General features: G+C 41.0%; 117 protein-coding genes and 4 tRNA genes (2 of these 121 running past the window's edge). 60 read left to right on the top strand and 61 right to left on the bottom strand.

Annotated elements, in window-relative coordinates; translation table 11 throughout:
• Positions 1 to 1,028, top strand: the 3' portion of a protein-coding gene (gene arsB, locus MKI85_RS00545) for an ACR3 family arsenite efflux transporter (RefSeq protein WP_241623968.1). 22 nt of this gene lie to the left of the window's left edge; 1,028 of the gene's 1,050 nt are visible here — the last part of the coding sequence; the start codon falls outside the window, past its left edge; it ends in the stop codon at positions 1,026 to 1,028.
• A complete protein-coding gene (gene arsH, locus MKI85_RS00550; RefSeq protein WP_241623970.1) occupies positions 1,025 to 1,729 on the top strand; it encodes an arsenical resistance protein ArsH in 705 nt (234 codons plus the stop codon). Before arsB ends, arsH begins: the two co-directional genes overlap by 4 nt.
• Positions 1,730 to 1,780: 51 nt before the next feature.
• Here arsH and folE read toward each other — a convergent pair whose 3' ends face one another.
• Together folE and MKI85_RS00560 are read right to left on the bottom strand one after the other, a co-directional pair.
• Entirely contained in the window at positions 1,781 to 2,329 is a 549-nt protein-coding gene (folE, locus tag MKI85_RS00555; RefSeq protein ID WP_241624424.1) for a GTP cyclohydrolase I FolE, read from the bottom strand.
• A gap of 93 nt (positions 2,330 to 2,422) precedes the next feature.
• A complete protein-coding gene (locus tag MKI85_RS00560; RefSeq protein ID WP_241623972.1) occupies positions 2,423 to 3,109 on the bottom strand; it encodes a Smr/MutS family protein in 687 nt (228 codons plus the stop codon).
• A gap of 380 nt (positions 3,110 to 3,489) precedes the next feature.
• Between MKI85_RS00560 and MKI85_RS00565 the strand changes: the two genes are divergently transcribed.
• Positions 3,490 to 3,663: a hypothetical protein gene (locus MKI85_RS00565; protein WP_281070011.1), complete on the top strand. Its 174-nt coding sequence runs from the start codon at positions 3,490 to 3,492 to the stop codon at positions 3,661 to 3,663.
• A gap of 41 nt (positions 3,664 to 3,704) precedes the next feature.
• Entirely contained in the window at positions 3,705 to 3,911 is a 207-nt protein-coding gene (locus MKI85_RS00570) for a DUF2798 domain-containing protein (protein WP_413351761.1), read from the top strand.
• Between the two features lie 62 nt (positions 3,912 to 3,973).
• Here the strand turns inward: MKI85_RS00570 and trpC are convergent, their stop codons facing one another.
• The 5 genes from trpC to MKI85_RS00595 form a co-directional block, all read right to left on the bottom strand.
• The gene (gene trpC, locus MKI85_RS00575) at positions 3,974 to 4,780 is read right to left on the bottom strand and encodes an indole-3-glycerol phosphate synthase TrpC (protein WP_241623979.1); all 807 of its coding nucleotides are present in this window, start codon (positions 4,778 to 4,780) and stop codon (positions 3,974 to 3,976) included.
• Positions 4,781 to 4,795: 15 nt separating this feature from the next.
• Positions 4,796 to 5,842 (bottom strand): anthranilate phosphoribosyltransferase, encoded by a 1,047-nt coding sequence (gene trpD, locus MKI85_RS00580; RefSeq protein WP_241623981.1) that lies wholly within the window; start codon positions 5,840 to 5,842, stop codon positions 4,796 to 4,798.
• Positions 5,843 to 6,427: an anthranilate synthase component II gene (locus MKI85_RS00585; RefSeq protein WP_241623983.1), complete on the bottom strand. Its 585-nt coding sequence runs from the start codon at positions 6,425 to 6,427 to the stop codon at positions 5,843 to 5,845.
• A 187-nt stretch (positions 6,428 to 6,614) separates the two neighbouring features.
• Entirely contained in the window at positions 6,615 to 6,938 is a 324-nt protein-coding gene (locus MKI85_RS00590; protein ID WP_241623985.1) for a putative quinol monooxygenase, read from the bottom strand.
• 11 nt (positions 6,939 to 6,949) lie between these two features.
• On the bottom strand, positions 6,950 to 7,534 hold the full coding sequence (locus MKI85_RS00595; RefSeq protein WP_241623987.1) for an NAD(P)H-dependent oxidoreductase: 585 nt from the start codon (positions 7,532 to 7,534) through the stop codon (positions 6,950 to 6,952).
• A 1,025-nt stretch (positions 7,535 to 8,559) separates the two neighbouring features.
• Between MKI85_RS00595 and MKI85_RS00600 the strand changes: the two genes are divergently transcribed.
• From MKI85_RS00600 to MKI85_RS00615, 4 genes are all read left to right on the top strand, one after another.
• Positions 8,560 to 9,744 carry an OmpP1/FadL family transporter gene (locus tag MKI85_RS00600; protein ID WP_241623989.1) on the top strand — a complete coding sequence of 395 codons (1,185 nt, stop codon included), beginning with the start codon at positions 8,560 to 8,562 and terminating at the stop codon, positions 9,742 to 9,744.
• A gap of 324 nt (positions 9,745 to 10,068) precedes the next feature.
• The gene (atzF, locus tag MKI85_RS00605; protein ID WP_413350640.1) at positions 10,069 to 11,901 is read left to right on the top strand and encodes an allophanate hydrolase; all 1,833 of its coding nucleotides are present in this window, start codon (positions 10,069 to 10,071) and stop codon (positions 11,899 to 11,901) included.
• A 261-nt stretch (positions 11,902 to 12,162) separates the two neighbouring features.
• Positions 12,163 to 12,849, top strand: a complete 687-nt coding sequence (locus MKI85_RS00610; RefSeq protein WP_241623993.1) for a GntR family transcriptional regulator — start codon at positions 12,163 to 12,165, stop codon at positions 12,847 to 12,849.
• A 139-nt stretch (positions 12,850 to 12,988) separates the two neighbouring features.
• Positions 12,989 to 13,984 carry a CobW family GTP-binding protein gene (locus MKI85_RS00615; protein ID WP_241623995.1) on the top strand — a complete coding sequence of 332 codons (996 nt, stop codon included), beginning with the start codon at positions 12,989 to 12,991 and terminating at the stop codon, positions 13,982 to 13,984.
• Here the strand turns inward: MKI85_RS00615 and dctA are convergent.
• Entirely contained in the window at positions 13,981 to 15,270 is a 1,290-nt protein-coding gene (dctA, locus tag MKI85_RS00620; RefSeq protein WP_241624425.1) for a C4-dicarboxylate transporter DctA, read from the bottom strand. The two genes, MKI85_RS00615 and dctA, sit on opposite strands and share 4 nt — an antisense overlap.
• Positions 15,271 to 15,380: 110 nt before the next feature.
• Between dctA and MKI85_RS00625 the strand changes: the two genes are divergently transcribed.
• From MKI85_RS00625 to MKI85_RS00635, 3 genes are all read left to right on the top strand, one after another.
• Positions 15,381 to 15,911 (top strand): YaeQ family protein, encoded by a 531-nt coding sequence (locus tag MKI85_RS00625; protein ID WP_161933468.1) that lies wholly within the window; start codon positions 15,381 to 15,383, stop codon positions 15,909 to 15,911.
• A gap of 28 nt (positions 15,912 to 15,939) precedes the next feature.
• A complete protein-coding gene (locus tag MKI85_RS00630) occupies positions 15,940 to 16,278 on the top strand; it encodes an FKBP-type peptidyl-prolyl cis-trans isomerase (protein WP_100241389.1) in 339 nt (112 codons plus the stop codon).
• Between the two features lie 190 nt (positions 16,279 to 16,468).
• Complete coding sequence (locus MKI85_RS00635) at positions 16,469 to 18,274, top strand: sensor domain-containing diguanylate cyclase (RefSeq protein ID WP_413351763.1); 1,806 nt, start codon at positions 16,469 to 16,471, stop codon at positions 18,272 to 18,274.
• Positions 18,275 to 18,281: 7 nt separating this feature from the next.
• Here the strand turns inward: MKI85_RS00635 and MKI85_RS00640 are convergent, their stop codons facing one another.
• The gene (locus MKI85_RS00640) at positions 18,282 to 18,725 is read right to left on the bottom strand and encodes a GNAT family N-acetyltransferase (protein ID WP_241623997.1); all 444 of its coding nucleotides are present in this window, start codon (positions 18,723 to 18,725) and stop codon (positions 18,282 to 18,284) included.
• 263 nt (positions 18,726 to 18,988) lie between these two features.
• Between MKI85_RS00640 and MKI85_RS00645 the strand changes: the two genes are divergently transcribed.
• The 4 genes from MKI85_RS00645 (at position 18,989) to MKI85_RS00660 (ending at position 21,095) form a co-directional block, all read left to right on the top strand.
• Positions 18,989 to 19,456, top strand: a complete 468-nt coding sequence (locus MKI85_RS00645) for a hypothetical protein (RefSeq protein ID WP_241623999.1) — start codon at positions 18,989 to 18,991, stop codon at positions 19,454 to 19,456.
• Positions 19,457 to 19,583: 127 nt separating this feature from the next.
• Positions 19,584 to 20,168, top strand: a complete 585-nt coding sequence (gene pnuC, locus MKI85_RS00650) for a nicotinamide riboside transporter PnuC (RefSeq protein ID WP_241624002.1) — start codon at positions 19,584 to 19,586, stop codon at positions 20,166 to 20,168.
• Positions 20,169 to 20,187: 19 nt separating this feature from the next.
• A complete protein-coding gene (locus MKI85_RS00655) occupies positions 20,188 to 20,463 on the top strand; it encodes a hypothetical protein (protein ID WP_241624004.1) in 276 nt (91 codons plus the stop codon).
• Between the two features lie 134 nt (positions 20,464 to 20,597).
• On the top strand, positions 20,598 to 21,095 hold the full coding sequence (locus MKI85_RS00660; protein WP_241624006.1) for a DUF2505 family protein: 498 nt from the start codon (positions 20,598 to 20,600) through the stop codon (positions 21,093 to 21,095).
• Positions 21,096 to 21,190: 95 nt separating this feature from the next.
• Here the strand turns inward: MKI85_RS00660 and MKI85_RS00665 are convergent, their stop codons facing one another.
• From MKI85_RS00665 to MKI85_RS00675, 3 genes are all read right to left on the bottom strand, one after another.
• Positions 21,191 to 22,738, bottom strand: coding sequence for a hypothetical protein (locus tag MKI85_RS00665; RefSeq protein WP_241624008.1), 1,548 nt, complete (start codon positions 22,736 to 22,738; stop codon positions 21,191 to 21,193).
• Positions 22,739 to 22,993: 255 nt separating this feature from the next.
• Complete coding sequence (locus tag MKI85_RS00670) at positions 22,994 to 23,167, bottom strand: hypothetical protein (RefSeq protein ID WP_241624010.1); 174 nt, start codon at positions 23,165 to 23,167, stop codon at positions 22,994 to 22,996.
• Between the two features lie 187 nt (positions 23,168 to 23,354).
• The gene (locus MKI85_RS00675; protein WP_241624013.1) at positions 23,355 to 23,972 is read right to left on the bottom strand and encodes a rhomboid family intramembrane serine protease; all 618 of its coding nucleotides are present in this window, start codon (positions 23,970 to 23,972) and stop codon (positions 23,355 to 23,357) included.
• Positions 23,973 to 24,131: 159 nt separating this feature from the next.
• Between MKI85_RS00675 and nfuA the strand changes: the two genes are divergently transcribed.
• Together nfuA and MKI85_RS00685 are read left to right on the top strand one after the other, a co-directional pair.
• A complete protein-coding gene (gene nfuA, locus MKI85_RS00680) occupies positions 24,132 to 24,770 on the top strand; it encodes a Fe-S biogenesis protein NfuA (protein ID WP_241624015.1) in 639 nt (212 codons plus the stop codon).
• Positions 24,771 to 24,976: 206 nt separating this feature from the next.
• Positions 24,977 to 27,205, top strand: a complete 2,229-nt coding sequence (locus MKI85_RS00685) for a TonB-dependent siderophore receptor (protein WP_241624017.1) — start codon at positions 24,977 to 24,979, stop codon at positions 27,203 to 27,205.
• Between the two features lie 28 nt (positions 27,206 to 27,233).
• On the opposite strand, the gene MKI85_RS00690 is transcribed toward MKI85_RS00685, so the two are convergent.
• Both MKI85_RS00690 and MKI85_RS00695 read right to left on the bottom strand, forming a co-directional pair.
• Positions 27,234 to 28,244, bottom strand: a complete 1,011-nt coding sequence (locus MKI85_RS00690) for a hypothetical protein (RefSeq protein WP_241624019.1) — start codon at positions 28,242 to 28,244, stop codon at positions 27,234 to 27,236.
• Positions 28,245 to 28,256: 12 nt separating this feature from the next.
• On the bottom strand, positions 28,257 to 29,285 hold the full coding sequence (locus MKI85_RS00695; protein ID WP_241624021.1) for an alpha/beta fold hydrolase: 1,029 nt from the start codon (positions 29,283 to 29,285) through the stop codon (positions 28,257 to 28,259).
• Between the two features lie 316 nt (positions 29,286 to 29,601).
• On the opposite strand from MKI85_RS00695, the gene MKI85_RS00700 reads away from it, so the two are divergent.
• A complete protein-coding gene (locus tag MKI85_RS00700) occupies positions 29,602 to 30,216 on the top strand; it encodes a carbonic anhydrase (RefSeq protein ID WP_241624024.1) in 615 nt (204 codons plus the stop codon).
• A 44-nt stretch (positions 30,217 to 30,260) separates the two neighbouring features.
• Here the strand turns inward: MKI85_RS00700 and MKI85_RS00705 are convergent, their stop codons facing one another.
• Complete coding sequence (locus MKI85_RS00705) at positions 30,261 to 30,890, bottom strand: arylesterase (protein ID WP_241624429.1); 630 nt, start codon at positions 30,888 to 30,890, stop codon at positions 30,261 to 30,263.
• Between the two features lie 41 nt (positions 30,891 to 30,931).
• Between MKI85_RS00705 and MKI85_RS00710 the strand changes: the two genes are divergently transcribed.
• Entirely contained in the window at positions 30,932 to 31,636 is a 705-nt protein-coding gene (locus MKI85_RS00710; protein WP_241624026.1) for an ABC transporter ATP-binding protein, read from the top strand.
• Entirely contained in the window at positions 31,633 to 34,110 is a 2,478-nt protein-coding gene (locus MKI85_RS00715) for an ABC transporter permease (RefSeq protein WP_241624027.1), read from the top strand. Before MKI85_RS00710 ends, MKI85_RS00715 begins: the two co-directional genes overlap by 4 nt.
• A 17-nt stretch (positions 34,111 to 34,127) precedes the next feature.
• Here the strand turns inward: MKI85_RS00715 and MKI85_RS00720 are convergent, their stop codons facing one another.
• Positions 34,128 to 34,946 (bottom strand): rhomboid family intramembrane serine protease, encoded by an 819-nt coding sequence (locus MKI85_RS00720; protein WP_241624029.1) that lies wholly within the window; start codon positions 34,944 to 34,946, stop codon positions 34,128 to 34,130.
• Positions 34,947 to 35,024: 78 nt separating this feature from the next.
• Here MKI85_RS00720 and mtgA point away from each other — a divergent pair, with 78 nt between their 5' ends.
• Positions 35,025 to 35,699: a monofunctional biosynthetic peptidoglycan transglycosylase gene (gene mtgA / locus MKI85_RS00725; protein ID WP_241624032.1), complete on the top strand. Its 675-nt coding sequence runs from the start codon at positions 35,025 to 35,027 to the stop codon at positions 35,697 to 35,699.
• Positions 35,700 to 35,814: 115 nt separating this feature from the next.
• Positions 35,815 to 37,896 carry a polyphosphate kinase 1 gene (ppk1, locus tag MKI85_RS00730; RefSeq protein WP_241624034.1) on the top strand — a complete coding sequence of 694 codons (2,082 nt, stop codon included), beginning with the start codon at positions 35,815 to 35,817 and terminating at the stop codon, positions 37,894 to 37,896.
• 47 nt (positions 37,897 to 37,943) lie between these two features.
• Here the strand turns inward: ppk1 and MKI85_RS00735 are convergent, their stop codons facing one another.
• The 8 genes from MKI85_RS00735 to MKI85_RS00770 form a co-directional block, all read right to left on the bottom strand.
• Positions 37,944 to 38,570 (bottom strand): helix-turn-helix domain-containing protein, encoded by a 627-nt coding sequence (locus MKI85_RS00735; protein ID WP_241624036.1) that lies wholly within the window; start codon positions 38,568 to 38,570, stop codon positions 37,944 to 37,946.
• 227 nt (positions 38,571 to 38,797) lie between these two features.
• Entirely contained in the window at positions 38,798 to 39,241 is a 444-nt protein-coding gene (locus MKI85_RS00740) for a DUF2726 domain-containing protein (protein WP_241624038.1), read from the bottom strand.
• A 52-nt stretch (positions 39,242 to 39,293) separates the two neighbouring features.
• A tRNA-Asn gene (locus tag MKI85_RS00745) sits at positions 39,294 to 39,369 on the bottom strand.
• Between the two features lie 99 nt (positions 39,370 to 39,468).
• Positions 39,469 to 39,774 carry a hypothetical protein gene (locus MKI85_RS00750; protein WP_241624040.1) on the bottom strand — a complete coding sequence of 102 codons (306 nt, stop codon included), beginning with the start codon at positions 39,772 to 39,774 and terminating at the stop codon, positions 39,469 to 39,471.
• 119 nt (positions 39,775 to 39,893) lie between these two features.
• Positions 39,894 to 39,969 (bottom strand) — tRNA-Asn (locus tag MKI85_RS00755).
• A gap of 9 nt (positions 39,970 to 39,978) precedes the next feature.
• Positions 39,979 to 40,054, bottom strand: a tRNA-Asn gene (locus tag MKI85_RS00760).
• A 147-nt stretch (positions 40,055 to 40,201) separates the two neighbouring features.
• A complete protein-coding gene (locus MKI85_RS00765) occupies positions 40,202 to 40,828 on the bottom strand; it encodes a superoxide dismutase (protein WP_161933453.1) in 627 nt (208 codons plus the stop codon).
• Between the two features lie 197 nt (positions 40,829 to 41,025).
• Positions 41,026 to 41,784 (bottom strand): Nif3-like dinuclear metal center hexameric protein, encoded by a 759-nt coding sequence (locus tag MKI85_RS00770; RefSeq protein WP_241624042.1) that lies wholly within the window; start codon positions 41,782 to 41,784, stop codon positions 41,026 to 41,028.
• A gap of 167 nt (positions 41,785 to 41,951) precedes the next feature.
• On the opposite strand from MKI85_RS00770, the gene MKI85_RS00775 reads away from it, so the two are divergent.
• From MKI85_RS00775 to MKI85_RS00785, 3 genes are all read left to right on the top strand, one after another.
• Entirely contained in the window at positions 41,952 to 43,133 is a 1,182-nt protein-coding gene (locus tag MKI85_RS00775; protein WP_241624044.1) for a S1C family serine protease, read from the top strand.
• A gap of 147 nt (positions 43,134 to 43,280) precedes the next feature.
• Positions 43,281 to 44,273, top strand: a complete 993-nt coding sequence (locus tag MKI85_RS00780; protein ID WP_241624045.1) for an NAD(P)H-quinone oxidoreductase — start codon at positions 43,281 to 43,283, stop codon at positions 44,271 to 44,273.
• A 162-nt stretch (positions 44,274 to 44,435) separates the two neighbouring features.
• The gene (locus MKI85_RS00785; protein WP_241624047.1) at positions 44,436 to 44,942 is read left to right on the top strand and encodes a hypothetical protein; all 507 of its coding nucleotides are present in this window, start codon (positions 44,436 to 44,438) and stop codon (positions 44,940 to 44,942) included.
• 341 nt (positions 44,943 to 45,283) lie between these two features.
• Here the strand turns inward: MKI85_RS00785 and MKI85_RS00790 are convergent, their stop codons facing one another.
• Both MKI85_RS00790 and MKI85_RS00795 read right to left on the bottom strand, forming a co-directional pair.
• Positions 45,284 to 46,612, bottom strand: coding sequence for a hemolysin family protein (locus MKI85_RS00790; protein WP_241624049.1), 1,329 nt, complete (start codon positions 46,610 to 46,612; stop codon positions 45,284 to 45,286).
• 128 nt (positions 46,613 to 46,740) lie between these two features.
• Positions 46,741 to 47,730, bottom strand: coding sequence for a LysR family transcriptional regulator (locus MKI85_RS00795; protein WP_241624051.1), 990 nt, complete (start codon positions 47,728 to 47,730; stop codon positions 46,741 to 46,743).
• Positions 47,731 to 48,386: 656 nt separating this feature from the next.
• Here MKI85_RS00795 and MKI85_RS00800 point away from each other — a divergent pair.
• Both MKI85_RS00800 and MKI85_RS00805 read left to right on the top strand, forming a co-directional pair.
• Positions 48,387 to 49,991: an isocitrate lyase gene (locus tag MKI85_RS00800; RefSeq protein WP_241624053.1), complete on the top strand. Its 1,605-nt coding sequence runs from the start codon at positions 48,387 to 48,389 to the stop codon at positions 49,989 to 49,991.
• Positions 49,992 to 50,612: 621 nt separating this feature from the next.
• Entirely contained in the window at positions 50,613 to 51,194 is a 582-nt protein-coding gene (locus MKI85_RS00805) for a 1-acyl-sn-glycerol-3-phosphate acyltransferase (protein WP_241624055.1), read from the top strand.
• Between the two features lie 86 nt (positions 51,195 to 51,280).
• On the opposite strand, the gene MKI85_RS00810 is transcribed toward MKI85_RS00805, so the two are convergent.
• The gene (locus MKI85_RS00810) at positions 51,281 to 51,511 is read right to left on the bottom strand and encodes a hypothetical protein (RefSeq protein ID WP_348637227.1); all 231 of its coding nucleotides are present in this window, start codon (positions 51,509 to 51,511) and stop codon (positions 51,281 to 51,283) included.
• A 295-nt stretch (positions 51,512 to 51,806) separates the two neighbouring features.
• Between MKI85_RS00810 and MKI85_RS00815 the strand changes: the two genes are divergently transcribed.
• Entirely contained in the window at positions 51,807 to 52,874 is a 1,068-nt protein-coding gene (locus tag MKI85_RS00815) for a 4-phosphoerythronate dehydrogenase (RefSeq protein WP_241624059.1), read from the top strand.
• Positions 52,871 to 53,848, top strand: coding sequence for an EF-P lysine aminoacylase EpmA (gene epmA, locus MKI85_RS00820; protein WP_241624060.1), 978 nt, complete (start codon positions 52,871 to 52,873; stop codon positions 53,846 to 53,848). Before MKI85_RS00815 ends, epmA begins: the two co-directional genes overlap by 4 nt.
• 61 nt (positions 53,849 to 53,909) lie before the next feature.
• Here epmA and MKI85_RS00825 read toward each other — a convergent pair whose 3' ends face one another.
• The 6 genes from MKI85_RS00825 to ahcY all read right to left on the bottom strand — a co-directional run bounded on the left by MKI85_RS00825 (position 53,910) and on the right by ahcY (position 63,829).
• A complete protein-coding gene (locus MKI85_RS00825; protein WP_241624062.1) occupies positions 53,910 to 55,151 on the bottom strand; it encodes a multifunctional CCA addition/repair protein in 1,242 nt (413 codons plus the stop codon).
• 81 nt (positions 55,152 to 55,232) lie between these two features.
• On the bottom strand, positions 55,233 to 57,512 hold the full coding sequence (locus tag MKI85_RS00830) for an NADP-dependent malic enzyme (protein WP_241624064.1): 2,280 nt from the start codon (positions 57,510 to 57,512) through the stop codon (positions 55,233 to 55,235).
• Between the two features lie 144 nt (positions 57,513 to 57,656).
• The gene (locus MKI85_RS00835) at positions 57,657 to 60,518 is read right to left on the bottom strand and encodes an EAL domain-containing protein (protein WP_241624066.1); all 2,862 of its coding nucleotides are present in this window, start codon (positions 60,516 to 60,518) and stop codon (positions 57,657 to 57,659) included.
• A gap of 169 nt (positions 60,519 to 60,687) precedes the next feature.
• Positions 60,688 to 61,404, bottom strand: a complete 717-nt coding sequence (locus tag MKI85_RS00840) for a 16S rRNA (uracil(1498)-N(3))-methyltransferase (RefSeq protein WP_241624068.1) — start codon at positions 61,402 to 61,404, stop codon at positions 60,688 to 60,690.
• 25 nt (positions 61,405 to 61,429) lie between these two features.
• A complete protein-coding gene (metF, locus tag MKI85_RS00845) occupies positions 61,430 to 62,266 on the bottom strand; it encodes a methylenetetrahydrofolate reductase [NAD(P)H] (protein WP_241624069.1) in 837 nt (278 codons plus the stop codon).
• A gap of 180 nt (positions 62,267 to 62,446) precedes the next feature.
• Entirely contained in the window at positions 62,447 to 63,829 is a 1,383-nt protein-coding gene (gene ahcY, locus MKI85_RS00850; RefSeq protein ID WP_241624072.1) for an adenosylhomocysteinase, read from the bottom strand.
• A 424-nt stretch (positions 63,830 to 64,253) separates the two neighbouring features.
• Here ahcY and MKI85_RS00855 point away from each other — a divergent pair, with 424 nt between their 5' ends.
• Entirely contained in the window at positions 64,254 to 64,793 is a 540-nt protein-coding gene (locus tag MKI85_RS00855) for a cysteine peptidase family C39 domain-containing protein (protein WP_241624073.1), read from the top strand.
• A 111-nt stretch (positions 64,794 to 64,904) separates the two neighbouring features.
• On the opposite strand, the gene MKI85_RS00860 is transcribed toward MKI85_RS00855, so the two are convergent.
• The gene (locus MKI85_RS00860) at positions 64,905 to 65,438 is read right to left on the bottom strand and encodes a hypothetical protein (RefSeq protein WP_241624075.1); all 534 of its coding nucleotides are present in this window, start codon (positions 65,436 to 65,438) and stop codon (positions 64,905 to 64,907) included.
• A 92-nt stretch (positions 65,439 to 65,530) separates the two neighbouring features.
• On the opposite strand from MKI85_RS00860, the gene MKI85_RS00865 reads away from it, so the two are divergent.
• Positions 65,531 to 66,508 carry a DUF4424 family protein gene (locus MKI85_RS00865; protein ID WP_241624077.1) on the top strand — a complete coding sequence of 326 codons (978 nt, stop codon included), beginning with the start codon at positions 65,531 to 65,533 and terminating at the stop codon, positions 66,506 to 66,508.
• 40 nt (positions 66,509 to 66,548) lie between these two features.
• Here MKI85_RS00865 and MKI85_RS00870 read toward each other — a convergent pair whose 3' ends face one another.
• The 4 genes from MKI85_RS00870 to MKI85_RS00885 all read right to left on the bottom strand — a co-directional run bounded on the left by MKI85_RS00870 (position 66,549) and on the right by MKI85_RS00885 (position 69,620).
• The gene (locus MKI85_RS00870) at positions 66,549 to 67,061 is read right to left on the bottom strand and encodes a tetratricopeptide repeat protein (protein ID WP_241624079.1); all 513 of its coding nucleotides are present in this window, start codon (positions 67,059 to 67,061) and stop codon (positions 66,549 to 66,551) included.
• 87 nt (positions 67,062 to 67,148) lie between these two features.
• Positions 67,149 to 67,487: a DUF3325 domain-containing protein gene (locus tag MKI85_RS00875; RefSeq protein ID WP_241624081.1), complete on the bottom strand. Its 339-nt coding sequence runs from the start codon at positions 67,485 to 67,487 to the stop codon at positions 67,149 to 67,151.
• The gene (locus MKI85_RS00880) at positions 67,484 to 69,265 is read right to left on the bottom strand and encodes a PepSY-associated TM helix domain-containing protein (protein WP_241624084.1); all 1,782 of its coding nucleotides are present in this window, start codon (positions 69,263 to 69,265) and stop codon (positions 67,484 to 67,486) included. The genes MKI85_RS00875 and MKI85_RS00880 overlap by 4 nt, the downstream gene beginning before the upstream one ends.
• 1 nt (position 69,266) lies before the next feature.
• Positions 69,267 to 69,620 (bottom strand): hypothetical protein, encoded by a 354-nt coding sequence (locus tag MKI85_RS00885; protein WP_241624085.1) that lies wholly within the window; start codon positions 69,618 to 69,620, stop codon positions 69,267 to 69,269.
• Positions 69,621 to 69,867: 247 nt separating this feature from the next.
• Here MKI85_RS00885 and MKI85_RS00890 point away from each other — a divergent pair, with 247 nt between their 5' ends.
• Complete coding sequence (locus MKI85_RS00890) at positions 69,868 to 70,185, top strand: Nif3-like dinuclear metal center hexameric protein (protein ID WP_241624088.1); 318 nt, start codon at positions 69,868 to 69,870, stop codon at positions 70,183 to 70,185.
• Positions 70,186 to 70,463: 278 nt separating this feature from the next.
• Here MKI85_RS00890 and MKI85_RS00895 read toward each other — a convergent pair whose 3' ends face one another.
• Positions 70,464 to 71,246, bottom strand: coding sequence for a nitroreductase family protein (locus MKI85_RS00895; protein ID WP_241624090.1), 783 nt, complete (start codon positions 71,244 to 71,246; stop codon positions 70,464 to 70,466).
• A gap of 113 nt (positions 71,247 to 71,359) precedes the next feature.
• On the bottom strand, positions 71,360 to 72,160 hold the full coding sequence (locus tag MKI85_RS00900) for an enoyl-CoA hydratase-related protein (RefSeq protein ID WP_241624091.1): 801 nt from the start codon (positions 72,158 to 72,160) through the stop codon (positions 71,360 to 71,362).
• Positions 72,161 to 72,262: 102 nt separating this feature from the next.
• Between MKI85_RS00900 and MKI85_RS00905 the strand changes: the two genes are divergently transcribed.
• Both MKI85_RS00905 and MKI85_RS00910 read left to right on the top strand, forming a co-directional pair.
• A complete protein-coding gene (locus MKI85_RS00905) occupies positions 72,263 to 72,832 on the top strand; it encodes a nicotinate-nicotinamide nucleotide adenylyltransferase (protein WP_241624093.1) in 570 nt (189 codons plus the stop codon).
• 33 nt (positions 72,833 to 72,865) lie between these two features.
• Positions 72,866 to 73,459 carry a YceI family protein gene (locus MKI85_RS00910; RefSeq protein ID WP_241624095.1) on the top strand — a complete coding sequence of 198 codons (594 nt, stop codon included), beginning with the start codon at positions 72,866 to 72,868 and terminating at the stop codon, positions 73,457 to 73,459.
• Between the two features lie 11 nt (positions 73,460 to 73,470).
• On the opposite strand, the gene MKI85_RS00915 is transcribed toward MKI85_RS00910, so the two are convergent.
• Positions 73,471 to 74,361: a LysR family transcriptional regulator ArgP gene (locus tag MKI85_RS00915; protein WP_241624096.1), complete on the bottom strand. Its 891-nt coding sequence runs from the start codon at positions 74,359 to 74,361 to the stop codon at positions 73,471 to 73,473.
• A 137-nt stretch (positions 74,362 to 74,498) separates the two neighbouring features.
• On the opposite strand from MKI85_RS00915, the gene MKI85_RS00920 reads away from it, so the two are divergent.
• A complete protein-coding gene (locus MKI85_RS00920; RefSeq protein ID WP_241624099.1) occupies positions 74,499 to 75,104 on the top strand; it encodes a LysE/ArgO family amino acid transporter in 606 nt (201 codons plus the stop codon).
• A 55-nt stretch (positions 75,105 to 75,159) separates the two neighbouring features.
• On the opposite strand, the gene MKI85_RS00925 is transcribed toward MKI85_RS00920, so the two are convergent.
• From MKI85_RS00925 to dapD, 6 genes are all read right to left on the bottom strand, one after another.
• Positions 75,160 to 75,618, bottom strand: coding sequence for a peroxiredoxin (locus MKI85_RS00925; RefSeq protein WP_241624100.1), 459 nt, complete (start codon positions 75,616 to 75,618; stop codon positions 75,160 to 75,162).
• Positions 75,619 to 75,621: 3 nt separating this feature from the next.
• A complete protein-coding gene (locus MKI85_RS00930) occupies positions 75,622 to 76,320 on the bottom strand; it encodes a Dph6-related ATP pyrophosphatase (protein ID WP_241624101.1) in 699 nt (232 codons plus the stop codon).
• A 70-nt stretch (positions 76,321 to 76,390) separates the two neighbouring features.
• A complete protein-coding gene (locus MKI85_RS00935; protein ID WP_241624103.1) occupies positions 76,391 to 76,801 on the bottom strand; it encodes a hypothetical protein in 411 nt (136 codons plus the stop codon).
• A gap of 16 nt (positions 76,802 to 76,817) precedes the next feature.
• Positions 76,818 to 77,486 carry a 7-cyano-7-deazaguanine synthase QueC gene (gene queC / locus MKI85_RS00940; RefSeq protein ID WP_241624105.1) on the bottom strand — a complete coding sequence of 223 codons (669 nt, stop codon included), beginning with the start codon at positions 77,484 to 77,486 and terminating at the stop codon, positions 76,818 to 76,820.
• A 29-nt stretch (positions 77,487 to 77,515) separates the two neighbouring features.
• Positions 77,516 to 78,226, bottom strand: coding sequence for a 7-carboxy-7-deazaguanine synthase QueE (gene queE / locus MKI85_RS00945; protein ID WP_241624107.1), 711 nt, complete (start codon positions 78,224 to 78,226; stop codon positions 77,516 to 77,518).
• A gap of 82 nt (positions 78,227 to 78,308) precedes the next feature.
• Positions 78,309 to 79,130, bottom strand: a complete 822-nt coding sequence (gene dapD, locus MKI85_RS00950) for a 2,3,4,5-tetrahydropyridine-2,6-dicarboxylate N-succinyltransferase (RefSeq protein ID WP_241624109.1) — start codon at positions 79,128 to 79,130, stop codon at positions 78,309 to 78,311.
• 293 nt (positions 79,131 to 79,423) lie between these two features.
• On the opposite strand from dapD, the gene carO reads away from it, so the two are divergent.
• A complete protein-coding gene (gene carO / locus MKI85_RS00955) occupies positions 79,424 to 80,131 on the top strand; it encodes an ornithine uptake porin CarO (RefSeq protein WP_241624112.1) in 708 nt (235 codons plus the stop codon).
• A 64-nt stretch (positions 80,132 to 80,195) separates the two neighbouring features.
• Here the strand turns inward: carO and MKI85_RS00960 are convergent, their stop codons facing one another.
• The 7 genes from MKI85_RS00960 to MKI85_RS00990 all read right to left on the bottom strand — a co-directional run bounded on the left by MKI85_RS00960 (position 80,196) and on the right by MKI85_RS00990 (position 87,073).
• A complete protein-coding gene (locus MKI85_RS00960) occupies positions 80,196 to 81,404 on the bottom strand; it encodes an OmpP1/FadL family transporter (protein ID WP_241624114.1) in 1,209 nt (402 codons plus the stop codon).
• Positions 81,405 to 81,590: 186 nt separating this feature from the next.
• The gene (locus MKI85_RS00965) at positions 81,591 to 82,514 is read right to left on the bottom strand and encodes a CysB family HTH-type transcriptional regulator (RefSeq protein ID WP_241624116.1); all 924 of its coding nucleotides are present in this window, start codon (positions 82,512 to 82,514) and stop codon (positions 81,591 to 81,593) included.
• A gap of 49 nt (positions 82,515 to 82,563) precedes the next feature.
• Positions 82,564 to 83,625: a sulfate/molybdate ABC transporter ATP-binding protein gene (locus MKI85_RS00970; RefSeq protein WP_241624118.1), complete on the bottom strand. Its 1,062-nt coding sequence runs from the start codon at positions 83,623 to 83,625 to the stop codon at positions 82,564 to 82,566.
• A gap of 14 nt (positions 83,626 to 83,639) precedes the next feature.
• Positions 83,640 to 84,521, bottom strand: a complete 882-nt coding sequence (gene cysW, locus MKI85_RS00975; protein ID WP_241624120.1) for a sulfate ABC transporter permease subunit CysW — start codon at positions 84,519 to 84,521, stop codon at positions 83,640 to 83,642.
• A complete protein-coding gene (gene cysT / locus MKI85_RS00980; RefSeq protein ID WP_241624122.1) occupies positions 84,518 to 85,351 on the bottom strand; it encodes a sulfate ABC transporter permease subunit CysT in 834 nt (277 codons plus the stop codon). Before cysT ends, cysW begins: the two co-directional genes overlap by 4 nt.
• A gap of 75 nt (positions 85,352 to 85,426) precedes the next feature.
• A complete protein-coding gene (locus tag MKI85_RS00985; protein ID WP_241624123.1) occupies positions 85,427 to 86,032 on the bottom strand; it encodes an RBBP9/YdeN family alpha/beta hydrolase in 606 nt (201 codons plus the stop codon).
• A 30-nt stretch (positions 86,033 to 86,062) separates the two neighbouring features.
• Complete coding sequence (locus MKI85_RS00990; protein ID WP_241624125.1) at positions 86,063 to 87,073, bottom strand: sulfate ABC transporter substrate-binding protein; 1,011 nt, start codon at positions 87,071 to 87,073, stop codon at positions 86,063 to 86,065.
• A gap of 161 nt (positions 87,074 to 87,234) precedes the next feature.
• On the opposite strand from MKI85_RS00990, the gene pabC reads away from it, so the two are divergent.
• The 4 genes from pabC to MKI85_RS01010 all read left to right on the top strand — a co-directional run bounded on the left by pabC (position 87,235) and on the right by MKI85_RS01010 (position 90,237).
• The gene (gene pabC / locus MKI85_RS00995; RefSeq protein WP_241624128.1) at positions 87,235 to 88,047 is read left to right on the top strand and encodes an aminodeoxychorismate lyase; all 813 of its coding nucleotides are present in this window, start codon (positions 87,235 to 87,237) and stop codon (positions 88,045 to 88,047) included.
• Positions 88,048 to 88,054: 7 nt separating this feature from the next.
• The gene (mltG, locus tag MKI85_RS01000) at positions 88,055 to 89,119 is read left to right on the top strand and encodes an endolytic transglycosylase MltG (protein ID WP_241624130.1); all 1,065 of its coding nucleotides are present in this window, start codon (positions 88,055 to 88,057) and stop codon (positions 89,117 to 89,119) included.
• Positions 89,120 to 89,122: 3 nt separating this feature from the next.
• The gene (gene tmk / locus MKI85_RS01005) at positions 89,123 to 89,722 is read left to right on the top strand and encodes a dTMP kinase (RefSeq protein ID WP_241624132.1); all 600 of its coding nucleotides are present in this window, start codon (positions 89,123 to 89,125) and stop codon (positions 89,720 to 89,722) included.
• Positions 89,723 to 89,811: 89 nt separating this feature from the next.
• Positions 89,812 to 90,237 (top strand): PaaI family thioesterase, encoded by a 426-nt coding sequence (locus MKI85_RS01010; protein WP_100241460.1) that lies wholly within the window; start codon positions 89,812 to 89,814, stop codon positions 90,235 to 90,237.
• 90 nt (positions 90,238 to 90,327) lie between these two features.
• Here MKI85_RS01010 and nadB read toward each other — a convergent pair whose 3' ends face one another.
• Positions 90,328 to 91,965 carry an L-aspartate oxidase gene (gene nadB, locus MKI85_RS01015; protein WP_241624134.1) on the bottom strand — a complete coding sequence of 546 codons (1,638 nt, stop codon included), beginning with the start codon at positions 91,963 to 91,965 and terminating at the stop codon, positions 90,328 to 90,330.
• Between the two features lie 230 nt (positions 91,966 to 92,195).
• Here nadB and MKI85_RS01020 point away from each other — a divergent pair, with 230 nt between their 5' ends.
• The 11 genes from MKI85_RS01020 (at position 92,196) to miaE (ending at position 101,486) form a co-directional block, all read left to right on the top strand.
• Positions 92,196 to 93,575: a Do family serine endopeptidase gene (locus tag MKI85_RS01020; protein ID WP_241624430.1), complete on the top strand. Its 1,380-nt coding sequence runs from the start codon at positions 92,196 to 92,198 to the stop codon at positions 93,573 to 93,575.
• 164 nt (positions 93,576 to 93,739) lie between these two features.
• Positions 93,740 to 94,192 carry an acyl-CoA thioesterase gene (locus MKI85_RS01025; protein ID WP_241624137.1) on the top strand — a complete coding sequence of 151 codons (453 nt, stop codon included), beginning with the start codon at positions 93,740 to 93,742 and terminating at the stop codon, positions 94,190 to 94,192.
• A 173-nt stretch (positions 94,193 to 94,365) separates the two neighbouring features.
• On the top strand, positions 94,366 to 96,183 hold the full coding sequence (gene lepA, locus MKI85_RS01030; RefSeq protein WP_241624138.1) for a translation elongation factor 4: 1,818 nt from the start codon (positions 94,366 to 94,368) through the stop codon (positions 96,181 to 96,183).
• A 21-nt stretch (positions 96,184 to 96,204) separates the two neighbouring features.
• Positions 96,205 to 97,032, top strand: a complete 828-nt coding sequence (gene lepB / locus MKI85_RS01035) for a signal peptidase I (RefSeq protein ID WP_100241315.1) — start codon at positions 96,205 to 96,207, stop codon at positions 97,030 to 97,032.
• Between the two features lie 23 nt (positions 97,033 to 97,055).
• Positions 97,056 to 97,430, top strand: a complete 375-nt coding sequence (locus tag MKI85_RS01040; protein ID WP_241624140.1) for a DUF4845 domain-containing protein — start codon at positions 97,056 to 97,058, stop codon at positions 97,428 to 97,430.
• The gene (rnc, locus tag MKI85_RS01045) at positions 97,402 to 98,094 is read left to right on the top strand and encodes a ribonuclease III (RefSeq protein ID WP_241624142.1); all 693 of its coding nucleotides are present in this window, start codon (positions 97,402 to 97,404) and stop codon (positions 98,092 to 98,094) included. The genes MKI85_RS01040 and rnc overlap by 29 nt, the downstream gene beginning before the upstream one ends.
• Positions 98,095 to 98,099: 5 nt before the next feature.
• Positions 98,100 to 99,134 carry a GTPase Era gene (gene era, locus MKI85_RS01050; protein ID WP_241624144.1) on the top strand — a complete coding sequence of 345 codons (1,035 nt, stop codon included), beginning with the start codon at positions 98,100 to 98,102 and terminating at the stop codon, positions 99,132 to 99,134.
• 24 nt (positions 99,135 to 99,158) lie between these two features.
• On the top strand, positions 99,159 to 99,353 hold the full coding sequence (locus tag MKI85_RS01055; protein ID WP_241624147.1) for an NF038104 family lipoprotein: 195 nt from the start codon (positions 99,159 to 99,161) through the stop codon (positions 99,351 to 99,353).
• A gap of 9 nt (positions 99,354 to 99,362) precedes the next feature.
• On the top strand, positions 99,363 to 100,073 hold the full coding sequence (gene recO, locus MKI85_RS01060) for a DNA repair protein RecO (RefSeq protein ID WP_241624149.1): 711 nt from the start codon (positions 99,363 to 99,365) through the stop codon (positions 100,071 to 100,073).
• A 13-nt stretch (positions 100,074 to 100,086) separates the two neighbouring features.
• Positions 100,087 to 100,812, top strand: a complete 726-nt coding sequence (gene pdxJ, locus MKI85_RS01065; RefSeq protein ID WP_241624151.1) for a pyridoxine 5'-phosphate synthase — start codon at positions 100,087 to 100,089, stop codon at positions 100,810 to 100,812.
• A 20-nt stretch (positions 100,813 to 100,832) separates the two neighbouring features.
• Positions 100,833 to 101,486: a tRNA-(ms[2]io[6]A)-hydroxylase gene (gene miaE, locus MKI85_RS01070; protein ID WP_241624153.1), complete on the top strand. Its 654-nt coding sequence runs from the start codon at positions 100,833 to 100,835 to the stop codon at positions 101,484 to 101,486.
• Between the two features lie 180 nt (positions 101,487 to 101,666).
• Here miaE and MKI85_RS01075 read toward each other — a convergent pair.
• Positions 101,667 to 101,742: transfer RNA gene (locus MKI85_RS01075), tRNA-Asn, on the bottom strand.
• A gap of 249 nt (positions 101,743 to 101,991) precedes the next feature.
• On the opposite strand from MKI85_RS01075, the gene MKI85_RS01080 reads away from it, so the two are divergent.
• Complete coding sequence (locus MKI85_RS01080) at positions 101,992 to 102,438, top strand: hypothetical protein (protein ID WP_241624155.1); 447 nt, start codon at positions 101,992 to 101,994, stop codon at positions 102,436 to 102,438.
• A gap of 45 nt (positions 102,439 to 102,483) precedes the next feature.
• Here MKI85_RS01080 and MKI85_RS01085 read toward each other — a convergent pair whose 3' ends face one another.
• Positions 102,484 to 102,918: a PaaI family thioesterase gene (locus MKI85_RS01085; protein ID WP_241624157.1), complete on the bottom strand. Its 435-nt coding sequence runs from the start codon at positions 102,916 to 102,918 to the stop codon at positions 102,484 to 102,486.
• A 97-nt stretch (positions 102,919 to 103,015) separates the two neighbouring features.
• Entirely contained in the window at positions 103,016 to 103,261 is a 246-nt protein-coding gene (locus tag MKI85_RS01090; RefSeq protein WP_241624159.1) for a hypothetical protein, read from the bottom strand.
• Positions 103,262 to 103,477: 216 nt separating this feature from the next.
• Here MKI85_RS01090 and MKI85_RS01095 point away from each other — a divergent pair, with 216 nt between their 5' ends.
• Positions 103,478 to 103,885 (top strand): GFA family protein, encoded by a 408-nt coding sequence (locus MKI85_RS01095; protein WP_241624161.1) that lies wholly within the window; start codon positions 103,478 to 103,480, stop codon positions 103,883 to 103,885.
• Between the two features lie 75 nt (positions 103,886 to 103,960).
• Here MKI85_RS01095 and MKI85_RS01100 read toward each other — a convergent pair whose 3' ends face one another.
• Positions 103,961 to 105,196, bottom strand: a complete 1,236-nt coding sequence (locus tag MKI85_RS01100) for a pyridoxal phosphate-dependent aminotransferase (protein WP_241624163.1) — start codon at positions 105,194 to 105,196, stop codon at positions 103,961 to 103,963.
• A 214-nt stretch (positions 105,197 to 105,410) separates the two neighbouring features.
• Here MKI85_RS01100 and MKI85_RS01105 point away from each other — a divergent pair, with 214 nt between their 5' ends.
• Complete coding sequence (locus MKI85_RS01105) at positions 105,411 to 105,590, top strand: hypothetical protein (protein ID WP_241624165.1); 180 nt, start codon at positions 105,411 to 105,413, stop codon at positions 105,588 to 105,590.
• Between the two features lie 50 nt (positions 105,591 to 105,640).
• Here MKI85_RS01105 and MKI85_RS01110 read toward each other — a convergent pair whose 3' ends face one another.
• Positions 105,641 to 107,083 (bottom strand): sensor domain-containing diguanylate cyclase, encoded by a 1,443-nt coding sequence (locus MKI85_RS01110; protein ID WP_241624167.1) that lies wholly within the window; start codon positions 107,081 to 107,083, stop codon positions 105,641 to 105,643.
• Between the two features lie 178 nt (positions 107,084 to 107,261).
• On the bottom strand, positions 107,262 to 108,053 hold the full coding sequence (locus tag MKI85_RS01115) for an A1S_2505 family phage non-structural protein (RefSeq protein WP_241624169.1): 792 nt from the start codon (positions 108,051 to 108,053) through the stop codon (positions 107,262 to 107,264).
• Positions 108,054 to 108,273: 220 nt separating this feature from the next.
• On the opposite strand from MKI85_RS01115, the gene uvrB reads away from it, so the two are divergent.
• The 6 genes from uvrB to MKI85_RS01145 form a co-directional block, all read left to right on the top strand.
• The gene (uvrB, locus tag MKI85_RS01120; RefSeq protein ID WP_241624432.1) at positions 108,274 to 110,319 is read left to right on the top strand and encodes an excinuclease ABC subunit UvrB; all 2,046 of its coding nucleotides are present in this window, start codon (positions 108,274 to 108,276) and stop codon (positions 110,317 to 110,319) included.
• A gap of 122 nt (positions 110,320 to 110,441) precedes the next feature.
• Positions 110,442 to 111,038, top strand: coding sequence for a lipocalin family protein (locus MKI85_RS01125; protein ID WP_241624171.1), 597 nt, complete (start codon positions 110,442 to 110,444; stop codon positions 111,036 to 111,038).
• A gap of 140 nt (positions 111,039 to 111,178) precedes the next feature.
• Positions 111,179 to 112,114, top strand: a complete 936-nt coding sequence (rarD, locus tag MKI85_RS01130) for an EamA family transporter RarD (protein WP_241624172.1) — start codon at positions 111,179 to 111,181, stop codon at positions 112,112 to 112,114.
• A 280-nt stretch (positions 112,115 to 112,394) separates the two neighbouring features.
• Positions 112,395 to 113,852, top strand: a complete 1,458-nt coding sequence (locus MKI85_RS01135) for a glyceraldehyde-3-phosphate dehydrogenase (protein WP_241624173.1) — start codon at positions 112,395 to 112,397, stop codon at positions 113,850 to 113,852.
• A gap of 302 nt (positions 113,853 to 114,154) precedes the next feature.
• Positions 114,155 to 114,874, top strand: a complete 720-nt coding sequence (locus MKI85_RS01140) for an MFS transporter (RefSeq protein WP_241624174.1) — start codon at positions 114,155 to 114,157, stop codon at positions 114,872 to 114,874.
• Between the two features lie 12 nt (positions 114,875 to 114,886).
• Positions 114,887 to 115,343, top strand: the 5' portion of a protein-coding gene (locus tag MKI85_RS01145) for a hypothetical protein (protein WP_241624176.1). Its footprint extends 218 nt past the window's final position; only the first 457 of its 675 coding nucleotides appear in the window; the start codon lies at positions 114,887 to 114,889; its stop codon lies off the right edge, out of view.

The following is a 115,343-nucleotide window of genomic DNA, read 5'->3' on the forward strand; positions in this document are numbered from 1 at the left end:
TTTTAGACCGCAATTTGACCTTGTGGATTTTTATTGCCATGGCAATTGGGGTGGCAATTGGGGTGTTTTTTCCTCAAGCCTCTGTCGCTTTAAATCAAATGCATGTGGGTAGTGTCAATATTCCGATTGCGATTGGTTTAATTGTCATGATGTATCCACCGTTGGCAAAGGTAGATTATGCTGCCTTGCCTGAGGTGTTTAAAGATAAACGAACCTTGACCCTTTCCCTGATACAAAACTGGTTGATTGCACCATGTTTGATGTTTGCCTTGGCGATAGTGTTTTTACAGTCTTATCCTGAATATATGACAGGACTGATCTTAATTGGTTTGGCACGCTGTATTGCCATGGTGTTGGTCTGGAATGATCTGGCATGTGGTGATAACCAATATGTTGCAGCTTTAGTCGCGTTTAATAGTATTTTCCAGATTTTATTCTTTAGCAGTTATGCATGGTTGTTTCTCAGTTTCTTGCCGCCATATTTCGGGGTTGAGGCTCAAGTTATTCAAGTCAGTTTCTGGACGATTACTCAGGCAGTACTGATCTATTTGGGTATTCCATTTTTATTAGGCTTTTTAACTCGACTGATTTTAGTGAAACAAAAAGGCTTGGTATGGTATCAAACTCATTTCCTGCCAAAAATTGGACCATTGAGTCTGATGGCATTGCTGTTCACCATTGTGGCGATGTTTAGTCTCAAGGGTGGGGAAGTGGTGAGCTTGCCGATGGATGTATTACGTATTGCGATTCCATTGACTATTTATTTTGTCGTCATGTTCTTTATTAGCTTCTTTATGAGCAAATGGATGGGCAATAACTATGCACGCACCACTGCGATTTCATTTACCGCTGCGGGAAATAATTTTGAATTGGCTTTGGCTGTTGCAATTGCGACCTTTGGTTTGGCATCTCCAGTGGCATTTACCACAGTGATTGGTCCATTGGTGGAAGTCCCTGTGTTGATTGCATTGGTAAGTGTGTCTTTGTGGTTGCGTAAAAAATATTTTAAAGCTGAGGTGTTGGGATGAGTTTAACCAATATTGATCTGGAGTTATTGCCGAAACCAACACTGGAACAGGTGCAAGCGAAAACTGTTGAGCATCCGCCACGCATCTTATTGTTATATGGTTCAAATCGTGAGCGTTCTTATAGCCGTTTGGCGGTACAAGAAGCAGGTCGAATTTTGAAATACTTCGGTGCTGAAGTGAAAATCTTCCATCCTAAAGGCTTACCTTTACCTGAAGATGCTGATCATGAACATGCTAAAGTCAAAGAATTGCATGAGCTGTTGGCTTGGTCTGAAGGTATGGTCTGGTGTTCACCAGAACGTCATGGCTCCATGAGTTCAATCTTTAAAGCACAGATTGACTGGATTCCACTGGCAGCAGGTGCAATTCGTGCCACGCAAGGTAAAACACTGGCATTGATGCAAGTGTGTGGTGGTTCGCAATCGTTTAATGCGGTTAATCAAATGCGTATTCTAGGGCGTTGGATGCGCATGATCACCATCCCAAACCAGTCTTCCATTCCGAAAGCATTCTTAGAGTTTGAAGAAGATGGCTCCATGAAAGCTTCATCTTTCTACACGCGCATCGTGGATGTGATGGAAGAGTTGTATAAATTTACTTTGTTAACTCGTGGGCAGTCAGCGTATTTGACGGATCGTTATTCTGAACGTGTTGAAACCGCAGAGCAGTTGTCGAAACGCGTGAATCAGCGTTCACAATAAGATAAAAAACCCCGAAAGATTCGGGGTTTTTTTGCAATTCGTTTTACTGAATCAGTAACTTTCAGGCACAGCACTGAGAAATTCACGACGTGATTCTTTATCGGTTTTAAATTCACCGACAAAAGAAACAGTACGCGTCGTCGATTCTTGTTTACCCACGCCACGCATCATCATGCACATATGCGCAGAATCAATCACGACTGCAACACCGCGTGCTTTTGTCACTTCTGCAACTGCCTCGGCGATTTGCTGGGTCAAGTTTTCTTGAATTTGCAAACGACGCGCGAACATTTCAGTAATTCGTGCAAACTTTGATAAGCCAAGCACATGACCTTCAGGTAAATAAGCAATATGCACACGACCATAGAATGGCAGGAGATGGTGTTCGCAAAGCGAATAAAATTCAATATTTTTCACCAAGACCATTTCACGATTGTCCGATGGGAACACCGCTTTATTGGTGACTTCTTCTAGCGTCTTACTATAACCAGACGTTAAATACGAAAACGCTTTTGCAGCACGCACAGGTGTATCAACCAAACCTGGACGATTCAGGTCTTCACCAACGGCAGTTAAAATGTTTGCGTAGGATTGCTGCATAGACATAAGACGTTTTCACTTACTCTTATATTGAACAAGGACGGCATTGTACCAGAAAACCGAAACAATGCCGTGTTTAATATCAAAATCCGATTACTGTTTGTGCTTTGGATTTTTCTCTGAACGTTTTAGTAAAACTAAAACCGCACCTGTGCCACCCTGATTATCAGGTGCACTCACGAAGGCAAGTACGTCACGATGCTGGCGCAGCCAGCCATTCACATAGGTTTTTAAAATGGCTTCAGGGCCTTTGCCATGGACAATTTTAATGACATTCTGATTTTCATCTTTTGCCATTTGAATAATTTGTAGTACCGCACTACGCGCCTGTTCAACAGTACAGCCATGTAAGTCTACCGCTTCAAACCAGCGTAATTTTCCTGCTTTTAAATCTTCAAAAACCTTATGTTGTAAGGTCGCAATGCGATAATTTAGATTGGCTTGGCTTGCCACTGGGTTGAGCATAGCTTGCGTGTCTGAAAGTTCGGTCATTTCAGACTCAGTTGGACCAACAGCCGCTGCACGCTTTGCCAGCACTTGAGCATCTAATTTCTTTTTAGGACTTTTAGCAACAGGAGCTGTATTGCCTGCGTCAATTTTTTGCACACCCTGCATAGATTTTAGAAAGAGTTCGGCATCATCAGGTTCAGTCGCTGCTGCTGGTTGTTTAGCTTCAGTTTGCTGAGCAACTGCTGTTGAATGGGGATGATTGATTTGCTTTTTAAAGGCTTTCAGTAAGTTGTACTGATCTTTAGAAAGCGATGAATCATGTTTGCTCATAATGTCCAAAATAACTGCAAGATAAGGTTTAAGCAGCAATTATAGTCGGATTTTGCTGCAATTTGAACTGCATTGCATTTAAGGGGGACTAGATCTAAAACAATCAGAGATAGATGGTGACCAAAGTTCGCGTGAATGCAATTGGCTTCACTCAAGCTGAAAATTCTCTCTAATGACTTGCTTCTAGTAAAATTATTCTGATGTTATGAGAACAAATTAGATTTTGATTTATCGATCCTTTTTAGCAGAAGTTGTATTGCAAAAGACAGAAGCTTCTACCTATACAAATCAAGAGGTGTAAAATTATAAAAGATATATTAAGATATATCTTATTGGGTCTTGCTGATACAGTTTATGCGTGAAAATTCGAACCCTCTGCTGTGGAATTAAAGCTGATGAGCGAAGTGTTACTTGAAAATAAAGAGTGTCCTTTATTTAACCCACTTTTAGCGCAGTGGATTGAATTTATACAAGCGCTGAAAAAACTTTCAGTGGATTCCAGAAAACAGTTATCCAAATCAAAGTTTGAGTGTTCTTATATCAAAGGTTTTTGAATTTTATGTTAAAAATCCATGTGAAACATATGTCTTGGTTAATGCCTTTATTTTTATCAGGACTGATGAGTGGCTCACTATCCTGTTTTAATCTTTTTATGAATAGAGGGTTAATACCAGGTTTTTTAGAGAAGTGGTTCGCGACTTGGGCAATGTCTTGGTTGGTGGCTTATCCACTTATTTTAATTTTTATTCCACTGGTCAGACGACTGTTAATGTTAATTGTTCATGCTCCTGAGAAATCGTGAGTTTTTCATATCAGAACAAGAACAAGCATCAGGGCAAAAGTTTGCCCTGATGCTGTTTAGGCTTAAACTTCTTCAGGCTGACCAAATAATGCAGTGAAAGCATGATCTGGACGTGGCTGCTTCATGAAACTTTCACCTACAAGGAAACTGTGAATATCATGCTCTTGCATCATGCGCACATCTTCTGGGGTTGCAATGCCACTTTCAGTAATGAGGAGGCGAGAAGGATCGAGCAATTTCTTCAAACGAATCGACGTGTTTAAGTCCACATCAAAGGTTTTAAGATTACGGTTGTTCACGCCCAATAAGCAGCGCTCAGAAAGTTGTAGCGCACGTTCAAGTTCTTCCTCATCATGCACTTCAACCAAGACATCCAGATTATGTTCGAATGCCGTTTTCGACATTTCTTCGAGTTGCTGATCAGACAAGCACGCCACAATCAGCAAAATACAGTCGGCATGCAACGCACGTGCTTCAATCACATTATAAGGGTCAACGAGGAAGTCTTTGCGTAGTGCAGGCAAAGCGCAATGCGTGCGTGCAATTTGAATATTTTCATCTGCACCTTGGAAAAAATCCACATCCGTGAGCACAGAGAGGCAGGCTGCACCCGCTTGCTCATATTGTGCTGCAATTTCGGCAGGATTAAAGTTTTCACGAATAATCCCTTTCGAAGGCGATGCTTTCTTGATTTCAGCAATCACACCTGGACGCTTTTTTAAGAGCGCTTGGGCAAAACCACGCACAGGTGTTGCTGCTTGTGCCCATTGCTCCACATCATGTAGGCTGCGTTGCTTCAGGCGATCTGCCAGTTCTTCATGTTTACGGTCAACAATTTTACCTAAAATTGTGTTTGCGATATAAACCATGTGGGCATCCTTTCCTTAAGCTTCGTATTGTTTGAGTGTTTTGGTAAATTCAGACAGCACACTCATTTTTTCTAAAGCCTGCCCACCGTAAATAATGTCATGTGCTAAAGCCACACCTTGTTTATACGTGTTGGCTAAACCAGACACATAAATGCCTGCACCTGCATTTAAAGCAATCATGTCCGCCGCTTTGGCACCACGATCAGATTTTTTGCGACCCAATGCATCTTTAATCAGTGCTAGGCTTTCCGCAGAATCTTCAATGATTAGACCTGTCAGTGTTTGCGATTCAATATCGACATCTTCAGGGTTAATCACCCATTCAGTAACTTCACCATCTTTCAACTCTGCAACATAAGTGGAGGATGCAAGGCTGATTTCATCCAGTCCATCTTTAGAATGCACGACCATCACGTGTTCTGCGCCAAGTTGCTTCATCACTTCTGCAATTGGGCGGCACAATTCATTCGAGAATACGCCAATCACCAAACGCTTTACTCCAGCCGGATTCGTAAGCGGGCCGAGTAAGTTGAAGATGCTACGAATGCCGAGTTCTTTACGTGGACCCACTGCATATTTCATGGCTTTATGGTGGTTGGGTGCAAACAGGAAACCGACACCAACTTCACGAATGCAACGCTCAGTTTGTTGCATATTCAAGTCAAGGTTAATGCCTGCTTGTTCTAATAAGTCGGATGAACCAGACTTGGTTGATACCCCGCGGTTACCGTGCTTGGCAATGGTGGCACCTGCTGCAGCAATCACAAATGCTGACGCGGTTGAAACATTAAATAAGTTTTGTCCATCACCACCCGTACCGACAATATCAATCAGATTTGGAACATCACTGACATCAATTTTTGTGGCGAATTCACGCATGACACGTGCAGCGGCAGTAATCTCATCAATACTTTCGCCTTTTAAGCGCAGCCCCATCATTAAAGCACCAATTTGTGCATCGGTGGCTTCGCCACTCATGATGGTACGCATGACTTCTTCCATTTGGGTTTGGGTGAGATGGATATTTTTTGTAATATGATTTAAAGCTTGTTGAATATTCATTTATGCATAAATCTCTAAAAAGTTTTTGAAGATTTGGTGTCCGTGTTGGCTCAGAATGGATTCAGGGTGGAACTGCACACCTTCTACTGGCAGTGTCTTATGTTTAACACCCATAATTTCTTCGATTGAGCCATCCGCCTCTTGGGTCCAGCAGGTCACTTCTAGGCAATCTGGCAAGCTCGCTTGATCAATCACCAAAGAGTGATAGCGGGTTGCAGAAAATGGTGAAGGCAGATTGCTAAAGATTCCTTTGTCACTGTGATACATGTCTGACAAACGACCATGCATGACGGTTTTGGCGCGTACAATTTTGCCGCCAAAGGCTTGTCCAATACTTTGATGACCTAAACACACGCCCAATAACGGAATTTTACCTGCGAAGTGCTGAATGGCAGGAATTGAAATACCTGCTTCGGACGGGGAGCAAGGCCCTGGACCAATGACCAAATACTTCGGTTGCCATCGTTCAATGTCCTCCAAAGTCACGGCATCATTACGGACGACTTTCACTTCTTGGTTCAACTCGCCAAAATATTGGACGATGTTGTAAGTAAAAGAGTCATAATTGTCGATCATGAGAAGCATTTCAGATGTAACCTCTTGAGTTGCATAAAGTTATAGCTAGGAATTTTCTTATACTCTTGATGTTGCCCATGCTCTTGGACACGCTATTTTTAAGTGAGCATAAAAAAGCCTGCTATGCGCAGGCTACTTTAGCAGTTTTTACAGGATTTGTGATAATTTCATGCACAATCATCTAACTAGGATAGCGTTAATTGTGGTTTAAACCCAATTGCATGATTCTAATCTTGGTGTCTTGAATTGCATCTTTGACTAGAGTTTGAAATTCTTGCATATGCGGAGTCTGCATATGCTGTTCCAAATGGGCTAAAGATTGCCACTTTTCAAACATGATAATCGAATTGCAAGGCTTGTACTGGAAACTGGCATTGCTGTCTTGGTCGATGTAGAGCTCATAACCAAAACAACCTATTTCTTGTAGCACCAAAGGTGTTACTTGTCTAAATGCATTCAGTACAGTTTCGTAATGAGCTGAACCTTCTTTGATTTGAATTTCTGCAATCACTGTAAGCATGATGAAGTCCTTTATGCCGCAAAGAGCGTATCTAGATGTGCACGATATGCTTCTAAATATTGCGGTACATTGGTTTCTTTAACCACGTCATTGACAATAAATGTCTCTAAACCTTGCATACCTAAGAATTGATTGGCTTTATGAAATGGCAGATAAACACCATCTACACCAACGCCTTCAAAGAACTGTTCTTGATCTTCAAATGCTTCAATTGGCGCATTCCAAGTGAGCGATAACATATATTTTTTGTCATGAATTAATCCACCTGAGCCATATTTTTTACTTGCATCACTGCGCGAACGCCCATCATTGGCGTATAAAGTGCCATGACCGATGGTAAATACATCATCAATATATTTTTTCATGGTCCATGGTGCACCCATCCACCAACCGGGCATTTGATAAATAATGACATCCGCCCAAACATAGTTGGCAATTTCATTTTGAATGTCATATTCATCATCGGTTCTTGTAATACGCACCTCACATCCGAGTTGGCTTAAATGCATATGGGCAAAATCAGTTAAGGTATTGTTGAGTTCACCATTTGAGTGCGCGAATTGTTTTGCACCATTCACAATCAAGATGTTTTTCATTACATGACCTAGAGTAAATCTTTTGAGTTGAGCGAGAGTATAGAGAAGACATTCATTTTGAAAAATCGATCAATCTGCAAAATATTGTTGACTAAAAATCACGAATTGGGTTTAAGAGTTGCATGACAGCTTTAGACAATAAAGCGTGGAAGTGGCATCTTAGTCTTGTGACATCCATGGGATACCCAGTAAAAATTTAGAAGTTAAAAATCTCACAATCATGATGATGATCAATAGATTGAGAAATCACGTTCTCGAGTCTAGGGTTAAATATTGAATAATTATTCCTGTGTAGAGGAAAACTACCCATTCTTTCTTGATGATTTAGGCAGAGAGATGCCATTTTTCGCTCTTTTTTTCTCCAAAACCATTCGGTAACCATTCTTTTGCATGGTTGTTCCATGCTTCAAGGCTGCTAATCTTCAGAAACGGATAAGAGCTCAGTGAATGAGTGAAATTCCGAAGTAATATTTTTAAGAGACCCATAATTAGGGACGACTATGGTTTTCTTGGAAATATTTAACTTGTTGAAAAGTATCGATGTGAAATCGAATGATTAGAGATAGTAAATATCGAATTCGAAAATAACATGGATATTTCGCTCTTGAAGGATTGCAAGAGTTTACTGCTAAAAAGGATGTGTAATCATGATGGTTAAAGATAAAGAACAATTTTTTTTGCAAAAACAGCATTTAATGTTTTTTTCAAAAAGCACATCTGAATTATGTCAATTCTTCAGCTTTCACAGCTATTTTGAGTAGTTTTCTCTTAATTCCGCATACAGTTTTGTTTACTTGAACTCATTGGATTGAATCGAGCATCTTAATTGCGAGCGTTATTTTCTGGATTGTAGCTTCGAGCATTAAAAAATACGTCGTAAATGCAACAAGCTAAAAATATTTGAATTGCCCTGACGGGTAGCCATTGAGATTAAATATTACATTTAATCCTAAATGAGTAGGTGTTTTTCATTGGACCGAAAGACAGTTACTGATTTAAAACCTAACTAAAGGACTAGAGACGAGATGAAGTTCAATAAGAAAAAGTACCTCAGCATTGCAATACTCTCTGTATTTGCAGGTCAAACTTTTGCTGCTGGTTTAGAACGTTCACCACAGCAAATTGATGCCTTATTTGAATCTGGTACCTATGCGGAAGTGAGTTATACTCATATTTCTCCTGATATACAGGGGACAGATACCAGTGGTAATCATATTTCCGATTTGGCAGAAGATTTTCAAACTCTGGGTTATGCAGTTAAAACTGATTTAAGTCCAAGTTTCCGATTAGCCGTTATTTATGATGAACCATATGGTGCCAAAGTTAAGTTTAGTGGCGAGAATAATTTTATTGCAACTGATTTACCTGCTTCAGATGCCAATACACGTGTTGAGGTAACCTCTAAAAATCTTACCACTTTATTGGGTTATAACCTCAATAAAAACTTCATGATTTACGGTGGTCCAGCTCTTCAAGAACTAAAAGCAGATGTGAATTTACGTGGTTTGACCTATGCAGCGAATAGCGGCTACAACAACAGTTTTGATGACATGGCTGTAGGTTGGGTTGCAGGCATGAGTTATGCCAAGCCAGAACTCGGTATTCTTGCATCATTAACTTATCGTTCTGAAATTGATCATAAAACTACAATTGAAGAAGATGTACCTGCTGGTGATCTGTATGGTGTTCCATATTCACATAGCAATGCAGGTTCGATTACTACACCAGAGTCGGTGAATTTAAACTTGCAAACGGGTTTAAATCCAACAACGGCATTATTTGCGAAAGTACGCTGGGTGCCATGGAGTGATTTTGTCTATGCACCACCAGCACTTAAAGAAGTAACCAAGGCTTTACAATTAGGTCCAAATAAACAGGGGCTACCTTTATTAAATTACCATGATGACCAAACAGCGGTAGAGATTGGTATCGGGAAACGTTTAACACCAAAACTTGCAATGTCAGTTTCTGGCTTATGGGATTCAGGTGCAGGTGCTCCAGCACCAACTTTGGGTCCTGTTGAAGGCTACTGGGGGCTTGGTTTAGCAGGTAAATATAACATTAATGATAATGTTGCCTTAAGTGTAGGTGGTCGTTATATGTGGTTTGGTGATGTAAAAGGTGAAGTATCTGATGGTCGCATTGTTGGTGATTTTAAAAATAATGACGGCTACATTGTAGGTATGAAACTCTCTTATAAATCAAAATAATTTTTTCTAATTTTTACCAGTTTAGGTCCTTCCTTCTCCCTGAAAATGGGGGAAGGGAATTTTTTTATTTAAGCCTTCAAATTTACTTCTGAGTTATTTCTATTCCTTTTTTCGTTCGAATATTAACCTTTGTTTTCATGGTTAAAATGCAGCAACTTTAGTGCACCTTCATGTTATACAGTGCAAAAAATGCATCCTTGTAATATAGAGTTAGCAGGCTATATTGATTATTTATAATTAATTCTTTGTTTTTATTATTAAAAAATTAGTGGCATGAAAATCGCTTAAAGAATCTTAACTTGTATACAAGATAGGATGCATAAAGTGAGCATATTTCAATCTCTCGGCTGGACCATCGCAGAATGGCAAACTGCCTATAAAACACAAAAAATCCAATTGAGCGATTTAATTACCTGGGTTCAGGCATTTGATGCTGAAGATACGGCATGGATTTCTATTGCGACCCCAGCAATCTTGCAACAACAAATTGAAGAACTACAAAAAAGCAGTGTCGATAGTGCAGCCTTATTTGAACAATTTCCATTGTACGGTATTCCATTTGCTGTAAAAGACAATATTGATGCCACAGGCTTTGCAACGACAGCTGGCTGCAAGGTGCTGACAGACATTGTCAATGAAGATGCTGAAACCGTGCGTTTGCTTAAGCAAGCTGGGGCGATATTGGTTGGGAAAACCAACCTTGACCAATTTGCCACTGGTCTGGTTGGAACCCGTTCTCCATTTGGAGCGGTAGTGAATAGTTTTAACCCAGATTATGTCAGTGGCGGCTCCAGTTCAGGTTCTGCCAGTGTAGTAGCTCGTGGTTTGGTCCCTTTTTCCTTAGGCACTGACACGGCTGGCTCGGGGCGGGTGCCGGCTGCTTTTAACAATATTGTGGGTTTAAAACCAACTAAAGGTCGCTTCTCAAATTATGGTTTGTTGCCAGCAGTTAAAAGTATTGACTGTATTTCAGTGTTTGCACTGACTGTAGAAGATGCTGAAGCGGTGGCGCAGGTGTTGGAACAGTTTGATGTGAGAGATAGCTACTCTCGGCATCACCCCAAAACCACACCTGCAAAATTATCTTCAGCCCTAAATTTTGCCATTCCAAAAACCTTGAAATTTTATGGGGATCTACAAGCCGAACAAGCATTCCACGCTTCGTTAGAACAATTAAAACAATTGAATGTCAGCATCACTGAAATTGACTTTGCAATTTTTGAGCAATTGGCAGCGCAACTTTATCAAGGTGCATGGGTGGCGGAACGTACGGTGGCAGTTGAAGCACTCTTAGAGCAATCGCCAGATGCATTTGATCCAACGGTTTTAGAAATCGTTCAACAAGGCAAAAACTATACGGCACTTGATGCCTATAAAGCGGAATATCTCAAAAATGATTTGGCACGACAAATTCAAGCACTATTGTCCGAATTTGATGCTTTAGTAGTGCCCACTTCTCCGACCATTCATACCCTTGCAGAAATGCAACAGGAGCCAATTCAGTACAACTCGCATTTTGGCACCTACACCAACTTTACCAATTTGGCAGATTTAAGTGCTTTGGCATTACCCGCAGGTTTCCGCAAGGATAGTTTGCCATTTGGCATTAGCCTGATTGCATCCGCTTGGCATGACCGTGCTTTGGCAGACTTTGGTCGTCAATGGCAGCGTCATTTGCAACTACCGCTAGGTGCAACTGGGCGTTCTTATCCGAATCAAGGAACTGCTGTTTCTGCTCCATCCGCACAGCATATTCGTGTGGCAGTAGTAGGAGCACATCTGATGGGTATGCCGCTGAATTTCCAATTGACCACACGTCAAGCGGTACATGTGGAAACCACCACAACATCGGCGAATTATGCCCTATATGCCTTAAATGGCACCATTCCACCAAAACCTGCGTTGGCACGACTCGACCAAGGACAAGAAATTATAGTGGAACTTTGGGATGTACCGACGGCTCGTTTTGGCGAGTTAGTTGCTGAAATTCCAACACCATTAGGCATGGGTAATCTTGAACTCAGTGATGGTCGTTGGGTAAAAGGCTTTATTTGCGAGCCATATGGTCTAGCCGATGCTGAAAATATTAGTCACTTTGGCGGCTGGCGTGCCTATATTCAGCATAGAAATGCACAACAGTTACAACTGACAGATTAATCTTAAGTCACGAAAGAGATCCGTTTAGATCGATTACACGGATCGAATCATGAGGATGAAATTGAGATTGAATATTCTTTCTAAGGTTTTGAGAAATGTATTGAGCTGGATTGGTATTTATTGGGGTGAACTTAGCATAAAACTTGCAGTACTACCTGAAAAGTAACTGATGTAGACGAGTGTATTCGAAAGCTAAAAACAATCATCTACTGAGTGGAATACAAGCTTAGGGCTTAGTTGTAAAAGGATTGGGTCGCGGAAATGAAAAGCGGGACAAGTAAAAGTTCAGATAATTTGTCTGCACTGGTGTATCAACGCATTAAGAATGACATCTTTGATTTTAAACTCATGCCGGGTGAGCGTTTTACTGAGTCTGAGGTTGCGCAAGCCTATGAAGTCAGTCGAACCCCCATTCGGCAAGCCTTGTATCGCTTACAACAAGAAGGCTATGTCGAAGTCAGTTTTCGCAGTGGTTGGCAAGTTCGACCACTGAACTTTCGCTATTATGAAGAGCTGTATGATGTGCGGATTGTATTGGAAAAAGACGCGATTTATAAGCTCTCAGCGCAAGACTGCGAGCAATCTAGTGAACTGGAAAGTCTCAAAGTAATTTGGATGGTTGAACCGCAAGATTATTTGAATGATCTAAAAAAACTTTCACAACTGGATGAGGATTTTCATTGTGCTTTGGTTCGTGCGGCAGGGAATCATGAGATGGCACGGATCCACCGTGATCTGAGTGAAAAAATACGGATTATTCGCCGTTTAGATTTTTCCAAACAGTATCGAATTGAAGCAACTTATCAGGAGCATCAACATATTTTAAAGCTGATTTTTAATCGGAAAATGACTGAAGCAATGACAGTCATTGAAACTCATATTCAGCAAAGTCGCGATGAAGTGAAAAAAATCACCTTACATATGCTGGACCCAAGTCAGTTTGTTTAAGGTGCTTTAGGAGTTTAAGTTATAGAATCGAATATGTCATTTCAATGATCACTGAGATAGCGCCTGCCAGAAAAGTGAAGATTTTGTTATACTATTACATTGAATTTTATCTTTCATTTGGTTTGCGAGCATCGTCATCTTGAAATTGTTGCCCCCACAAAAATCCGTACCGACCCATATTATTTCAGGATTTCTTGGTGCAGGAAAAACCACCTTATTGAACAGTTTATTGGCACAAAAGCCTGAAGATGAAGTGTGGGCAGTGCTGATGAATGAGTTTGGTCAAATTGGAGTAGATCAAAATTTGTTGCCGCAAACAGATGGCTATGCGGTCAAAGAACTGTTAGGTGGTTGCCTATGTTGTAGTAGCCAATTGCCGATGCAAATCGCTTTATCTCGTTTACTGTCTGAAGCAAAACCCGACCGTTTATTTATAGAACCCACAGGTTTGGGACATCCAGCCCAACTGTTAGAACAACTGACAGAACCGCATTGGCAAAGCCAAATTCAGATGCGAGCGCTAGTGACGGTAGTGGATGGTTCACGTTTACATGATCAAGAGTGGGTAAAGCAAAATCTGTATGCCGATCAGCTGAAAGCTGCACAAATTGTGGTGATTTCCCATACAGAACAAATGCAAGCGGTAGATGAGCAGGCTTTGCAGCAATTGCAGCAGGAATATCAGGCATATGCCCAGACATGGTTAAGCCCCGCTTTTGGACAATTAAAACTGGCACAAATTGATCTGCCTTACCAAGGTGTACAACGTAAAATTCAGCCTTTGATCCAGATTCAGAAACAGTACAGCATCGAGTCAGCTCTGCCTGAAATTAAGCAGTTACCCTATCATTATGTCGAAACTGCACAGGGCTATAGTGTTGCAGGTTGGAAGTTTTCCAAGCGTTGGCAATTTGATTTTTATGATTTGCTGGATTTGTTATGCGAGCAACAGGATTGGCTCAGAATTAAAGGGATTTTCAATACCAACCAAGGTTGGAAAAGTTTTAATTTCAATCCAAATCAATTTAATTATCAGTCTACAGCAGAGAATGTAGACAATCGGATTGAAATCATTGTGCCTCAAGAACGCGATTGGGCGTTGTTTGAAGCACAATTATTGGCTTGTCGTATTTAAGCGTCTTGCACCGTTTCAGCAATTGGTTGTGGTTGATTGAGTACAGATTGCGCTTTGGCATGGTCAATATCATGTTCCCAATGCGCAATCACCACCGTTGCGACACAGTTACCAATCAGATTGGTACAGGCACGTATAATTCCAATAAACCAGTCGACGGAAAGTAATAACACTAAACCGATGGCAGGAAGTGCAGGAATGACCGATAAGGTTGCGGCCAGAATGACCAAGGCTGAACCTGGAATACCATGTGCACCTTTTGATGTGACCAAAGAGACCAATAGAATGCTCAGTAAATCGGTCATCGAAAGGTCGATATTGCAAGCTTGAGCAATAAAAATAACGGCCAAAGTTAAATAGATGGAAAAACCATCGAGATTAAAAGAATAACCTGTCGGAATGACCAGTCCCACAGTTGAATCTTTGATGCCTAATTTTTTCAGTTTTTGCATGACCTGAGGAAGCACAGAATCGGATGAGGCTGTACCTAAAACAATAGACAGTTCTGCTTTGAAGTAATTCAAAAATTTGAAAATATTTAAGCCTGTCATTCTTAAAATACTGCCAAGCAGCAGGATCACAAAAGCGATACAAGTGACATAAAACAGTAGCACCAAATATCCAAGTTGGGCAAAGGAACTGAGTCCAAACTTTGCCGTGGTATACGCGACTGAACCCAAGACTCCGAGTGGTGCCAAACGAATGATGAGACCCATCATTTTAAAGAAGACTTCAGAAAATGCCTCTAAGGCTTGGCGGACAATTTCTGCAAATTTTTTGGGAATCAGCAGCATACTGACCCCAAAGATAATCGCGATCAGGAGTACCTGTAAAATATCACCATTATTAAATGCGGCAAAAATGGTTTTGGGAATAATATTTAAAATAAAATCACTGCTTGAACTTAAATGTTCGGCACGTTCGGTATAAATAGCTAAATCTTTGGCATCCAGTGCATTTAGATCAATATTCATGCCTGCGCCAGGTTTGAAAATGTAGGCGACAGCAATCCCGAAAACTAAGGCAATACTGGTGACGATTTCAAAATACAGAATGGTTTTTGCACCGACTTTGCCCATTTTTTTGATGTCTTGTGCACCATAAATGCCGAGTACCACCACACAGAATACTATCGGAGCAATCAGCATTTTAATCAGGGAAATAAATCCATCACCTAAAGGTTTTAAATTGAGTGAAAAATCATGGAAACTAAGACCGAGTGCAATGCCGATCATCAGTGCCAACACCACTTGCAGGAAGAGGTTATGTTTGAGGTTCTGCCACATGAGTTTCATCTTTTATTCTAGTGTCAGCAGATAAAAAGCAAAAACTCTGCCAAGCTGTTCCAAGTCAATCAAAATCGAGTATCCTAGTCGCCAAATTTGAGGAACATTTCATGGCGCTAAAAGCAACAATTTATAAGGCAGATTTGAATATTGCCAACATGGATAGTCATCAATATGGTGATTATCAATTGACAATGGCATTGCATCCATCGGAAACCATTGAACGTTTAATGGTGCGTATTTTGGCATTTGCTCGTTATGCCAGTGAACAGTTGGAATTTACCAAAGACCTGTTTGAAACCGATGAACCAGCCTTGTGGGAAAAAGACTTAACAGGTCAATTGGTACGTTGGATTGAAGTGGGTTGTCCTGACGAAGATAAAGTCAAAAAAGCCAGTGCACGTTGTAAGTCTGTCGCTGTGGTTGCATATGGCACAGCCGTGGAAGAATGGTATAAGCGGAATAGCAAATTAAAGACCCTGAGCAATGTTGAGGTGTGGCAATTAACACCTGCAACCACTGAAGCTATTCAGCAACTTTGCGAGCGCACCATGCAATTACAGTTGAATGTGATGGATGGTGAGTGGACTCTGATCGGAGATCAGGCACAAGCACAAATTGAGTGGATTCAGTTACAGTAAAGACCAGCGGGTTTGAGGAGTGATTAAGATGTCAAACGAATTACAGATTATTGATTTGGTGGTGGGTGAGGGCAAAGAAGCCGTTAAAGGCGCTTTAATCACCACACATTACACGGGCTGGTTAGAAGATGGCACAAAATTCGATTCTTCACTGGATCGTGGCAATTATTTTGAATGTGTCATTGGAACGGGTCGTGTCATTAAAGGCTGGGATCAAGGCATTATGGGCATGAAAGTAGGGGGCAAACGTAAACTGATTGTTCCGGCACATTTGGCTTATGGCGAACGTAAAATGGGCAATATTATCCCTGCGAACTCAAATTTAATTTTTGAAATTGAGTTATATGATGTGAAAACACGTGACTAATCATATTTAAAAAATAAACCATAGTATGTTTATAAAAAAGCATGCTATGGTTAAACTCACGACTGAAAATAAACGTATTTTTAGTGTATTTAACTTTATATTAAGATCAAATTCGCGCATAAGGAAAAAACGCGACTTGAATATAACAATACTCAAGCCCTATACGATCCTACATTTTATTTTATATGGGCTGACTTGCTTATGCTTGCTGCTACAGCAATCCAGTTGGGCACTGTATGAGCCAGTTCCCGAGACTTATTACGTTCATCAAAAAAATTTTAATACAATTAGCTTTGAAGAAAACACCACCAGTTATTTAGCAGGGCAATGGCAGTTTTATCCCAAGCAGTTCTTGCAAACAGCCACACCTAATACATCTTCTCAAACAGTCACCCTACCAATTTCCTTTAAACAACTTGGTTATCCGCAAGATACTTACGGGACTTTTGTGGGTCATTTTAAAATTCCAGAAGAGTTTATTGGACGTCGAATTGGTATTTGGATTCCAAACCAATATGGCGCCTATCGCATGTATTTAAATGGTGACTTGCTTTTAAGATTGGGTGAGGTGGGAACCAGCAATCAAACGCATAAAACTGAGAATGCACCGCGCTTTGCCTATTTTATTGCCGAAAATGAGTATTTTACCGTCACCATGCAGGTCTCGAGTTTTCAAAGTCTACATGGCGGTTTAGAAAACCCAATGCGGATCGGGTTGGGTAAAACCATCAACCGCCAATTCCAGCAGTTAATGATGAGTATTGCTGGGGTGTGTGGTGCGGTAATTGGTGTGGGCATATTTACCATTCTGTTTGGATTTTTCCGTGGTGTGAAAAATAATCAGAGCCAAGGCTTCTTGGTCTTTGGTGTTTTTATTATTTTTTTAGCCTTACATAATCTCTTTTCAGCACCTTATGTCTATACGGTGTTTACCAATATTGATTGGTTATGGGGAACACGGCTGGAATACATTTTTACTTATTTGTCCGCCTTGTTCTTTATCAATTACATGTTTCTACTCAACCGGCGCTATCTACACCCCGCGATTTATGCCTTCGCCGTGTTTGTGCTGAGTTTTGATATTGTCATTACCTGTTTGTCTATGCCGAATGTATTTGAGCGTTTGGCTTTTTACAGTTTCTTGTTCGGCATTATTGTGGTACTGAATTTTGCTTACGGGTTTTATTTAACCCTCAAGCAGCGTGAACACTACTCCAGTATCAACTTATGGGCAGTGGTGCTATTGTGCGTCACCTTTTTGCATGACTTTTTACTCAGTTTAAATTGGATCGACTCAATTAATCTTTCTTTTGCTTCGACCAGTTTTTATGCCTTTTTGATTATGGTGCAACAGTCTAAAAGCTATGCCTATCATTCAGATCGTATAGAGAAGCTGAACAATAATTTATTGGAGCTCAATTCCTCTTTAGATCAGAAAGTGAAAGAGCGGACGGTGCAACTCAGTGAATTAAATGAAAAGCTGGAACTTCAGGCACAAATTGATGCTTTGACTGGGGCATTCAATCGACGTGCCTTAAATACAGAAATTCAGCGTCAGTTTAATGAAACGACACAGCAGCATAATGCGGTGTTGGCTTTTGCCATGTTAGATGTCGATTATTTTAAAAATTATAATGATTACTACGGACATCTAAAAGGCGATGAAATTCTGCAACAATTGGTGCAAGTGATTCAAAGCAATTTGCCTGAACATGCCTATTTGGCGCGTTATGGCGGAGAAGAATTCGCAGTCATTATCCGTAATATGCCTGTTGTTGTGGTTGAACAGACCTTGCAGCATATACTACACATCATACGGCAGCAGCAATTTGAGCACTTAAATCGTGGTGATCATAAGCAATACGTGACCATCAGTATCGGTGCGGCTTATATGGACCGTAAACATCAGTATCATGATATACATGCTTTAATGAAGGCAGCCGATCAACAGCTTTATCTCGCCAAGAATGCAGGGCGAGATCAACTGAAAATTTGAAAGAAGACTAAATGTACTTAATCATCGGAACGGTCTGTTGTTCAGGTGTAGCATAAGTGCGAATTTGGAAACCATGTTTCTGATAAAAAGCCATCGCCGTCTGTGTGCTGTCCAGCGTAATTTGCTCTAGCTCGCGAAGCTTCAAATGTGCAATCACACTGTTGAGTAAGGAAGTCCCAATGCCTTGACCTTGTACGTCTGGCAGGGTGTAGTTCAATAATATTTTGCCAATATCGCTGACCATGATAAAACCGACGGTTTGTTGGTTCATACTGTATATCCAGCTGTCATTATAATGCATCCATAACAACAGATTGCCGTGTGTCATTTTTTCCAACCATGCCTGAATTTTGCTTTCCTCACGTTGATGATCTAGCACACAGGAACGAATACTTTCCTGTAAAACATGAAGAATCTCAGGAATATCCTGAATTTTTGCTGCCCTAATCATTGTTAGTTCTTATTTCCTGAAAACAGGCTTATTTCATGTGAATTCGCGACGGGATAACAGTGGCGATTTGTTGCTTTTTATGGGTGTTTTGCTATCTCTAATTTGTGTAAGCAAATATATAAGAGCTTGACCAAGATCACAAAATTGAATGAACTGTATATTCATTTATCTGATTTTAAAGATAATTGGATCAATGCTTGGGTTAAATTGGCGTATCATAGATAGAACTGTAATGCTGAATATACGCCTTATAAGGGGGCAATATGTTTAAAATTATTGTTTTGTGTCTATTGGGCTTTGCCCTAGTTGCGGCTTGGCAGATTTTGATCAAAATTAAAGTGACGGAAAAATATCGCAATCGATATTTTCTTAAAGCTTTATCTGCAAATAATGCAATCGAACTACAAACAGACCGTGCAGTAGAAGGTTTGATTATTGAAATTGAATATTGTGATCAAGTCTTGTTTGATGATGCGGTGCAACTGTTTTTCGAACAGAATGTTCATACCCGTGATATTGAAGCAGCTGAAGATATTCAACGTAATCTGCTGAAGAAATTACCCGCCAAAGCATTGACCCATATTCGTAAGCTGGATTTAAATGAGTGGTCAATTTATTGGAATTACTACGACCAGTCGCTTGAATACTATGTTGGAAAATATGGCGTGTTCTGTAGTCATGTGGACCGTTATGGTCAAGAGCATAAGTCTGAGTTTAAAACGCGAAGTTAAATTGATGTTGCCATTTATCGGCTAGAAATCAAGATTTGAACCTCTGCTGTTTCATCCTTTTATTTCGGCTTGTGTTCTGTGCAGAATTTATCATAATGTGCCATCGTGTTCATAAAGTGATGGATTGATGTCTGGACTGGAAATTTTTGCTGTCATCATCAGTGTGATTGGCGTGGCTTTAACAATTAAGCGCAACATGTGGTGTTGGTGGTTTAACTTTCTCGCTTTTGTCCTGTACGCCTATTTGTTCTATACCTTTAAACTCTATGGAGAAACGATCTTGCAGTTTTTCTTCATGGGGCTAAATTTCTATGGCTTCTATCACTGGTTTAAGGGTAAACAGCAAGACCATGATATTCGTATAGAACCGATTGCGACGCGTACCGTCATTTGGCAAATGGCATTGGCAGCATTGTGTGGTTTACTCTTTGGTTTAAGCTTGAAGTTCTGGACCGATGCAGCAGTGCCTATGCTGGATGCACAATTGGCGGCATTTAGTTTATTGGCGACTTATTGGACCAGTCGTAAGCATATTGCGACGTGGGTATTGTGGGTATTTGTCGATATTATTTACGTGGGGATGTTTATCTATAAAGATCTGTTGTTAACGGCGGGTCTATATGCTGCTTTTGTTGGATTAGCGGTTTTGGGTTGGTGGCAATGGTTGCAAGTGAAAAAGAAACAACAGTTGACCACAACCAAATCTGCATAAGCCGCGATGAGTGTAGTGCATGCTGATTGATTTTAACCAAGCCAAATTGAAGCAGTTTGATGATCTTGCACTTAAGATTATTACTGCGCCTCAGGACTATCTGCAATTTGACTCTGTCGCGGATTTTTATCAAGCAACATGGTTGCAGGATTTCCCAAAAGGAACCACTTGGTCTGCAACAGGTCTGGATGATGGTGCTCTCGAGTTTTATGCCGTGATTCAGTTTCAACAGCATTATTTACACATTAACTGTTTATCGGAAGTCAGTGCAACTTTTGGCATTTCCAAGTATTAAAAGTAAAAATAGGTCAATGACAGTTCCAACAGAATTGATTTAAATCAAGCATGACCGCAATGTGGCATTCATGTTGCTTTTTAATGCCGTTTAGGCATTTTTATCAGGGAAAAACAGAAAAATAAGGAACCATCATGGCACACCAGTTTACCGTCAATGCAATTATTCACGGCGTATCACTGAACGAATTTAAGCGTTTAGCAGCAGATACCAGTTTACATGAGAAGGTTTGTCGTCGTATTCCAGGTGAAAATCTGGAAATTTTGGAATCTAAAAAAGAAGGGGATATGTACACGCTAAAACGTGCCTATAATCTGGAGGTCAATATTCCCGATATCGCCAAAAAACTATTAAAAGATGCCTTTCGCTTACACCGCACAGATATTAGTGATCTTCAAGCCATGACTTCAACGGTCGATTTGGGGGCTAATTTACCACTACATGCAAGCTGCAAACGTTCGGTTAAAGGCTCTGAGCATCAAATTGAGTTTCAATTGGAATGGACGGTAAAAGTTAAAGTGCCTTTAATTGGTGGAATGCTAGAAAAACATGCCGAAGGGGAAATTCGCAAGTTTAGTGAGATTGAACTGACCATTGTTGAAGACGAATTAAAAAAGAAGCTAGCTGCTTAAGTTGCATGGTATTGAGAGAAACACAAAGGGCGCCAGATTGATGACGCCCTTGGTTATTTGAAACTTTGCTTATAGCTTCAACGGATCTTTAATGCTTAGCCTTTAAATTTGGCAAAGGCTTTTTTCAGTGGCAACTTATCGGTTGCAAAGCCATAAATTGCAGCAAAAGGTAACGCTGTACGTGCTAAATATGCTACTCGCCATAAACCACCATGGTTTGCACCGTGCATCATCAGTTCTAAAGGATGATCCATCGGTGTTTCTGGATTGGCGACAGATTCAGGATTACGTAAATCATGAATCCACAGTGCCGCCATAATCGCATTGGTAGTTTCAGGCTTAAACGCTTCAACATCAAACAGACTGGCACCATTAAAAGCCGCTTTCAGAAGGGGATTTTTCGTGACCGAGTGGGTTGTGGTTGATGGTGCAATATTGATACTGACGTGTTGTCCTTCATGACGTGCCAAGGTTGCGCGCCATTGCTGAATGCGTTTTGCTAGCGCGTAGTTTGGACCTTGTTCAATCACCAGACAGTCTGTAATGCCATATTCCTGACCATTGTCGGAACGAATCAGTTTGTGCAGATTCTTTTGGAAAAAGTGCTTTAAAGACGCTGTTGCAACCCCTTTGGTCACCAGTTTCTGAATTTGCGAACGGTAACGGAATTTTTCTTGCGAAGAAGCGATCACTTCTTTAGGCACTGCATACACATCAGTTGGGGTACACATAAACATTAAGCTGGTATCGGCTTTGTGTTCACTCACCACTTTCATAATGCTGTCCATTGCCATGGCAACACGCACGTGCTTTTCACCATCTAAATAGGCAATTGCAGCCAAATCTAGTTGATGTTCACTTTGTAATAACCAATGTGCAATTTCAGGTGTTTGGGTCAGTAAATTGGCACCTAACTTCGCGCATAACTCATGCGTCGGTGTATTTTCTGCAACCGTAGTTTGACTTGGTGCATATAAGGTGGCATTGCCATTTTGAATGGTATTTAAAATTCTTTGCCAAACTTTGTTATTCGGCAGATCAACCGCCACAATATTGGCTTTCCATTTTGACAGCCATGTGAGCGGACCGGCTTCAGAACCAGCACCAAACAGCACCATGGTGCGGTCAGATAAATCGAACCATTCTGGATGCGCATTGGCAAGACGTAGGGCATTGGCATGCGAAGGTTCAATAATGCCTTCATCTTCCCATTTTTGTACTTGCGCCAGTAAAGCTTCACCTTTCAGGTTTTCCCCATGATAGGGAATATACCATTCAGGTTCAGCTTGACCTTCGCCTTTTAACTGCACGGTATATAACTGGGCTAATGGCACATCCATCATGTCTTTTAATAAATAACGTTGACCATCACGGTAAAACTCAAAACTGTGCTGAGCTTTATGTAGGCCTTGTTTTGCAATGGTGATCGGATGACTGCAATTGCGGATACCATGTTCGACCAAGGCTTTGAAATATTTCGGATAGTTCTTACGCCATTTTTTTTCTTTTAACGCTTGCTGTGCAGCTTGGTGATCTACGGTCGATAAAGCTTCAGCAATAATTTCCTTGCCTGTACGAGTAGTACTTGGTTTTTGTGTATCGGGTTGAACAGGGAACTGTAGACCCTCTAAAGAGCTGGACATGCAAAAAATCTCGTCTGATTACAGTATTAATATACAGATGTATTCATTATCTATGCCAAATTAAAGTTTGGGGTGGCATTAACTACCAATTTATGTCCCGAGCGTCTAAATTTTTAAAATGCGAATTTTAAAACTTGAATATTAAAAGGGGAGTTGTAGATGTATGGGGAAGAGTGCGCTGAGATAATAAGTTGAAAACTGCCAGTGGAGTCAACCGACTGACAGTCTTCAGCATTTATTTGAATCATGGAGTAACTAGCAACGACCTTTTTTGCCTTGACCTGGTGGGCAGAAGTCTCCGCCATGTTCATAGTGACCTAAGTTCCCATTTGGATCGACCACAATACTGCCTTCAGGGGTATGAACGGCACATGCAGTTAGGGCGCTGAAACTTAAACAGGTTGCAATAATGATAAGAAATTTATGCATATATTTATTCTCCATCTTGTTCTGATCTTGGTTGATATCGAGAAAATCACTTTATTGTTACGATTTATTCTAGGTGAAAGAAGCAATGAAAGAAAACATTATTTGAAAAAGTTAGTTGGGACTGGCTGAGGTAATTTTGCATCATCAGCCAGTCTGAAATATTTATAAAGGCTTGCTCACGGAGCACTTAGAAAGGAAGTTGAGCGAGTTTGTTGAGGAAGTGCGGAATTAAGCGTGGTTCGAGTAAAATCGTGACGACTACGCCATAAGCTGCTCCCCAAAGGTGTGCACTGTGATTGATATGAGAATTCCCTCGTTTGCCTGACCAAATACTATATGCCACATAAAGCACCGCAAAAATAATGGCAGGTACAGGAATAAAGAATACAAAAATCAATTTCCATGGTTCAAACAGAATGTAAGCGAAAAGTACAGCAGACACAGCGCCCGAAGCCCCGAGACTTGCCCATTGGAAATCATTTTTATGCTTTAGATAGCTGGGTAAAATGGCAAAAATCAGACCACCCAAATAAAACAGGGCAAAGCCTAAGTTAAAAAAATACTGACGATAAAAGCTTTCAATAACGCTGCCAAAGAAAAACAGGGTAATCATGTTGAACAGGAGATGAGCACCATCAGCATGGACAAAACCATGGGTGATGAAGCGGTCATATTGCCCCTTTTGCATGGCAGGCGGCCAAAAGATCAGTCGACTCATCCATTTCTGATTGGAAAACGCCAGAAGTGAAACCACCACAGTAATGATAATCAGCGCTACAGTATGGTTGAAAGGCAGATTGAGCATATAGAAAAGGGTCTATTTTGAATGACTAAACCTTAATAATGCCATTAATTGTTTAATTGCACAGAACTTTTAGAATAATTCCGACAATTTTGGTTGATTTTTAAAAATTCAGCCGCATCTTCAGTTAAAATAGCGACTTCAGCTTGAGGAAATATTGTTATGTCGACTGAGAACACCAGCACTGCAGTTGCAGAAGAAATTCCAAACTTATTGATTACACCAACTGCACAAGAGTATTTACGTGACCTATTAGAGAAACAAAATACTCCAGGAATTGGTGTCCGTGTTTTTGTGGAAAATCCTGGAACACCTCGTGCTGAATGTTGTATGGCTTACAGTGCGCCTGAAGAAGTCGTACCAACAGATTATAAGCAAGATTATCCAGATTTCCCTGCCTATGTAGATGCACCATCTATTCCATATTTATTAGATGCGGTAATTGACTACAACAAAGATCGTTTTGGTGGTCAGTTGACTTTCCGTGCACCTAACTCGAAAGTGCCACGTGTGGGTCCAGATGCTTCTGTCGAAGAACGCATTACTTATGTTCTACAATCTGAAATTAACCCAGGTTTGGCAGGACATGGTGGTAACTGTGCATTGGTAGAAGTGGTTGAAGACGAAGAGCATGGTTTGACTGCAGTGCTTAAGTTTGGTGGTGGTTGTCAAGGCTGTTCAGCAATTGATGTGACCTTGAAACAAGGCGTTGAAACAACACTTAAACAACACGTACCAGAGTTACAACGTGTAATTGACCAAACGGATCATAGCCAAGCAGAAGGTGCATACTTCAAGTAATTTTTGGCAATCAAGTGATACAGAAAAACCTCCAATCTTGGAGGTTTTTTTACGACTGATGTATTTATAAGTTTGATTATAAAGAATTATATATTTAGTAATGAGAATTATTATTAATAGTAATTGCATTTATATTTATGTTTGTTACACTCTGAAACCGAAATTTCACGTTGTTTTCTATCTTCCAACAGTTTTGGGGTAATTGAATGAACAGACGCATTGTCCAATCAGCATTAGCACTATCCATTTTGTCGGTCATGAGTGTGCTTGTTTATGCTGAGGACGTACAAACAGAACAGCAAGCATCTGCAACAGAACAGGTGACGGCTCAAACTACAGATACAACCCAACTAGAAAAAATAGTTCTAACGGCTGAAGAACAAGTCAAACAGTCTTTAGGGGCATCCATCATCACAGAAGAGGATTTGGAAAAACTTCCTGTCGTTAATGATATTTCGGAATATGTACGCCGCATGCCTGGGGTGAATTTAACCGGCAATAGTGCGACGGGTCAGCGCGGGAATAACCGTCAAATTGATATTCGTGGCATGGGACCTGAAAATACCTTGATTTTAATTGATGGTAAGCCTGTGACTTCAAGAAACTCAGTGCGTTATGGTTGGCGTGGTGAGCGTGATACCCGTGGGGATTCGAACTGGGTGCCAGCTGATGCCATCGAGTCGATTGAGGTGTTAAGGGGGCCAGCAGCAGCACGTTATGGTTCTGGTGCTATGGGAGGCGTGGTCAATATTAAAACTAAAAAAGTCACCAACGAAGTACATGGTTCGGTTGAGCTGTATACCAATCAACCTGAAGACTCCAAAGAAGGGGCAACCAATCGAGTCGGTTTTAACTTAAGTGGTCCAATTGTCAAAGATGTCTTGTCTTACCGCTTATATGGTAATTACAACCAGACGGATGCAGATGCACCAGATATTAACCCTGTCACTGCATTGGGGACACGTGCGGCAGGACGCGAAGGTGTAGAGAATCAAGATATTGCTGGACGACTGGCTTGGCAAGTGGATGATCAGCAGACACTTTTATTGGATATTGCGACAGGTCGACAAGGCAATGAATATACAGGGGATATCCAAAATAGTAACTTTGATGCCGCAGGGACGGGAGGAGGCTTTAGCAATGCAGATTATGTTCGCGGCTTATTAGGACAAGAAACCAATACCATGTATCGTGACAGTTATGCATTAACGCATGAAGGAAAATGGGACTGGGGTGATACTAAAGTCATCGCACAATATGATAAAACCAAGAATAAACGTATTCCAGAATCCCTTGCTGGTGGTCCAGAGGGTAGCCCTAATTCATTTAATAAAAAGACCTCTACATTAGAAACGTTACGTTTTAATGCAGAAACGAACATCCCTTTAGAGATAGTTGTTCCTCAAGTTATAACCTTAGGTGCTGAATGGGTAGAAGATGATTTCACTGATCCATCGAGTACAGTACAAACCGATGCTTCAGGACTCATTACGTTATCTGCTGATCGTGAAAGTATGGAATCTCGAATTGCTTCTGCCTATATTGAAGATAACTTTAAGGTGACAGAGAGTACTGATTTAGTCCTTGGAGTTCGTTTCGACGACCACGATAAATCAGGTTCGAACTGGAGTCCGAGCTTAAACATTACCCAGAAACTGGGTGATTACTTTACCCTGAAAGGCGGCATTGCAAAGGCGTATAAAGCACCAAATATGTATCAAACTTCGGAAGGATACTTGTTGTATACCCGAGGTAATGGTTGCCCAATTAAAGCCACACAAATTTCTCAATGTTATTTAATGGGTAATGCTGATCTAAAACCTGAAACCTCGATCAATAAAGAATTGGGTATTCAATTCGAAAAAGATATGCTCAATGCCAGCTTGACGTGGTTTAGAAATGATTATGAAAATAAAATTACAGCAGGTGAAACCGTTTTAGCCACTTCAGCAGCGGGTCATAACATTTTACAGTGGGAAAATGTACCTGAAGCGTTGATTCAAGGGATTGAGGGGAGTGTAACGTTAACCTTTGATAATGCAAGTTGGACCAATAATGTGACGTATATGATGGATTCGGAAAATAAAAAGACAGGTAACCCGTTGTCAATTGTGCCGAATTATACGATTAACTCCATCTTTAACTATAACGTGACCGATGCCATGGATGTGAACTTCGTTTATACCCAATATGGACGCCAGAAGCCACGTCAATATGCGGAATCTAATACTGAAAATGGTCATATGAATGTTAGCGCTGTGAAAAGTTATGGTATAGCAGGCATTAATGCAGGCTATAAATTCACGGATCAAATCAGTGGGCGTCTTGGTGTTAGCAATTTGTTTGATGAAAAGTTATTACGTGATAACTCAGTGAACCAAACCTACAACGAACCAGGTCGTGCATATTATGCAAGTTTGAAATATGAGTTTTAACTTGATTTAAATACAGCACTAAAAGGCGCTATTCAGCGCCTTTTTTCAAGATTGCTAAGGTACTGTCAGAATAATAGAACTTTTCTAAATAATGACGCGCACGTTGTGCTAAATACTCTGATTGCACCAAATTCACAATAATTGGTTCTAAAAGGTTATGTAATTGATGTTGAATCAGGGCTTCATCAATATTTAAATCACGTAATAACAAATCAAAACTACGGTCTTGATTACGTGCATACCATGCGGACACGCCATCTTTCACTTGCTGTTCTAAGTAGGTGGTTTGACGTAAATGATCCCAAATTTCATGCCCCAAGCCAACTGTATGAGGTAGATCACCCACCTCGATATAATTTTTTAAAACATTCAATGGTAAGTCTTTAATTTTATGCCATAAATTGGCTTGAAAATGATACAGCTTTTCGTCATTAAAGTGTTGATTTAACACTTGTTCGCTCATTTGGCTGAGCTTTTGAATGTTTTTCTGCAAATACTGCTGAATCGCCTGATCCAAATTGGAATCGGTCACACTTTCCAAAACGGATTTCCCCATTTTCATAAAACGTGACACGCCAGGCACATGTTTGACCATAACCGAATTGTCTAAATAGTCATGAATCGCATGTTGAATCAGTTGCGTGATCATGGCTGAAAACGCAGGATTATTGACTACGGTATGAATCAAGCGGCGTCGATGTCCACTTTTGCTGGCAACATATTGCGCAATTTTATCGACCGTGAGTACAGGAATCGCATCTGCTATTTTAGTCTGGTCATTTGCAGGGTGTACCAAGGCAAAACGAATATGTTCAGCGATTTGCTCAATCAAGAAGGCACTGGCTGGCGTATTTAGAATTTGTTGTTGGATCAGTTGATGAATCTGCTCAACCGTCCAAAGTTGTTTTAAATTTTGCTTTCTAAACCAATGATAAAATTCAACGAATTCATTTTGAATGGTGTTTGACCGAGAAAATTCATCATTTAAAAATTGAACATGAGCCTCAATCAGTTGCTCAATCATTGGGTGTTTTTGCATAAAAGCTCAAATTTAATGTAAAGGAATCAGTTGATCTGCCAATGGATTTTTCAGATTCTGGGTTTTTGCCAGAAATGGCAAATAGTAATTTGCGACTTGCTTATCTGCTTCCAGTAGAGGCATATGACCAACATTGTTAAGGATGACAGGTGCTTCTGCACGTTTCAACAGTGATTTTAATTCATCTGCGACTTCAACATTAAAGATTTTGTCCTGTTTCCCCCAAAGAATCAGGGTAGGTGCTTCAACATTACGGGTAATGCGGGCAAAACTTTCAGGGGTATAAATTCGATTTAGTGTCGAAATTTGTTCAATCACTAAATTATTACGTCCCGCCTGAGAAATTAACAATTGCTCTTTGGCACGTTGCAATTCAGGGGACAGTTTAGGTGGGTTTTGCATCATTTCGTGGCGTACATCTGCATAGTCCCCAGGTTTAGACACAATTAAATGTTTCAGAAAATTTGGGTCTTTGGTATAGGGTGTATTGGCTTTTTTATAGATGCCTGCACTATTCAGCAGAAATAAGCTTTGGGTATCAAAGGGATACTGCGCAGCATATAAGGTGGCAATTGAGCCACCCAAAGAGTGACCTGCAATATTGAGTTTGTTTTCAATATCTATTGCTTCGGCAAACTGTCGTAGGCTTGAAGTGACATTCGGTACAGCGATATCAAAATTGGAAGGTACTTTGGTGTCGCCGTAGATGGGTAAATCAGGCACCACCACATGATAGTTTGGTGTCAAATATGCCGCGACACGGTTCCAGTTATCACGGCTACTGGCGATGCCATGTAGCAGTAAAACGGTCGGCTTTTGTGGCGAACCACCTTCGTTATAGCTCCAAACTATATCACCCACTTTCAGGGTTTTACTTTTTAAACCACAAGTTTCCCGTTCTTGTTGCAGATAGTTTTGCAGTGAAAGTTGTTCAGCAGAAGGTTGCAGTGTTTTGGCAGAAGCAAGATTGAGCAATGACAGAGTAATGAGAATTCCCATTGCTGTAACAAAATGAGAAAAATATTTACGTCTTTCAGTCATTGACTTAAATCCTTATTGCTAAAAGTTTTTGCTTCAAAATCCATTTTGAAACAAGCGGAAAGATTGATTTGGTATAAAGAATAATCTTTGAATTTATGCGAATCTATTTTAAATACAATACTTAAAATGTCACGAACAAGTTTGTTGAAATACTTGATGTTAAGATAAAATAATGTGATTTAGTTCAATGTAATGACAAGTGGGATGTGAAATTTTTTGCCAATTCGTAAAATGCAAAACTGTATCCTTTTTTGCAAGTGACAATCAATTTTGCTGGCATTAGAATATTGAAACTTCAAATCATGGTGGAAACAGAATGCTAACGGCTCAAGAAGCTTTAGAACGTCTTAAAAAAGGAAACCAACGTTTTGTCTCTGGGGAAACAACCCACCCTAAACAGTTATCGCACCAAGAGCGTGCTGAAATGGCAGAAGATCAAAACCCTTTTGCGATTGTACTCGGCTGTTCGGACTCACGTGTCCCTGCTGAAATGGTATTTGATCAAGGCTTAGGTGATTTGTTTGTTATTCGTGTTGCGGGTAACGTGGTTGCACCTTCACAAGTAGGTAGCGTGGAATTTGCTGCAGAACGTTATGACTGTGCAGTGGTGGTGGTATTGGGGCATAGTCACTGTGGCGCTATCAAAGCTACGATTGATACTTTGATGAATCCAGACTGCCCACCATCGAATAACTTAATGTCAATTGTGAACCGTGTTCGTCCATCAGTTGAAACCTTGATGCAAACTGAATTGAAAAATGATTTGGACAAGCTTTCAACGCATGCGGTACGTTCTAATGTTTTTGCTTCTGTGAATCAATTACGTCATGGATCAGCGGTGTTAGAGCAATTAATTGCGAAAGGTAAAATGATTGTAGTGGGTGCAGAATATTCACTTGAAACAGGTGAAGTGATTTTTTTTGACTTCTAATAAGTTTTACTAATTCAGAACATAACATCATGATTAAAGGCGCTTTATAAAGCGCCTTTAATGTATGGGTAAGCCAGATTTAATAATTTCGGTTGCGCTTGTGCATTCGGGTGAATCAAATCTTTTTGCATCAGGTTTTTCTGCCCTGCAATTCCTTCTAAAAAGAACGGCAGTAATTTCACTTGATATCGCTGACTGATCACCGTGTAATTCTGTTCAAATGCCTTGCTATAGGCAGTGCCATAATTGGGTGGAATTTTCATCCCAAAAACAATAACTTTGGCTTTTGCCTTTTGACTCTGCTCGACCAAGCGAGCAAGATTCTGCTGAATCATTTGCGGTGGCTGGCCACGTAACCCATCATTGCCCCCCAGTTCAATGACCACGATATTTGGCTTATAAGTTGCTAATAATTTTGGCAAACGTGCTAATGCACCGCTGGTGGTTTCACCACTAACACTCGCATTGACCACTTGATGTTGTTTCGGATACTGTTGCTCTAATCGTTTTTGCAGCAGTGTGACCCAACCTTGCTGAGGCTGTAGTCCATACCCTGCACTAATACTGTCACCCAAAATCATAATGGTTTTGGCGGAAACCATGATTGGACTGATGCAGACCAGCAGACCTGTGACCCATGAACAAATCAATACTTTAAAACGATATCGACGCATAGTCACTAAAGAACACCTGATCACAAGAAGAGAGAGTCATCATGCCACAAGCCGTAATTTCTGCCCAGAATTTGACACAAAAAATACAACTTGCAGACAAGAGTCTCTCAATTTTTGAAAATCTAAACCTCGAAATTATCGAGGGCGAACAAATTGCAATCACAGGGCGTTCGGGTTCAGGTAAGTCTACCTTATTGGGTATTTTGGCGACCTTAGATCAAGCCAGTAGTGGCGAACTTAGTGTTTGTGGCGAGAACATCACTTCACTAACTGAAGAGCAACGGGCACAGGTACGCTTAAAATATATCGGCTTTGTTTTTCAGTCTTTTCAGTTGTTACCGCACTTAACAGCTTTAGAAAATGTGATGCTGCCGTTACGCTTACATTCCGATTTTCAATATGCTGTGGCAGAGAAACGTGCTTTGGAATTGCTCAAAAAAGTAGGATTAGAGCGACAAGCCACGCAAACGCCTAAAGTGCTTTCGGGGGGAGAGCAACAGCGTGTTGCGATTGCGCGGGCTTTAATTAGCCAACCGAAGATTATTTTTGCCGATGAGCCAACAGGAAATTTAGACAGTCAAACGGCCAAAGAAATTGAACAGCTCTTATTTTCGCTAAATCGGGAGTTAGGCACGACACTGGTATTGGTGACGCATGATTTAAAATTGGCAAGACAATGTCAGCGCCATGTGCATTTATTTGAAGGTCAGTTACATGAACATGTGCAGGCTGGAGAACTGGTATGAGCGCCTTATTTCGCCCCTTATTACAGCAAAGCCTGAAAAGTAGTGGCATGTATTTGCTGATCATTGCTTTAGTACTGGCGATTAGTGTGACGACTGCACTGAAATTTAGTAATGAACAAATTCAGAATGCAGTGACTTTACAAGCGGCAGAGCTGATGGCTGCGGACTTGGTTTTGTCTGATCAGTCTGCCATTGAACAGCGCTGGAAAGATCAAGCCAAAGCTCTGGATTTAAAGCAGGCGCAGGTGACTGTGTTTAATTCCATGGCGCACAATGAATTGCAGTTCGTGATGGTTAATGTCAAAGCCATTGATGCTCATTTTCCATTACGTGGTCAGTTACAGCTTAAACCCGCACTGCAACGTCCAATACAAAGTGGTGAAGTGTGGTTGAGTCCACGGGTCATGGATTTATTAAAGGTCAAATTGGGCGATCAGATTCAGATTGCAGATGGCACGTTTAAAGTGACTGCAATGATTCAACACGATTCAAATCAGGAGCTGGGTTTTTCAGGTTTTTCACCCACGGTGATGATTGCACAGCAAGATGTGGCACGGACCAATGCGATTCAGGTGGGCAGTCGAATTGATTATCGCCTGTTAATGGCAGGGACTGCGAATAACACGCAACAATATCAGACTTTGTTTAAACAGCAGCAACAAAAGCTAAAGCCATCTGCTACGTCCAATGTAGATGAAACCAATGGTTTGAAACTCAGAAATGCGAGTGAAGGTAATACTCGCTTAATGCGTCCGATTGAAAATCTGGATACCTTTTTACAGTTGGCGAATATCCTGACCATTTTGCTATGTGGAATTGCAATTGCGCTAACCAGTCAACGCTATGTACAACAAAATCAAGACTATATTGCCTTACTACGGTGTATGGGGGCATCCAAAGCGCAGATTCTTAAAGTCTATGCCTATTTGCTGTTATTTATGTTGGGAATTGCCATTTTCATTGGAGTGGGCGTAGGCATTGCTTTGGGCTATGGACTCTTGCAACTCATGCTGCAATTGATTCCGAATTTGCAGTTGCAATTTTCAGCTTGGGCGATGTTAAAAGGCCCTTTGCCGATTGCCATTTTCACCAGTGCCGTGGTGTTAACAGGATTTATTTTGCCGCATTTATGGCAGTTGATGTACACACCTCCAATTCGCGTAATTCGTCAACAAGCGCAGTCTGTACATATTTTATTGTGGACCTTGTTGACGGGAACACTGAGTCTGTTTGTGTTTAGTGCAATCCTGACAGAAAATCTATTGCTGACCAGTTTAGTGATCGGAGGAATTCTTGCCTTAAGTGCAGTACTGTACCTTGCGGTTTGGCTGGTTTTAAAAGCCATCAAAAAACTGAAGATGGCAATTTCAGCCTATGTGAAAGTGCCTTATCAAACTGCCTTTCAAATTACGGCTTTGGCATTAGGATTGAGTCTGATTACGGTACTCGCCGTTCTACGCACAGATTTATTAGAACGTTGGCAACAACAGTTACCTCAAGGCACGCCCAATCAGTTTGTGTATGGCTTACCTCCGTTTGATATCCCTCAATTCAAGCAGCAGTTAGAAGCACATGGTTGGAGCAGCACTCCTTTGTATCCAAATATTCGGGGTCGATTGGTGGCAAAAAATGAACAGCCATTTTCGGAACAGCTGGTACAGAAGAATAACTCCTTACGCCGTGAGCTCAACCTGACTCAAAGTAATAGTCTGCCAGCGGACAATAAGATTGTACAAGGACAAGCTCAATTTACACGTGTTGGGGAAGTATCAGTCGAAGCTAAAACTGCGGCTGAATTGGGGATACAGGTTGGTGATCGTCTAAGTTTTAGTTTGCCTGAAGGCATGCTACACGCCAAAGTAGTGAATTTCAGAGAGGTGGAGTGGGAGAGTTTCAGTCCAAACTTTTTCTTTATTTTTTCACCACAGACACTGGATGAAAATGCAGGAAGTTATTTGGGCAGTTTTTATGTCCCAGAACAAGACAAACCAAAACTGATTCAATTGATTCAGCAATTTAGCAATACCGTGTTTATTGATGTTGGTTTAATTCTGGATGAAATTAAACGTTTGATGAATGTCTTGATTCAAGTGGTGACTATTTTGGCGTTACTGGTCAGCCTTGCAGGAGTTTTGGTCTTAATCGCCTGCCTGAACTTATTGATGGATGAACGTAAACAGGAAGTGGCATTGCTGCGTTCATTTGGCAGCTCAAAGCAAACGCTAAAACGGATGTTGACCCTAGAAATTGGCTTTATGGGGTTGTTGGCAGGCATTGTGGCGTGCTTCTTTGCTGAATTGATCAGTGCAATTGCCAGTTACCGTATGAATCTTAGTCTTCAACCGCATTGGGAAATCTGGTTGATTTTACCGATCAGCATGATGCTGTTATGTGCACTGATTGGTCGTTATCGCCTGAGTTATCTTTGCGATATCCCACCATTACAGAGTTTAAGAGAGATGAACCAAACTTGAGCTTCATCTCCGCTGATTTAAAAGTGATAGTGCTGTCGCATGGCTTGCAATAATTCTGCCCATAGTGGTTGAATCAATTGCAGCTGTTGCAGGCAGTATTGATAAAGCAACCAACAGCTAGCAAAGGCAATCAGGGTTCCGAGAATTAAGCTCAGGGAAGGTTTCTGCCATTTTTGGCACAGATACCAAATCCCTGCCAGTACTGCCCCCATCAGCATACCACCGACATGCGCAGCGTTGTTAATCCCTGAGATGGTGAGTCCAATCACCAAGTTGATACCCATAACCATAATCAGGGTCTTTTTATCTAGAATAAAACGTTGTCGTGGAAGAATTGGAAATAGAGACAGCAGGGTTAACGCACCGCCTAAGCCCATTACAGCGCCAGAGGCACCCGCGCTGACATGTGGCAGCAAGTCAGGGTCAATCGCCTGCATATTTAACATGGAAACACTGTCATGGATGGCCAAATAACTGCTAAACAGGCTGCCCATTAAACCTGCGGCGAGGTATAGCATCAAAAAATATAGGCGTCCAAACAGTTGTTCTGCAACACTACCAAAAATATACAACGCCCACATGTTTAACATTAAGTGCACCATGCCAAAATGAAAAAACATGCTACTGAACAGTCGCATGGGTTCCTCTAAAAAGGTTAAAGGTGCATAATCAGCTCCCCAGCGTATGGCATCTGGTAGGCTTGGATCACTGACATTCACGCCTGAGAAAATTTGCCAGAGGAATAGCCCGACATTGATGGCAATGAACAGGGCAGTGAGCCACCAATCCTGCATATTTAGTTTGCTCGGAACCCAAGGTGGTGTTGAATGAGACATGCTATGGTTTGACTTTCAATCGAGGTTTGAATCAAGCTTAGCACGAAAGAAAGCAAATATTTGGAGCAACTTACTGACATGAAAGCCTTTTTTGTTCGAACTTTGTTAGTCATTGTCAGTTTTATTCTTCTTGTTCAGCTCTGGATTTTTAGCAGTTTGGTATGGTGGCGAACACATCCAGTTGAAACCACCATGTTCATGCGTCTGGATTATTGGTCAGAACCTTCTCAGCCGATTCATCATAAATGGCGTGATTATGATGAGATTAGCGATTACCTAAAACGTGCTGTGGTGGCTTCAGAAGATGGAAAATTTATGCACCATCATGGTTTTGACTGGGAAGGTATGCAATACGCTTTAGAGCGCAATCAGGACAAAGGCAAAGTGGTTGCGGGGGGATCGACCATTTCCCAGCAATTGGCGAAAAACTTGTTCTTATACAATAAGCGTTCATTTATTCGTAAAGGGCAGGAGGCCGTTGCCACTTGGATGATGGAGCGCATGTGGTCGAAACAGCGTATTTTGGAAGTTTATTTAAACTCAGTCGAGTTTGGTGAAAATATTTATGGGGTGGAAGCCGCGTCACAGCATTACTTTGGCAAAAGTTCACGCAGTTTAAGTCGTGATCAGGCTGCATTTTTGGCTGCAATTTTGCCAAATCCTAAGTATTACCAAGAACATCAGAATGATCGACGCATTCAAATTCGCAAAAAAATGATTCGTAAATATATGCGCTATAGTCAAATTCCATAAAGTGTAGAATTTAGATGTGAAGCCCAAATTATTTTGGGCTTTTTTTATGAAAATGTCACAAAATTGAAGCATACTTATGAATATACAAATAACGTCTTAAAATCATGGGTTGATTATGAATACGGCGGCACAGACTCCTTTAGAGCCAGTTGAATATACTTATAATGATCGATTTATTAATCGTGAACTTTCTATTTTAGATTTCCATTTACGTGTTCTTGAACAAGCTGTCGATCCGCTGCATCCTTTATTGGAACGCATGAACTTCCTGCTTATTTTCTCACGCAATTTAGATGAGTTTTTTGAAATTCGTGTCGCAGGCATGATGGAACAACTGGATTTGGGGAATGAAAGTCACACCCCAGATGGTCTGACTCCTAAACAAGTACTGGAACAGATTTCGCAAACAGCACATGCAGCGATTGAACGTCAATACCGCATTTTAAATGAAGAAATTTTGACCAAGTTGCGCGAAGAAGATATCTGTTTCTTACGCCGTGGAGAGTTGACTCCAGCACAGTCTTCTTGGGTAAAAAAATACTTCCAAGAACAGGTTGCACCTGTCTTAACCCCAATCAGTCTAGACCCAGCGCACCCATTCCCACGTTTAGTCAATAAAAGTTTAAACTTTATTGTGACGCTAGAAGGGAAAGATGCTTTTGGACGTCAGATTGATTTGGCGGTTGTGCCTGCACCACGTTCATTGCCGCGTGTAGTGCGTTTGCCAGATGAGTTGACGGGCGGTAAAGAGCATCACGTTATGCTGTCTGCGATTATTCATGAGCATGTTTCTGATCTCTTCCCAGGTATGACTGCGACTGGCTGTTATCAGTTCCGTGTGACACGAAATGCAGATTTGGCTTTAAATGAAGATGTCGAAGACTTGGCCAAAGCACTCAAAGGTGAATTGAACTCTCGCCGTTTTGGACGTGCGGTACGTTTGGAAGTGACTGAGAACTGTCCGAAGCATATTTATGACTATCTGTTGAATGAGTTTGATCTAGATGAAGAGCAACTCTATAAAGTAGATGGTCCAGTGAATCTGGCACGCTTATTGTCAAATTTTAAGCGTCCACATTTACGTTATGACACGCATACCCCTGTTATTCCAAAGGTGTTGAAAAAATCTGAAAATATTTTTTCAGCCATGCAAAAACAGGAGATTTTATTACATCATCCGTTTGAATCCTTTGCGCCAGTCATTAATTTACTGCGTGAAGCTGCACGCGATCCGCAGGTATTGGCCATCAAGCAAACCTTATATCGTAGTGGAGCCGATTCTGAAATCGTACAGGTCTTGGCAGAAGCTGCACGTAACGGTAAAGAAGTCACTGCGGTAATTGAATTACGTGCACGTTTTGATGAAGAATCCAATATTGCTGTGGCAAATGTACTGCAAGAAGCTGGTGCTGTTGTGGTTTATGGCATTGTGGGCTATAAAACCCATGCCAAAATGATTCTGGTGGTACGCCGTGAAAACAACAAATTGGTGCGTTATGTACATTTAGGCACAGGCAATTATCATGCGGGTAATGCGCGTATCTATACCGATTATGGTTTACTCACCACCGATAAAGAACTCTGTGAAGATGTACATCGCATTTTCCAAGAGTTGACCGGCATGGGGAAAATGGCAAAACTTAAAAAGCTGTTGCATGCGCCATTTACCTTGCACGCACAATTACTCAATTTCATTGATGATGAGATTGCCAATGCTAAAGCAGGTAAACCAGCGCAAATTATTGTCAAAGTGAATGCACTGACTGAACTGCAATTAATTAATAAACTCTATGAAGCGTCACAAGCAGGGGTGCAGATTGATCTGATTATTCGTTCAATTTGTTGCTTACGTCCAGGTTTACCGGGTCTATCTGAAAATATTCGGGTACGTTCAATTGTAGGTCGTTTCTTGGAACATACCCGTGTTTATTATTTTAGTAATAATGGCAACGCACATGTGTATTGTTCAAGTGCAGACTGGATGGATCGTAACTTGTTTAATCGGGTTGAAGCGTGCTTCCCAATTGAAGATCCAGCACTGAAAAAGCGAATTTATCAGCAAGGTTTATTGAATTATTTAAAAGACAATCAACAAGCATGGTTGTTACAAGGTGATGGCTCTTGGGTTCGTGCTCAAGTGGCAGAGGGTGAAGAAGCACATAATGCCCAGCGTACTTTGTTGGAAATGATTAAATAAGCATTCTTTAATAGAGTCAAAAAAAAGGGCCTTAATTGGGCTCTTTTTTAATTATGACTGAGATGTCGGTAAATGGATTTTATCCGCCCTTCCACACTATAGAGGGGAATACCGAGTTGATGTGCAACTTCACGGGTATTCATATGTTCTGCCATTAAGGTCAGAATCTCAAATTCAAGATCAGAAAATTGGGTCGCGGGTTCTTTAAAGTGATTGATAAACTGGCGTGCGGGACTGAGGTTCTGTGCGTCTAAAATGTATTGAGCTAACTCACTGTGCAGACTGGCACCACCTCTCAAAATCGTTCGAATCTGCTGTAAGATTTCCCGATCTGTTTGTTCTACAAAAAAGTAACCATGTGAACCTGCTTGAATTCCGCGGAAGATTTTTTCAGTTTGCCCGAATTGCGCCAGTAATATAATTACGACATAAGGATGATAAGCTTTAAGTGTGCGGATTAAGTCATGTATTGGAACTTGAGTAAAATTAAGATCGATCAAGACAATATTAGGTAGATGTAACCGATAAATGTCTAGAGCATCATCTAAATAAGGGGTTGAATGAATTAAATGCGCAGGGTAGCCTAACTCCATCAATAATATTTTTATGCGAAGGTCTAAATTAATTTCTTCTGAAAGAATTAAAACGGGTGCTGGGAGTAAAAGCTCATTCACTTTGTTATAGTCCTAAACTTGAGCATCCAATTATCTTTTGACTGTGTTCCAAATGCCGAAAATGTTCTATACCTGTAAATTGGGATTTTAAGAATATGGGGTTAGTGTAAGTGTTTGTTGAATAAAAATTAATTGAAAACGGTTTTAATTTTGTTGTTAATTTAAGGAAATTTGTTGAGATTATCTTTTATTTGCCGAGTTTTTGTTCAAAAGCCGAGTCAAGAAAGCTACAGTAAATCTTTGCGCAGTTCACGGGTACTGGGGATAGATGTGTAACGAAACACAGTATAGCCAGCTTCTGTCAACATGGCGTCACGTTGACGGTCTTCATCTTCTTTGCCTATATGGCTGGGGTCATCCAGTTCCACAATCGCAAGGACTTTCATATCGCGATTCAACACCACAAAATCTGTGACTTTTCGATTGAATTGTTGGCGTATTTTAAAGTGTTGACTGGTAATCAATGCACTAAATGCAACTTGTGCCAAAATGTGATGCTCGGGCAGTGCTTCATTGAGTCGCACAAACATTTTTTGTTCAAAGGCGGTGATTAATGGCTTTTGATAAAATTGCTGACGTTTCCAAAACAGATGCTGAAGCAGCATGACCAGCAACACGAAACTTGCCAGACAGCCAATAATGAAAAATAGCGTTTGAATAGATGTAAACACAAATTGAATCCAATAAAAAACCCACTGCGTAGTGAGTGGGCTTTTAGAATCTTGGCTCTCCAACCTGGGCTCGAACCAGGGACCTGCGGATTAACAGTCCGTCGCTCTACCGACTGAGCTATTGGAGAATCTGGAACGCATTTTAGGGGGCTAAGTGAAAGTGGTCAAGTAAAAAGTGAAAAAATTCAGTTATTTTGAGTTGAGTGAATTAAAAATAGGCAAAACGGCTATTTAATCGACTGAATTGCCTCAATATATGTGGTTTGAGTTGCCAGTGGATTGACCTGACGACATTGATTGATCAGTTGCATCAGCTCTTTTTGTTTCATGTTGGGGCGAATTTGGGCTTGAATAGAGTTGAGTACAGCTGAATTTTTTCCAGATAAATCGCGGCTGCATTGATATAAGCGCTCATACATCAGGGTAGAAGCAGATTTATTGTCTTCAGATTTTTGCGTGCATTGAAAGATGGCAAAGATCACCACAACCACGATAATCCAGAAAATTAGGGATTTTAACCAAGGCAGATTCATTTTTATGCTCTTTATCTTCTTATGAAATAAAGATAGTCAAAACCCTAGCAGAATACAATGAATGTTGGAATTCAGGCAATAAAAAACCCACGTCATCATGCGTGGGTTTTTTAGAATCTTGGCTCTCCCACCTGGGCTCGAACCAGGGACCTGCGGATTAACAGTCCGTCGCTCTACCGACTGAGCTATGGGAGAATAGTAGATTGGCTCTCCAACCTGGGCTCGAACCAGGGACCTGCGGATTAACAGTCCGTCGCTCTACCGACTGAGCTATTGGAGAATCTGATGCGCATTTTAGGGATGAAAACTCAAGTCGTCAACCTGTTCCTGAAGATAATTGTTTTATTTGATTTATAATTATGCAGTTAAAGCCTAAAAATAAAAAAATCACCCCTAAAGGGTGATTTTTTATGCAGAAAAATAAAAATTATTTTTCAACACCAGCTGCTTGACCCGCATATTTCGCATTTGCGTAGTCCCAGTTCACTAGGCTTTCTAAGAAAGTTGTGATGTATTTAGGACGCATATTACGGAAATCGATGTAGTAAGCGTGTTCCCAAACATCAATGGTTAATACTGCAACTTTACCGTGAGCAAGTGGAGTATCCGCATTTGCAGTTTTCATAATAGAAAGTGCACCATTTACTTCGTCAGCCACTAACCAAGCCCAGCCTGAACCGAACTGAGTTGTCGCTGCTGCAGCAAATTCTTCAGCAAATTTTTCGTATGAACCGAAAGTTTCATCAATTTTTGCTGCTAATGCACCAGTCGCTTTACCGCCACCGTTTTTAGCCATACAGTTCCAGTAGAACGTGTGGTTCCAAACTTGTGCTGCATTGTTGAAAACACCCGCTTTAGCTGCATCACCAGCAGAAGCTTTGATGATTTCTTCTAAAGTTTTACCTTCAAGGTCAGTACCCTTGATTAAGTTGTTTAAGTTAACAACATAAGTGTTGTGGTGTTTGTCGTGATGGTATTCTAAAGTTTCTTTGCTGATGTGAGGAGCAAGATCTTCATAGCCATATGGAAGTGCTGGTAAAGTGATCGTTGTCATGATTTCAATTCCTTGCTTTTGCTGGGTTTTGACATTAAGTGGCACTATTGTAAAGGATTCGAGGCTGAATTTGCGCAATACTTTTAAATAACAATACAGAATAAAGCTCAAATTTATACGTATATAAAAAATACTGTAAACCAGATTACGTAGCTTTAAATCCATATTTTTAGTAAGGAAAATCAATCCTATCCAAATTAAATCGGATTGTTTAATTCGAAATAACTATACTCAAGATTAAACTGTTCTGAAATAGCTTGACCTAAACGTTGTACCCCATAACGCTCGGTCGCATGATGTCCACAAGCATAGTAATGCACATTCAGTTCTTTGGCTTCGTAATAGGTGCGTTCACTGACTTCGCCAGAAATATAGGCATCACAGTTTTGCTCGGCTGCTTTGCTAATAAAGTCTTGCGCTGCACCTGTGCAGAAGCCCACTTTTTGAATGGTTTGTTTATCTGCAGGTAAATGAATGGTTTGAAAGCCTAAGCGTTCTGTGAGCATTGCCTTAAATTCTTCTGGCGATAGCGCTTGTTTTAAATACCCAATATTACCAATGGGATGACGTTCTGAAGCATCCAAAGCTTCAAAAATTTCCAGTTCTAGAATATCTGCAATTGCTGCATTGTTGCCTAGCGTCGGGTGCGAATCTAAAGGTAAGTGATAGGCAGCTAAAGAAATATCATTTTGGATCAGTGCTTTAATGCGTTTTCCACGCATTCCTGTAATCGGGTAGGGTTCGCCTTTCCAGAAATAACCATGATGCACCAAGAGTAGATCTGCCTGTTGAGCAATTGCAGCATCAATTGCATCTTGCGAGGCAGTTACCGCGCAGAGAATTTTTTTAACCTCAGCTTTTCCCTCAATTTGTAAACCATTGGGTGCATAATCTTTGAATTCTGGAGTCTTTAAGGTGTCATTACACCATTGCAAAATTTCTTGTAGCGCAGCCATAAAAATCTCTTAAGTAACGAATTAATATCATCAAAACATATTTTAAATTGTAACTAAAGCATCACAAATCTCTTGCATGAATTTTGTGTATCGAGTTGTATTTGCCTTTACAATAAGCAGAAATTCTTCGTCATTAAGAAATTAAAATATTTTAAGAGGATAGCAACGTGCGCCGGACCTTTACATGGTTACCTTGGGTGTTACTCATTATTGTCATTATTGGTTTTATTGCATGGCAACAATACCAAAAACCAAAAGCGCCTATCGCCTCAGATGGGGTGAAACTGCCTGCAGAAAAAGTCGAGCCTTTAATTAATACCAGCCGTACTGGTGGTGTAGTTTCATATAGTGCCGCGGTTAAAGTTGCTGCGCCTGCGGTCGTGAATATTTTCACCACTCAAAAAGTGAAACAACTCGATCATCCTTTATTGAATGATCCTGCATTTCGTGAGTTTTTTGGAAATCAATTACCTGATCAGCTTGATCAAGGACAAAATGAAAATAGCTTAGGTTCGGGGGTAATTGTACGTCCTGATGGCTATATTCTCACCAATAATCATGTAGTGTCACAAGCCGATCAAATTATTGTTGCACTTCAAGATGGTCGACGTGCGGCTGCTAAAATTATTGGAACTGACCCTGATACTGATTTAGCCGTGATTAAGATTGAATTGGATAAGCTTCCTGTATTGCCATTTAAGCTGAGTGGTAATGAAGTGGGCGATGTTGTGTTGGCGATTGGTAATCCATTTGGTGTGGGTCAAACCGTCACGCAGGGAATTATCTCTGCAACAGGTCGTTCAGATTTGGGTATTAACACCTATGAAGATTTTATTCAGACCGATGCTGCTATTAACCCAGGTAACTCTGGTGGCGCTTTGATTGATGTGGCTGGTAATTTGATTGGTGTAAATACCGCGATTTTCTCTCAATCTGGTGGTTCACTGGGGATTGGTTTTGCGATTCCAGCTAAAGTTTGTGAGCAAGTGCTGAATTCAATTTTGAAAGATGGTCGTGTGGTTCGTGGTTGGTTAGGTATTAGCTTAATGCCTATACAGCAAGATAATGTAATGCAACCAAAACAAGGTGGTGTGGTTGTTGCAGATGTCCTTAAAAATGGACCAGCAGCTCAAGCAGGATTACTGAAAGGCGATAAAATTACTCAGGTGAATGATGAGAAGATTACTTCAGCATCGCACTTGATTAATTATGTGGCATTGCAAGCACCAAACAGCTCCATTCAAATTCAAGTACAACGGGGTGATCAGGCATTAACCTTAAATGTGGTGGTTGGGGAACGCAAAGTCCAAAATTCAGATTCCCAATATATTCCATTACCAAAACGTTAATTTCAGCATAAAGCCCCAAAGTTGGGGCTTTTTAATGATGGAGTATTAAGTTCTTAGCCGAATTATCTAAGCCAGTTGGCTTCAATCAGTTGAGAGTTTATGCTCAAATACAGTATGAAAATACAAATGAATACATAGGGAAACATCATGACCAATCCAATGATGCATCAGGTAGTTATTACCGAAGTGGGTGGACCAGAGAAATTAGCAATAGAGCAAACCACAGTACCAGAACCAAAAGCAGATGAAGTATTGGTTCAAGTGCATGCTTTTGGATTAAATCGCCCTGATATTTTACAACGTCAAGGTCTGTATCCAATGCCTAAAGGTGTAACGCCTGTACCTGGTTTGGAGGTTGCAGGTGAGGTGATTGCCGTCGGTACTGAGGTACAAAACTTTAAAGTGGGTGATCAGGTTTGTGGCTTGACCAATGGTGGTGGCTATGCGGAGTATTGCGTGGTTCCTGAAACCCAAACTTTAAAAATTCCTACGGGTTTGAGCTATGTACAAGCCGCAGCAATACCTGAAACTTTCTTTACCGTCTGGGCGAATGTGTTCCAAATGGGTAAAGCCAAAGCAGGAGAAACGGTGCTGATTCATGGTGGAACTAGTGGTATTGGTACTACAGCCTTAATGCTCTGTAATGCCCTTGGTTTAAAAACCTTTGCAACAGTGGGCTCTGATGAAAAAGTTCAGGCGATTGCACATTTAACCGATGCAATTAACTACAAAACCCAAAACTTTGAAAGTTATATTCAGGAAAAGACTGAACAGGCTGGGGTAGATGTCATTTTAGATATCGTCGGTGCACCTTATTTAGAGCAAAACCTGAATTTATTACGCAAAGATGGACGTTTGGTTTACATTGCCTTTTTGGGCGGTGCGAAGGCTAAAGAGGTTAAACTTGGTCAAATCATGATGAAGCGTTTAACCATTACTGGCTCAACCATGCGTGCACGTAATACTGCGGAAAAAGCAGAAATAACCAAAGGTTTACAGGAAAATGTTTGGCCATTGTTAGAGCAAGGACAATGTATTCCAATGATTTATAAAACCTTTAAATTTGATCAAATCCAAGATGCGCATCGTGCCATGGATACTGGTGAACATATTGGTAAAATAGTAGTGGAAGTCATCTAAAGTACAGCATCTATTGATTTCTAAGTTGGCTTTAAGTAATCGTCTGCAAGAAGATGGTGAAGCTGACTTTGATGTTTATATTTGAGCATGGTTGTAAAGACTGCTCTTTATGTTGGAAGTATGCGAGAATAGGACTTTATTTTTAATGTAAACGAGCAGTGCATGACTGAACAATCTCCTGAGCAATTAAGTGATATCGAAATTTTAGACATTTTAAAGTCTATGAAAAACGATAAGCTCAATGTTGAAGCCAATCAAATCATTCGTGATGGGGGAAAGGCTGGACGTCAGGAAGCACACAAACAAGCTTTAGTTGCATTGCATCAATCTTTTGAAGAGAAATTTGTTGAAGCGGTAACGCTGGCATTGAATCTGAACTCAACTCAAGCGAAAAAAATTCGTTATAAAAAAGACCGTATTCGTATCTTAAAAGCACAAGGTATTGATTACTTAGCAATTGATGGTGTGGAGACAGCACAAGTCTTGGCGCAAGTTGCACAAGCAATTACCCGTGAAGATGCAACCGTGACAGAAGATTTGCACAACATTTTCCCATTTTGGAAGCAAGGTTGGCCAATGGTGCAATTTGATAATGCCTACAAAATTTTAGAAGATGATATTTTGATTCATTATCAAGCCGTTTTAGATGAATTGATTGCAAAGTACTAAACACGGTTCATAAAAAAGAGCATCAGAGGATGCTCTTTTTTATTTTAAAGCGATTTATCTAAGCTTGGAATGCAGAGGAAAAACTCTAAAAATTACAGCTATCACTCATATCTAAGGTACTTGCTGAGAGGTTTCTGATTAAACTTTTTTACATATTTAAGTTAGAAAAATTCACAATTAAAGCTCCCCAATAATGCCAATTTGAATAAAATTGAGGCAGATAATTTTCCCATCATTTAGGCATCAATAATAAATGAGTGCATCAGTGATTGACGGATCAGTTGATAAAATAAAAAACCTCGCAATAAGCGCGAGGTTCAATAAGAAGGCTAGAACGTAAATTAGTTTTCTGAACTTTCGCTAGTAGAGTTTTCTTGCTGTTCTAAAAGTCGTGTCACCAGCAGTTGGTCAATTTTAAAGTGATCGACATCAACCACTTCAAATTTATAGCCACCAAAAATTACAATATCCGCAGGGCGCGGGATTTTGCGTAAGCGATACATCATAAAGCCAGCTAGGGTTTCATAGTTTTCATCATCAGGCATTTCATCAATTTCGAGCGCATGCTTTATATCTTCAATTGGGGTGCTGCCTTCAATCAGCCATGAGTTGTTATCCCGTTTAATGATTTGCTGTTCTTCATCCATGGGTGTAACCCAGTCACCCATCACAGTAATCATGATATCCGAAAGGGTAATGACGCCAACTACCAAGGCATATTCATTGATTACGACCGCAAATTTTTCTTTGCTGGAGCGGAAGCGATCCAACAACTCAGAAAGTGTTAATGTATCTGGAATCGTGAGTACATTACGAATCGTACTTTCATTAAGTTGCAGTAAAGATTGATTATTTAGAATACGTACCAAAATATCTTTGGCATCGACGTAACCAATGACATCATCAATATTTTCACTACAGACTAAAAACTTTGAATAAGGATATTCCGCCAATTTTTGACGAATACTCGCTTCAGATTCATTTAACGTAAAATACACCACATTTTCTCGGGTGGTCATGCTTGAGGGTACATTACGTTCTTCAAGCTCAAATACATTCTCAATAAAATGATGCTCTTGCTTTTGTAAAACACCTGCTTGTGCGCCTGCATCCATGACAGCGGAAATATCATCAAAGGTAATATTGTCATCACGAATGGTATTGACCTTAAATAGTCTAAACAATAGATTGGCTAAAGCATTAATGATCCAAGCCAAAGGTTTACAGACTTTGATAAACACTTGAATCGGATTAATGACTGCAATCGAGATTTTTTCTGGTGCGATCATGGCCATACGTTTTGGCATTAAATCGGCGAACAGGATGAATAAAGAAGTGACTAAGGTAAAAGACAGGACAAAGCTGATGGTTTCGGACCAGTCACCCGTATAGAAGCGAGATACAAAAGAGAGAAAATAAGGACGGAATGCACCTTCACCTAAAATACCGCCTAAAATTGCAACTGCATTTAGACCAATTTGGGATGCAGCAAAAAAATCAGCTGAATTTTCTTGTAAATCTAAAACCTTTTGCGCTCTTTCTTCACCAGCTTCGGCTAAAATTTTGAGTTTGACTTTACGCGCGCCTGCCAGAGCAATTTCTGTAAGAGACAGAAAACCCGCACCTGCGATCAGAAGTGCAATGATTATAATATTCTGGAAGAGGCTCACGAATCCACCTGCGGATCATCATTATTATGGAATATTTTTAACACAAAAAAGCACTTGGGGAAGAAGTCGATTCAACCCGAAGTGCTTACAGTATAATCTTAAACAAAAAGAATTTAAGAAAAATCTAATTAATAATGTGAAAATTGTGTGTTATTGAGTAAGAATTCACGATTTTCTTCTTCAATCATTTGACGTGCAACATACAGAATCAATTGACGTAACCAACGATGTGCGGGGTGATGGTGCAATAACGGACACCATGCCATCTTCAGCTCAAACTCTGGAATATAAAATGGTGGATCTTTGATTAATAAGTTTTGGCTTTTTGCTTGAAGTCGCGCAATACGTGTTGGCAAAGTTGCAATTAAATCGACATTTGATGCCAATAAAGCAGGCATTTGGTAGTGTCGAGTAAAGACGGAAATTTTACGCTTTTGACCAATACGCTCTAAAGCTTGATCAATCCAGCCTAAACCTGCCTGTTTCTCAGGGTTAACACCAAAACCGACTCCCATACCTGTTTTAGACACCCAGATATGTTGAGCATCAAGATAACTTTTTAAGTTTAAGTTAGATGCAGCAGGGTGTTTACTATTCAGCAAGCATGAAAAACTGTCGCGCCATACCAACACTTGGTGGAAGCTTTGTGGAATTTCATTAAAGCGGTTAATGGCTAAATCGACTTTACCTTGTTCCATATCGCGATAAGACACATCACTCGGTGTTAAGAAGTCTAAAACGACATTAGGGGCTTCTGAACGTAAGGCTTTGACTAGGCGAGGGACTAGAGTCGCTTCTGCATAGTCCGAAGTCATAATGCGGAAAACACGATTAGAGGTATAAGGACGGAATTCAGTACGAGGTTCTAAAATCATCGAAAGGTCAGACAAGGCATCGCGAATGCGTGGCTGTAATTCAAGCGCACGTTCGGTTGGTGTCATACCTTCAGATGAACGAATCAAGAGAGGATCATTAAAAAGATTACGCAGGCGACGTAAGATGTTACTCATTGCAGGTTGGGTAACGCCCAATTGCTCTGCTGCACGTGTGACGTTTTTCTCACGAAGTAATACATCAAGATAAATGAGTAAGTTAAGGTCGACCCGCTCCAGATTCATAAAATAAATACCAAGAATAAACTTATGAAATTATGTTGATTATGCCATAAGCTGCAAGGCTTGTGTAGAAAATATGATGAAAAATGAAGAGGAAAAGGCTGAATCATTTGCATGCGCATAGTAGCTGAAAACACCGAAATAGAAAAGTATTTGCACTTAAAAAGGCGCAGTCGCGGAACTTGTGCTAGCACAAAATCTATTCAATAGGTTCAATTGAATATTAGTCGTTTTATTGATGGGTAGAATCTAAAGTAGGCCGCATTTTATACATCTGTATTTTAATTTTTAAGTATAAAAATACAAAATTTAGAGCATGAAAATCGACCTAAAATGGAAGGAAATAGATAGTCACGACTTAAGTCTAATGCTTATTTTTTAATCCAATTTATCAATTTGTAAGTAATCATAATTTTCTGGTTTTATTTTTTATTATTAAATAACAGTAATTTATAATAAATCAATGTGCTTATAATACGACTTTGATCTATATATTTTTTTAAAAAATACCGAAAATTACTTGAGGATATTGGATTAATTTTGCAACTCAATCTAATCTGTATTCATCGTAATGAAGTGTAGTAAATCTGAACAAAAATCATTATTCAGATTCTAGTGCTTCAATTGATGAAATCCTAATATTATTACAGGAAAATATCATGACTACATACCAAACAGCGATTGATGCAATCCGCGAATTAAAAGCAAAATTCGGTAACACATGGGCAGACATCAGTGCTGAAGATGCTGCGCGTATGCAATTACAAAACCGTTTCAAAACTGGTTTAGACATTGCTAAATACACAGCTGCTATTATGCGTCGTGATATGGCTGCTTATGATGCCGATTCTAGCAAATACACTCAATCATTAGGTTGCTGGCATGGTTTCATCGCGCAACAAAAAATGATTGCGAACAAAAAATACTTCGGCACTACTGAACGTCGCTACATCTACCTTTCTGGTTGGATGGTTGCTGCTCTTCGTTCAGAATTCGGTCCACTTCCTGACCAATCTATGCACGAAAAAACTTCAGTTCCTGCATTAATTGAAGAAATCTACACTTTCTTACGTCAAGCTGATGCTAAAGAATTAAACGATTTGTTCCGTGCACTTAAGAAAGCACAAGAAGCTGGTGACACTGCTAAAGCGGCTGAAATCACTGCTCAAATCGACAACTTTGAAACTCACGTTGTGCCAATTATTGCGGACATCGATGCTGGTTTCGGTAACGAAGAAGCGACTTACTTACTTGCTAAGAAAATGATTGAAGCTGGTGCTTGTGCGCTTCAAATCGAAAACCAAGTATCTGACGCTAAACAATGTGGTCACCAAGCTGGTAAAGTAACTGTTCCGCACGAAGACTTCATTTCTAAAATCCACGCGTTACGCTATGCATTCTTAGAAATGGGTCTTGATGACGGTATCATCGTTGCACGTACTGACTCTGAAGGTGCTGACTTAACTCAAAAAATCCCAGTGGTTAAAGAGCCAGGCGACATCGCTTCTCAATACATCAGCTACTTAGACACAGTTGAAATTGACATTGCTGATGCTCAAGAAGACGAAATTCTTATCAAACGTAACGGTAAATTACACCGTCCTAAGCGTTTAGCTTCTGGTTTGTACCAATTCCGTGAAGGCACGCAAATTGACCGCGTTGTACTTGACTGTGTGTCTAGCTTACAAAATGGTGCTGATCTTCTTTGGATCGAAACTGCGACTCCAAACGTTGATGAAATCGCTCACATGGTTAACCGTGTACGTGAAACTGTTCCAAATGCGAAACTTGTTTACAACAACTCTCCATCTTTCAACTGGACGTTAAACTTCCGTCAACAAGCTTACGACCGTTGGGTTGCTGAAGGTAAAGACGTTTCTGCTTACGACCGTGCTAAATTAATGAGCGCTGAGTACGATGCAACTGAATTAGCTGCTGATGCTGATGAGAAAGTACGTACATTCCAAGCAGATGCTTCTCGTGAAGCTGGTGTATTCCATCACTTGATTACACTTCCGACTTACCATACAGCTGCTCTTTCTACTCATGAGCTTGCTCAAGGTTACTTCGGTTCTGAAGGTATGTTGGCTTATGTTGCTGGCGTACAACGTAAAGAAATCCGCGGTGGTATCGCTTGTGTTAAACACCAAGCAATGGCTGGTTCTGACATCGGTGATGATCACAAAGAAATCTTCTCTGGTGACAACGCTCTTAAAGCGCACGATGATGCTAAAAATACAATGAACCAATTCGCTGCTCACTAAGTCGCGATCTGATTCGAAAAGCCCTGCGTAAGCAGGGTTTTTTTATTGGAAAATTTTAGAAAAGAGATTGAGCTTGTGAACTTGCGGCATGGTTTTTTACATGTTGCATGGGTTTGGAATACGGACTGATCCATAGAACATAAGCGTGTGGCGTAGTGTATTTTATTTATCATCATATTCTAAAGATCTTATGTGTGATGCTTGGTTGATTTATAGATCAATTGAAAAATAAATAAATGGTGAATTATTGAAAACATAACGCTTGGTCGTGTTATGAAATTAAAGAGCAATCAAATTTTAATGTGAAACGGAATTAGGAATGAATCAGTATTTCTAACTCGGGAGATATTTTTTTACAAATAAAGATTGAATACTGGATGAGATTAGCCATGCAAAAAGTTAAGAATTTGTCACATATTTATGGAATTTTCGGCGTTATAAGGAGGCATAAAATTGCATGATGCAAATTGATAGATAAACTTAAATATGGATCAAAATATTAGAAACAAATATCTTATACATTTATATATTGATGGATTTATTTTTGAACGATTGGTACTTTTTTTATTCAAATAGGCTGCTAGAATTCGCTGTCTTTTTTTTGTTGCTTTTGGTGTTGCTGTGTTTGAGAAGTTGGCTGAACAATCTTTGGCATTGATGGGGTGGAAGACGGATAACCATTGGCCTGAACATTTAGAGCAATGTGTCATGATTGCGGCACCACATACCAGTAATTGGGATGCGCTTTACGCGCGTTTGGCTTTAAAGGCACTTGGGGTTAACGTCCGACTGACCATTAAAGATAGTTATATGAAACTACCTTTCGGTCCTTTTGTTCGTGCAATGGGTGGGATTGGAATTGACCGTCGCCCGAAAAAAGAAGGTGAAGCTCGTCCAAGCATGGTTGAACTCATGACGGATTTATTTAAAACTCACCCTAAACTGGTAATGTTGGTTACTCCAGAGGGCACACGTGCTAAACAAGAACAATGGAAAACAGGTTTTTATCATGTTGCAGTCAATGCAGGTGTACCTATTGCCTTGGCTTATATGGATTATAAAAAGAAAGAGGCAGGCGTCGGTAAAATTGTTTATCCAACAGGAAACTATGAGCAAGATATGCAGGAAATTATGCAGTTCTACGCCAGAATTCATCCTAAGTTTCCTGAAAAGTTTAGTGTCGATACCCGTTATTCGAATTAACCAGATGTATAACATGATCAGGTAAATAAAAAGCGAGGTTAGTACAGCTATCCTCGCTTTTTTTCTGATTAGCATGAATGGGGTAGCTACTGGCTTAATCCCCCAAGTGACTGACAAGCTTCTTTATAATGTTCATATTCAACCGAGATAACATCTGGTAAAGGTTCATGAAACAGAATGTCTCCATCTTTATAGCTTTGTACATAAGCTTCAACTTTTTGACGGCTATTGCCTAAGGCATGCTCATGATAACTATTGATTGGGCTATGTATCATTTGACTGGATTCAATATTGTGGCATTGAAATTGTTCGAGCATTTTTTCGGCTTGTTTTATTTCTTTACTGGTGCCGAAAGCGCAGCCTGAAAAAAGCAGGGCGCAAGAAATTATGGAAAGGCGTAACATGTCGCATAGTATGTTGTGAAAGTGCTCTGCATTCTATGTGGCAATGTGTTGAGATGATATATTTTTAATGTATGAGTTTGATTTTTTGGATGCAAAGTAGACAGAAGTGCACCTAATCATCTCCAGAGAAATTGAAACGAACGTAATTGAATAGTCAGTGTAATTCTAAAGCAGTAATATAGTTCAGAATCCATAGCTGGTCCAAATCATGAAAATTGTGGCTGATGAAAATCTTGCTTTTACCGATTATTTTTTTTCGGAATTCGGTGCAATCCAACATGTTGCAGGTCGTAACCTGAGTCATCAAGACGTTGCAGATGCTGATGCACTTTTGGTTCGTTCCGTGACCAAGGTAAATGCTGCTTTGGTGGAAAATACGGCATTGCGTTATGTTGGGAGTGCGACTATTGGTACAGATCATCTGGATATTCAAGCCTTAAATGCTGAGGGTATTCCATGGTCGAATGCTGCTGGATGTAATGCGCAAGCCGTGGCTGAATATGTGATTACGGCACTTCTACATTTAAAACCTGAGCTGATTTCTGTCGAGCAAAATTTTTGCCTGGGCATTGTAGGGTTGGGGAATGTCGGTTCACGTCTTGCGACTATGGCGCAATTGTTGGGTTGGCAGATCATCGCCTATGATCCATTGGTCAGCAAAGAGCATGTTACCCAAGTGGATTTTTCAGTGTTATTAAAGCAGGCAGATGCTATTTCTATTCATGTGCCGTTAACCAAAACGGGAGAACATCCAACCTATCATATGTTTAATGCTGCATCTTTGGCACAAATGAAACCGAATGCCATACTCATTAATTCGGCACGCGGTCCTGTGGTCGAAGAAGCAGCTTTAATGCAAGATATTCAGGTGACGAATCGTGCAGTGGTATTAGATGTATTTGAACATGAACCTGAAATTTCTGAAGAGTTGTTGCAGTTGTTAGCTCTCGCGACACCGCATATTGCAGGATACAGTCTTGAAGGAAAAGCGCGTGGTACGCAGATGATTTATGAGGCATTCTGTAAAGTTTTTAATTTCGAGATTACAAAACGCTTTGAAAGCCAGCTACCAAGTTGCCAACAATATTTTGAACAAGCAGATTTTAAAACGGTACTGACTCAATATTTAGCTCAGATTTATGATATTGCTCAAGATGATGCCAATTTAAGAGCATGTGTAAAGCAAGGCAAAGTGGAACAACACGCTTTTGATACGCTAAGAAAGAATTATCCCCTTCGACGCGAATGGGCAGCACATGGAGGTCCGCAAGCATGAGTCAAATTCACTTTCAACCGACCTGTGATTTAGTGGCTATGCAAGCCCGTGCCAAAATGTATGCCAAAATTCGTCAGTTCTTTGCTGAACGGCAAGTGTTAGAGGTGGAAACCCCAATTCTCTCACAAGCAGGTGTGACCGATGTGCATCTGGCTTCAGTACAGGCGCAGCGTCATGTACAGGGCAAACTAGCAACGCATTATTTACAGACCTCGCCCGAGTTTGCGATGAAACGTTTATTGGCGAGTGGTAGTGGTCCGATTTATCAAATCTGTAAAGTTTTCCGTGACGATGAACACGGGCGTAAACATAACAGTGAGTTTAGTATGCTGGAGTGGTATCGCCCGCACTTTAGTTTGAAAGAGTTGATGTTTGAGGTGACGGATTTACTGAATGTGACTTTGGCACATCGCTTTGGAGACATTCGTCCGACGGTCTTAAGTTATAAACATGCCTTCATGGATCGTTTAGATTTAAATCCATTGCAAGCTACGCTGAAAGAATTGCAAGATTGTTGCCAACGCGTTGGTTTAAATCTGGACTTGGGTGATGACCGCCTTGGCTATATAGACTTATTGTTTTCCCATTTTGTTGAGCCGAGTCTTGGTTTTGATACGGCTGTGTTCTTAACGGATTTCCCACCAGAGCTGGCATCTTTGGCGAAAACCAAACTCGATGAAGATGGCGAGCTGGTTGCTGCGCGTTTCGAACTGTATATTGAAGGCTTGGAATTAGCCAATGCCTATGATGAGTTGATTGATGCGGAAGTATTACGTCAGCGTTTTGAGGCAGATAATCAAGAACGTGAGCAGTTAGGTTTGCATGTGATGCCTATCGATGAATATTTATTGGCAGCTTTACCGCAGATGAGTGAATGTGCAGGTATTGCTTTGGGTCTAGATCGTTTATTGATGGTGGCGACTGAAAAGATGCGGTTAGAGCAGGTGATTACCTTTCCAGCTCAAATTGCATAGCTAGAAGCATCAGCTAGTATTTTAAAAAAGCCCTTTATCTGAAATAGATAAGGGCTTTTTATTATTGTGGATTATCTATTGTGTTGTGCGTCGCTTTATAGGCTTCTAAGGCTTGAATACGTCGTTGAATCAGCATTTCACCAATTTCGGAGCCTTGGATGTCTACAGGTAAGTCCTGAGCTTTAATGCCGCGTACAATTTCCATGGCATTGCGGACATATTCAGCTTGAGGATATGCTCGATCTTCAAGTCCGAGACGTCCACGGGCATCACACTCACAGGCTTGAACAAATGCTTCAACACGTTCTGGACGACGTAGCACATCTAAACGTTGTAACAGACGCCAGAGGGTGCCTGGTTTTAGTGAAAACGCCTGATGACACTTTAAATGTTCTTTACAGACAGCTAAAGCTAATTGTTTGGTCTGAGTCGGAACTTTTAAACGATCGCATACATTCGTCACAGGTTGAATGCCACGTTCTTCATGCATGATATGACGAGGTAATTCATGCTCAGGGGTGAGGGCTTTGCCTAAGTCATGCACCAGTACGGCAAAACGGACATCCAATGAATAGTTGGCTTTGCAGGCTTGATGCAGTGACATCAAGGTGTGAATACCACAGTCAATTTCAGGATGATATTCAGGGCGCTGCGGGATACCAAACAAAGCTTGAATTTCAGGGAATAAAACTTTTAAAGCACCACAGGCTTCTAGTACTTCAAAATAAATATCGGCATGCGGTTCCATGAGTGCACGTGCGGTTTCTTTCCATACGCGTTCAGGAGTTAGGGCATTCAACTCACCTGATTCTGCCAATTGACGCATTAAATCCAGTGTTTCGGTTGCAATGCTAAAACCTAAAGGTTTATAGCGTGCAGCAAAACGTGCCACGCGCAGAACACGCAAAGGATCTTCGACAAAAGCATTGGATACATGGCGCAGAATTTTATTGGCGAGGTCTTGCTGCCCCAGATAGGGATCATAAATTTGACCCTCTTCATCCATGGCCATGGCATTGATGGTTAAGTCACGACGAATCAAGTCATCTTCTAGCGTGACGCTGACATCGGTATAGAATTCAAAACCATGATATCCCTGTCCTGATTTACGTTCAGTACGGGCCAATGCATATTCTTCTTTTGATTCTGGGTGTAAAAAAACAGGAAAATCTTTGCCTACAGGCTGATAACCAAGTGCAAGTAATTGCTCTGGAGTAGCACCAACAACGACATAATCTTTTTCGTGATAGGGATGTCCGAGTAAGTGATCTCGTACTGCACCGCCTACTAAATAAACTTGCATGAAAAAACCTCTATTCTTCAAGCAATCATGCTACAGAATAGAGGTTTTCTCAAGTCAATAACTTGAGCTTTTTACTAAAGATTAAAGCGCTTCAGTTTCAGCTTGCTGGATTTCAGCCACAGTTAATGCTGTCATGTTGACTAAACGACGCGTTGTTGTCGTTGGAGTCAAAATGTGAACTGGTTTCGCTGCACCGAGTAAAATAGGACCAATGGTCACATTGTTACCAGAAGTTGATTTCAATAGGTTGAATGAAATGTTTGCAGCATCAAGGTTCGGCATAATTAACAAGTTTGCAGAACCTTTGAAACGTGAGTTCGGGAAGGCAAAGTGACGAATGGTTTCGTCCATTGCAGCATCACCGTGCATTTCACCTTCAACTTCAAGTTCAGGTGCAATTTCACTCAAGATTTCAAATACTTTACGCATTTTTTGAGCGCTTGGATCATTTTGATCTGAACCGAAGCTAGAGTGCGAAAGAAGTGCAATACGTGGTGTCATACCAAAACGACGAACTTCTTCCGCAGCTAAAATCGTCATTTCAGCCAACTGTTCAGCAGTCGGGTTAGTATTTACATAAGTATCAGCAATAAAAAGGTTACGATCTTCAAGCATTAATGCGTTCAAGGTGAAGAAGTTGGTACGACCTTCTTTCAAACCAATCACGTTTTTCACGAAGTCCAAGTGAATGTCATAGCTTGAGTAAGTACCACACAACATACCATCAGCAAGACCATGTTTAACCAACATACCTGCAATTAATGTAGAACGACGACGCGCTTCACGGTGTGCGTATTCAGGTGTTACCCCTTTACGTTGCATGATGTCGTAGTAGTCTTCAGCAAATTTTTCGTAGTTCGGGTTGTTTTCTTGGTCAACAATTTCAATGTTCACGCCATGTTCTAAGCGTAAACCTAATTTTTTAATGTTGGCTTCGATAACTGCCGTACGACCCACCAAAATTGGCTTCGCCATGCCTTCGTCCACAGCAATTTGAACCGCACGTAATACACGAAGGTCTTCACCTTCTGCATAAGCAATACGTTTAGGATCTGTTTTTGCTTGAGCGAAGATCGGCTTCATCATGAATGCAGAGTTATAGACAAACTCAGACAAACGTTGACGATAAGCAGAGAAATCTTCGATTGGACGGGTTGCCACACCAGAATCCATCGCTGCTTGAGCAACTGCAGGTGCAATTTCAAGAATCAAACGTTGATCAAGTGGGCGAGGAATCAGGTAGTCACGACCAAATGATGCTGATTTTTCACCATAGGTTGCAGCATCTGCTTCAATGTGCGCCATACGTGCAATTGCGTATACGCAGGCGATTTTCATTTCTTCGTTAATGGTTGTTGCACCAACGTCCAACGCACCACGGAAGATATATGGGAAGCAAAGCGCGTTATTTACTTGGTTCGGATAGTCCGAACGGCCAGTTGCCATAATCACATCTGAGCGAACTTCATGCGCATGCTCAGGTAGAATTTCTGGATCTGGGTTTGCTAATGCAAAGATGATAGGATCTTTTGCCATTACCTTGACCATTTCTTTGGTTAAGATGCCTGCAGCAGAAAGACCTAGGAACATGTCAGCACCCGCAATTACATCTGCAAGTTGTGTGCCTTCAATATCTTGTACGTAGCGTTTTTTCGAGTCATCTAGACCTTCACGTTTAGTTGTCAATAAACCACGTGAGTCAGCAACGATGATGTTTTCTTTCTTGGCACCAATCGCGCAAAGTAAATCTAAACATGACAGGGCAGCAGCACCTGCACCAGACGCGACAATTTTAATTTCTTCAATTTTTTTGCCATTTAACTGAAGCGCATTCAGTAAGGCAGAACCGACGATGATCGACGTACCGTGCTGGTCATCATGGAACACAGGAATGTTCATGCGCTCACGAAGTTTACGTTCAATGTAGAAGCATTCTGGAGCTTTAATGTCTTCGAGGTTGATGCCACCGAAAGTTGGTTCTAATGCCGCAACAATATCCACAATCTTGTCTGGATCATTTTCAGCGATTTCGATGTCGAATACGTCAACACCAGCAAATTTCTTAAAGAGTACGCCTTTACCTTCCATGACAGGTTTTGACGCTAATGGACCGATGTTGCCTAGTCCAAGTACCGCAGTACCGTTACTGACAACGGCAACTAAGTTACCACGAGCAGTATATAGGGCAGCAGTTGAAGGGTCGCGTTCAATCTCTAAACAAGGCGCAGCAACACCTGGAGAGTAAGCAAGGGCTAAGTCATGTTGGTTGACCAGCTGCTTACTTGGTGTAACACTGATTTTACCTGGGGTTGGAAACTCGTGATAATACAAAGCTTGCTGTTTTAATGATTGATCGTCCATCTGTATCTCGTTTGTTACTGAGTGGTCCAGCTATGCTGGTGGTTTTTGCTGAATTTGCTCGAATATATCATTACTTGCGTTTTAAGCCCAGTCGAACACGTTTCTTTTTTGCACAAACTTAGACCTTCAGCCTATTGACTTAGATTAAGAGGGTATAAGTTTATGTTGTTGAAGGTATGCAGTCGCATTTTTTTCAGATAATGGCTTAGAAAACAGATAACCTTGGGCGATGTCACATTGTAATGTTTCGAGATAACAAAGCTGTTGTTCAGTTTCGATTCCTTCAGCGACGACAGTCAATCCCATTGCTTTCCCCATGGCGACCATGGCACTAATAATGGCATCTTGTTTACCATCACCAATATTGGCAATAAAAGCTCGATCTATTTTAAGAATATCAATCGGGAACTCGGCAAGATAAGCCAGCGAAGAGTAGCCTGTCCCAAAGTCATCTAAAGCAATATTGATATTGCGCTGTTTAATTTGGTCCAGCAATAGCTTGACGTTTTTTGAGTTCTCAATCAGCGAAGATTCGGTAATTTCCAGCTCTAAACTTTCCCCAGATATTTGATAAGTTTGAATTGCATCATCTAGATCAGAAAGCAGTTGTCCACGTTGCAGTTGCTGTGCAACCACATTGACAGAAACACAAATGTTTTTGAAACCAATGGAGTTCCAGTAACTGATCTGTTCCGCTGTTTTACGAATGACAATGCGTCCAATATCGGAAATGAGGCTAGTTTTTTCCGCCATCGGAATGAAAAGTGCAGGCGGGATAATGCCTTTGCTTGGATGATTCCAACGCACCAATGCCTCGAAACCATAGATATGCTGATCTTTAAAATTGATTTTAGGCTGGTAATAAACGATTAACTCATCATTGCGAATGGCTTGGCGTAAATCCCGTTCCAGATAAATCCCTTGCTCAAGTAATGCAGTATTGTCACTGGAATAATATTTGATGGTATGACCACCTAAGCGCTTCGCTTCAGTTAACGCTTGTTCCGCACAGTTATTTAAGTAGTCGAGTTGTCGACCATGTTCTGGATAGAATGAAATTCCCATGGACACTGTAATAAAATGTTCTTGTCCAAACACATCGAAAGGTTCAGCAAAAGCGTCTTGTATTCGCTCACAATGTTGCTGAATGGAAGGGCGGATATGTGAAATCTCATAGACGATGGCAAAGTCATCACCGTTCAAATGTGCTAGGAACAATGCATCTGTATTGGTGAGACGCAGGCGTTGAGCGACTTGTCTTAAAAGTTCATCTCCGCCATTGTTACTCAAGAATTCATTGAGTGGACGGAAACGGTCAATATTGAGTCGGATGACAGCCAACTGTTGTATCGAATCTTGATGGGATACCAAATATTGATGCAATTGATAGTTGTAGTAAAAACGGTTAGGTAGGTCGGTTAAGGTGTCGTAATTTTCCAGATAAGATAAACGCTGTTCTTGCAGTTTACGTTCGGTTAAGTCAGAAACAATACCAATATAGTTGATAACACGGTTATGTTCATCGTGAATGGCATTAATGTGCAGCCATAAAGTCAACTCTTTGCCAGAACGGAATTTTTCAGTCAGTTCACCGTCATATTCACCAGTACGTTCTAATTGCTCAAGAATGGCATGCTGAACTTGTTGTTGATGAGACTTTTTGTTTGCAGTAATGGCAAAGAGGTGTTGTCCCAAACAATCTTCTTTATGAAAGCCAGTAATTTTTTCATAGAAAGGATTCACATTTACATAATGTAAGTGTTTGTCCAAAATGAAAATGCCTTCAGCTGCTTGTTCTAACACACTGGCTGCCAGTTTTAAACGCTCCTGATCGGTACGTTCACGGTGAATATCACGTTGTATGCCAACCATACGTAGCGGTTTTTTATTATTTGGATCGCGTTCAATTACGCGACCAATATCATGTACCCATGTCCATTCGCCAGTGTTTTGTTGCACACGATAAGTTGCCTCATAACGGTCAGTTTCAGCACGAAGATGTCGTTTGAGCGCAGTCTTGAAGCCAAGTAAATCATCTGGGTGAATGATGTTTTGTAAATGAATACTATGTTCTTTAGAGTGTTTACGCTTTTTCTGTTGTTGGTAATCATTGACAGAGATATGACGTTCTTTAATGTTCCAGTCCCAAGGTTTTAACCCTGCAATTTCATGGGCAAGATCTAAATTTTGTTTCTGATTTTCTAAGTTGAGGTTCATCTGTTCAATATCGAAAGTGCGTTCTTTAATCTTTTGCTCTAAAAGTTGGTTATTCTGTTGGAGCTGTAATTCAATTTCTTTGGACTTGTCCATCTCATTTTTTAATTGTACACATAAGTCTTCAGTCCAAGCCACTTGCTGTTCAGCAGTTTTGATAAGTTGATTATTCCGTAAAAACAAAGAAGACAAGCGCTTATGAATACGGGCAGTGGAATTGGCACAGAGTAAGATAACGATGAGCACAAAGTTAACGGTGAGATGGAAGAGTTGATTAATTTGGTCAGTCAGAATGAATTGAGAGACAAAGTAAGGAATGATGGAAGGAATAAAAATTAAGCAAAAGTAATCCAGACGTTGGGTTAAAAAGGTCAGGGCTAAGGTTTGTGTCACAATCAGCATTAAGGCGGATAAGGTTAATGCATGTACAGGTTCAAAATTGGGGTTGACTTGAGGTAAGTGGTAATAAATTAAGGCGATTCCAATTGCGATTAAACTGCCGACACTAATACAAAGAAACTGTACCCAGCGATGTGCCTGAGAGACTTGATATTGTTCGGATTTAAACCAGAGTGCAGTGACTAACCAAAAAAGACTGACACAACATGTAGTCAGAAAAAACCAAATATTAAAATAAACAGAAAAGTGTGAAAAATTAAACTGATAAACGCAATAAACATATAAAAAAATGATAAGAATACTGGCCAAAAATAATTGGATATGCCTTATGGAATTATGAATTTGCGCAGCATGTAACTGCGGTCTAAGATTCGCATCTAAAAATTCTGGCATAACATTCATAACCTTATTTTTGTTTTGTTCTAGATGTAGTATAGGTTATACGTTCCATTTATTAGCTTAGTCGGTTATAAGATTACAAAATATTGAATCACATTTAGATTAATCAGGTTATTCATAAATATCAATCTAATCCATCTGTAATTTCATCATTTTAGAAAAACTATGGTCTAACATTGTAATTCAAGATAGATAAGGCAACCACAGGTGCAGTTTCGGTACGCAATACACGCTCACCAATGCACCAATTCATAAAGCCAACGTCATTTGCAGCTTGAATTTCAGCCTCACTCAAACCACCTTCAGGTCCAATCAGTAATGCTATGTTCTGACTGGCTTGAGTTAATGGGTCGGTTTCATCTTTATTCGGCGCGAGCACAAGTTTAGTCTCAGGAAGTGCAGACGCAAGCCATTTCTCTAAACTGAGTGGTGCAAGGATTTTTGGCACGATATTCATGCCACATTGTTCACACGCAGCAATCGCAATACCTTGCCAGTGATCTAACTTCTTTTGGTCTCGATCATACTTTAAACGCATTTCGCAACGTTCAGAGGTCAATAGTTGAATTTCTGAGACACCAAGTTCTACTGCTTTTTGAATCGCGTAATCCATACGATCGCCTTTACTCATGACTTGTCCGAGTAGGGTGCGAATTGTAGGAGTTCGATTTGTTGAGGTAAAGGAATTGATTTGAACAGTGGCTGATTTTTTTGAAACTTCAATCAGTTCCGCTTCATATTCACCGCCTTGTCCATTGAACAAGGTAGCTTGATCACCAACTTGAGCGCGAAGTACTTTACACCAATGATGAAAAACGGTTTCAGTCAGTTCAATCTGGGTATCAACCGCTAATTCAGCTTCAATAAAAAAACGTGGCATAAAGTACAACTCGTCAAAGTCAGGATTAAACTAAACCAAGGTCAGTCACAAGCTGACGGGTTGGATCAGTGGTGTTCATGGTGTAGAAGTGCAAACTTGGCGCGCCGCCAGCCAGCAAACGTTCACAAAGTTTCACAACAACTTCATGACCAAAGGCTTTGATACTCGCGGTATCGTCGCCATAAGTTGCCAATTGTTTACGAATCCAACGTGGGATTTCAGCACCCGTACCATCGGCGAAGCGAATCAGATTGCTGGCATTGGTAATTGGCATGATGCCTGGTGCAATTGGAATATTCACACCTTCTTTTTGAATACGCTCTACAAAATAGAAGTAAGCATCTGGATTAAAGAAGAACTGAGTTAAACCTGCATTGGCACCTGCATGGGCTTTGTCGCAGAAACGCTGAATGTCTAAATCAAAGCTTTCTGCTTGCGGATGCATTTCAGGGTAAGCAGCAACTTCAATATGGAAGTGATCACCTGAATGCTCACGGATAAAGCGCACGAGGTCTGTTGCATATGGCAACTCGCCTAAACCGACTTGTCCAGAAGGTAAATCGCCACGTAAAGCGACAATACGGTCAATGCCTTGATCTTTATAGATGTCAAGTAATTCAGCAATGCGCGCTTTGTCATCGCCAATACAAGATAAATGTGGCGCTACAGGGGTGCCTTTACCATTGAATTCAGCAATCGCAGCAAGGGTGCGTTCACGAGTAGAACCACCAGCGCCATAAGTAATTGAGAAGAACTCTGGGTTTAATAACTGAAGTTCTTGGTGTACGACTTTAAGTTTTTCTGCGCCAGCATCAGTTTTGGTTGGGAAAAACTCAAAAGAAATAGGAACTTTTTTGCTCATCATCAAATCCTTTTTTATAAATGCTTTTTCTAATTTTTTAACCTCTCCTAAATCCTCTCTTTCGCTGAGTTTAAAAGCGGTACTTTAAACTCGCTCAGGAGAGGACTTCCCTTGAAATTCATTAAGATAATGAATTTTCCCTCTCCCTAAGGGAGGGGGCTAGGGAGAGGGTATAAAAACTTAGTATTTATAAGCGTCAGATTTGAATGGACCTTCAACAGCTACACCTAAGTAGTCTGCTTGTTCTTGAGTTAATTGAGTCAAGACACCACCAAAACCAGCAACCATTGCCGCAGCAACTTCTTCATCTAATTTCTTAGGAAGCAGTTCTACACGAATCGCTGCTTGTTTTTGATCTTCAGCAAGATCCGCAAATTTTTCAGCGAATAAGTGCATTTGACCAAGGACTTGGTTGGCAAATGAACCATCCATGATACGTGATGGGTGACCTGTCGCATTACCAAGGTTAACCAAACGACCTTCAGAAAGCAGAATGAGGTAATCGCTGTCATTTTCAGAACGATAAACTTGGTGAACTTGTGGTTTCACTTCAACCCATTTGTAACCACGTAAGTAGTTGGTGTCGATTTCAGTGTCGAAGTGACCGATGTTACACACCACTGCACCTGCTTTTAATGAATCAAGCATTGCAGCGTCACATACGTGGTAGTTACCTGTAGTCGTTACGATTAGGTCAGTATTTTGAAGAAGGTCAACATTGATGTCTTCTTTCTTGCCAGTTTGTACGCCGTTTTTGTATGGAGATACAACTTCGTAACCGTCCATGCATGCTTGCATTGCACAGATAGGATCTACTTCAGTAACACGTACAATCATGCCTTCTTGACGAAGTGATTGTGCAGAACCTTTACCTACGTCACCATAACCAATCACAAGCGCACGACGACCAGATAAAAGCATATCTGTACCGCGTTTGATGGCATCATTCAGTGAGTGGCGGCAACCATATTTGTTGTCGTTTTTAGACTTCGTTACAGAGTCATTTACGTTGATTGCAGGAACTTTTAAAGTACCGTCACGAAGCATTTCATACAGACGTTGAACACCTGTCGTTGTTTCTTCAGTTACACCGTGAATTTTTGCAATCACTTCAGGGTATTTTTCATGCACGAGGAGGGTTAAATCACCACCATCATCCAAAATCATGTTGGCATCCCAAGGTGTGCCATTTACATTGATTTGTTGTTCAAGACACCACATGTATTCTTCTTCTGTTTCGCCTTTCCAAGCAAATACAGGTACACCAGAAGCCGCAATTGCAGCAGCAGCATGGTCTTGAGTAGAGAAGATGTTACATGAAGTCCAACGAACTTCTGCGCCCAATTCAACCAATGTTTCAATTAAAACAGCAGTTTGAATGGTCATGTGGATACAGCCAAGGATTTTCGCACCTGCAAGTGGTTTTGCAGCAGCATAGCGCTTACGAAGACCCATTAAAGCTGGCATTTCAGCTTCAGCCAGTTTGATTTCTTTACGGCCGTAATCAGCTAGAGTGATGTCAGCAACTTTGTAATCTGTAAATGAAGCATTAACCGCGTTCATTACGATCTCCTTATAAAAACAAAAATTGATCATTATGTTCGCGGATGCCGTTGTTGATTAGAACGAGCGTCTAACCGAATCGTCGAGCCTAGCGATCTTACATTTATGTACCTGTAAGAAAGTCGCAGCATCCCTCGACTGCGGGCTATTGTACTTGGAAATTGATTTTGTTCCAATCTGTAATTGGTTAATATCTGGCTGAAAGGAATGTGCTGGAAATTACTTAATTGGAATCATAGTTTTAGTTATAAAAGCTATTTGGGTTGAAAATGCTAGATGACGCGAAATAATCTTAAAATCATAATTATTCAGTTGAGATATCTCTTTAACTTTCGTTTGTAAAAGCTTTGACAGATTACGATTAATCCTTGAGTTTAAATCTATAAGCATTATCATCCGCCCATTACATCTTGAGATCAAACCTATGGCTTTAGAGATTCCTGATTCGTTACTGAATCTAGAAGCAAACTGTGGCGTGTTTGCGGTTTGGATGTTGTTGCAACATCATGGCGTGCATGTCAACATCAATGAACTGATCAAGTTATGCCGACATGATCATCAAGATGGCACGTTTACCATTGCTTTAGCGGTTGCCTTAAAGAAGATTGGATTTAAGGTTGCTTTCCATACAGACTCAGATCCGAATATTGACCGTACCGAAAGACAAAGTTATAGCGAGGCGAAAGCATTGCGTATCCCGATTGAGCCTGCGTTGAGCTATGCCCAAATTCAGTCCCAAATTAAGCAGGGGAAAATGGTGATTGTGTACTACGATACACTGGATGAAGTAGGTAATCAGTCCTTGGTGTATTCAATTGATGATCAGGAAATCTGTTTCTTCGATAATTTTGAGCCGATGTCTGCACAGATATTTGAGCAACAACGTAAAGCCGAAGGCATTTGCCGACAAGCGATTGTGATTGATGATCGTGATGCTCAAATCCAGTCGACCATGTTGAATTAATTTAAGTGCTGTATTAAGGCTTGATGAGTTTATTAAGTTAAGTCATTAAGCCTTAATACTTGTTTGAACGTATCGTTAGTTCAAACAAGCCAATAATCGAAAGTTAAAGTTTTACCATTGATCGATTTCTGATTCCCATTCTTCAAATAATGCATTGACCCAAGTGTTTTTACCATTGTTGATGCGATAACTTTTTAGCTCTTTGAACTGACCATTTTCAATGAGGTAATAAACCAACTCACATTGTTGCTGATTGCCTGTACGGGTTCCTGTACCAATCAATAAGCGACTATCAAGTTTGTATTTTATCTGTCTAGGTGAAAATCCAAATTGTTCAGAATAGCAGTCTCGGAATGCATCGGGTAAATATGCAGTTGTTCCTGTTTGAGCATCATAAAGTAAGCCCGCGACACAACCGCCACCGCAGCCATATAATTCAATACCATAATGCCCTGCAAAATTGACAGGCTGTTGCGAAAGTTCAGTCATTAAGGTTTTATATAGTTTGGTTTTATTATTCAGCACAACCGTATGGTTTTCACCTGTATAAACTGGAGCAGGATAATCCTGAAAAGTCGGTTGAGCGAACACTATACTTGAGCTCAGTAGGGTCGAGAGGGCGAGAAATACTTGTCTGAATGGCATCGAAGTCCCCTAAAATTGTCTAATCTTAAATAAATTCAATATAGTATAAAAAGATCTATCAAAAAAATCAGAATACCGTGAAAGGATGAGAAATGAATCAATGGCAATGGCCCGGTTTTTGGGTAAGCATGGTGATTGTGACAAGTGCACATGCCAATGACAGTACTGGCTTTGTTGGAACTGGCGGGGTTGAGTATGTACATAACCCCAATATTTCAATGCAAAGCGAAGACTTATTTATTAGTAAAAAACAGATTCGGGTGGATTATAAATTTAAGAATCTCACTGCTCGTGACATTACCGAAACGATTTTGTTTCCTTTACCTCGCGTCGGCAGTTCTAGAGAAAGCGATTTTGCAGATACTGAAGGCTTAATCCAAAGCTTTCAGGTTCGACAAAATGGTCAGTTACTCAAACCTGCTGCGCATGTGCGTGCTTTTTTACCTGATCCAGATGCTGCGTCAGATGCAACAGCAGAATATCCTGTCATCGATGTCACGACGGCGTTGAAAGCATGCGGTTTATCGGATCAAGAACTTATGTTGCCGTGGACACAGAATCAAGATATTCACAAAATCAGTGCCAAGATGATGCAGTGTAATAACCCGAAAGTACAAACTTTATTGAGATCGTATGATCGAGGTGCTGAAATCTATTGGGAGGCGCAAGTGGTGTATAGCTGGCAGCAGACCTTTAACGCCAATACCATTACCCATATCCAACATCAGTATAGGCCTTTAATCGGCGGTTCCGTTGCCCTGTATCCCGCTGAAGATGAAAAAACCTATTGTATGGATCCATCCTTTAAAGCGGGTTTACGCAAGGCACAGGCACAACACGCACCATATAGTGCACTAAGTTATATCCTGACCACAGGGGCGAATTGGGCTAAACCGATTGCAGATTTTAAGCTGACAGTTGAACGTGATGCCGGGGAATTGGTGTCTTTTTGTTGGGATGGCAAAGTACAAAAAATTAGTCCAACTCGCTTTCAAATGTTGAAAAAGAATTTCCTGCCAAAACAGGATTTGAATATTATTTTTGTGAAGAAGCAATTTCGAGTTGAATAAAAAAAGCCCATGCTGTACATGGGCTTGAAATGCATTGAGCTTAGCTGAATTGTTGTGCCTTGAGTGACCATTCATCTGCTTTGGCTTCATCGACGTCGACGCCCAGACCATGTTCATAGATACACGCCAAATCACGCATGGCTTGTACTTCACCCAACTCTGCGGCTTGTTCTACCAAAGTAACTGACTTGGCGACATCTTTTTCTACGATATTGCCGCGGCGGTAAAATCCCGCTAATTCTAAAATCGCTGCGGGATGATTCAAGGCACTGGCCTGTTTTAGCCAGTGATAGGCATGTTCAAAATAAGTGTTGGCTTCGGTCGGATCTTCTTCAAGCAGTTCTTTGGCATATACCACGTAGCCTTCACCTAGCCAGTACATGGCTTCCACATGACCATTGCCCGCAGCCTTGAGTGCCCATTCTTCGGCACGTTCAATATCCTGCTCATCTTCACTTTCCATGTAGAGATTGGCTAATTCAAACTGAGCTTCGGCATTACCTGCACTTGCTCGATTAATCAGTTCCGCAGAAATAGAGGGAAGATGAGACATAATAATTCCAATTTACAACCAATAAAAAAGCCAATCTGAAGATTGGCCGGGAGATTATAACTGAAAATACGAGATTATTCTGTAGCTTTATACCAGAAGAAATCCAATTGAGACTGCTGCCAGTCCGATCAGTAGGTAGGCGAGTACTTTTATTTTATTTGGGTAGTAACTCAGCATCAGTCCAATCAGCAGGGCTGCAAAAGTCAAGACGCCAATCCAATAGCTGAGCATAGTACTGATTTTACCTGCAAGCAGACAAATCACGAGGCTAACTGGCAACAGTATCCAGCCAAGTGAAGAAGCAGCATAGGTCTGAGCTAGGCTAAGCTCGCGATTAAAAATCTGCTTTTGGTGTTTAGACATAGCACTTGCTAAAGCGATGAATGCCAAACTGGAGATTGACCCAATCAAGAGAAAAAAGCTCATAGACTGATCTCCTGTGGTTTTTGCGACACTTTCTTTGGTTTTGTGACCACGCCTTTATGCTGCTTAACTTTGCGATAAGCCAGATAAAAAATTCCAGCCAATACCCAAGTCATTAAATCGAAACTGGCAATCATCCATTGACCATTGGCAATACTTTGCCACAGTGGTTGTCCACCTGTAACAAGATTCAGAACGGATAAGCCTGCATATACAAGGCTGCTGAAGAACAGCAGTTCGAGCCATGCTTGACGATGGTTACGGAACATTGCATAGAGGAGGCTGAATAGCCATGCCATCAAGAAACTGCGAATTTCCCATTCGGCACGCGCTTCTAACTGCAAAGGTAATAGGCGATTGGCGTAGAAATATGCTGCACATGCTAGAGGTAAGCCAATGATGGCGGCAATATTGGTGACTTCGACTAAGCGATAGCCAAACGATTTATAGCCTTGCTTTTGTTGTTGTGGCGCACGTTTTACACACCACAAAATCAGCCCTGTCGCAACCATCAACGATCCCAAAATGCCAGAACCAAAGAGTAACCAGCGTAAGCTGAGGTCTAAGCCACGTGCTTCGTGTAATACGGTCACCACATTGTAAATCCCCATTGGAACTGAAGTTTGGTAAGCAGTTTGAGGATTTGTGGTATTTGTTCCAGTGACTCCATTAAATTGAAAGCTAGGCATGACATTACGGGCAATTACGCTTTCAGCATATAGTGCTTTAATTTCTACTGTTGCATTTGTGGTGTTGGGTGCAATGATTTGGATTGAACCTATCGGATTGCTTTGCCATTGTGCTGCGGCATAACTCAACATGGGGGTGAGATCTGCCAGTGCAGCTATTGGGTTTGTCTTCTCATGGTGCTCATGTTCTCCATCACCTTGCTTTTCGCGTCCAGACGAGTGTTCACCTGATCGTACTTGAGTACGTTGTGGATCAGATGGGCTTGATGCAGTACGAGGATGTTGCTGTATTCCTGCATTTTGTTCGGAAAGCTCTGGAGAGCGTGCTTCAGATTGAGGTTTAGTTGGCAGAGCATTGGTCTGTGGGCGTAAATCACGAAGGAATTCTTGCCGATCTGAATAGACCCGATTAACTCCCCAAGGCATTAGCATGAACATTAACAGGAGCAAACCGCTAAAGGTGATCATGATATGAAAAGGCAGGGCAAAGACGGCTGTGGCATTGTGAGCATCGAGCCAAGAGCGTTGTCCCTTACCTGAACGGAAGGTAAAAAAGTCTTTAAAGATTTTTTTATGGGTAATCACGCCACTAATTATTGCAACCAACATCAGCATGGTGGCAAACCCGACCAACCAGCGCGTCCACAGTCGTGGTAATCCATACAATTCAAAATGGAAGCGATATAAAAAGCTTCCACCACGGGTATCGCGCGCAGTTAACACTTCACCCGTTTTGCTGTCCAGACTGATTCGTTCACCACCGCGCCGTGCATGCGGGTCTTCGCCTTGTTTACGGATAATCAGTTCAGTGGTGGTTTGGCGTGAGTTGGGTAATAGCATCATCCAACTTGCCGCATCGGGATGATGTTGCTGTAGAAAATTGAGGGCGATTTGGGTTTGTTGAATCTGCGAGTTATTGGCTACCGATTGATGTAACTCGGGTTTCATCCATACCGTAATTTCATTCTGGAAAAAACTTAGCGTGCCTGTCACAAAAATCGCATACAGCAGCCAGCCTAAAATCAGACTTGCCCATGTATGCAACCAAGACATCGATTGGCGTGGACCTTCGGTTTTATGATCTACACGCATATCAAGCCCCTAAGTACAGCGTCATTGCCCATAAAAGCAAGCAGGGTAGGACAATACCGAGCGTGGCTTTTAAGGTCTTATGCACCATGAACACCCAAATAAAAGCAGCACAATGAATGCTAAACGCCAGCAAAGTTGCACTCATGACAGCGGCTGCACGATATTCACTGAAGGCTTGTGCGACGACCATTGCCGTGAGTGAAGCCAACACATAGCCACCAACAATCGCAAGCAAGAAACGATAGAACACCATAAAGCGATATTTGAGTAATGTAAGGTCTGAATGCTGGAGTTTTTTCGGTTTTCTAACCGTCAGAGGTGCTGTAAGCGAGTTTGCTGGATTAGGATTATTCATGGCAAAGGTTGAAGTTGGCTATGTAATTTAATGTTAATGTAAATGATAACAATTATTATTAATAATTAAAACTATTAATCAAGGATATGTAGGCTGGATATTGATAGTTGCTTTCAGGGGAAGGTGTTAAACAGGGATAAAAAAATTTAAAGATAAGGTGTTTCGAGATGACGTCATCCCTTGTGAATCAGTCATCAACTCCATCAAAATGGGGTTAAATACATGCCATTTGCAATAGGAATTAGATATGCTGAAAATAATTTATTATGTACCAGACAGCCATCTAGAACAGACTAAACAAGCTATTTTTGCAGCTGGAGCTGGGGGCATTGGCAATTATGAACATTGTGCATGGCAGGTTTTAGGCACAGGTCAGTTCAAGCCTGTACAAGGGGCAAATCCATTTATTGGTCAGCTGGACAGTTTAGAGCAAGTGCCTGAGTGGCGCGTGGAAACCATTGTTTCAGAAACTCAGGCTAAGGCAGTGGCTCAGGCGCTTAAAGCAAGTCATCCTTATGAAGAGCCAGCATTTGAGTTTATACAAATCTTGGATATAGAATTTTAAAAGCTTAGCTGTAGATCTAAGTTAGAAGTTGTACACGAGGTTCTAACTCACTTCGTCTGGCATGGCGATTGAAATATATTTTCAGCTTATTCAGATTCGACCTACTTTTCTTTCGGTAAAAGTAGGAAAACCATTGTCATCAGTCAAACTCGGCAGAAATGATCATGTGATGCAGTGGATCGCAGCAACTATACGAAACATATTGATCTTAGCTCCGACAGTTGCTGATGACGTTAACGTGTATCGGACTTTTGCGATGCATTTAATTGAGCGTGAAATTAAACTTTTTCAATAAACAGTTCGCGATCAAAACGGTACTGTGGGAAAAACACACCATCTTTTGCACGTTCACCTGCGCCAATCACCATGACGGGATATTGCTGATCATTCAGCTTTAAGATTTTTCGAACCAACGGCTCATCGAAACCTTCCATCATACAGCTGTCAAACCCATAAGCACGTAAGGCTAAAACCAGATTTTCACAGGCAAGCGCTGTGGTTTTGGTGGCCCATAATTTGGCATCAGCAGGGTTAAATGCCGTCACAGGCAGTTGTTTGTCAAAAGTCCGCACCAATTTAAACGCCACTTTTTTGACATTTCCCAAGGTGTTGAAGTAACCAGTTTTATAATTGTAGGGAATCACCCGATAATATTTTTGAACTGCGGGTGGTGTTTCAGGAAATGGAAATTCGCTGATGTTGCGTTTTGCCATATCATCCAAACGGTCCGTTCGTGCAATACAGACAATCAGTTCAGCCGCGGTTTTTGCCGCCAACTGGTTTAAACAGGCTTTGACCAATTGTTTTTTCTTGGCTGGACTTTGAACCAGATAAAACGTCCACGGTTGTAAATTAGAAGAGTTTGGTGCGAGTAGTGCCAAATCTAAACAAGCATCTAAAATTTCACTTGGAATGGCTCGATCGGTAAATTTTCTGACTGAACGACGGCTTTCGATGACCTTACGAAAATTGACCACATCAATATCTTGTGGGGCTGGTTCGTAATAGCGTGGTTTGCCTGATTCATCAGAAATGAACTGGGGTTGATCTGTATTTGTCATAGGATTTATAAAGTGAGAAGCGTTGTTTTCAGAACATAACGTGCCAGGTTTAACTGTTGTTGTATTTGGGTGAGTCAAAACAAAAGGGGCAAACTGCCCCTTTAGATACTCAATTAGTTAAATTGAGAAAAATCAGGTTTACGCTTTTGCATAAAGGCAGCCACGGCTTCCATCATTTCTGGTGAGCCAACACGATCCATGAAAATTTCAGCTTCGTGATCAATCCAAGCTACAATTTCATTTACATTGTGCTTCATCAGGCTTTTAGATTGCACTAAAGACGCAAGAGGTAAAGCAGACAATTGTGCTGCTTTTTGGGCAGCTGTCGCATACACATCGTCTTCAATACTGTTCACAAGGTTTGCAGAAACAGCAGTTGCACTATCAAATTTTTGCGCAGTAAGTAGTAATTCTGCTGCTTTTAGATAGCCAGCTTGCTCAACCAATAATTTGCTTGAAGCACCTTCAGGCGATAAACCAAGGCTCACAAATGGAATTTGAAAGAGTGCAGTATTGTCGCTATAAACTAAATCGCAATGTAAAAGTATCGTCACCCCAATCCCGATCGCCACACCGCGCACCGCAGCAATTAAGGGTTTAGAAAACTTTGCGGCAGATTTAAGTAGAATAAATGGAGGACCTTCAGATGCAGGAGCTTGACCTTTTTGAGCGGCATATTTCATAAAGTCTTGCATGTCATTGCCGGCAGTGAAATCTGCATCTTCACCACGTAAAATGACTACACGAACCTCTTTAGATTGGTCTGCTTCATCAAGGGCTTGGGCAATCCATAAATACAATTCACCATACAGTGCATTTTTCGCTTTTGGACGGTTAATGGCTAAAGTCAGAATACCATTGTCTAAATTTGCATTTAAATGTTCATGTGGTTGTTGAATACAACTGAGCGTCATCGTACTATCCTTGCTTTAAAATTTAATTAAAATTTATGTGCCATTATGTCGTATCTTTTGAAAAAACGGTGCAACTGATGAGTTCATAAAAATTCATTTCCTATGAAACATACATTTGATTATCTGGTTTTTATTGGTCGTTTTCAGCCGTTTCACTTGGCACATATGCGTACCATACAAATAGCACTGGAACTGAGTGACTTTGTGATTTTGGCATTGGGTTCTGCGCAAATGGAACGCAATATTAAGAATCCATTTACCGCCCAAGAGCGCGAACAGATGATTTTATCGAATTTTTCTGAGGAAGATGCAGCGCGTATTCGCTTTGTGCACGTGATTGACGTTTATAACGATAAAAAATGGGTCAATTTGGTCAAAACCTTAGTGGCTGATGTGGTCCAATCTGAACATAAAGTGGGCTTGATTGGGCATTTTAAAGATGAATCTTCTTACTATTTAGAACTATTTCCAGAATGGGAAATGGTGGAAATTGATAGTTTAGAAGATGCAATGTCTGCGACACCAATGCGTGAAGCCTTTTATCGTGGTGAAATTTGGGAAGATAAGTTTCCGCAGGGCACAATTGAGTTTTTACAAAAGTTCAAGCAAAGCGCGATTTATCAACAATTACAACACAAATACCAGACCCAAGATAAAAGCAATCTTGAGTAAAATAAGGTTCATCTCCTCGGTTGAGGAATGGACATGAGTGCCAGCATTATAACTTTTCAAATACCGCATATACCCAAAGCTTGGTGGGTGTTTTGCTGTGTCATGATCATGCCTATACAGATGACTCAAGCAGATTTATGGCATCTTACTCCTGATTCAGAAGTTGGCTTTCATATTGATTCTTTTGGGGTGACTTTAGTCAAAGGTCAATTTGAACAGGTGCAGTCGACCATGCAGTTTGATCTGCAACAACCTGAACGTGCCAATGCTCAAGTGGTGCTGGATATCAACAGTATCAGCATCAATAAGCCTTCCTTAAAAGCAATGGTTTTGGGTCCAGATTTGTTTTATGCAGAAAAATATAAAACTGCAATTTTTAAAAGTACTCAATTTAAAATGCTTGGTAATCATTATTATCAAATTCAAGGCAATTTAACCTTGCGGGGTGTTACGCGTCCTATCACTTTCGATGCCAAATTAACACCAGATTCAAATCAACCCGACCTGTTAAACGTGGAAGCTTATACTGTGATTCGTCGTAGTGATTTTGGCATGAAACAAACCTTAGGCGGGATTGGAGAAAAAGTGAAGATTCAGGTAATTGGGCAATGGAAAAACAGTGAATAAACAAAATGTATTTAATTAAGCATATTTGGGGTTTTCTCGGTTAGAAGTTGTGTTAACTGTTGAAGTTGTGCGGATTGTTGTTTCCAGTGATGCCAATATAGAGGCAAGTCGATGCTTAAATCTTCTGAAACTTCGATCAGTTCACCTGTCTGCAAAAATTGATTTGCCTGATAGTCTGGAAGCCAGCTATATCCTAGCCCCATGACGGTTGCATCAACAAATGCTGTTGAACAGGGGATAAAAAAATGTGGATACTGGGTTGGATTGAGTCCAAATTTTTGTTGGATAAAGCCTGTATGCATGAAATCTTTTTCATTGTAAATCAGGGCGGGAGCAAGCCGTAAAGTTTCTCTGCTAACACCCTGTTTAAACCATTGCTGTTGGAACTGAGGTGTTGCAACTAAGCGATAATGCATGTTGCCTAAATAGGCAGCGATACAGCCTTTCATGGGCTTAGGTTCAGTGGTCAAGCAGGCATTCACCAGTCCAGCTTCAAGTAAGTGATGTGTATGTGACTGATCATCAACCTGAAATTGCAGCACAATTTTGTTTTCAATCAGGTTTTGCTTGAGTAAAGGCAATAACCAAGTGGCAAGTGAGTCAGCGTTGGTGGCAATATTAATTTGATAAAATGCAGATTCAGCGGATTTACCCGTTAAATTTTGCATTAAATTTTGTTCAAGCAATCGACTGTGTTGTAAATAGTGTAATAACGATAAGCCTGCCTGAGTAGCACGACAGGGTCGTTCCCGCACAACCAGTAAATGACCTAAAGATTTTTCCAGACTTTGCACACGCATGGTGACTGCCGAAGCGGTGATGCATAAGCGTTCGGCTGCCAAGTCAAAACTGCCTGTTTCAGCGACAGCCAAGAAGGCATCACATTGTTTACTATTCAGCATGATGGGGTTTAGTCCACACAATAAGTCATGGCTATAATCTAAGATAAATTGAGTTAAATTGATATTTTTTTAGTTTTATTTAGTTTGATAAAAAATCCTTGATAATGCGATGGAGCAATAATCACAGTGGAAAAGTCATGCTACAAACGTATTTACAAGGAATCGCCATTGGAATGAGTCTGATCGTGGCGATTGGGGCGCAAAATGCTTTTGTTTTAAAACAGGGCTTGAAACAACAATCCGTATTTTGGGTCTGCTTCGTTTGTGCATTGTCTGATTCAATTTTAATTTTGTTAGGCATCACGGGCTTTTCTGTGGTGTTGCAGCATTATCCAGAAGTTCTGGGCATGGCGAAGTGGGCGGGGGCGTTATTCTTATTTTGGTATGGCTTGCAACATTTACTTGCAGCATTCAAATCGAATCAGGCATTACAAGCAGCACAACAGAATGAAACTAAATTGGGACAAATCCTGTTGGTCTGTTTGGCTTTAACTTGGCTAAACCCGCATGTATATTTGGATACTGTGGTGTTAATTGGTTCTATTTCAACTCAATTTGAACAGAGCAAACTTTATTTTGCTTTAGGCGCCATAACGGCATCATGGTTGTTCTTTTTTAGTCTGGGTTACGGGGCACGACTGCTAACCCCAATTTTTGAAAATCCTAAGGCATGGAAAGTTTTGGATGGTTTAATTGCTTTGATTATGTGGAGTATTGCATTGTCATTAATTGTGGATGCATAAGAACAAAAGCCACTGACTCTGATTATTTCTCAGGTACTCAGTGGCTTTATATTGCTTAAGCTTGTAAAGCCTTTAAATCGGCAAGCACTTGTTCAGCATGACCAGCCGCTTTGACTTTACGATATTCTTTGATGAGTTTGCCTTGATGGAAAATGAAAGTTGAGCGTTCAATCCCCATGACTTGTTTGCCATACATATTTTTTTCTTTAATCACATCAAAGTGTTTACACAGCACTTCTTCTTTATCACTGATCAGGTCAATTGTGAGGGATTGTTTGGCTGTGAAGTTTTGATGTGCTTTGACCGAGTCACGAGAAACACCAAAAATGGTGGTGTTTAAGTCATTAAATTGGTCTTTTAAACAAGAAAAGCTAACAGCCTGAGTGGTACAGCCAGGGGTTGAATCCTTTGGATAGAAATACACAATCAGCCATTCAGTTGGGACTTCAGTTAAGTTGACTTCACCCGTGGTCGTTGGGAAGATTTGATTCGGAAGTTGAATTGTATCCGTCATGGTTTATCCTTCAATCTGGTGTTGTTCTAGTTCAAGCGGTAAAAAGGCGTAGTTCTCGTGATAGAGAATATCACCTTTTATAATATTCAGGGCATGTTGGAAAATGGGACCATCAATTACAGTGGTATGAAATTCTCCTGCTTCTCCGCAAGGATCAATGCCTCTGGCTACAAGTTCTTGAATATAGTCTGGTGTTAGGATTTGTCCTAAATCTTCAACTTTCATTCCTAGGTTGAGATTGACTGTGACAATGATGCTTTGAAATCCAAGCGCGATAAATTCCTGCACAATTTCTAGACGTGGACGTTGCCAAAGGGGCATGCATAAACTGAGTTGACTTTTATTACATACAGATTGATTCCATTCTGCATGTGCCATTAAATCAATATCACCCGTTACCAGAGTTTCTGCACCTAAAGCTTGGGCTTTTTGCAGCAGTTGAATGAAGTGGTTTTCATAGTCTTGCCATGTTGCCGAAGCAGTAAAGATCGGCAGTCCTATTGCATGCGCCTGCGCATGAATGATGTCGAGTGACATACCATGTGAGCGTGACTTTAAGCCTTGTTCTTCCAGCATCACAATGAGCGCGACAGCCTCTCCCATCTGCATGGCTTGGTAGAGGGCAAGGCTACTGTCTTTACCACCACTATAAGAGGCGACAAATTTTTGACCTTGAGCATTGGTATTCCATTCAACAAGCATAATTCAGTTCTATCAATTTTGAGCCATAGAAAAAGCCTGCATTAAGCAGGCTTCATTCACGTTTCGCGAATTATTTTTTCGGTTGAGCGTTTTTCATTGCTTCTTCAGTTAAAGACTTTAATTTAGTGGTTAACTGAGGACCGAAGCACGCTTGTAAGTCTTTGTTTTGCTTTTGAACAAAAGCAAGTGTACTAGGACTTTTCTTCTGGTTAATTGCGCTTTGGATTTCCCATTTTTGAGCATTGGTTAGCTTACCATCTGCTTCAACAGCACAAGTACAGTATTTACTTACTTCAGCACTTGATAACTTATTACCTTTGGCTGTTTCTTCTTTACAAACATTAATTAATGCAGCTTTTACATTGGTGCTTTTATAAGCTTCTTGTAGTTTGTTCGATTCCGCAGCATGTGATGCAGTTGCGAATAATGCAGCCGCTGAAACCAATGTAGAAAGAATAATGTTTGATTTTAAATTTTTCATAAACTGTACCCTGTAATTACGGTATGTAACGTGTTGGGTCTGCTACACCTGCATCTTCAAAGCCTTGTTTGCGTAAGCGGCAGCTGTCGCATTTACCACAAGCACGTCCTTGGTCATCTGCTTGGTAGCAAGACACCGTTTGACTATAGTCTACGTCATGTTCAATACCTAAGCGAATGATATTTGCTTTGGATAAATGTAACAGAGGTGTTTCAAATTTAAGAGGTTTTCCTTCAACACCGACTTTGGTTGCCAAGCGTGCCATGTTGGCAAAAGCTTCAATATATTCTGGACGACAGTCAGGATAGCCTGAATAATCAACGGCATTGACACCAATGACAATCGCTTCAGCCCCAAAAACTTCTGCTGCAGCTAAAGCATACGACAAGAAAATGGTGTTACGTGCTGGAACATAAGTTACAGGAATACCATCTTGAAGTTGTTCTGGTACATCAATACTGTGGTCTGTTAAGGCAGAACCACCTAAGTTACTTAAATCAATATTAATAATACGATGTTCAACACCAGCACGTTGTGTTAACGCTTTTGCAGCATCAAGTTCTGTGGTAGAGCGTTGACCATACATGAAGCTAATCGCCATGCATTCGTAACGTGCTTGTGCCCAAGCTAAACAAGTAGTTGAGTCTAAGCCGCCAGATAACAAGACTATGGCACGAGTGCGCATATGAAAATCTCCTAAATATCTAAAAGCAATTAACGACCAGTTTCATCGTTCCACAACATTTTATGCAGTTGTAGTTGGAAACGAACAGGGAGATGGTCTTCTAAAATCCATTGCGCTAAGTCACGCGCAAGTTGCGGTAGGCGTACAGCACCTTTTTCTACAGCAAAAGCAGGGGAGAACCAAACGGTACTGACTTTGTCCTGTAGTTGATACTGTGCAACCTGTTGTTTTGACCATTCATAGTCTTCACGGTTACAGATCACGAATTTAATCTGATCATGCTGAGTTAAATGATCGAGGTTGGACATTAAATTACGTTGTTCTTCACCTGAAGTTGGGGTTTTCAGGTCTAAAACTTTGGAAACGCGTGGGTCTACTTTAGAAACATCTAAAGCACCACTGGTTTCTAATGACACCTCACAGCCCAAATCGGCAAGACGGTTCATTAAAGGTAATGCATTGGGTTGAGCCAGTGGCTCGCCACCTGTGACACACACATAAGGTGTTTTAAAGTCCAGTGTGGTTTGAATAATCTGTTCGAGCGATTGGCGCTCGCCACCTTCAAATGAATAAGTGGTATCACAATATGTACAACGCAGCGGGCAGCCTGTTAATCGGATAAACACCGTTGGCAGTCCTGCTGTATTTGCTTCACCTTGTAATGAATAGAAAATCTCCGTGATGCGTAAGCCCGCAGCCGGATCAGAAACAGGAATAGCCGAAGATCGGAGAGTATTCATAGCACAAGATAACCACATGATAGAAAAATAAAAATCTCTACGATCATGTCTGACCGTAGAGACCGAAAAGCATTTTGAGAAATTAGTCTTCGCGTAATAATTCGTTCAAGCTCGTTTTAGCACGAGTTTTCGCATCAACTTTTTTCACAATAATTGCAGCATATAAGCTGTAAGTACCGCATTTAGAAGGAAGGCTACCAGAAACTACTACAGAACCTGCTGGTACGCGTCCGTAATGGATTTCGCCAGTTTCACGGTCATAAATCTTAGTCGATTGACCAATGAATACGCCCATTGAAATCACAGAACCTTCTTCAACAATCACGCCTTCAACGATTTCAGAACGTGCACCGATGAAGCAGTTGTCTTCAATAATGGTTGGATTCGCTTGTAAAGGCTCGAGTACACCACCGATACCTACGCCACCAGACAAGTGTACGTTTTTACCAATTTGTGCACATGAACCTACAGTTGCCCATGTATCAACCATTGTGCCTTCATCTACATAAGCACCAATGTTGACATAAGATGGCATTAACACCACATTTTTTGCTTGGAAGCTGCCTTTACGTGCAACTGCTGGCGGTACAACACGTACGCCCGCAGCTTTGAACTGTTCTTCAGTCCAACCAGAGAATTTAGTGTCAACTTTGTCGTAAAAACGAAGATCACAAGACTCAATTGGTTTGTTATCGTTTAATTTGAACGATAACAACACTGCTTTTTTAAGCCATTGGTTTACTACCCATTCGCCGTCGATTTTTTCAGCAACACGTAATGAACCATTATCTAAACCAGCAAGCGCTTGTTCAACAGCGTCGCGAATTTCAGCTGGGCAGTCCGCAGCAGTGAAATTGGCACGGTCTTCAAAGGCTTGTTCGATAATTGTCGAAAGCTGAGACATGATCTTCCTTCCAAAAAAAATTTTGAAGATTTTACACTATATTTGCTCAAAAATAGATGAAAAATCGTCTTAAGATCGGAATTTATAATTGAGACAGTTCTGTAAAAAACTATGTTAACTTGTATAGGTTGTTAAACAGATTATTATTTGCAAACGAAATTTACTGAAATATGTATCAAAAGTTAACACAAACCAAGCAAATCGTTCATAAAAAGTACCGATGTTCTGGTCTAGCATGAGTTCATCAAAACAACTTCACGATTAAAAAGTTTAATCTTCTGAGGAGACCAGCAATGAAAAAATTAAGTCTAATTGCGATTGCAACAACAATGACCGCTTTTGCAGGAACAGCAATGGCAGAAGAACCCGTGATCAACGATGGTCGTGTTTCAAATCAGCTCATGCCAACTTCAGTTCGTGCCGAGGCAGGGACCACAGGTTATGGTGGTGCAGTGACTTGGACTGCCAACCCATACGTCGGTGTAACCCTTGGTTATAATGGTGGTGATGTATCTTGGTCTGATGATTTGTCTGTTGATGGCGTTAAATACGACATGGACATGAAAAATAACTTGACCTATTTAAACGCCGAAGTACGCCCATGGGGTACGAGTTCAAACATGTGGGCGAACTCGCTTTACATGGCAGCAGGTGTAGGTTATGTCGATAGCGAATACACATTAAAATCCAAAGCAGGTAGTGGAAATATTGAAATTGATGGCACTCAAACCAGCTTTGACTCAGTAACAGGTAAAGTCAGCTATAACAATGATATTGCCCCATACTTGGGTCTAGGTTTTGCACCTAAAATCAATGACAAGTTTGGTGTGTTTGGTGAAGTCGGTGCCTATTACACTGGTAACCCACAAGCCAAAATGACAGGTGTTGGTGGTACAGTCACGGATCAGGAATTGCTGGCTGAACATGAACGTAATGTTGAAAATGATGACAAATACGAGTGGATGCCAGTGGCAAAACTGGGTGTAAGCTATCACTTCTAAGCGGTATCTTTCAGATAAAAAACGGGCTAAATGCCCGTTTTTTAATGCCGAAATACAACCTTAACTAAAAGTGATGTCCAATTTTTCCACCAAACACCCACGCATCATTTTGATTGACTGCATATAAAGTCGCAATTTTGCTTTCTGCCTCAGCATCCTGTACGGTTTTGGCTTTGTTAAAGCGTAAATACTGTGTTCCAAAAGCAAAGAACGATTGTGGTTGCCAATAGTAAAGTGCACCTAGACCAAGTCCGTAGAAACCATCGACTGGGCTTAAGGTCGAAGCGATATTGCCATTGCCTGAATCCCAGTTCACATCAAGGGTTGAAACCCAGCGTGGGCTGATTTGATGTGCAATGCCAATTTTTCCAGACCATTGATCTTTTTGATATTGAATCATTTTGTAGGAATGCATTTCAGGGGCATATTGTGCCGCACTTGCAATGATGGCGGCAAACTGCGTCGGCTGAATAACGTAGTCGCTCCAATTGACCCAACGCAGTGAAGCATAAAGCAGATTGTTTTGTGAAAGTCCTGTTTGGAAATCCAGATTGATCGAAGTCGGCGTTTCAATCGTTGTTTTATCCGCCGTGGTAAAGTTGATAGGGTGGTTCTGAATATATTCATTTACATGAACTTGATGCTTGATTGCGGAACGATAGGTCAGGCTAGTGCGTAATGCATATTCGGGTATTTGGTAGCTAAAACCAGTTAGCCAACCGAAAGCGTAATCTTGCTCAAATTCGGCACGATACCCGTTCAGGAAAGAAAAGCTTTGTCCAAAGACTTGCAGATCACCTTCAAAGCTTTGCAGTGCTAGTCCAGCGTATATTTGCCATGCGGGATTGAGCTGATAACCGACAAGACTGGTGATGTTGTGGCTGTCAAAATCGATTTCTGTGGCTTCAATCTCAATTGGTCCAATCACGGTATTGGGGTGGTAATGGTATTGAATATCGATACCAAAGGGTTGGTCAAAGATGAGTCCTACGGAAACTTTTGGATGAGGCTGAAATTTTAAAGCTGCCTGTACAAAATCACGATCTTCTACAAAGTTTCCCGTAGAAAAGTCGGCGACCCCAATTTCAGCTAATTCAGCTTGGTTTTGGACTTGACCTGAGATATCTGCATTTAAATGAGCAACGGTTAATTCGGCATAATTGCCTGATTCATAAAAGGACCAGATGGACTGACCTGATAGGTCCATGCCACCCGCCTGCAATGTGGGGGGAATAAAGATAACCATTGAGGTAAAGGTTCGAATCACCCACATATTGAAATACCTTGAATTATTATTAAATGAAGCTTTGTTTTTTTGTGTGCAAGCGGTTTTATTGTGGTGAATTATATAAGGTGATGCAAGAGGTTTAGATTTTACATTTTTGGATTACTTATTATTGTTGTAAGTACTGTACTTAAAGTGCATGGAGGCAACATGATATTGCCTCCATTCAAGTAGTTATTCTTCAGGATATGCGACTTTTTTCAACGCCTTGATATCGGTTTCAGGTGAGCAAAGGGATATAAACTCGTAGCCATAACCACGAAGTAAGTGTCCTTTACGTACAGCCAACCATGTGGTGTTGATGCCGAAAATATCGGTTTGAATTTGCTTTAAACGATAGTCGCGTTCGGCGTCATAAGCAACGTTGTTGACAATACCCACGCCCATACCGAGTTCAACATAGGTCTTGATGACATCGGCATCGAGAGCTGACATCACAATATCGACATCAATTTGTGCCGCTTCAAAGGCTTTGTCAATTTTAGAACGACCTGTAAAACCACCGTGATACGTGATCAATGGGTACTGTGCTAAATCTGCCAATTCAATACGGTCTTTCTGTGCCAGTTCATGTTGTTGCGGGGTAATAATACAGTGTTGCCATTCATAGAACGGGACACTGGCTAAATTATCCTCAGTGGTCAACGATTCGGTGGCAATGCCAATATCCGCTTCGCCTTGCAGCAACATTTCTGTAATTTCCATTGGACTGGCTTGTTGTAGCACCAGATGCACTTTGGGAAATTCTTTTTTAAATAAATTCACGATAGGTGGTAGAACATAACGCGCTTGGGTATGCGTGGTCGCGATTGTTAAAGTCCCTTCATCGACTTTATTAAAGTCGTCCGCTAAACGTTTAATATTATCGGCATCGACCAGCATGCGTTCTACAATGCCGAGCAACGCTTGTCCTGGTTCGGTTAAACCGAGTAGACGTTTGCCTTTACGAATAAAAAGCTGAACCCCTAATTCATCTTCCAGATCTTTAATATGTTTACTGACCCCAGATTGAGAGGTATATAAAGCTGCAGATGCTTCGGTCAAATTGAAGTTCTGTCGCACCGTTTCTCGAATAATTCTGAGTTGTTGGAAATTCATTTCTCTATACCTTAAAGCGGTGAGGTGGAGATGCCTCACCTAAATGTCTCTATGCGACTTGATTTTCGAATAAGTGTAATGCAGTTGCACTTAACCAAACAGTTTGATTTGGTCTAAATTGATGTAATTTTGACTCTTCTGGGCTGAGTGTGATTTCAATCAGGTTACCTTGACGATTTTGTAGCTCAGCCAGTACTTTTCCTGCAATCCAAATTTCACGCAAGAATGTAGCTTGAATGGCATTGTCTTTGGGTTGGGTGTGAATGCGTAATTCATTTGGTCGAGCGAAGGCAATCACATTACCATGCGGTGCATGTTGCGCGGCTTCCAAGTGAATGCGATCTTCACCCAGTTGAATAATGCCTTGATGATTGTGTCCCTCAAAGCGGTTGGCTTGACCTAAAAAGTCGAACACAAAAGGCGTTGCCGGTTTTTCATAGACTTCGCGTGGTGAACCAATCTGTTCCACATTGCCTTTGTTCATCACAATAATTTGATCAGCAACTTCCAGCGCCTCTTCTTGATCATGGGTCACAAAAATTGAGGTTATATGCAGTTCATCATGTAGGGTACGTAGCCAGCGACGTAATTCCTTTCGCACTTTGGCATCGAGTGCACCAAATGGTTCATCCAATAACAGGACTCGTGGTTCAACGGCTAATGCTCGTGCTAAGGCAATTCGTTGACGCTGTCCACCTGAAAGTTGCGCTGGGTAACGATCTGCTAAAAAGCCCAGTTGCACCAAATCCAGTAAACGGGTCACGCGCTTTTTGATTTCTGCTTCTGATGGACGGGTTGCACGCGGACGTACACGTAAACCAAAAGCAATATTGTCAAAGACAGTCATGTGGCGGAATAGGGCATAGTGCTGAAATACAAAGCCAACTTGGCGCTCGCGCACATGCACATCCGTAGCATCTTGACCTTCTAGGATCACTTGCCCACCATCTGTCGATTCTAAACCCGCAATAATGCGGAGTAAGGTGGTTTTTCCACAACCTGAAGGACCGAGTAAAGCAACCAATTGACCTTCAGGGAAATCTAAAGAAATATTTTTCAGTGCATGGAATGCACCAAAGTGTTTTTCAATGTTTTTGACTTGAATACTCATGGGGACATTCCTATTTAAATACTTGAACTATGGTTTTGTTTTTCCTGACGATATTCAACCCATGTTTTTAAAATTAAGGTCACAATTGCCAGTAGAGCCAATAGGGAGGACACTGCAAAAGCTGCGCTAAAGGTGTACTCGTTATAAAGAATTTCTACATGCAGGGGTAAGGTGTTGGTTTCGCCACGAATATGCCCTGAAACTACAGAGACCGCACCAAACTCACCCATGGCACGGGCATTACACAGGATTACACCGTAAATCAGACCCCATTTGATATTGGGTAAGGTCACTTTCCAAAAGGTTTGCCAACCTGAAGCGCCAAGCACCATAGCGGCTTCTTCTTCTTCCGTACCTTGAGCCTCCATAAGAGGAATCAGTTCGCGTGCGACAAAAGGAACAGTAATAAACACGGTGGCTAACACAATGGCAGGTACGGCATATAGAACTTTGATGTCATGATCCATTAACCAGTTGCCCATCCAGCCTTGTGTCCCGAAAATCAGTACCAACATTAAGCCTGCAATTACAGGTGAAACAGAAAATGGCAGATCAATTAAGGTGGTTAAAATAGATTTACCACGGAAATTAAACTTGGCTACCGACCATGCTGCTGCTACGCCAAACACGACATTTAGCGGTACGGCAATTACTGCAGTAAGCAAGGTCAGCTTTACTGCAGATAGCGTGTCTGGATCGATTAAGGCTTGAAAGTAAACCGCAACCCCTTGCTTAAAGGCTTCTACAAAAACCAGAATTAAAGGAAGCATTAAGCAGCTTAAGAAGAAAACTAAGGCGATGGTCAGTAAAGTGTAACGTACCCAAACTGGTTCACGGGTGGCATCTCGAGACTGTAAGCGTTCAGCAAAAGCATTGCCATTGGTCACTAAGCTCATATTGCTGTTCTCCCTGTACGACGGCTTGCCCATGCTTGTAATAAGTTGATTAAAAATAGTAGTGCGAATGAAATAAGCAACATCACTACAGCAATCGTCGTTGCACCTGCATAATCATATTCTTCTAAGCGCGAGATGATCATGAGAGGAGCAATTTCTGTTTTGAACGGCTGGTTGCCTGCAATAAAAATCACAGAACCATATTCACCTACGCCACGTGCAAAGGCCAATGCAAAGCCGGTCAGTAAGGCTGGGAACAAAATCGGTAAAATGATTTTGGTCACAATTTGCAGACGGTTCGCGCCTAGGGCTGAAGCCGCTTCTTCAAGTTCAGTTTCTAAATCACTCAAAACTGGCTGAACGGTACGTACTACAAAGGGAATACCAATAAAAATGAGGGCAAGCGTAATCCCGATCGGGGTATAAGCCACTTGAATGCCGAGAGGATCAAGATATTGTCCCACCCAACCTGTTGGGGCATAGAGAGAGGTCAAAGCAATACCCGCGACTGCAGTTGGTAAGGCAAAAGGTAAATCGACCAATGCATCAACAATGCGTTTGCCTGGAAAGCGATAACGAACTAAACACCATGCCAGTAATAAGCCGAAAACTACATTAATAACGGCAGCCAATAACGCTGTGCTAAAGCTGAGTTGTAGAGACTTTAAAATCCGTTCAGAACTTAAAATTTCCCATAAGCCCGCCCAACCAATGTCTAAAGATTTAATAAAAACGGCTGAAAGCGGAATCAGCACGATTAACGATAAATAAGCGAGGGTAAAACCTAGTGAAAGTCCAAACCCTGGCAGCACTCGGGATCGCTGCGACATGACAATTCCTCAAAACTTGAGCAGACTGATCCAATAAAATCAGCCAAATAATTTGTGAATGAAGTTATGCAGACCCTAGAGTGCATAATTTAGAAAATAGGGGGAGTCATTAGACAGTCGCATTCGAGACATTGACTGTTCTGGAAGCAGATAGTCATAGATTTCAGGAAACGGACCAAAACCAGATGCCATATTGATATGACCGACTTGACCTAAATTAATCGGTTTTAGTTTCCAGTGCTGTGCAAGTTTTAGGGCATCTTCAAAGCTTAACCATGGGTCATTTTCACTTATCAACATTGTGGTTGGAACTTGAAGCTTTAGCTGCTGGAATAATGACTGATAATCCTGTTGGCTGTCTCGCGCAAAACCTGCTTCACCAAAACGGGAAGGATTGGCAGGTGCAACCAGAACCAAATTTTTCACACGTTGATTCAGTTCAGGATGCAGAGCCAAAGCTGCAACCGTGGTCAAGCAACCAAAGCTATGCGCGACAATTTGGATATCACTTTGAATGGGTTTCAGCGTTTTCACAAATTGAGCAACCCAGTGTTGCAAGATCGGTTGGTTCCAGTCGGTCTGATGCACACGGGAGCAAGACATGAGGTTACGTTGCAACCATGACTGCCAGTGCTGTGCTTCACTACCACCTACACCCGGTACGATGACGGTATGAATCATGACGTTGCTCCTCTGTGAATAAATGATCAATTATTTTGTGTTGTTGGCTTTTACGATCTGGTCGAATACACCACCATTTTCAAAGTGTTGCTTTTGGACTTTGTTCCAACCGCCAAACTCCTGATCAATCGTGACTATTTTTAAAGGCTTAAATACATTTTTGTACTGTGCCAAGATTGCGGCATTCCTTGGGCGATAAAAATGTTTGGCTGCTAGTTGTTGTCCAAGTGGCGAATACAAGAAGTTTAAATAGCCCTGCGCCAGATATTGTGTGCCATGTTTGTTTACGTTTTTTTCAACAATCGCTACAGGGGGTTCTGCCAAAATTGATAAAGATGGCGTCACAATTTCAAACTTACCCGGTTGCTCACGTACCGCAAGATAAGCTTCATTTTCCCAAGCCAGCAACACATCACCTATGCCACGTTCAGCAAAGGTTGTGGTCGCACCACGAGCGCCTGAATCCAGAACTTTGGTGTTTTTATAAATTTGGCGGACAAATTCTTGGGCTTTGGCATCATTGCCATTGGATTGATGCTTTGCCCAAGCCCATGCTGCTAGATAGTTCCAACGTGCGCCACCCGAGGTTTTAGGGTTAGGGGTAATAATGCCCACATTAGGTTTGACCAAGTCACCCCAATCCTTAATGCCTTTAGGATTGCCTTTACGGACTAAAAAGACGATGGTCGAGGTATAAGGTGTGGAGTTTTGAGGCAGTTTTTTCTGCCAGTCGGTTGGCAGCAATTTGGCTTTCTCTGCAATCACGTCAATGTCGGCAGCCAGTGCTAAAGTCACGACATCGGCTTCAAGTCCATCAATCACGGCACGGGCTTGTTTGCCTGAACCACCGTGAGATTGTTTGAAATTGACCTGTTGACCAGTACGGCTCTGCCAGTATTTGCCAAACTGTGTGTTGACATCATCGTATAGTTCGCGGGTAGGATCATAAGAAACGTTTAAGAAATCTCGTGCCGATGCATTCACGGAGGTGATGGAAATCAGTGCAGCGATCAATCCAAGTTTTAAGCTAGAAAAGCGCATGTGTTGCCTCAATAATTCTGCGTGTTTTTGCTATGAGGTAAGAATAGCGCTGAGTTTTTTGCAAAAAAAATAATAAAAAACGAATTTTATATGAATAAAAAAGCAATAAAATTTAAACTAGACTGCCTACACTACGGCAGGATCAAAAGGACCGTTCAATCATGCTCTGTTTTAAAAATACGCAAGAAGTCAAAGACATTGCTTTGCTTGATCGAGCTTTCCATTATGGCGATGGCTGCTTTACTACGGCACGGATTGTCGAGAGTGAAATTGAACTGGAAGCCTTACATTACGCACGTTTGAAGCTGGCTTGTGAACGTTTATCACTGGATGTTGATTTGAATGCTATTGCGACAACATTGGCATTGATGCAGCAGCAATGCTCTGATCTAAATGGCACGTTGAAGGTGATTATCAGTCGTGGTGAAGGGCAACGTGGTTATAGCTTGCCGAATCATCCAGCCGATTTATGGGTGTTCTATTATCCCAAAATAGTTGGGCATTTCCATTATGAAAAAATTCAATCGGGGGTCTTACAGTCGGTGATGGGCTTGAGTATGCCAGATTTGGTTGGCATCAAAAGTTTAAATCGCATAGAGCAGGTCTTGCTAAAGCGGGAAGCCGATCAACGTGGCTGGTTAGAAGCCTTGGTGATGGATGTTCAGGGTTCAGTTGTAGAAGGTGTAAGCAGTAATTGCTTCTTTCGCATAAATGACACATGGATTACGCCTGAACTTCGTTATAATGGCGTGCATGGGGTCATGCGCGCTGAAATTCTGCGTCGCATGCAGCAGCAGGGGATTCAATGTGAACAGCGCTTAGTCGATTCGGATGAGATTCCAAATATCCAGAGTTTGTTTTTCTGTAATGCCTTGCAACCCATGAAAATTGCCACAGTGTTGGATCAGCAAACTCTAATGGTTGAACCCTGTATTGAACTTTTTAATACCTTAAAATTGAATCAGATAGCCTAATCTTATTATGAGCAGTAAACCAAAACCGAAAAAAAAGCCTGCTAACAAAAGCACGCCAACTTCTAAATTCTCCGCTAAAAAATGGGGAATTTTTATTGGGCTATTCCTTGTGGTTGTCGTCACTGTGCTTTGGTCGAGCTTATTTAAGGCTTATCCCATTGAAGGAAAAAAGCAGCTCTTAGCAATTGGACAGGGTGATAGCTATTCGGGCTTGATAGATCGTTGGTCGAAAGAAAGTAAGATTCATTTTCCGATCATTTTAAAGCTCTATCAAAAAGTGATGATTCATGACAGCTTGAAAGCTGGTGTTTATGAAATTCAACAGGGCATGAGCGTTCGTCAGGTGTTGGAATTGGTTTCTAGCGCTGAAAATGCACAGATGAATCGAGTTTTGGTGATTGAGGGTACGACCTTTAAGCAACTGATTGAGCAATTAAAACAAAATCCGATGGTGAAAAAGGAAGTGTCTAATTTGTCGCAAGCGGAAATATTGCTGGCACTCAATATTCCTTATTCGCATCCTGAAGGGCTATTTGCTCCAGATACTTATTTCTTTAACAAAGGTGAGTCGGACAAGAAGATTTTAACCGATTTGTACCGTCGTCAAATGAAAAGTCTAGATCAGGCATGGGAAAAACGTGCGCCAAATTTACCGTATAAAGATAAATATGAAGCGCTGATTATGGCGTCGATTGTTGAAAAAGAAACCAGTCTAGACAATGAGTTAGAACAGGTTTCAGGAGTGTTTGTACGCCGTTTGCAAAAAGGTATGCGTCTACAAACCGACCCAACCGTGATTTACGGAATGGGGGATCGTTATCAAGGGAATATTACCCGTCAGGATTTAAGAACACCAACGCCGTATAATACCTATACCATGAGTGGCTTGCCACCGACCCCAATTGCCTTGCCAAGTAAAAAGGCAATTGAAGCGGCAATGCATCCCGACAATGCCAACCATATTTATTTTGTCGCGACGGGCAATGGTGGACATAAATTTAGCGCGACACTGGAAGAACATAATCGCGCAGTCCAAGAGTATTTAACCGTTTTAAAGTCGAAGCAGGAGTGAAGCATGTTTATAAGTTTTGAAGGCACAGAAGGTGTCGGGAAAACCACTCTGATTCGTAAAATTCATGAGCATTTTCAACAGCAAGGTAAAGATGTCGTGCTGACGCGTGAGCCAGGCGGAACGCCGATGGCAGAACAAATCCGTAGCTTACTTCTTGCTGTCAATCATGATGAATTAATGTCAAATGACACTGAATTGCTACTGATTTATGCTGCACGTGCCCAGCATTTACAACAAGTGATCGTACCTGCTTTAGAGGCAGGGAAAACAGTCTTATGTGACCGCTTTACCGATGCCAGTTTTGCTTATCAATGTTCGGGTCGTGGTTTAAACCAGACTAAATTAAACTTATTAAACGATCATTTTGTATCACATATGCCCAATATTACGTTTTGGCTGGATGCTCCGATTGAAACAGGCATGGCACGTGCGCGTGAACGTGGCGCTTTAGACCGTTTTGAACAAGAAAAAGTCAGTTTCTTTGAAAAAGTCCGTGCCGGCTATCAGACCTTATGGAAACAACAGCCTGAGCGTATGAAGCGTTTAGATGCAACCCAAACACCCGAGCAAGTCTTTGCTCAGGCTTTGTCATATTTGGTGTAAGAGTTGATCGAATTTCCTAGTGTCGATCATTCATTAATCTTTTATAGTGATGATCGAATAGGGAAGACGGATAACAATACGCAATGAATATGCAAAGTAAACAAGCTGAAATTATTCAGTTTTTGATGCAACATTTTCCACAAAGCTTAGAAAAATGTGACATTGAATCCGTGACGGATCGAGGGGCAACCGTTGTTTATCATATTGATGAACGTGATTTACGACCAGGGGGGACGGTCTCAGGGCCGACCATGATGACGGTTGCAGATTATGCTTTATATATCGCGATTCTGGGCGAGATTGGCATTGTTGGGCTGACTGTTACCACCAATTTAAATATCAACTTCTTGCGTAAACCTGCGGCTTCACAAGACTTGCGTGGGGTTTGTAAGCTGATGAAAGTGGGCAAAGCCTTAATCGTTGGGGAAGTCTGGATTTATTCAGTCAATGAAGATGAGCCTGTGGCGCATGTCACAGGAACTTATTCAGTACCACCCCAGCGCACGGTCATATAACGACGCATTGGGTTGATTGTTTTAATCTTCAATGTGATTGCTTAAAAGACAGGTACAGTCGATTAAAGACTGTACCTGTGTTGTTTTGATTTAAACATTGACCAGTGGTGTTTCAACTTGGAAGTTAGGCGGCGTGAGTACGGTTTTTCGTAACTCAGGCGCTAGCTCTGGATAATCCAAGGTGAAATGTAAACCACGCGATTCTTTACGTTCCATTGCACAGCGTACAATCATTTCTGAAACCAAGACCAAGTTACGCAGTTCAATCAGATTTTTACTGACTTGGTAATCTTCATAGTACTCGGTGATTTCACGCTTGAGCATTTCAATACGGTGTAAAGCACGTTGAAGACGCTTGGTCGTGCGGACAATACCGACATAGTTCCACATGGTTTGACGCAATTCATCCCAGTTTTGCAGAATGACGACATCTTCATCAGGGTTCATAACCTGAGAATCATCCCACTCTGGTACAGCTGGCGAATGATAGTTTGCAATATATTGTGACTCGATATGCTCGGCAGCACTCATGCCATACACGAAACATTCAAGCAGTGAATTGCTCGCCATACGATTCGCACCATGCAGTCCTGTATATGACGTTTCACCCACAGCATATAAGCCCTGAATATCAGTTTGGCTATGCTCATCTACCACTACGCCACCACAGGTGTAATGTGCGGCAGGGACTACAGGAATCATATCTTTAGTAATGTCGATACCGAGTTCGAGTAGGCGGGCATAAAGTGTTGGGAAGTGTTCTTTTACAAAAGCTTCAGGTTTATGGGTAATGTCTAACCAGACATGACGAATACCTAAACGTTTGATTTCATAGTCGATCGCGCGCGCGACAATATCACGCGGCGCAAGTTCAGCACGTTCATCAAAACGTAGCATGAAGCGTTCGCCATCTGGCAGTCTTAAGTAGGCGCCTTCGCCACGCATCGCTTCGGTAATGAGGAAAGAGCGAGCTTGCGGGTGATATAAACAGGTCGGATGGAATTGGTTAAACTCCATATTGGCGACACGGCAACCTGCTCGATATGCCATGGCAATACCATCACCTGTGGCAATATCAGGATTCGAGGTATAAAGATAAGCTTTCATAGCACCACCGCAAGCCAGTGCGGTAAACGGTGCTAAAAAGGTATGTACCTGTTCGGTTTTTTCATCGAGTGCGTATAGACCGAGCGCTCGATTGTTGGCTTCATCCAAGCCCAGTTTTTGCGAGGTAATTAAATCAATCGCAATAAAGTTTTCAAAAATCGTAATATTGTCTTTTTCTTGTGCACGTTGTACCAGCGTCGTAGAAATGGCACGACCCGTTGCATCTGCAGCGTGAATAATACGACGTTGTGAATGACCGCCTTCACGAGTTAGATGTAATTGCGCTTGCTCATCTAAGGTGAACTGTACGCCGTTATTTAATAGAAAATCGACAGATGGTTTGCCACCTTCAACGGTTTGTTTGACTGCATCGAGTTCACATAAATGCGCACCTGCAATCATGGTGTCATCAATGTGCTGTTGAATGGAGTCCGTTTCATCCAAAACAGCGGCAACCCCACCTTGTGCATAGTAAGTACTGGCATCCGTGAGGGTTGATTTCGCTAAAACTGCAATGTTGAAATGATGAGGTAATGACAGTGCTAAACTTAAACCTGCGCCACCACTGCCCACAATAATCACATCAAATTGATGCGTTGAGCTTAAATTAGACATTTCCATCAGCTAATTTTAAAAAAAAGTTTGGTAATGACAACGCTTTTTGCGATAAAAGGCAAGTGTAAAATAGTCGAGTCTTGATCAGAAAAAGCAATCAAAGTGCACAAACATTATCTAAAAATAAGTACTTGTTTTGCTAAAACATAATTGAACATATTATTACGCAAGAATAACAAGTTTTATGATAAAAATTTTTTGTTAAAGACGTAACAATAAATGAGTGAATGAGTTTTATGAAGAGTGGCTATCTACAAAAAGGAATGTATGCTGCGGTATTTACGATGGCGGCTGTACAGACACAAGCAGCACAAGCCGTAGATTTTTCAAATTTAGTCGAGCAAGTCAGTCCTGCGGTTGTGAGTGTGCATGTGGTCAAAAAAATGACCCAAGACGAAATCATGCAACAACAAGTCCCTGAAATCCTAAAGCGTTTTTTTGGCAATCAAGTCATTATTCCACAGCAACAGGTTCCGCAAGAAAAGACCGCTTATGGGAGTGCTTTTTTTATTAGCAAAGATGGTTATCTGTTGACCAATCATCATGTGGTGGAAAATGCTTCTAAAGTCACTATTATGCTGAATGACCGTCGTGAGCTGGATGCTACGGTTGTTGGTAGTGATGAGCGTACCGATGTAGCTTTGCTGAAAGTCAAAGGTGATCAATTTCCTTCACTCAAAACAGGTAATGTAGACCAATTGAAAGTGGGTGAGCCTGTTTTGGCAATTGGTTCTCCCTTTGGTTTTGACTATTCAGCTTCCGCGGGTATTGTCAGTGCCAAAATGCGCAATATGATGGGTGAGACTTCAGTCCCGTTCATTCAAACCGATGTGGCTTTAAATCCTGGTAATTCAGGTGGACCATTGTTTAATCAGCGTGGAGAAGTCGTTGGTGTGAACTCGCGTATCTTCAGTGGTACGGGTGGATATATGGGCTTGTCGTTCTCCATTCCAATTGATGTGGCAATTGATGTTGCAGACCAGTTGAAACAGAAGGGTAAGGTGACCCGATCTTACTTGGGTGTCATGATGCAGGATATTGACCGTAATCTGGCAGAATCCTATAACTTACCGAAACCTGAAGGTGCATTAATCACGGATGTGACACCGAACTCACCAGCTTCCAAAGCAGGCTTAAAGGCGGGTGATGTTGTATTAAAATACAATGGGGCTTCAATTTCACGGACGTCTGAATTACTTAATTATTTAAACCGTTCAGCTCCAAATCAAACCATTCAGCTTGAGGTGTTGCGTGATGATAAAACACGTAATATTTCAGCAACATTAACGACCGCTCCAGATGATACGCCTGCTAAAGCTCAACAAGTGTCTGAAAGTACAGGACCAAAAATTGGGGTTGCGATCCGTGATTTAACTCCTACAGAATTGTCACAGCTTAATATCCAAGGCGGTGTATTAATTCAGGACGTGATGCGTGGTGGTGTAGCATCGCAGGCGCGTATCTTGCCTGGGGATGTCATTACACAATTGAATAATAGTAGCATCAACAGTGCGAATGATTTTGTAAAAGCAGTTTCAGCTTTGAAGAAAGATACCGTGGTACGAGTGTCATTAATTCGTAAAGGTCAACGTGCAATTGTAGGTATGCGTATTTAAGGATTAGATATCAGCAACATCGTGTTGAACTAGAAAATGCCAGTCTATTCAGTTTAGACTGGCATTTTATTTGGCTGAAATATTATTCAGCATTAAATGTGAAGTAAAAATATAGACATGGTTTTTAAAACTTTGACTAAACCATGGAAAGGATGAACGAGTTAATGAGTGCAATTTTTGATTTAGATTTAACAGTTAAACCAGAACATATCGATGCTTTGGGGCATGTCAATAATGTGGTGTATGTGCAGTGGATGCAAGATGTCGCAACAGCACATATTGATCAGTTGGGATTAGGTATACAGCAGTATTTAGAGTTAAAACATGCCATGGTGGCAGTTGAACATCATGTGCAATATCGAAAAGCCTCGTTATTAGAAGATCAAATTGTTCTGCGTACATGGTTAAGTGATATTAACAGCATGTATTTATTTCGACAGTATGCATTTTATCGTCCAGCTGATCAGGCGATTTTATTTATGGGGCAAACCAAGTGGGCATGTGTAGAAATTGCGACAGGTCGACCAAAACGTATTTCTCCGACCTTCTCGCAAGCTTATCAACCGTTAAGTGAGCAGATTAATCCGCTAGATTTTAGTGTTTCTTATCAAGCTTAAAGGATTGAATCGATGTTGTTGAAAAAATGTACGGTCTTAAAAACCTGAGGGTTTCAACGAATTTATCACTTTTTCATTTTTGCAATCTGTTATAATCGGCAGCAATTTGTTTAACCGCTTTCGCTTGGTACCTCCGCTTTGTACTAGGCACTATTTTTTTCTTAAGGTAACTCATGGCGCAAGCTAAAAAATCCGTTGATATCAAGAATATCCGAAATTTTTCGATTATTGCTCACATTGACCATGGTAAGTCAACTTTGGCTGACCGTTTTATTCAAATGTGCGGCGGTTTACAAGATCGTGAAATGCAAGCCCAAGTTTTGGACTCGATGGAGTTAGAACGCGAACGTGGGATTACCATTAAAGCAGCGTCTGTAACGCTCTATTACACCCATCCAAATGGTCAAGAATATCAATTGAACTTCATTGATACACCGGGACACGTGGATTTTTCTTATGAAGTTTCGCGTTCATTGGCGGCATGTGAAGGGGCATTGTTGGTTGTGGATGCAGCACAAGGTGTAGAAGCACAGTCAGTTGCAAACTGCTATACCGCGATTGAGCAAGGGCTTGAAGTCCTGCCAATTTTAAACAAAATTGACTTGCCGCAAGCTGAACCTGAGCGCGTGATTCATGAAATCGAAGAAATTATCGGTATTGAAGCGACAGATGCTCCAACCTGTTCTGCAAAAACAGGTCTAGGTGTAGAAGGTGTGCTTGAGCGTTTAGTGGATGTGATTCCAGCACCAGAAGGTGATCGTGAAGCACCATTACAAGCGTTGATTATTGACTCATGGTTCGATAACTATTTAGGTGTTGTCTCTTTAGTTCGCATTAAGCAAGGTCGTATCCGCAAGGGCGACAAAATGTTGATCAAATCGACAGGACAAACCCATCCTGTGACTTCTGTGGGTGTATTTAATCCAAAACATACAGAAACGGATATCCTTGAAGCAGGTGAAGTAGGTTTCGTGATTGCGGGGATTAAAGATATTTTTGGTGCGCCAGTGGGTGATACCATTACACTTGCCGCAACACCAGAAGTACAAACTCTGCCAGGTTTCAAAAAAGTGAAACCGCAAGTTTATGCTGGTCTGTTCCCAATCGATTCAAGTGATTTTGAACCATTCCGTGAAGCGTTACAGAAATTACAAATCAACGATTCTGCATTGTTCTTCGAACCTGAAAGTTCGGATGCGCTGGGTTTTGGTTTCCGTTGTGGTTTCTTGGGCATGCTACACATGGAGATCGTTCAGGAACGTCTTGAACGTGAATATGATCTTGATTTGATCAGTTCGGCACCTACCGTGGTGTACGAGGCATTGACCAAAAAAGGTGAAACGATTTATATCGACAGCCCATCGAAAATGCCTGATGGTTCAACCGTAGAAGATTTACGTGAACCAATTGCAGAGTGTCATATTTTGGTGCCGCAAGAATACTTGGGTAACGTGATGACCTTGTGTATTGAGCGTCGTGGTGTGCAAAAAGACATGAAGTTCTTGGGTAACCAAGTGTCTGTGACTTTTGAAATTCCAATGGCTGAAGTGGTGATGGACTTCTTTGATAGATTGAAGTCTTGTTCACGTGGGTTTGCCTCTTTGGACTATAACTTTGTCCGTTTTGAAAGCTCATCTTTGGTAAAAGTTGATGTCTTGATTAACGGTGAAAAAGTCGATGCTTTGGCAATGATTTGTCATCGTCAAGATGCTCGCCATCGCGGTATTGCACTGGTCGAAAAAATGAAAGATCTGATTCCTCGTCAGATGTTCGATGTTGCCATTCAAGCAGCAATCGGTGCGCAAATTATTGCACGTTCAACAGTCAAGGCAATGCGTAAAAATGTCTTGGCGAAATGTTATGGTGGTGACGTTTCACGTAAGAAGAAACTCCTATCTAAACAGAAAGAAGGTAAGAAACGCATGAAGCAAGTGGGTAGCGTTGAAATCCCGCAAGAAGCGTTCTTAGCTGTGTTGAAAGTAGAAAGATAAGAATTAGAGGTCGTTTAGCTCATGGATTTTGATTTTAATTTAATACTCGTGCCTGCCACGCTGATTTTTTTCTTGGTGTGGTTGCTGGATAAGTTTGTATTTAAACAAAGACAAACCAAAGGCAGGGGAAATGAAAATTTCATTATCACATGGGCGTATGATTTCTGGCCTGTATTGGCGGTCGTTTTAGTTTTGCGTTCATTCTTGTACGAACCATTTAATATTCCATCGGATTCTATGGTGCCAACCTTAGAAACGGGTGATTTTATTTTGGTGAATAAGTTTAACTATGGTGTGCGTTTACCTATCGTTAATAAGAAAATTATTGATGTGGGTGAGCCAGAGCGTGGTGATGTAATTGTGTTCCGTTATCCACCTCAGCCAACCATTAGTTATATTAAGCGTGTTGTTGGTCTACCAGGGGATCATATTATTTATGATCATGGGCAACTGACGATTAATGGTCAAAAAGTGGCGAAAGTGCCTGTTGAATTTAGTCGTGAGAAAGATGCATTAGACACACCAACTTCGATCTATCATAAAGAGACTTTAGGTCAGCATACATTTACGATGCGAGAACTGGAAGGGGTGAATGTTGCTCGCCAAGCACCATTCATTAATTATGTTGAAAATGGTAAATACTCAACTGAAAATGGTTTATATTGGGAAGTGAAAGTTCCAGCAGGGCACTATTTTGCGATGGGGGATAACCGCGATCAAAGTGCGGACAGTCGTTTTTGGGGATTTGTGCCTGAGGAAAACTTAACAGGGAGAGCATTTTATGTGTGGATGCATAAAGAGCCTGGATTCAAACTACCGTCATTTAGCCGTAACGGTAAAATTGATTAATTGACCAAAATGGAAAATAAAAAATGTGTCGAAATCAAAAAGGTGCGTCTTATATTGGGTTTTTAATTGCAATTGTTGGTTTTGCATTTTTAGCAAAAGTCGCAATTGCCGTGTGGGCTCCCTATTGGGATGATCGTGTGATTGATAGTCAAATCACAGAGCTATTACAAAGTAGCCCAACGAATATCAGTCCATCGAAATTTTCTAGTCAAATGGGGCAACGTTTAGATATGAACAATGTCCGCGATATAAAATTTGATGATATTGCACAAGTAACCAATACCGATGGTATACAAGTGAATAAGAGTTATGAGGTAAGAAAGCCATTCTTACTGAATATAGATTTAGTGTTAAAGTTTGAGAAAAGTTTTGATCAAAGGTCAGTCCAAACTAAGTGATATGCGCTTAGCAAGTCGTATCGGTTACCAGTTTAAGCAAGCTGAATTATTACAGCTTGCATTGACACACCGTTCGGTGAGCCATAAATATAATTACGAACGCCTAGAATTTTTAGGTGATTCGTTGTTAGGAATGATCATCGCCAATTATTTGTATCAGGCTTATCCGCATGAAAATGAAGGGCGTCTAACTCGAATGCGTGCCACATTGGTACGTCAGGAAGCGTTAGGTAAAATCGCCAATGATTTGAAACTCAGTTCCTGTATGATTTTAAGTACAGGTGAATTAAAGTCGGGTGGTCATCATCGCGAATCTATCTTGGCGGATACGGTTGAAGCGATCATTGGTGCGATTTATGTGGATTGTGGTGACTTAACGGTGTTACAGGCTATCGTGTTAAAATGGTATGAACCGTATTTAGATCATATTGAGCCAACCGATCAACTGAAAGATCCGAAATCGAGATTGCAAGAGTATTTGCAAGCACGTAAAAAGCCGTTACCACTGTATGAGGTTGTCGATATTCAAGGGGATGCACCGAATCAACATTTCAAAGTGCATTGTACCGTTGATGGATTACCTCTATTTAAAGGTGAAGGTTCAAGTCGTCGTTTTGCAGAACAAGCTGCAGCGGCGGATGTTTTAAAACTATTGGAGCAGTAAACTGCATGACTACGAATTCCGATCACATTGATGCTGATCACGAGTCGCCTAGCGACAATGATACCAAAGATTTAATTAGCCAGTTTTTTAGTGAACAAGGCACAGCCATTCCTGCTGATTTCAGAAGTGGTTTTGTTGCGATTGTCGGTCGTCCAAATGTGGGTAAATCGACTTTAATGAATCACTTGCTGGGTCAGAAACTTTCCATTACCTCGCGTAAACCACAAACGACACGTCATAAAATTGTCGGGATTGATTCACGTGAAAAATCTCAGGCGGTATTTGTAGATACCCCAGGGATGCATAAAAAAGAAGTGCGTGCCATCAATAAAATGATGAACCGTGCTGCGCATTCTGCTTTGCGCGATGTGAATTTGGTTCTTTTTGTGGTGGATGCGCAAAAGTGGACACAAAACGATGAGCTAGTTTTGGAAAAACTGAAGAATGCTGAAATGCCTGTAATTCTGGTAATCAATAAACTGGATACGCTAGAAAATAAAAATCAGGCATTACCGCTTATTCAAGAACGCGCCAAACTCATGAATTTCGCTGAGATTGTTCCAGTTTCTGCGCTTCGTGGTGCTAATCTTGAACATTTACGTAATACCATTGAGCAGTATTTACCATTCCAGCCACCATTATATTCGCTTGATCAGATTACAGACCGTTCTGAGCGTTTCTTGGCGTCTGAAATCATCCGTGAAAAGATCATGCGTCAGCTGGGTGAAGAATTACCTTATGATTTAACTGTTCAAATTGAATCATTCCGTACCGAAGATTCAGTGATTCACGAAAAAACAGGTAAACTTAAACCTGCTTGTACCTACATTGATGCTACAATTTTTGTGGATCGCGCAGGGCAAAAAGCCATTGTGATTGGTGAGAAAGGTACCAAGTTGAAAAAAATTGGTATGGATGCCCGTACCGATATGGAAAAAATGTTTGAGCAAAAAATCATGCTGACGCTTTGGGTGAAAGTAAAAGGTGGTTGGTCAGACGATGAACGTGCACTGAAAAGTCTTGGATATAGTGACATTTAAGATTTGACTCAAACAGGAGCTGTAATGGTAAAAATTTGCTTGATTGTGGCAAGTGTAATAATTTTACAAGGCTGCATTCATAAAATTGTTACAGTTCCTGTAAAAGTGGCATATAAAACCACCAAAGGCGTAGTGAAGGGTACGGTCGCAGTTGTGGAAGCTGTAATTCCTGATGAAGATGATAAGGCTGATGAAACACAGCAAGATCAGCAGGATTAATGTTGATTCATGCGTAATGAAGTGTTACATGGCTATTTAATTCATCACCGTAAGTACCGTGAGCGGAGCCACATTGTACATTTATTCACACAAGAATATGGTCGTGTTGATGGTATTCTGCGCCAAACGCCTCCACCACAATATCAACCGCTGCGTTTACAGGCATCGGGAAAGTCTGAATTAAAAAATTTCAGCAAACTTGAAATTATGCATCATCCAATTTTCTTCTTTGGAGATGCATTTTTTTCAGGTTTTTATCTCAATGAAATTTTATTGCGCCTGTGTCCTCTCGAAGTCGAAATGCCTGAAACATTCAATCAGTATGCAAAGACTATTCAGTATTTACAGACATTAAATGAACAGGACAATCCTACGCTCTTTTTAAAGCAAATCCTCCGTCAGTTTGAATATGCTTTATTAGAAGAGTTAGGGTATCCACTTGATTTTACAATCGATGCAAATCAAGCTGAAATACAGCCACAGCAAAATTATATCTTTCAATTAAGTGATGGATTTATTCCTATCATCCGTACGTCATCATCGACTTTGGCGGGTGCGCAGATTCTATCTATGCAGCACTACGAAAAAGGTGTGGAATTTAATTCAGAACAGTTACAATTATTGTCGAAGCTATATAGGCAAATGATTACATCCTTGTTGGGGGATCGACCGCTCAAAAGTCGCCAACTGTGGATACAAAACACTCAATCTAGAACATGATTAGGAAAAAATAATGGCTGCTTTACTAGGTGTAAATATTGACCATGTTGCAACATTGCGTCAAGCACGTGGAACAAGTTATCCAGACCCAGTTAATGCTGCTTTAATTTGCGAGCAGGCTGGTGCAGAAGGCATTACTTTGCATTTGCGTGAAGATCGTCGTCATATTCAGGATGATGATGTGCGTCGTATGCGTCCTGCCTTGAAAACGCGTATGAATTTGGAGCTTGCAGTTACAGCCGAAATGATTGCCTTTGCCAAAGAAATTCAACCACAGCATGTTTGTTTTGTGCCTGAAAAACGTCAGGAAGTGACGACTGAGGGTGGTCTGGATGTTGTAGGTCACTTTGAAGAGGTTAAGGCTGCAACACAAGAGCTGACTGCTGTTGGTTGTGATGTTTCATTGTTTATTGATGCTGATTTTGCCCAAATCGATGCAGCGGTTGCTTGTGGTGCACCAACCATCGAAATCCATACGGGTGCTTATGCAGATGCAGAAACGCCAGAAGCGCAACAACATGAATTAGACCGCATTGTGAAGGCAGCATGTTATGCTGCGGAAAAAGGTTTGGTGGTGAATGCGGGACATGGTTTAAATCTTGAAAATGTCACACCGATCGCGCAAATCCCAGAAATCCATGAATTAAATATTGGGCATTCTTTAATTGCAGATGCAGTATTTGTTGGGTTGGCGCAAGCAGTTCAAGAAATGAAAGCTGTAATTAAAGCTGCACGTTAATACTGAGTTTAGCTTAAATTATGTCGACAATTGATTATGATGACTTGATGAAGCCTGTATTGGGTTTCTTGGGTTGTACTACACCGCAAGCATGGTTGGATGAAGCATTAAATCATCTGGATATTTTGATGCAAGATCATGCCAATTGCGAGAAAAAAGCTGCAGGGACAGCAATGAACCTGATGTTTCGCTACAGTTTTTTTACGGATCTGCAAGTCAAATTGGCGCAGTTGGTGCGTGAAGAAATGCTGCACTACGAGCAAGTTCTTGAGTTGATGAACAAACGTGGTCAAGCGTGGTCAAATTTGAGTGCAGGTCGCTATGCGGGTGGATTGCGTAAAGAAGTGCGTACTTATGAGCCAGAAGCTTTAATTGATATATTAGTCATTGGAGCTTTTGTTGAGGCGCGTTCGTGTGAGCGTTTCTTTGCACTTGCTCCGCTTGTAGATGAAGAGCTGGGGCGTTATTACCGTTATTTGCTCAAGTCGGAATCACGGCATTTTGAAGATTATTTATCTTTGGCTTTGGATGTTGCGCGGACAGGAAAATTGAAAAATCCTGAAGAAGATATTCAGCAGCGTATTGAACATATTCGTGAAGTGGAAAAAAATCTGATTTTATCCCCAGATGATACTTTCCGTTTCCATAGTGGAATACCTGTGCTAGCAACGTAAACTGATTAAGGTGTTTAAGAAATTAAGCACCTTTTTTTATGATTTATAAAAGGTATTTTGGTAAGAGTAAGTTTGAATCTGAAGTAAATAGGGTATTGTTTGAAGTTGCCGATATCGTAGAAGTGAAGAAAATAATAGGCAAAAAAAAGCCCGCTTTAATGCTGCGGGCTTTTTTGTATTTGGCTCTCCAACCTGGGCTCGAACCAGGGACCTGCGGATTAACAGTCCGTCGCTCTACCGACTGAGCTATTGGAGAATCTGAGTGCGATTATAAGCAGATTTTAAAACTGGTCAAGCCTTAGGGGGTAGAAAAATGTGGATTTTAAGCGTGTATGCCGTATATTTAGGCAAACAATTCAAAATTTAAGAAAAAATAGAAAATAGGCTTGTGCTTTGAAAAAAGCATTGCTAGATTAATTACAGAAAGTTGTTGAAGTGAAAAACTTCAACAGTGTGGATTTAAACCAACTTGCCAGCACTAAAATGGCTAAATCGGAGTAAGCGAATGAATACGCTCAGCATCCCTGAAATTTTTTCTCAATTCTCATACTATCAAGACAACTACCTGCCGCTTATTCAACAGCCAGAGTTATATTACACGGCTGTAGAAGGTGCTTTTGTATCCGTGCGTCCTTTTGCAACGGTACAACTCTATCTGGGTGATTTACTGCAATTATGGTTTTCAGAGAAATGGTTGGTTGAATCTGAACGTCAAAGCTGGATTGCATCTTATTTTTCTAGTGAGACTGAAGCGCAAGAACGTGTTTATGTTTATGCCTTAGAAGGGCAACTTTGGTCTAAGCCATTACAAGCGCAAGCTTGGTCTCAATCACGTAATGCTGCATGTACTATTCAGCTTGAGCATACTTTAAAATACTATTGTTATTACAAAGCCTTAACTGCGCCACAGTTTAAATTGAATGCAGCGCAAAAGAATTATCATCATGCTTAATTCCGTTTGTATTTGCACAACATAATCAAGTGTTGTGCAATACTTTTAAGCACGGATAATCATACAGGTTGCAGTGGCATGAGCATAAAGCTTACCATCTTCATCTACAATTTTTCCTTCTGAAATTCCTAAATTTTTACTCATATTGATCACTGTACCTATCGCTATCAGTTCCTTTTCTTTCGGAATAGGACGGCACATTTTAATATTGAGATCAATTGTGCCGTAGCCAACACCAGCTTCCAGCATGGTGTGAATAGCGCACCCTGTGACAGAGTCGAGCACGGTTGCGGCAAAGCCTCCATGGACTCCACCTAGCGGGTTTAGATGTCGCTGATCTGCCATGGCTTTGAAGTGAATACTGCCGAGAGCGACTTGATAGGGTTGCATGGGGATAGTTTCGCTGATACTCGGTGCAGGTACTTGCCCAGCACACATGGCTTCAAGTAACTGTAATCCGGTCATTTCTTTTACGTGCATTGGTAATCCTTTTATTTGATAAGTTCTAAAAAGGAACTTTGTAGTTAAGATAATCTTGAGCGCAAAATAAAGTCAAGTAAGGATGAGGACTGGTGGGTTAGGCATCAAGCTCGTAAATTTTATCTAGGCTGTCAGCACCCGTTAAAATATTTAAGCAAATACGCTCACCTGTTGCCCATGTTGCCTGATCGGAGCTGAGGTCAACATCAACAATGTCGATGTCACGACAGAGGGTGAGGGTGCTTTCGATCACAATAAATTGAGGAGAGCGGGCTTTTAAGCATTTAGCAATGTAACGTTTAATATTCTGTTGTCGGTATACATCGATAATCTTATAGCGCATGATGGACTCATAGGCATTTAGCTGTGTGTGAGCGTATCTTAGAAGATCAATGCTTGGGTTGCCATGTCGAATATGTTGCGAAATGTATGATTCAAAAAAATAAATAAGGATTACATTTATTTATAAATTAAATACGGTGATCTATCACTCATTATTGTTTAATTAGATGGCAGCGAAAATACAATAAATTTATTAAAAAATTATACGGAGAGGATAATGCATGCACAGTGTTTATGTGGTGTAACACAATTTGATGTCGATCTTGTGAATTACCAAGTCCATGTTTGTCACTGTTCACTTTGCCGACGTCAAAGTAGTGGGTTGCTAATGACGATCGATGTGCTACCAAATAGTCTAGTCTTTGCGCAGCAAACACACTTAGGGATATTCCGTTCTTCTGAATGGGGAGAGCGTGGCTTTTGTAAGCAATGTAGAACTACATTGTTCTGGCGTATGCAGGATCATAGTTATTGTAATATTAATGTGTTTGCACTAGAGGAACTACCTGAAGAGTTAGTTTTGGATGCAGAAATTTATATTGATCATAAACCAGCTTTTTATTCCTTGAGTCAGCCGACTAATCAATTAACAGAGGCAGAAGTGATTGCGATGTTAAATAAATAATAGCAGCAGCCATTAACGGCGCATAAAAAAGAGCCCAAACTAAGTTGAGCTCTTTCTTTTTAATAAACGGCTAAATTATTGAGCCGCTTTTTCAGCTTCGATTGATGCAATTGCAGCGTCAACGCCTTCAATTGAGTCAGCCGCTTTCTTAATGCGAGCTAAAGCATCAACTAACACTTCGTCAGCAGTCGCATAAGAGATACGCATAAAGCCGCCAAGACCAAACGCATCACCTGGAACAACAGCTACACCAGTTTCTTCTAATAACCATTCAGAGAATTCTGTGCAAGATTTTAAGCCTTTTGCACGAATCAACGGACGGATGTTTGCATACGCATAGAATGCACCATCAGCAGGTAAGCATGAAATACCATTGATTTCATTCAAGCCATTAACCACTAAGTCATGACGACGCTTGAAAGCTTCGATCATTGGCTCAAGTACATCTTGTGGACCGTTCAATGCAGCTTCAGCAGCAACTTGCGAAATTGAAGTTGGGTTAGAAGTTGATTGCGATTGGATTTTTTTCATTGCGCCAATGATTTTTGCAGGACCCGCTGCATAGCCAATACGCCAGCCTGTCATTGCATAAGCTTTAGACACACCGTTCAATACAATAACGCGGTCATATAAGTCTGGTGCAACAGTGGCGATGTTGTAGAACTCATCTTCCCAACGGATTGGTTCGTACATATCATCAGAAGCAACAAATACTTGTGGGTGACGACGTAATACTTCAGCTAAAGCTTCAAGCTCAGCTTTGGTATAGATCATGCCTGTAGGGTTTGAAGGGCTGTTGAGTACCACTAAACGTGTGTTTTCAGTGATTGCCGCTTCTAATTGTTCAGGCGTGATTTTGAAGCGTTGTTCTTCACCACATTTCACAATAACAGGTGTACCTTCAGCGATGATTACCATATCTGGATAGCTTACCCAGAAAGGTGCAGGAATAATCACTTCATCACCTTTGTTTAACAAAGCTAAAGCCAAGTTAAAGAAAGATTGTTTACCACCGCAAGAAACCAAAATTTGGTTTGCTTGGTAGTCAAGGTTATTGTCGCGTTTAAGTTTTGCAATAATTGCTTTTTTAAGGCCTGGCGTACCATCTACAGCGGTATATTTAGTAAAACCGTTGTTAATTGCCGCGATAGCAGCATCTTTGATGTGTTGCGGGGTGTCAAAATCTGGTTCACCAGCTCCCAAACCAATGACATTTTTACCAGCAGCTTTAAGCTCAGCAGCCTTGTTTGTCACAGCTAATGTAGGGGACGGTTTGATGGCATTTACACGATCAGATAGACGTACGTCCACGGCAGAATTCCTTCTTATGGGGATAAAAAATTAAAAGCACACTATCTTAGCTTAAAATGTAAGGCTAGTTTGTTTAAAATGCGTCCAAATTAATAAAAAATTGACAGTATTATTTTGGGAAAATTATTTGGTAGGAAAATGTTAGTTTCATGAAGTGCTCGCTATGTAGCATAAAAAACTTTAAAATAGCTGCAATTAAATTTGAGTCATCGTTATGAGTAAGCAACAGCCTACTTCCAAAAAGCCATTGGTTAAACTCCCATTTCCAATGCCATCTCAGGAACAAGAGCAAGACGATGTTGCCCATAATCAGGTTCGACCGAAGCCAGAGCAATATGCAGATCGTACTTGGATGCCACCGCGTGGTACACGTCGTTCCATGGGTAAACGTTAAAAAAAGAAGTGCAATTGCACTTCTTTTTTTATGTCTTATCTAACTTTAGCTTAACGAGTTCGACGTTCATTTTCTGAATAATATTGTTTTTTCTGTAGATACATCATCTGATCTGCACGTTTCAACATGTCTTCAATACGTTCATTTTCTTTCACTGTCGCATAACCAATTGCCAAACTAATGGGTTGGCTGGCATAAAATTGATTATCGACATGTAAGAGCTCTTGTAAGCTGTGCAAGCAGTTTTGTAGTGCGGCTTCATCCGCACCAGGCAAGAGAACGACTAATTCATCCCCGCCAATTCGAGAGGCAGAATACAGCGTGTTTTGAATGAGTTGATTTAAAATTCCGCCCATACGACGTAATAAACCATCACCTACATCATGCCCGAAATTATCATTTACTTCTTTGAGTCCATTCATGTCGAGAAAAATACAAGAGGCAGGGCGTAAAGGGCTACGTTCTAAACGGTTCATTTCTTCAGTATAGAAAGAGCGATTATATAGCTTGGTGAGAACATCATGTTTGCCTAAGTATTCCAAATAATTCTCGGCTTTTTTACGGGCAGTTATATCGGTTAAGGCAACCTGTACCATGCTCCAGTCATCTTTGTAGTCGGGGAAAACAGTAAACTGAAGTAATACATGTCGAATACTGCCATCTAGGGCGTAATTCACGGCTTCACGTTGATGGTGAATATTGCCATTCCATAATTCAATCAATTGTTCGCGGAAGGTTTGTATCATTTCTTTGGCGAAAATCTTATGGGTATTTTTAAGTAGGGTTTCCTTATCTGCCGCGCCAAATAAATCTAACGTGGCTTGGTTGACATCAATAATCACAATGTCCTGAATACATTGCAAAATAAAGTCATTGTGCACATCTAAAAAGGTTTGAAAGTCTTGGATGCCCATGTGTTTCAGTTGATCTAGACGGTATTTAATTCGACTGAAATCTTCCACCCATAACGAGGTTGGAGAATATTTAAAGCGTGACTCGGCCAGCAAACGGTTTTTCTCTTCAAGGCGACATGCTGTTTTATAGGGAGTGATATCTTCTGTTGTAATGAGTAATAAGGACAAATCATGTTCATGTTCTGGAATCACGGTGCCACGCAACTGGATATCTAATCGTTGCCCTGAAATTGTGTAATTTACCGTACTGCTGAGAAACTCGGTTTGACCATCCCATAAACTTATTAGCTCTTGAATATGGGTTTTTGCCATATCTTGTTTAAAAATTAAATCCAGATTCTGTTGCAAGTGTTCGAGGTCATGTGCCTGAAACAACTCTAGGGTTTTGGCATTCACTTTTAGGATTTTAATTTTACGCGCACATGCCAAAACACGTGATTCATCTTCAAGTAAAAATTGTTCTAAGTCTTGAATACCTTGTGCTCGCCATAGATCAAACTGCTTTTTGACCTCACTGAAATCTTCTAACCACATGGCAATAGGGGATAAATCAAAAATTGAGGAATCTAATAATTCCATGTGTTGCTCGTATTTATTTTTAAGTCGCGTCTAGTATAGGCACAATTTTTTTGTTTTTAAATCATGTGATCAATAAATACATTAAATTGAATTATGTGATAATTCTGTCATTAAATGTGCCTAAAAATGAGGTTGTCTGCCAGTTCTGGTAGACAACCCCTAATGTAATAAGCTTGATTTAGCGCGTCGATTTACGTGCTTTATTTTCCGCTTTTGGTGCTGGAATTTCACGTTGATGATTCCAGACTTCCATGAAATCTTGCTCGTTGATATTGTAGAGTTCCAGCAGGGCAAGCACTACACCACCAATCACCATGCTGTTTTCTAGCGGTGAGTCAACGCGAAATCCCTTTTCATCTAAACGATGCACAATATCTTCGATTTCAAAGATACGATCACGACCATTACTATCGGTTGGATACATCGGCGTATTCAGAATGATTTTTGCCAGACTTTTTTCATTGTCTGCCAAATCAAGTTGTTCAATCACCTGATCTAGTGGTTCGTTCGGGAAAATCACCTGATCTTGCAACACGGCTTTTAAAAAGGCTTGGCGAAGTTTAGGTAAGGGCTGTTCGACAAAAGGGCGGAATGACACAGGGAAAATGACGTTGTGTGAAATGCCTTTAAACATTGGCGCAATTTCTTCGACTTTATAGCCTGCAACGCCGCAACCAATGGACGTAATGAAATATTTGGTTTTAGGGTGATGCTTAGTATAGATTTTAAAATCATCAATATAATGCTGTATTTGTGACAGCGGCATTTGTTGTAAATGCTCGTTCATGGTGGGAATGGCATAACTCTGACCTGCCCAACCACGACCTGCACCTTTCATGGCGCCAAAATGTAATAAAGCGATTTTGGCAGCACCACCCGCATGCGTACCCGCCATATTACTGCCAAAAACAAACACGGTATCTTCAGGTAAACTTTTAACAATCGTTTCGTCGTGGTAATGGTAGCGCATAAGTCATTTATCTAATCATCATTATTGATTCATGTTGCAACTGAATAGGGCATGGGTCAAGTGGCAGGATGTGCTTTTTTAGTCGGATGGCTTGCAGAAGGAAATTGGTCTCTGAGAAGGCTATGTAATCAATTCAATGTGAAATGTATATGAAAGCTTATTGTATGTTGTCGAATAGCCCCCATACTATGTAAGTCAGAATGTGTCGAAGATGGAAACCATGCAAGAGCGTCAAAAACCTGTGCAAGACAGTCAACAACCTTTTGATTTGGTCACTCAGTTTCAACCCGCGGGAGATCAGCCGCAGGCGATTGAAAAACTGGTACGTGGTGTTGAGCAAGGCTGCCGTAATCAATTGTTATTAGGGGTGACGGGTTCTGGTAAGACCTACACCATGGCGAATGTGATCGCACAGACGCAACGTCCGACGATTATCATGGCGCATAACAAGACCCTTGCCGCACAGCTTTATGGCGAATTTAAATCCTTTTTTCCTAATAATGCGGTTGAGTATTTCGTCAGTTATTACGATTACTATCAACCCGAAGCTTATGTGCCATCTTCCGATACTTTTATTGAAAAAGATTCAGCAATTAATGATCATATTGATCAGATGCGCTTGTCAGCAACGCGGGCTTTACTCGAACGCCGTGATGCCATTATTGTGGCCTCTGTTTCTGCTATTTATGGTTTGGGTGATCCGAATGCCTATATGAGCATGTTATTGCATGTCGTTGAAGGTGATCGGATCAGTCGCGATGAGATCATCCGTCGTCTGGTGGAAATGCAATATAGTCGGAATGAATTAGAGTTTTTACGTGCGACCTATCGTATCCGTGGTGAAATTATTGATATTTTCCCAGCCGAATCGGATCAGCATGCTATTCGTATTGAACTCTTTGATGATGAAGTTGATTCGATCCGTTGGTTTGATCCATTAACAGGGAAGATGGTCAAAAAAGTCCCACGTGTTACCATTTATCCAAAAAGCCATTACGTCACACCTAAAGATAACCTTGAACGTGCGATTGGCACCATTCGCGAAGAGCTCAAAGAACGCCTAGTTTTTTTCCGTGAACATGACAAATTGCTAGAAGCACAGCGGATTGAACAGCGTACCCGCTACGATCTGGAAATGATGCAGCAGTTGGGCTATACCAATGGTATTGAAAACTATTCTCGTCATTTATCGGGGCGTCCAGCAGGGGAAGCTCCACCAACGTTATTTGACTATGTACCTGATGATGCCTTGCTGATTATTGATGAATCGCATGTCACGGTGCCGCAGATTGGCGCTATGTATAAAGGTGACCGCTCTCGTAAAGAAAACTTGGTGAATTATGGTTTCCGTTTACCGAGTGCTTTAGACAACCGTCCGATGAAGTTTGAAGAATGGGAGCGCATTGTTCCAAGTACCATTTATGTCAGTGCGACACCTGCACGATATGAATTGGAAAAATCGGAACAAGTAGTCGAGCAGGTGGTTCGTCCCACAGGTTTGGTCGACCCTGAAATTGAAATCCGTCCAGTGTTGACTCAAGTGGATGATGTGCTGTCGGAAATTAATATTCGTAAAGAATTGAATGAACGTGTTTTAGTGACCACTTTAACTAAGCGTATGGCGGAAGATTTGACCTCCTATTTGAAAGAATATGGGGTAAAAGTTGCCTATCTACATTCCGACATTGATACCGTTGAGAGGGTCAAAATCATTCATGAATTGCGTTCAGGTATTCACGATGTATTAGTAGGAATTAACCTGCTGCGTGAAGGTTTGGATATGCCTGAAGTATCTTTAGTAGCAATTTTGGATGCGGATAAAGAGGGCTTCCTGCGTTCAGAACGTTCACTGATTCAAACCATTGGTCGTGCTGCGCGTAACTTAAAAGGGAAAGCGATTTTGTATGCTGACCGTATTACCGATTCAATGCAAAAGGCAATAGATGAAACGGATCGTCGTCGTGCCAAGCAAATCGAGTTTAATTTGGAGCATGGCATCACGCCACGAAGTGCAGTACGACAAGTCGTTAAGGAAATTGATACAGGTGAAGTACTGAGTGATGATCAAATTGATGCCAAGATTGCAGATCAGGCCCAAGCATTGTCTGCGGATGAGCAACATATTTTGTCTAATCCAAAATTGTTCAGTAAACACATCACGAAACTGGAAAAAGAGATGTTGAAAGCCTCGAAAGAGTTACAGTTTGAGCAAGCTGCACGTTTACGAGATGAAATTTTGCGTTTGAAAGCGCATTTATTGCAATAAGGTCGCAAACTTTTTGCTGCAAAATCATTACATAACGCTACAGTTTGTTGGATTAAAGCCCGTTATTTTTTAATAAATTACATTCGGGCTTGGTCCAGATCAATCTTTTAAAGGATGTTGTGATGAATGACAGTAATCTTCCTAAAGCAAGTTGGCGTATAACAAAAATAGTCATTGGCGGGGCAATTTTAGTGGGATTGGGCGCAGCGACTTTGGCTTATGCGCAAACCAAGCCTATGCCTGTGGTCGAAAAAGTCGAATTGGACCGCTATTTGGGGGTATGGTACGAGATTGCTCGGAAACCTATGTACTTTCAAAATAAATGTGTGCGTGATGTCTCTGCAACGTATACCTTGAATGAAAATGGCAATGTGAGTGTGGATAACCGGTGTTACTCGCAAGATGGCGTGTTACAGCAAGCCTTAGGTGAAGCCTTTGTTCAAAATGCGCCGTTTAATTCCAAGCTGCAAGTCAGCTTTTTACCCGAAGCCGTACGCTGGTTGCCTGTGGCACGTGGGGATTACTGGATTTTAAAACTGGATGATGATTATCAAACGGTATTGGTCGGTGAGCCGCGTCGTAAATACATGTGGGTACTTTCGCGTACACCCGAAGCAAAGCCCGAAGTCCTAAATGAATACTTAGAATATGCCAAATCACTTGGCTATGATTTGGGTGATTTAATTCGTACCCAACATAGCAAAGCAAAATCTGAATAATGGCTAAAGTTAATGCTTATTCAAATGATGGAGAGTATGGTGCAGTCAAAATTTAGATTTGCGTGAAAGTTATTTTAATCCTGAAGTTTTTTATTAAACTAATCGGTATACTACGCCCGACAAAAAGTTAGGGTGAAAAGATGTATAAAGGCGTAGCACTGTCGGTATTGGCATCCGTCACCTTTGGCGTGCTTTACGGCTATACAGAATTTTTAAAACCTTTAGACAGTGAGCAGACTTTCGCATGGCGCATGCTGTCGACCTTGCCATTTTTGACCTTGTTTATGTGGTGGTCGGGTGAGCTAAAGCTGATTACTGAACTGTTCAAAAAAGTCATTCAAAAACCTATCTATTTATTGTGGTTGTTGATTAGCTCGGTGTTGTGTACTTCGCAATTGTGGCTGTTTTTGTGGGGGCCGATTAATGGTCGGGGCTTGGAGGTATCTTTAGGATATTTCCTTTTGCCTTTGGTCATGGTACTCATCGGCTGTGTGCTGCATAAAGAAAAACTTTCTCGATGGCAATTGGTCGCAGTGATTCTAGCAGCACTGGGTGTGGGACATGAGATTTGGCGAATTGGCGGCGTGGCATGGGAAACTGCTTATGTTGCCTTGGCTTATCCTTTGTATTTTTATCTTAGACGATTATTTAAAACGGATCATTTGGGCGGTTTCTGGTGGGATTTACTCCTGATTTTGCCTGTCGCTTTCTATCTATTATCAACGTCTGAGTCTTTAAGTCTGATTGCTCAATACACATATTTAATTTGGGCAATCATCGGCTTGGGTTTTTTAAGTGCGCTTGGTTTGGGCAGTTATATTCTGGCGAGTCGATACTTGCCTTTTGTTTTATTTGGTTTGCTGAGTTACCTAGAACCGGTGTTATTGGCAGCAGCATCTATAGCGTTGGGTGAGCAGGTTAAACCAGATGAATGGCTTACTTATATCCCAATTTGGTGTGCCGTGTTGGTTTTGGTGGTCGAGGGTAGTTTACATTTGTATAAACAACAGCATCTGAAACAGAATTTAGCACGCAATATTGAAAAAGCAGAAGAGCGCTTAAACGATCAAGATTAATTGTACTAATATGAGTGTTTAAGCAGGGTACAGAATCAACAGGATAGGGTGATTTTTTAGTTCTTTTTGGGTGATTGCAGGCAAATCACTTTTTTCAATATTTGGCATAAAAAGTACAATCACCAAAATAATTACAACTATTTTGTAATTTTATAATGAATATGTAGGAAAATAGCAGCGACTGAGCCAGCTTTTGATTCAATCTTTCCGACAATTCCTTTACAATTGTCGGGTTTTGAAATTTATGCCTAGATATACAATTTAATTAGAGGACGTATCTGTGAGCAAAGAGACTATTATCGCCCTACACGCAGAGCACCAAGGTCGCTGGAAAAACCGTGAAGAAATCGCGGAACAAATGATTGCTTTAATCGGTAAACTTTACCGTGAGCAAAACATCGTGACTTCAGTTTACGGTCGTTCTTTAGTTAACCGTTCTGTTATTCAGATTTTGAAAGCGCACCGTCGTACACGTATGATGGATGTAGAACTTTCAGTTGTTCATACATTCCCAATTATTCAAGCATTGGCGAAAATCCAGAATATCGGTACTGCTGAAATTGATCTAGGTAAACTTGCTGTTGAATATAAAGCACAAGGCGGCGATGTTGACGCGTTTGTAGCGAATGCTGTTAAATCATTAGAAGGTCGTGAAACTTCTGTAGAAGGTAAAGATGTTGTTCTTTACGGTTTCGGTCGTATCGGTCGTATCCTTGCACGCTTAATGATTGGTCAGTCTGGTTTAGGTCGTGGTTTAAACCTTAAAGCAATCGTTGTGCGTAAATCATCTGATGGTGATTTGGCGAAACGTGCTTCTTTATTACGTCGTGATTCTATTCACGGTACATTCTCAGGCACAATTTCTATTGATGAAGAAAACGAAGCAATCATTGCTAATGGTATTTTCATTAAAGTAATTTATGCATCTAACCCATCAGAAGTAGATTACACTGCTTATGGTATTCAAGATGCGCTTGTGATTGATAATACGGGTAAATGGCGTGATTCAGAAGGTCTGGCTCAACACCTTAAATGCCCAGGCGCTGCACGCGTAATTTTAACTGCACCTGGTAAAGGTGACATGAAAAACGTGGTGTTCGGTGTTAACCAAGCAGACATTCTTGATGAAGATCAAATCATTTCTGCTGCAAGCTGTACAACCAATGCGATTACACCAACATTGAAAGTATTACATGACAAATACACAGTGTTGAATGGTCACGTTGAAACAGTTCACTCGTTCACAAACGACCAGAACCTCATCGACAACTACCATAAAGCAGATCGTCGTGGTCGTGCTGCGACTTTGAACATGGTGATTACTGAAACTGGTGCGGCAAAAGCTGTAGCGAAAGCACTTCCAGCACTTCAAGGTAAATTAACAGGTAACTCTGTACGTGTTCCAACACCAAACGTTTCACTTGCTATTCTTAACTTGACGCTTGATAAAGAAGTTGATCGTGAAGAAGTGAACGAATACATCCGTCAAATCTCAATCAGTTCTAACCTTCAAGGTCAAATTGGTTATACCAATTCAACTGAAGTTGTATCTTCTGACTTCATTGGTTCGCGTACTGCGGGTGTGTTTGATGCGCAAGCAACAATCACTTCTGGCAACCGCTTAACTGCATACGTATGGTATGACAACGAAGTAGGTTATAGCTGCCAAGTATTGCGTATTGCTGAACAAATGGGCGGCGTAAGCTATCCAAAAGTTCCTGCTGAAACAAATGCATAATTTGTTCAGTTAATAAAAAAGAGCTTCGGAACTGAAGCTCTTTTTTTGTCTTTAAAATTCTTAAGCTTGCTACATTCATTTTTTAGTTGACTTAAATAACTACACGCATTCAAATTAGGTCAATGCCATAATTCCGACAAAATTAGTAGTATTAAATTTATTACGCTATGCTGGCGCAATGATCTAACTATCTTAGCCTATAACGGGCTTAGCAATTTCTGTCTCGTTAATGCAGATTAAAGATAAAACAATGACTCAAATGGATTGAGTAAATCAAAAATCGAACTTAAAGGATTAAGTCATTGCGATTAAAAAGAGTGTTTGTGGGTTTGGCATTTTTAGGCTTAGCTACTTTTAGTGGGGTCTTACTCGCCATTTGGGTTTTTCAACATTTCAATATTTATATTCCACTGCGTAATCAGGCTGTGAATATTGATTTGCAAGAGCCATTGCAGGCAAAGGTTAAAATACACGATGCTTTGGATGTTGGTGTTTCGGGACGAATTAATGCTGAAATTCCCATTCAAGAACAGTTAGAGATTCCTCTTGCTCAAACGCTGACTCCACGTGTGTATTTTGATAATCAAGTCCCGATTAAGACCACCATTCCTGTACAGGAAACCTTAAAGGTACAGCAAAACTTGCCCATTGATACGCGCGTGAATGTTGTGGTTATGGGTAAAAATATCAGTTTGCCGCTCAAGGGCTCAATCCCTATCAATCTTGATGTACCGATTCATATTAATGTGCCCTTAGAGCAGAACGTACACCTGAAATTTGATGCCCCCGTTAAAACAGTCCTTAAAGAAAACTTGCATATTCTTTTGAATGCAACATTAAAAACTGAGATACCTGTGCAAGGTCAGTTAAATGTTCCGATCAAGACGGCTTTAAATGCCACAGTCGATGTGAAAAATACCTTGCCAGTCAAAATTCAGAGTGGAGAATTAAAAGTCCCTTTGAATACCTTAAAGTTCTCATCACCACAGTTTGAACAACCGCAATTGGTTCGAGCGGAATAGGAGGGTGAGCAGGTGATTTCTTCCTATCGATTTTTATTGGTCAGTTTTGTGGGATTGGTTCTCGCGATTGCGATTTCATTCTGGCTGTATCTGAATGTAATCGCGTCTATGCAAATTTCGGCACAGCATTCTGAAATCAAGTTGCCAGATGCTTTAGCAACCAAGATTCATGTGGGTAACTATTTAGATATTCATTCAAAAGGCAAGCTGAATACCCAAATCGATATTGATCGTCAGCTGAGTCTACCTTTACAAGGGAAATATCTTGCAGATTTGAAGTTCGAAGTTGAAACGCCTATTACAGTAAATATCGACTATCAGACCATGATCCAGATTGATCAGCTGATGCCTGTCGAAACCACGACTGATTTAATTTATCAAAATCAACTATTGCCCAAGTTTCCTGTGAAACTCGATATTCCTGTTCAGTTGGATGTACCGTTTCAGCTTAAACGTGCATACACCATTC

Origin of the sequence: Acinetobacter zhairuonensis (genome assembly GCF_022601715.1) — a bacterium.
GTDB lineage: Bacteria > Pseudomonadota > Gammaproteobacteria > Pseudomonadales > Moraxellaceae > Acinetobacter.

Bases quoted from the DNA above. Each gene is read 5' to 3' on its own strand.
- arsH (WP_241623970.1), top strand. From the start codon at position 1,025: ATGAGTTTAACCAATATTGATCTGGAGTTATTGCCGAAACCAACACTG.
- folE (WP_241624424.1), bottom strand. From the start codon at position 2,329: ATGCAGCAATCCTACGCAAACATTTTAACTGCCGTTGGTGAAGACCTG.
- MKI85_RS00560 (WP_241623972.1), bottom strand. From the start codon at position 3,109: ATGAGCAAACATGATTCATCGCTTTCTAAAGATCAGTACAACTTACTG.
- MKI85_RS00570 (WP_413351761.1), top strand. From the start codon at position 3,705: ATGCCTTTATTTTTATCAGGACTGATGAGTGGCTCACTATCCTGTTTT.
- trpC (WP_241623979.1), bottom strand. From the start codon at position 4,780: ATGGTTTATATCGCAAACACAATTTTAGGTAAAATTGTTGACCGTAAA.
- trpD (WP_241623981.1), bottom strand. From the start codon at position 5,842: ATGAATATTCAACAAGCTTTAAATCATATTACAAAAAATATCCATCTC.
- MKI85_RS00585 (WP_241623983.1), bottom strand. From the start codon at position 6,427: ATGCTTCTCATGATCGACAATTATGACTCTTTTACTTACAACATCGTC.
- MKI85_RS00590 (WP_241623985.1), bottom strand. From the start codon at position 6,938: ATGCTTACAGTGATTGCAGAAATTCAAATCAAAGAAGGTTCAGCTCAT.
- MKI85_RS00595 (WP_241623987.1), bottom strand. From the start codon at position 7,534: ATGAAAAACATCTTGATTGTGAATGGTGCAAAACAATTCGCGCACTCA.
- MKI85_RS00600 (WP_241623989.1), top strand. From the start codon at position 8,560: ATGAAGTTCAATAAGAAAAAGTACCTCAGCATTGCAATACTCTCTGTA.
- MKI85_RS00610 (WP_241623993.1), top strand. From the start codon at position 12,163: ATGAAAAGCGGGACAAGTAAAAGTTCAGATAATTTGTCTGCACTGGTG.
- dctA (WP_241624425.1), bottom strand. From the start codon at position 15,270: ATGTGGCAGAACCTCAAACATAACCTCTTCCTGCAAGTGGTGTTGGCA.
- MKI85_RS00625 (WP_161933468.1), top strand. From the start codon at position 15,381: ATGGCGCTAAAAGCAACAATTTATAAGGCAGATTTGAATATTGCCAAC.
- MKI85_RS00630 (WP_100241389.1), top strand. From the start codon at position 15,940: ATGTCAAACGAATTACAGATTATTGATTTGGTGGTGGGTGAGGGCAAA.
- MKI85_RS00640 (WP_241623997.1), bottom strand. From the start codon at position 18,725: ATGATTAGGGCAGCAAAAATTCAGGATATTCCTGAGATTCTTCATGTT.
- MKI85_RS00645 (WP_241623999.1), top strand. From the start codon at position 18,989: ATGTTTAAAATTATTGTTTTGTGTCTATTGGGCTTTGCCCTAGTTGCG.
- pnuC (WP_241624002.1), top strand. From the start codon at position 19,584: ATGTCTGGACTGGAAATTTTTGCTGTCATCATCAGTGTGATTGGCGTG.
- MKI85_RS00655 (WP_241624004.1), top strand. From the start codon at position 20,188: ATGCTGATTGATTTTAACCAAGCCAAATTGAAGCAGTTTGATGATCTT.
- MKI85_RS00660 (WP_241624006.1), top strand. From the start codon at position 20,598: ATGGCACACCAGTTTACCGTCAATGCAATTATTCACGGCGTATCACTG.
- MKI85_RS00665 (WP_241624008.1), bottom strand. From the start codon at position 22,738: ATGTCCAGCTCTTTAGAGGGTCTACAGTTCCCTGTTCAACCCGATACA.
- MKI85_RS00670 (WP_241624010.1), bottom strand. From the start codon at position 23,167: ATGCATAAATTTCTTATCATTATTGCAACCTGTTTAAGTTTCAGCGCC.
- MKI85_RS00675 (WP_241624013.1), bottom strand. From the start codon at position 23,972: ATGCTCAATCTGCCTTTCAACCATACTGTAGCGCTGATTATCATTACT.
- nfuA (WP_241624015.1), top strand. From the start codon at position 24,132: ATGTCGACTGAGAACACCAGCACTGCAGTTGCAGAAGAAATTCCAAAC.
- MKI85_RS00685 (WP_241624017.1), top strand. From the start codon at position 24,977: ATGAACAGACGCATTGTCCAATCAGCATTAGCACTATCCATTTTGTCG.
- MKI85_RS00690 (WP_241624019.1), bottom strand. From the start codon at position 28,244: ATGCAAAAACACCCAATGATTGAGCAACTGATTGAGGCTCATGTTCAA.
- MKI85_RS00695 (WP_241624021.1), bottom strand. From the start codon at position 29,285: ATGACTGAAAGACGTAAATATTTTTCTCATTTTGTTACAGCAATGGGA.
- MKI85_RS00700 (WP_241624024.1), top strand. From the start codon at position 29,602: ATGCTAACGGCTCAAGAAGCTTTAGAACGTCTTAAAAAAGGAAACCAA.
- MKI85_RS00705 (WP_241624429.1), bottom strand. From the start codon at position 30,890: ATGCGTCGATATCGTTTTAAAGTATTGATTTGTTCATGGGTCACAGGT.
- MKI85_RS00710 (WP_241624026.1), top strand. From the start codon at position 30,932: ATGCCACAAGCCGTAATTTCTGCCCAGAATTTGACACAAAAAATACAA.
- MKI85_RS00715 (WP_241624027.1), top strand. From the start codon at position 31,633: ATGAGCGCCTTATTTCGCCCCTTATTACAGCAAAGCCTGAAAAGTAGT.
- MKI85_RS00720 (WP_241624029.1), bottom strand. From the start codon at position 34,946: ATGTCTCATTCAACACCACCTTGGGTTCCGAGCAAACTAAATATGCAG.
- mtgA (WP_241624032.1), top strand. From the start codon at position 35,025: ATGAAAGCCTTTTTTGTTCGAACTTTGTTAGTCATTGTCAGTTTTATT.
- ppk1 (WP_241624034.1), top strand. From the start codon at position 35,815: ATGAATACGGCGGCACAGACTCCTTTAGAGCCAGTTGAATATACTTAT.
- MKI85_RS00750 (WP_241624040.1), bottom strand. From the start codon at position 39,774: ATGAATCTGCCTTGGTTAAAATCCCTAATTTTCTGGATTATCGTGGTT.
- MKI85_RS00765 (WP_161933453.1), bottom strand. From the start codon at position 40,828: ATGACAACGATCACTTTACCAGCACTTCCATATGGCTATGAAGATCTT.
- MKI85_RS00770 (WP_241624042.1), bottom strand. From the start codon at position 41,784: ATGGCTGCGCTACAAGAAATTTTGCAATGGTGTAATGACACCTTAAAG.
- MKI85_RS00780 (WP_241624045.1), top strand. From the start codon at position 43,281: ATGACCAATCCAATGATGCATCAGGTAGTTATTACCGAAGTGGGTGGA.
- MKI85_RS00785 (WP_241624047.1), top strand. From the start codon at position 44,436: ATGACTGAACAATCTCCTGAGCAATTAAGTGATATCGAAATTTTAGAC.
- MKI85_RS00795 (WP_241624051.1), bottom strand. From the start codon at position 47,730: ATGAATCTGGAGCGGGTCGACCTTAACTTACTCATTTATCTTGATGTA.
- MKI85_RS00800 (WP_241624053.1), top strand. From the start codon at position 48,387: ATGACTACATACCAAACAGCGATTGATGCAATCCGCGAATTAAAAGCA.
- MKI85_RS00810 (WP_348637227.1), bottom strand. From the start codon at position 51,511: ATGCTCGAACAATTTCAATGCCACAATATTGAATCCAGTCAAATGATA.
- MKI85_RS00815 (WP_241624059.1), top strand. From the start codon at position 51,807: ATGAAAATTGTGGCTGATGAAAATCTTGCTTTTACCGATTATTTTTTT.
- epmA (WP_241624060.1), top strand. From the start codon at position 52,871: ATGAGTCAAATTCACTTTCAACCGACCTGTGATTTAGTGGCTATGCAA.
- MKI85_RS00825 (WP_241624062.1), bottom strand. From the start codon at position 55,151: ATGCAAGTTTATTTAGTAGGCGGTGCAGTACGAGATCACTTACTCGGA.
- MKI85_RS00830 (WP_241624064.1), bottom strand. From the start codon at position 57,512: ATGGACGATCAATCATTAAAACAGCAAGCTTTGTATTATCACGAGTTT.
- MKI85_RS00835 (WP_241624066.1), bottom strand. From the start codon at position 60,518: ATGCCAGAATTTTTAGATGCGAATCTTAGACCGCAGTTACATGCTGCG.
- MKI85_RS00840 (WP_241624068.1), bottom strand. From the start codon at position 61,404: ATGCCACGTTTTTTTATTGAAGCTGAATTAGCGGTTGATACCCAGATT.
- metF (WP_241624069.1), bottom strand. From the start codon at position 62,266: ATGAGCAAAAAAGTTCCTATTTCTTTTGAGTTTTTCCCAACCAAAACT.
- ahcY (WP_241624072.1), bottom strand. From the start codon at position 63,829: ATGAACGCGGTTAATGCTTCATTTACAGATTACAAAGTTGCTGACATC.
- MKI85_RS00855 (WP_241624073.1), top strand. From the start codon at position 64,254: ATGGCTTTAGAGATTCCTGATTCGTTACTGAATCTAGAAGCAAACTGT.
- MKI85_RS00860 (WP_241624075.1), bottom strand. From the start codon at position 65,438: ATGCCATTCAGACAAGTATTTCTCGCCCTCTCGACCCTACTGAGCTCA.
- MKI85_RS00865 (WP_241624077.1), top strand. From the start codon at position 65,531: ATGAATCAATGGCAATGGCCCGGTTTTTGGGTAAGCATGGTGATTGTG.
- MKI85_RS00870 (WP_241624079.1), bottom strand. From the start codon at position 67,061: ATGTCTCATCTTCCCTCTATTTCTGCGGAACTGATTAATCGAGCAAGT.
- MKI85_RS00875 (WP_241624081.1), bottom strand. From the start codon at position 67,487: ATGAGCTTTTTTCTCTTGATTGGGTCAATCTCCAGTTTGGCATTCATC.
- MKI85_RS00880 (WP_241624084.1), bottom strand. From the start codon at position 69,265: ATGCGTGTAGATCATAAAACCGAAGGTCCACGCCAATCGATGTCTTGG.
- MKI85_RS00885 (WP_241624085.1), bottom strand. From the start codon at position 69,620: ATGAATAATCCTAATCCAGCAAACTCGCTTACAGCACCTCTGACGGTT.
- MKI85_RS00890 (WP_241624088.1), top strand. From the start codon at position 69,868: ATGCTGAAAATAATTTATTATGTACCAGACAGCCATCTAGAACAGACT.
- MKI85_RS00895 (WP_241624090.1), bottom strand. From the start codon at position 71,246: ATGACAAATACAGATCAACCCCAGTTCATTTCTGATGAATCAGGCAAA.
- MKI85_RS00900 (WP_241624091.1), bottom strand. From the start codon at position 72,160: ATGACGCTCAGTTGTATTCAACAACCACATGAACATTTAAATGCAAAT.
- MKI85_RS00905 (WP_241624093.1), top strand. From the start codon at position 72,263: ATGAAACATACATTTGATTATCTGGTTTTTATTGGTCGTTTTCAGCCG.
- MKI85_RS00910 (WP_241624095.1), top strand. From the start codon at position 72,866: ATGAGTGCCAGCATTATAACTTTTCAAATACCGCATATACCCAAAGCT.
- MKI85_RS00915 (WP_241624096.1), bottom strand. From the start codon at position 74,361: ATGCTGAATAGTAAACAATGTGATGCCTTCTTGGCTGTCGCTGAAACA.
- MKI85_RS00920 (WP_241624099.1), top strand. From the start codon at position 74,499: ATGCTACAAACGTATTTACAAGGAATCGCCATTGGAATGAGTCTGATC.
- MKI85_RS00925 (WP_241624100.1), bottom strand. From the start codon at position 75,618: ATGACGGATACAATTCAACTTCCGAATCAAATCTTCCCAACGACCACG.
- MKI85_RS00930 (WP_241624101.1), bottom strand. From the start codon at position 76,320: ATGCTTGTTGAATGGAATACCAATGCTCAAGGTCAAAAATTTGTCGCC.
- MKI85_RS00935 (WP_241624103.1), bottom strand. From the start codon at position 76,801: ATGAAAAATTTAAAATCAAACATTATTCTTTCTACATTGGTTTCAGCG.
- queC (WP_241624105.1), bottom strand. From the start codon at position 77,486: ATGCGCACTCGTGCCATAGTCTTGTTATCTGGCGGCTTAGACTCAACT.
- queE (WP_241624107.1), bottom strand. From the start codon at position 78,226: ATGAATACTCTCCGATCTTCGGCTATTCCTGTTTCTGATCCGGCTGCG.
- dapD (WP_241624109.1), bottom strand. From the start codon at position 79,130: ATGTCTCAGCTTTCGACAATTATCGAACAAGCCTTTGAAGACCGTGCC.
- carO (WP_241624112.1), top strand. From the start codon at position 79,424: ATGAAAAAATTAAGTCTAATTGCGATTGCAACAACAATGACCGCTTTT.
- MKI85_RS00960 (WP_241624114.1), bottom strand. From the start codon at position 81,404: ATGTGGGTGATTCGAACCTTTACCTCAATGGTTATCTTTATTCCCCCC.
- MKI85_RS00965 (WP_241624116.1), bottom strand. From the start codon at position 82,514: ATGAATTTCCAACAACTCAGAATTATTCGAGAAACGGTGCGACAGAAC.
- MKI85_RS00970 (WP_241624118.1), bottom strand. From the start codon at position 83,625: ATGAGTATTCAAGTCAAAAACATTGAAAAACACTTTGGTGCATTCCAT.
- cysW (WP_241624120.1), bottom strand. From the start codon at position 84,521: ATGAGCTTAGTGACCAATGGCAATGCTTTTGCTGAACGCTTACAGTCT.
- cysT (WP_241624122.1), bottom strand. From the start codon at position 85,351: ATGTCGCAGCGATCCCGAGTGCTGCCAGGGTTTGGACTTTCACTAGGT.
- MKI85_RS00985 (WP_241624123.1), bottom strand. From the start codon at position 86,032: ATGATTCATACCGTCATCGTACCGGGTGTAGGTGGTAGTGAAGCACAG.
- MKI85_RS00990 (WP_241624125.1), bottom strand. From the start codon at position 87,073: ATGCGCTTTTCTAGCTTAAAACTTGGATTGATCGCTGCACTGATTTCC.
- pabC (WP_241624128.1), top strand. From the start codon at position 87,235: ATGCTCTGTTTTAAAAATACGCAAGAAGTCAAAGACATTGCTTTGCTT.
- mltG (WP_241624130.1), top strand. From the start codon at position 88,055: ATGAGCAGTAAACCAAAACCGAAAAAAAAGCCTGCTAACAAAAGCACG.
- tmk (WP_241624132.1), top strand. From the start codon at position 89,123: ATGTTTATAAGTTTTGAAGGCACAGAAGGTGTCGGGAAAACCACTCTG.
- MKI85_RS01010 (WP_100241460.1), top strand. From the start codon at position 89,812: ATGCAAAGTAAACAAGCTGAAATTATTCAGTTTTTGATGCAACATTTT.
- nadB (WP_241624134.1), bottom strand. From the start codon at position 91,965: ATGGAAATGTCTAATTTAAGCTCAACGCATCAATTTGATGTGATTATT.
- MKI85_RS01020 (WP_241624430.1), top strand. From the start codon at position 92,196: ATGAAGAGTGGCTATCTACAAAAAGGAATGTATGCTGCGGTATTTACG.
- MKI85_RS01025 (WP_241624137.1), top strand. From the start codon at position 93,740: ATGAGTGCAATTTTTGATTTAGATTTAACAGTTAAACCAGAACATATC.
- lepA (WP_241624138.1), top strand. From the start codon at position 94,366: ATGGCGCAAGCTAAAAAATCCGTTGATATCAAGAATATCCGAAATTTT.
- lepB (WP_100241315.1), top strand. From the start codon at position 96,205: ATGGATTTTGATTTTAATTTAATACTCGTGCCTGCCACGCTGATTTTT.
- MKI85_RS01040 (WP_241624140.1), top strand. From the start codon at position 97,056: ATGTGTCGAAATCAAAAAGGTGCGTCTTATATTGGGTTTTTAATTGCA.
- era (WP_241624144.1), top strand. From the start codon at position 98,100: ATGACTACGAATTCCGATCACATTGATGCTGATCACGAGTCGCCTAGC.
- MKI85_RS01055 (WP_241624147.1), top strand. From the start codon at position 99,159: ATGGTAAAAATTTGCTTGATTGTGGCAAGTGTAATAATTTTACAAGGC.
- recO (WP_241624149.1), top strand. From the start codon at position 99,363: ATGCGTAATGAAGTGTTACATGGCTATTTAATTCATCACCGTAAGTAC.
- pdxJ (WP_241624151.1), top strand. From the start codon at position 100,087: ATGGCTGCTTTACTAGGTGTAAATATTGACCATGTTGCAACATTGCGT.
- miaE (WP_241624153.1), top strand. From the start codon at position 100,833: ATGTCGACAATTGATTATGATGACTTGATGAAGCCTGTATTGGGTTTC.
- MKI85_RS01080 (WP_241624155.1), top strand. From the start codon at position 101,992: ATGAATACGCTCAGCATCCCTGAAATTTTTTCTCAATTCTCATACTAT.
- MKI85_RS01085 (WP_241624157.1), bottom strand. From the start codon at position 102,918: ATGCACGTAAAAGAAATGACCGGATTACAGTTACTTGAAGCCATGTGT.
- MKI85_RS01090 (WP_241624159.1), bottom strand. From the start codon at position 103,261: ATGCGCTATAAGATTATCGATGTATACCGACAACAGAATATTAAACGT.
- MKI85_RS01095 (WP_241624161.1), top strand. From the start codon at position 103,478: ATGCATGCACAGTGTTTATGTGGTGTAACACAATTTGATGTCGATCTT.
- MKI85_RS01105 (WP_241624165.1), top strand. From the start codon at position 105,411: ATGAGTAAGCAACAGCCTACTTCCAAAAAGCCATTGGTTAAACTCCCA.
- MKI85_RS01110 (WP_241624167.1), bottom strand. From the start codon at position 107,083: ATGGAATTATTAGATTCCTCAATTTTTGATTTATCCCCTATTGCCATG.
- MKI85_RS01115 (WP_241624169.1), bottom strand. From the start codon at position 108,053: ATGCGCTACCATTACCACGACGAAACGATTGTTAAAAGTTTACCTGAA.
- uvrB (WP_241624432.1), top strand. From the start codon at position 108,274: ATGCAAGAGCGTCAAAAACCTGTGCAAGACAGTCAACAACCTTTTGAT.
- MKI85_RS01125 (WP_241624171.1), top strand. From the start codon at position 110,442: ATGAATGACAGTAATCTTCCTAAAGCAAGTTGGCGTATAACAAAAATA.
- rarD (WP_241624172.1), top strand. From the start codon at position 111,179: ATGTATAAAGGCGTAGCACTGTCGGTATTGGCATCCGTCACCTTTGGC.